At 65.9% G+C, this 81089-nt stretch carries 71 protein-coding genes and 2 riboswitches; of the genes, 34 read left to right on the top strand and 37 right to left on the bottom strand.

Annotated features, from left to right (window positions below; all coding sequences use genetic code 11):
- Positions 1 to 72: 72 nt before the first annotated feature.
- Positions 73 to 486: a Crp/Fnr family transcriptional regulator gene (locus DY468_RS07790; protein ID WP_246700915.1), complete on the bottom strand. Its 414-nt coding sequence runs from the start codon at positions 484 to 486 to the stop codon at positions 73 to 75.
- Positions 487 to 883: 397 nt separating this feature from the next.
- Between DY468_RS07790 and DY468_RS07785 the strand changes: the two genes are divergently transcribed.
- Positions 884 to 3247: a TonB-dependent receptor family protein gene (locus DY468_RS07785; protein ID WP_164603950.1), complete on the top strand. Its 2364-nt coding sequence runs from the start codon at positions 884 to 886 to the stop codon at positions 3245 to 3247.
- Between the two features lie 20 nt (positions 3248 to 3267).
- The gene (locus DY468_RS07780; protein WP_164603949.1) at positions 3268 to 3702 is read left to right on the top strand and encodes an EF-hand domain-containing protein; all 435 of its coding nucleotides are present in this window, start codon (positions 3268 to 3270) and stop codon (positions 3700 to 3702) included.
- 185 nt (positions 3703 to 3887) lie between these two features.
- Here the strand turns inward: DY468_RS07780 and DY468_RS07775 are convergent, their stop codons facing one another.
- On the bottom strand, positions 3888 to 5489 hold the full coding sequence (locus DY468_RS07775; RefSeq protein WP_164603947.1) for an ABC transporter substrate-binding protein: 1602 nt from the start codon (positions 5487 to 5489) through the stop codon (positions 3888 to 3890).
- Between the two features lie 206 nt (positions 5490 to 5695).
- Between DY468_RS07775 and DY468_RS07770 the strand changes: the two genes are divergently transcribed.
- From DY468_RS07770 to DY468_RS07740, 7 genes are all read left to right on the top strand, one after another.
- Positions 5696 to 7357: an ABC transporter substrate-binding protein gene (locus tag DY468_RS07770; RefSeq protein WP_164603945.1), complete on the top strand. Its 1662-nt coding sequence runs from the start codon at positions 5696 to 5698 to the stop codon at positions 7355 to 7357.
- A 156-nt stretch (positions 7358 to 7513) separates the two neighbouring features.
- Positions 7514 to 8467 carry an ABC transporter permease gene (locus DY468_RS07765; RefSeq protein ID WP_164603943.1) on the top strand — a complete coding sequence of 318 codons (954 nt, stop codon included), beginning with the start codon at positions 7514 to 7516 and terminating at the stop codon, positions 8465 to 8467.
- Between the two features lie 19 nt (positions 8468 to 8486).
- Complete coding sequence (locus DY468_RS07760; RefSeq protein ID WP_164603942.1) at positions 8487 to 9377, top strand: ABC transporter permease; 891 nt, start codon at positions 8487 to 8489, stop codon at positions 9375 to 9377.
- 4 nt (positions 9378 to 9381) lie between these two features.
- A complete protein-coding gene (locus tag DY468_RS07755; RefSeq protein ID WP_164603940.1) occupies positions 9382 to 10440 on the top strand; it encodes an ABC transporter ATP-binding protein in 1059 nt (352 codons plus the stop codon).
- 13 nt (positions 10441 to 10453) lie between these two features.
- A complete protein-coding gene (locus DY468_RS07750) occupies positions 10454 to 10648 on the top strand; it encodes a hypothetical protein (RefSeq protein WP_164603938.1) in 195 nt (64 codons plus the stop codon).
- Complete coding sequence (locus DY468_RS07745; RefSeq protein ID WP_164603936.1) at positions 10645 to 12057, top strand: amidase; 1413 nt, start codon at positions 10645 to 10647, stop codon at positions 12055 to 12057. The genes DY468_RS07750 and DY468_RS07745 overlap by 4 nt, the downstream gene beginning before the upstream one ends.
- The gene (locus DY468_RS07740; RefSeq protein WP_164603934.1) at positions 12058 to 13035 is read left to right on the top strand and encodes an ABC transporter ATP-binding protein; all 978 of its coding nucleotides are present in this window, start codon (positions 12058 to 12060) and stop codon (positions 13033 to 13035) included.
- 24 nt (positions 13036 to 13059) lie between these two features.
- On the opposite strand, the gene cysC is transcribed toward DY468_RS07740, so the two are convergent.
- Together cysC and cysD are read right to left on the bottom strand one after the other, a co-directional pair.
- Positions 13060 to 14970, bottom strand: coding sequence for an adenylyl-sulfate kinase (cysC, locus tag DY468_RS07735; protein ID WP_164603932.1), 1911 nt, complete (start codon positions 14968 to 14970; stop codon positions 13060 to 13062).
- Between the two features lie 21 nt (positions 14971 to 14991).
- On the bottom strand, positions 14992 to 15879 hold the full coding sequence (cysD, locus tag DY468_RS07730; RefSeq protein ID WP_164603930.1) for a sulfate adenylyltransferase subunit CysD: 888 nt from the start codon (positions 15877 to 15879) through the stop codon (positions 14992 to 14994).
- 277 nt (positions 15880 to 16156) lie between these two features.
- On the opposite strand from cysD, the gene DY468_RS07725 reads away from it, so the two are divergent.
- The 12 genes from DY468_RS07725 (at position 16157) to DY468_RS07670 (ending at position 31000) form a co-directional block, all read left to right on the top strand.
- On the top strand, positions 16157 to 16897 hold the full coding sequence (locus DY468_RS07725; protein ID WP_164603929.1) for a phosphoadenylyl-sulfate reductase: 741 nt from the start codon (positions 16157 to 16159) through the stop codon (positions 16895 to 16897).
- A 124-nt stretch (positions 16898 to 17021) separates the two neighbouring features.
- Entirely contained in the window at positions 17022 to 18011 is a 990-nt protein-coding gene (locus tag DY468_RS07720; RefSeq protein ID WP_164603928.1) for a sulfate ABC transporter substrate-binding protein, read from the top strand.
- Between the two features lie 285 nt (positions 18012 to 18296).
- Complete coding sequence (gene cysT, locus DY468_RS07715; protein ID WP_164603927.1) at positions 18297 to 19133, top strand: sulfate ABC transporter permease subunit CysT; 837 nt, start codon at positions 18297 to 18299, stop codon at positions 19131 to 19133.
- A 4-nt stretch (positions 19134 to 19137) separates the two neighbouring features.
- Entirely contained in the window at positions 19138 to 20052 is a 915-nt protein-coding gene (gene cysW, locus DY468_RS07710; RefSeq protein WP_164603926.1) for a sulfate ABC transporter permease subunit CysW, read from the top strand.
- Positions 20042 to 21088: a sulfate/molybdate ABC transporter ATP-binding protein gene (locus tag DY468_RS07705; protein ID WP_164603925.1), complete on the top strand. Its 1047-nt coding sequence runs from the start codon at positions 20042 to 20044 to the stop codon at positions 21086 to 21088. The genes cysW and DY468_RS07705 overlap by 11 nt, the downstream gene beginning before the upstream one ends.
- Before the next feature lie 751 nt (positions 21089 to 21839).
- Positions 21840 to 23486, top strand: a complete 1647-nt coding sequence (locus tag DY468_RS07700; RefSeq protein WP_164603924.1) for a DmsE family decaheme c-type cytochrome — start codon at positions 21840 to 21842, stop codon at positions 23484 to 23486.
- 101 nt (positions 23487 to 23587) lie between these two features.
- A complete protein-coding gene (locus tag DY468_RS07695) occupies positions 23588 to 26020 on the top strand; it encodes an MtrB/PioB family decaheme-associated outer membrane protein (RefSeq protein WP_164603922.1) in 2433 nt (810 codons plus the stop codon).
- A gap of 70 nt (positions 26021 to 26090) precedes the next feature.
- Positions 26091 to 26372 (top strand): high potential iron sulfur protein, encoded by a 282-nt coding sequence (locus tag DY468_RS07690; protein ID WP_164603919.1) that lies wholly within the window; start codon positions 26091 to 26093, stop codon positions 26370 to 26372.
- Positions 26373 to 26768: 396 nt separating this feature from the next.
- Positions 26769 to 27893, top strand: coding sequence for an ABC transporter ATP-binding protein (locus DY468_RS07685; protein ID WP_164603917.1), 1125 nt, complete (start codon positions 26769 to 26771; stop codon positions 27891 to 27893).
- Positions 27890 to 29176, top strand: coding sequence for an ABC transporter substrate-binding protein (locus DY468_RS07680; RefSeq protein WP_164603915.1), 1287 nt, complete (start codon positions 27890 to 27892; stop codon positions 29174 to 29176). The genes DY468_RS07685 and DY468_RS07680 overlap by 4 nt, the downstream gene beginning before the upstream one ends.
- Before the next feature lie 104 nt (positions 29177 to 29280).
- Entirely contained in the window at positions 29281 to 30180 is a 900-nt protein-coding gene (locus DY468_RS07675; RefSeq protein ID WP_164603913.1) for a carbohydrate ABC transporter permease, read from the top strand.
- Positions 30181 to 30187: 7 nt separating this feature from the next.
- Positions 30188 to 31000, top strand: a complete 813-nt coding sequence (locus tag DY468_RS07670) for a carbohydrate ABC transporter permease (protein WP_349644256.1) — start codon at positions 30188 to 30190, stop codon at positions 30998 to 31000.
- Positions 31001 to 31009: 9 nt separating this feature from the next.
- Here DY468_RS07670 and DY468_RS07665 read toward each other — a convergent pair whose 3' ends face one another.
- From DY468_RS07665 to DY468_RS07600, 14 genes are all read right to left on the bottom strand, one after another.
- Entirely contained in the window at positions 31010 to 32536 is a 1527-nt protein-coding gene (locus tag DY468_RS07665) for an acyl-CoA synthetase (protein ID WP_164603911.1), read from the bottom strand.
- Between the two features lie 172 nt (positions 32537 to 32708).
- The gene (locus tag DY468_RS07660) at positions 32709 to 34100 is read right to left on the bottom strand and encodes a vWA domain-containing protein (RefSeq protein ID WP_164603909.1); all 1392 of its coding nucleotides are present in this window, start codon (positions 34098 to 34100) and stop codon (positions 32709 to 32711) included.
- Positions 34100 to 35047, bottom strand: a complete 948-nt coding sequence (locus DY468_RS07655) for an AAA family ATPase (protein WP_164603907.1) — start codon at positions 35045 to 35047, stop codon at positions 34100 to 34102. The genes DY468_RS07660 and DY468_RS07655 overlap by 1 nt, the downstream gene beginning before the upstream one ends.
- The gene (locus DY468_RS07650; protein WP_164603905.1) at positions 35044 to 36138 is read right to left on the bottom strand and encodes an acyl-CoA dehydrogenase family protein; all 1095 of its coding nucleotides are present in this window, start codon (positions 36136 to 36138) and stop codon (positions 35044 to 35046) included. Before DY468_RS07650 ends, DY468_RS07655 begins: the two co-directional genes overlap by 4 nt.
- Before the next feature lie 159 nt (positions 36139 to 36297).
- The gene (gene katE / locus DY468_RS07645; protein WP_164603903.1) at positions 36298 to 38400 is read right to left on the bottom strand and encodes a catalase; all 2103 of its coding nucleotides are present in this window, start codon (positions 38398 to 38400) and stop codon (positions 36298 to 36300) included.
- A gap of 369 nt (positions 38401 to 38769) precedes the next feature.
- A complete protein-coding gene (locus DY468_RS07640; protein ID WP_164603901.1) occupies positions 38770 to 39354 on the bottom strand; it encodes a c-type cytochrome in 585 nt (194 codons plus the stop codon).
- Positions 39355 to 39584: 230 nt separating this feature from the next.
- Entirely contained in the window at positions 39585 to 40838 is a 1254-nt protein-coding gene (locus tag DY468_RS07635; protein WP_164603899.1) for a PQQ-dependent sugar dehydrogenase, read from the bottom strand.
- 264 nt (positions 40839 to 41102) lie between these two features.
- The gene (locus DY468_RS07630; protein WP_164603897.1) at positions 41103 to 42752 is read right to left on the bottom strand and encodes an OFA family MFS transporter; all 1650 of its coding nucleotides are present in this window, start codon (positions 42750 to 42752) and stop codon (positions 41103 to 41105) included.
- Positions 42753 to 42815: 63 nt separating this feature from the next.
- Positions 42816 to 43031: a formate dehydrogenase subunit delta gene (locus tag DY468_RS07625; protein WP_164603895.1), complete on the bottom strand. Its 216-nt coding sequence runs from the start codon at positions 43029 to 43031 to the stop codon at positions 42816 to 42818.
- Positions 43021 to 43848 carry a formate dehydrogenase accessory sulfurtransferase FdhD gene (gene fdhD / locus DY468_RS07620; RefSeq protein ID WP_164603893.1) on the bottom strand — a complete coding sequence of 276 codons (828 nt, stop codon included), beginning with the start codon at positions 43846 to 43848 and terminating at the stop codon, positions 43021 to 43023. The genes DY468_RS07625 and fdhD overlap by 11 nt, the downstream gene beginning before the upstream one ends.
- A 2-nt stretch (positions 43849 to 43850) precedes the next feature.
- Positions 43851 to 46697 carry a formate dehydrogenase subunit alpha gene (fdhF, locus tag DY468_RS07615; RefSeq protein ID WP_164603891.1) on the bottom strand — a complete coding sequence of 949 codons (2847 nt, stop codon included), beginning with the start codon at positions 46695 to 46697 and terminating at the stop codon, positions 43851 to 43853.
- A gap of 12 nt (positions 46698 to 46709) precedes the next feature.
- Positions 46710 to 48266 carry a formate dehydrogenase beta subunit gene (locus DY468_RS07610; protein ID WP_164603889.1) on the bottom strand — a complete coding sequence of 519 codons (1557 nt, stop codon included), beginning with the start codon at positions 48264 to 48266 and terminating at the stop codon, positions 46710 to 46712.
- Positions 48263 to 48733, bottom strand: a complete 471-nt coding sequence (locus tag DY468_RS07605; protein ID WP_164603887.1) for a formate dehydrogenase subunit gamma — start codon at positions 48731 to 48733, stop codon at positions 48263 to 48265. Before DY468_RS07605 ends, DY468_RS07610 begins: the two co-directional genes overlap by 4 nt.
- Before the next feature lie 264 nt (positions 48734 to 48997).
- A complete protein-coding gene (locus DY468_RS07600; RefSeq protein ID WP_164603885.1) occupies positions 48998 to 49891 on the bottom strand; it encodes a LysR family transcriptional regulator in 894 nt (297 codons plus the stop codon).
- A 424-nt stretch (positions 49892 to 50315) separates the two neighbouring features.
- On the opposite strand from DY468_RS07600, the gene DY468_RS07595 reads away from it, so the two are divergent.
- Entirely contained in the window at positions 50316 to 50969 is a 654-nt protein-coding gene (locus tag DY468_RS07595) for an HD domain-containing protein (RefSeq protein ID WP_164603883.1), read from the top strand.
- A 138-nt stretch (positions 50970 to 51107) separates the two neighbouring features.
- Here DY468_RS07595 and DY468_RS07590 read toward each other — a convergent pair whose 3' ends face one another.
- The 4 genes from DY468_RS07590 to DY468_RS07575 form a co-directional block, all read right to left on the bottom strand.
- Complete coding sequence (locus DY468_RS07590) at positions 51108 to 51797, bottom strand: TadE/TadG family type IV pilus assembly protein (protein WP_164603881.1); 690 nt, start codon at positions 51795 to 51797, stop codon at positions 51108 to 51110.
- A 12-nt stretch (positions 51798 to 51809) separates the two neighbouring features.
- Positions 51810 to 52388 (bottom strand): TadE/TadG family type IV pilus assembly protein, encoded by a 579-nt coding sequence (locus DY468_RS07585; protein WP_164603879.1) that lies wholly within the window; start codon positions 52386 to 52388, stop codon positions 51810 to 51812.
- A gap of 10 nt (positions 52389 to 52398) precedes the next feature.
- Positions 52399 to 53805, bottom strand: coding sequence for a TadE/TadG family type IV pilus assembly protein (locus DY468_RS07580; RefSeq protein ID WP_164603877.1), 1407 nt, complete (start codon positions 53803 to 53805; stop codon positions 52399 to 52401).
- Positions 53806 to 54283: 478 nt separating this feature from the next.
- Complete coding sequence (locus tag DY468_RS07575) at positions 54284 to 55507, bottom strand: BtaA family protein (RefSeq protein ID WP_164603875.1); 1224 nt, start codon at positions 55505 to 55507, stop codon at positions 54284 to 54286.
- A 153-nt stretch (positions 55508 to 55660) separates the two neighbouring features.
- On the opposite strand from DY468_RS07575, the gene DY468_RS07570 reads away from it, so the two are divergent.
- The 5 genes from DY468_RS07570 to DY468_RS07550 all read left to right on the top strand — a co-directional run bounded on the left by DY468_RS07570 (position 55661) and on the right by DY468_RS07550 (position 59923).
- Positions 55661 to 56398 carry a class I SAM-dependent methyltransferase gene (locus DY468_RS07570; RefSeq protein ID WP_164603873.1) on the top strand — a complete coding sequence of 246 codons (738 nt, stop codon included), beginning with the start codon at positions 55661 to 55663 and terminating at the stop codon, positions 56396 to 56398.
- Positions 56395 to 56718, top strand: coding sequence for a DMT family transporter (locus tag DY468_RS07565; protein WP_107354204.1), 324 nt, complete (start codon positions 56395 to 56397; stop codon positions 56716 to 56718). Before DY468_RS07570 ends, DY468_RS07565 begins: the two co-directional genes overlap by 4 nt.
- 51 nt (positions 56719 to 56769) lie before the next feature.
- Positions 56770 to 56982, top strand: a riboswitch (cobalamin riboswitch).
- Positions 56983 to 57055: 73 nt separating this feature from the next.
- Positions 57056 to 58114, top strand: a complete 1059-nt coding sequence (locus tag DY468_RS07560) for a HoxN/HupN/NixA family nickel/cobalt transporter (RefSeq protein ID WP_164603871.1) — start codon at positions 57056 to 57058, stop codon at positions 58112 to 58114.
- 7 nt (positions 58115 to 58121) lie between these two features.
- Positions 58122 to 59147: a FecCD family ABC transporter permease gene (locus DY468_RS07555; RefSeq protein WP_164603869.1), complete on the top strand. Its 1026-nt coding sequence runs from the start codon at positions 58122 to 58124 to the stop codon at positions 59145 to 59147.
- Complete coding sequence (locus tag DY468_RS07550; protein WP_164603867.1) at positions 59144 to 59923, top strand: ABC transporter ATP-binding protein; 780 nt, start codon at positions 59144 to 59146, stop codon at positions 59921 to 59923. The genes DY468_RS07555 and DY468_RS07550 overlap by 4 nt, the downstream gene beginning before the upstream one ends.
- Positions 59924 to 59934: 11 nt before the next feature.
- Here DY468_RS07550 and cobD read toward each other — a convergent pair whose 3' ends face one another.
- Positions 59935 to 60924: a threonine-phosphate decarboxylase CobD gene (gene cobD, locus DY468_RS07545; RefSeq protein ID WP_164603865.1), complete on the bottom strand. Its 990-nt coding sequence runs from the start codon at positions 60922 to 60924 to the stop codon at positions 59935 to 59937.
- Positions 60925 to 60987: 63 nt separating this feature from the next.
- On the opposite strand from cobD, the gene DY468_RS07540 reads away from it, so the two are divergent.
- A complete protein-coding gene (locus DY468_RS07540; protein WP_164603863.1) occupies positions 60988 to 61800 on the top strand; it encodes an ABC transporter substrate-binding protein in 813 nt (270 codons plus the stop codon).
- 1 nt (position 61801) lies between these two features.
- On the top strand, positions 61802 to 62773 hold the full coding sequence (gene cbiB / locus DY468_RS07535) for an adenosylcobinamide-phosphate synthase CbiB (protein ID WP_164603861.1): 972 nt from the start codon (positions 61802 to 61804) through the stop codon (positions 62771 to 62773).
- Here cbiB and DY468_RS07530 read toward each other — a convergent pair.
- The 6 genes from DY468_RS07530 to DY468_RS07505 all read right to left on the bottom strand — a co-directional run bounded on the left by DY468_RS07530 (position 62746) and on the right by DY468_RS07505 (position 70835).
- Entirely contained in the window at positions 62746 to 64230 is a 1485-nt protein-coding gene (locus tag DY468_RS07530; protein WP_164603859.1) for a cobyric acid synthase, read from the bottom strand. The genes cbiB and DY468_RS07530 overlap by 28 nt on opposite strands.
- A 144-nt stretch (positions 64231 to 64374) precedes the next feature.
- A complete protein-coding gene (cobO, locus tag DY468_RS07525) occupies positions 64375 to 65001 on the bottom strand; it encodes a cob(I)yrinic acid a,c-diamide adenosyltransferase (protein WP_164603857.1) in 627 nt (208 codons plus the stop codon).
- Positions 64998 to 68735, bottom strand: coding sequence for a cobaltochelatase subunit CobN (cobN, locus tag DY468_RS07520; RefSeq protein ID WP_164603856.1), 3738 nt, complete (start codon positions 68733 to 68735; stop codon positions 64998 to 65000). The genes cobO and cobN overlap by 4 nt, the downstream gene beginning before the upstream one ends.
- Positions 68736 to 68868: 133 nt before the next feature.
- Positions 68869 to 69873 carry a cobalamin biosynthesis protein CobW gene (cobW, locus tag DY468_RS07515; RefSeq protein ID WP_164603855.1) on the bottom strand — a complete coding sequence of 335 codons (1005 nt, stop codon included), beginning with the start codon at positions 69871 to 69873 and terminating at the stop codon, positions 68869 to 68871.
- A 3-nt stretch (positions 69874 to 69876) separates the two neighbouring features.
- Positions 69877 to 70407: a bifunctional adenosylcobinamide kinase/adenosylcobinamide-phosphate guanylyltransferase gene (gene cobU / locus DY468_RS07510; RefSeq protein ID WP_164603854.1), complete on the bottom strand. Its 531-nt coding sequence runs from the start codon at positions 70405 to 70407 to the stop codon at positions 69877 to 69879.
- A complete protein-coding gene (locus tag DY468_RS07505; RefSeq protein WP_164603853.1) occupies positions 70404 to 70835 on the bottom strand; it encodes a DUF1636 domain-containing protein in 432 nt (143 codons plus the stop codon). The genes cobU and DY468_RS07505 overlap by 4 nt, the downstream gene beginning before the upstream one ends.
- Before the next feature lie 109 nt (positions 70836 to 70944).
- Positions 70945 to 71142: riboswitch (cobalamin riboswitch) on the bottom strand.
- A 95-nt stretch (positions 71143 to 71237) separates the two neighbouring features.
- On the opposite strand from DY468_RS07505, the gene cobT reads away from it, so the two are divergent.
- On the top strand, positions 71238 to 72293 hold the full coding sequence (gene cobT / locus DY468_RS07500; RefSeq protein ID WP_164603852.1) for a nicotinate-nucleotide--dimethylbenzimidazole phosphoribosyltransferase: 1056 nt from the start codon (positions 71238 to 71240) through the stop codon (positions 72291 to 72293).
- Positions 72290 to 72991, top strand: a complete 702-nt coding sequence (gene bluB / locus DY468_RS07495) for a 5,6-dimethylbenzimidazole synthase (protein WP_164603851.1) — start codon at positions 72290 to 72292, stop codon at positions 72989 to 72991. Before cobT ends, bluB begins: the two co-directional genes overlap by 4 nt.
- Positions 72992 to 73510: 519 nt before the next feature.
- On the opposite strand, the gene DY468_RS07490 is transcribed toward bluB, so the two are convergent.
- The 3 genes from DY468_RS07490 to DY468_RS07480 form a co-directional block, all read right to left on the bottom strand.
- The gene (locus DY468_RS07490) at positions 73511 to 73999 is read right to left on the bottom strand and encodes a YbhB/YbcL family Raf kinase inhibitor-like protein (RefSeq protein ID WP_164603850.1); all 489 of its coding nucleotides are present in this window, start codon (positions 73997 to 73999) and stop codon (positions 73511 to 73513) included.
- Positions 74000 to 74177: 178 nt separating this feature from the next.
- Positions 74178 to 74630 (bottom strand): hypothetical protein, encoded by a 453-nt coding sequence (locus DY468_RS07485; RefSeq protein ID WP_164603849.1) that lies wholly within the window; start codon positions 74628 to 74630, stop codon positions 74178 to 74180.
- Between the two features lie 107 nt (positions 74631 to 74737).
- A complete protein-coding gene (locus DY468_RS07480) occupies positions 74738 to 74953 on the bottom strand; it encodes an FmdB family zinc ribbon protein (protein WP_164603847.1) in 216 nt (71 codons plus the stop codon).
- 98 nt (positions 74954 to 75051) lie between these two features.
- On the opposite strand from DY468_RS07480, the gene cutA reads away from it, so the two are divergent.
- Positions 75052 to 75375 (top strand): divalent-cation tolerance protein CutA, encoded by a 324-nt coding sequence (gene cutA, locus DY468_RS07475; protein ID WP_164603845.1) that lies wholly within the window; start codon positions 75052 to 75054, stop codon positions 75373 to 75375.
- On the opposite strand, the gene DY468_RS07470 is transcribed toward cutA, so the two are convergent.
- Positions 75353 to 75829, bottom strand: coding sequence for a GIY-YIG nuclease family protein (locus DY468_RS07470; RefSeq protein WP_164603843.1), 477 nt, complete (start codon positions 75827 to 75829; stop codon positions 75353 to 75355). The two genes, cutA and DY468_RS07470, sit on opposite strands and share 23 nt — an antisense overlap.
- Positions 75830 to 75887: 58 nt before the next feature.
- Entirely contained in the window at positions 75888 to 76082 is a 195-nt protein-coding gene (locus DY468_RS07465) for a hypothetical protein (protein WP_164603841.1), read from the bottom strand.
- A gap of 252 nt (positions 76083 to 76334) precedes the next feature.
- On the opposite strand from DY468_RS07465, the gene DY468_RS07460 reads away from it, so the two are divergent.
- Positions 76335 to 77315 carry a YheT family hydrolase gene (locus tag DY468_RS07460; protein WP_164603839.1) on the top strand — a complete coding sequence of 327 codons (981 nt, stop codon included), beginning with the start codon at positions 76335 to 76337 and terminating at the stop codon, positions 77313 to 77315.
- Here the strand turns inward: DY468_RS07460 and DY468_RS07455 are convergent.
- The 3 genes from DY468_RS07455 to DY468_RS07445 are packed head-to-tail and all read right to left on the bottom strand — an operon-like array spanning position 77312 to position 79906.
- The gene (locus DY468_RS07455; RefSeq protein WP_164603837.1) at positions 77312 to 78016 is read right to left on the bottom strand and encodes a DUF1045 domain-containing protein; all 705 of its coding nucleotides are present in this window, start codon (positions 78014 to 78016) and stop codon (positions 77312 to 77314) included. The genes DY468_RS07460 and DY468_RS07455 overlap by 4 nt on opposite strands.
- A 22-nt stretch (positions 78017 to 78038) precedes the next feature.
- Entirely contained in the window at positions 78039 to 79232 is a 1194-nt protein-coding gene (locus DY468_RS07450; RefSeq protein ID WP_164603835.1) for an alpha-D-ribose 1-methylphosphonate 5-triphosphate diphosphatase, read from the bottom strand.
- The gene (locus DY468_RS07445; protein WP_164603833.1) at positions 79229 to 79906 is read right to left on the bottom strand and encodes a transferase hexapeptide repeat family protein; all 678 of its coding nucleotides are present in this window, start codon (positions 79904 to 79906) and stop codon (positions 79229 to 79231) included. Before DY468_RS07445 ends, DY468_RS07450 begins: the two co-directional genes overlap by 4 nt.
- 179 nt (positions 79907 to 80085) lie before the next feature.
- Between DY468_RS07445 and phnC the strand changes: the two genes are divergently transcribed.
- A complete protein-coding gene (gene phnC / locus DY468_RS07440) occupies positions 80086 to 80898 on the top strand; it encodes a phosphonate ABC transporter ATP-binding protein (RefSeq protein ID WP_164603830.1) in 813 nt (270 codons plus the stop codon).
- Positions 80899 to 81089: the final 191 nt, after the last annotated feature.

Genomic DNA, 81089 nt, shown 5'->3' with positions numbered 1-81089 from the left:
CCCGCCTTGGCGGATGGACCGGCTACTACGGCAAGCCAGGCCCCATCGTGATCCTCCACGGCCTCCAATCCCTCAGAGCCATGCTCGCAGGCTGGAAGCTAAGGCCAGATGTGTGAATCTCGTAGGGCTCTGCTGGGTCAGCGCGACGAAGGCGCCGGTCCGCCATGCCAACGTCGAGGTGGCTTTGATCGCGGTCGCGGTCGCCGGATAGGAGCGCTGGCGAAACGCCGCCACGCAGCACAGATCGCCCGGCCGCATGATCCGCAGCGTGATCTGCTCGCCCTCGCTGTTGAGCTGGGTGACGCGGACCAGGCCGCTGACGATCTGAAACAGATACTCCGGCACGTCGCCCTGGTGAAACAGCGCCTGCCCGGCCGGAAATTGCCGCAGGCTCGACGCGTCGAGCAGACGCGACGTCTCCGCCGGCGGCAATTGCGAGAACAGCGCGCTGCGTGTGGCGGCGGCGCGTAGGACACCCTTTTCCATCATCGACCTTGCGACCCTGCGGCGTTTATCAGCGGGCGTTTCCTACGGCGCCTTCCTATCAGCGGCGCTGGCCGCTGTGGTTTTGAAGGCCTCTAATCGGCCCGTGAATAATTGTCACAGTCGCGAGCTTTTCTAGGGGGCCGCCGCGCCCGCGGCCGACGTTGTTTGCTCGAAAGCAAAAAGCCGCGGCGAGGCGCTCGCTATGGTCGGCGCCGATCGAGAAAGCCCGATTGCCATCGAGATCAGAACCGAAAGGTCGTGATCGCGGTCGCTGACGCGGGCCTGCGCCGGCTGTCGCGGCCCGCAAGGGCGCGACCTTTCATTCGCAAGGACGGCGAGCCATCGCCGCGCCGCACGCCGAGAAGGCGGGCGATGATCGAATGGACGGGATCGAACAATGAGAGCGGATGCGCATCCGGACACACGCAGCCTGATCGGCAAGACGCTTGCGGCGGCACCACGCCGGCCGCTGCGCACCATCACGCTGGCGGCCCTGCTGACCTCGAGCAGCCAGCTCTGCTTTGCCCAATCGGCAGCGCCCGGCGCCACCATCACGCTCGACACCATCGTGGTCGAGCAGCGGCGCGAAACGGTCCGCGCGCCGGCGCGGCCGCGCTCCGTGGTGCGCCGCGCTGCTCCTGCCGCGACACCGAGCGCTGCGCCGGCAGCTTCCGCCGTTCAGACGGTGGACCTGGTGCGCGAGCGCTTCAACGTGCTGGCCGGCGGCGTCGCGCTGGTGTCGCAGAAGGACATGCAGAACGCGGGCAACCCGACGCTCGCCAACACGCTGTCCGGGGTGCCCGGGCTGATTATCCAGAATTTCCTCGGCGCCAACGACCAGCCGCGGATTCAGATGCGCGGTTCGGCGCAGCAGAACCCGGCCGAACGCGGCGTGCTGGTGCTGTATAACGGCCTGCCGATCAACCGTGCCGATGGCTCCTACATCGTCGGCTTCGCCAATCCGCGGCAGGCCGAAGCGATCGAGGTGTATCGCGGCTACATGGCCAACCGGCTCGGCGCCACGGTGCTGAGCGGCGCGATCAACTTCATCTCGCCGACCGGATCGAGCCAGCCCGGCGTGCAGATGTCGGTGAGCGGCGGCAGCTTCGGCCAGATCAACAGCAGCGCCCAGATCGGCACCAAGAAAGACAACGTCGACGCCTTCCTGCAGTTCGACACCACCCGGCGCGACGGCTTCCGCGACTACAATGCGTCGGACCGCACCAGCCTCAACGCCAATGTCGGCATCGCGCTGTCGGAGAACGTCAAGACCCGGTTCTTCCTGGGCTACACCGACCTCGGATTCGACGTCGCCGGTCCGATCAACAAGGACGCGCTGTACGCCAATCCGCGGCAGACGGCGACCGGACCGACCGTGGTGAACGGCGTCGCGATCAATCCGGGGCCGAACGCCGTGCGCGACAAGCCGCGGCGCGACGCCAGCCAGTTCATGATCGGCAACCGCACCACCGCGACGTTCGATGCCCATCTGATCGACATCGCGCTCGGCTACACTTACACCGACGACACCTTCCGGTTTCCGATCTCTTCGGGGGTGCGCGCCACCAAGGGCGGCGACTTCACCGGCCTGGTGCGCTACGCCTACAACCCGGCGGACGCGCTGCTGCCGTTGTTCGAAACCACCGCGCAGTACAGCGTCGGCTCGGCGGATCGCGACTACTATCTCAACCAGAGCGGCATGACCGGCGCGCAGTTCGGCAGCAACCGGCTCGACGCACAGACGCTGTCATTGTTCGCCGGCGCCAATGTGCCGGTGTGGCAGCAATGGACGGTGTCACCGGCGATCTCATATGCCTATGCGACGCGGGACAACGACGACCGCTACACCGCCGCGACGCGGCCGACCATCGCGTACAATCCGGCCAAGCCGAATGTGCTGCTGCCGAACGGATCGGTGCCGACCCAGACCAACAGCTACGCGCGCTCCTACTCGGGCTGGAATCCGAGCCTGGCGCTGTCGTATCGGCCCGACGCGACGCAGACCTTCTTCGTCGCCGGCAGCCACAGCTTCGAGCCGCCGACCCATGACGACCTGATCGCCACCATCAACGGCACGCCGAATTCCAGCCCCGGCCGCCCGACGCCGCCCAATCCCAATCTGGTTGCGGCGGCGTTCGCGACGCCGAACCTGTCGGCGCAGACCGCCGTGACGGTGGAAGGCGGCTGGCGCGGCCGGGCCGACCGGTTCTCCTGGGACGTCGTCACCTACTACTCGTGGGTCGACAACGAGCTGCTCAACCTGCGCGACGTCACCGGCGCCTCGATCGGCGCGATCAATGCCGACCGCACCACGCATTTCGGCATCGAGCTCGGCGCCGGCATGAAGTTCACCGACAGGCTCTCCGGCCGGCTCGCCTACACCTATCAGGATTTCCGCTTCGTCAACGATCCGCTACGCGGCAACAACAAGCTCGGCGGCGCGGTGCCGCATCTGATCTACGCGCAGCTGCAGCTGCAGGCGACCGACGCCTGGATGGTGCAGGGCGCGGTGCGCTGGAGCCCGGCCGAGGTGCCGGTCGACAACATGAATACGCTGTATGCCGATCCCTACGCGGTGGTGGATCTGCGCAGCGAATACCGGATCAACAAGACATTCCGGGTGTTCGGCGAGATCACCAATTTGTTCAACAAGACCTATGCGGCCACTTCGCTGGTGGTGGATCAGGCGCGCCCCGATCAGGCGGCCTTCCTGCCTGGCGACGGCCGCGGCTTCTACGCCGGCATCAAGGCGTCGTTCTGATCAACCAGCAAGGATACGATATGACCAAACGCCTTCTTCTGGCGGCCATCGCGGCCGCCTTGCTTGCCGCGCCGGCGATCGCCGCCGACTCGATCAGCCTTTCGCACTTCCTGGAGCAATGGGACGGCAACAATGACGGCGTCGTCACGCTGGCCGAGATCAAGCAGGGACGCGAGCAGCGGTTCTATGCGTTCGACGCCAATGCCGACGGCTATCTCGATCGCGACGAATATGCACGCTTCGACAAGGTGCGCGATGCCGGCATCGCGCGGTTCTCTGCCGAAGAGCAGGTCAAGATTCGGCAGATCGCCGATGGCCTGACGCTGCCGCGCAACGACACTGACGGCGACGGCCGGGTGTCGCGCGCCGAATTCATCGACGGCAGCGCGGCGTGGATGAAAGCGATCGACAAGGACGGCGACGGGCAGCTGACCTCCCGCGACTTCCCGGACTAGCGATCCGCTCAAGCTGCGATGACGGAAGGCATCGGCATTAGGCAATTGCCGCCCTAATGTTGGGCATGTATCGCGCAAGTCGATAAGCTCAGCTTTCGGTCGCGATAAGATGCGGCACTCGGCGCAAAAAAAGAGCTGCGCACGTTGATGCGCAGCTCCGTCGGCGAGTGGACCTGAGCTGTTGGTTACTGCAGTCCGATCGTGGTCAGATCCTGGAACCAGTGCTGCGCCTGGACGAAGCTCTTCACCTTCGGCGACAGCGCATGCGGATTGGTGTCGTGCACCACCCACACCAGCGCAGCATCGTCGACGATCAGCGAATGCGCCTGCGCCAGCAGTTCGTCCTGCTTCTTCGGATCGAACGTGGTCTTGGCCTCGTCGATCAGCGCGTCGACCTTCGGATTCTTGTAGCCGCCCCAGTTGACGCCGACCGGCGCCACCTGCCCGGAGTGGAAGAACCGCACGATCGCATACAGCGGATCGGAGGTGACGTAGGCGACGTTGTTGGCGGTGATGCCGGCATTGGATTCGTCGGCCGCCCCCTTGCGCCACGCGGTGTACAGCACCTCGAGCTCGACCACCTTGAACTCGACGTCGATGCCGATCTCCTTGAAGCTCTGCTGCAGGAACTCGTTCATCGGCAGCGACAGCATCTGGCCGGTGCCGCCGTTGGCGATGATGAAGGTGGTCTTCAGCGGCTTCTCCGGCGAGTAGCCGGCTTCCTTCACCAGCTTCTTGGCTTCGGCCAGATCGTATTTGATCTTGAACGACGGATTGCCGAACCACGGGCTCGACGGATCGACCTGACCGACCGCAGGCTTGGCGAGGCCGTTCATCAGGCCGACCACCGCGTCGCGATCGATCGCGAGATTGAGCGCCTTGCGCAGGCGGACATCGGTCCAGGGTGAGCCGGGCAGCACGCTGAGGTGATAGTTCCAGACGTGCGGCGTGACGTTGTCGACGATCTTCATGCCGGCAGCCTTGAGCTGAGGCACCGCGTCGGGCGCCGGCGTCTCGATCAGATCGACCTGGCCGGCCAGCAATGCGTTGGTGCGGGTCAACGCTTCCGGCATCGGGATCAGCACCAGCTTGTCGGTCTTCGGCAGCCGCGACTTGTCCCAGTAGTCGTTGTTTTTCGTCAGCTCGGCGAGTTCGCGCGGCACCAGCTTGGTAAGCAGGAACGGACCGGTGCCGGACGGATTGGCGGCGAACTTGTCCCAATCCTTGCCGACCTTTTCATACTGCGCCGGGCTCGACACCAGGAACCACAGCATCTGATACGGAAAGAACGAGTCGACCGTCTTGGTGGTGATCTCGACGGTGGAATCGTCGATCTTGGCGTAGCTCTTCACCGACGGCAGCCGGGTCTTCACCTGCGCGCTTTGCCGCTTGTCGAATTGCGGCGCCTTGTCGTTGAGAACCTTATCGAGATTCCAGATCACCGCATCGGCGTTGAAGTCGCTGCCGTCGTGAAATTTCACGCCCTTGCGCAGCGTGAAGCGCCATTTGGTCTTGTCGGCATCGTCGACCTTCCACTCGGTCGCGAGCCCCGGCACCAGTTTGCCGGGCCGATCGCCGACGTTCATCTCCCACGCCACCAGCGGATCGTAGATCGTGTAGCCGGTGAACTGATACGCGCCGGCGCCGCGATCAGGCTGCCCCGTGGTCAGCGGAATATCGGCCATCGAGATGCCGTAACGCACCACGGTCTCCGCGCGCGCCGCGCCGATCGCACTCGCTGCGGCAAACAACACGCCCAGCACCCATGAACTCTTAAGCCGCACCATCAACTGATCTCCTCATGACGATGGGCGAACCGCTTGCAATGGGCGCGCCACGCCCGCCCCGCAGTTTTGCATTGCGGCTCTGCGCGAGTTTTCACAGTCGCTGACTCGGATGACGGATGCACGCGACGGCAGCCTGCCGCTTTGGCTGGCACATGCATTGCATTGACCAGCCTGCCAATTAGTCACTGCGAAGGGACTCTCGTCGAATGCGTAATTCTCGTCTTAACAACCGCCGCGCTGTACTGCTCGCTCTGTCGATGGCAAGCGTCTTCATGATGCCGTCGCTGGCGTCCGCCGAATCCGTGCTGCGCATCGGCATGACCGCCGCGGATATTCCGCGCACGCTGGGCCAACCCGATCAGGGCTTCGAAGGCAATCGCTTCACCGGACTGACGATGTATGACGGCCTGACGATGTGGGACCTGTCGTCGGCAACCAAAGCGAGTGTGGTCATCCCCGGCCTCGCCACCGAGTGGAAGGTGAAGGACGATGATCACACAAAGTGGATTTTCAAGCTGCGGCCCGGCGTGAAGTTTCACGACGGCAGCGACTTCAACGCCGACGCGGTGGTGTGGAACGTCGACAAGGTGCTCAACAAAGAAGCACCTCAATACGACCCCAGCCAGATCGGCGTGACCGCATCGCGGATGCCGACGCTGGTGTCGGCCAAGAAGATCGATGACCTGACGGTCGAGCTGACCACCAAGGAGCCCGACAGCTTCCTGCCGATCAACCTCACCAACCTGTTCATGGCGAGCCCGACCAAGTGGCAGGCGCTGTACGACAAGGCCGAGGGCGCCGACGCCAAGGCGAAGTCGACCGCCGCCTGGGCCGCGTTCGCCAAGGACGCGTCGGGCACCGGCCCGTGGAAGATGGCGAAATTCACCCCGCGCGAACGGCTTGAGCTCACCAAGAACGACGGTTACTGGGACAAGAACCGCATCCCGCACGTCGACCGCATGGTGCTGCTGCCGATGCCGGAAGCCAATGCCCGGACTGCAGCACTCCTCTCCGGTCAGGTCGATTGGATCGAAGCGCCCGCGCCGGATGCGGTGAAGGAGATCGAAGGCCGCGGCTTCAAGATCGAGAAGAACGAACAGCCGCACGTCTGGCCGTGGCAGTTCTCGCGGATCGAAGGCTCGCCGTGGAACGACATCCGCGTCCGCCGCGCCGCCAATCTGTGTATCGACCGCGAAGGCATGCGCGACGGGCTGCTGTCGGGCCTGATGGTGCCGGCGACCGGCACGTTCGAGCCGGGGCACCCCTGGCGCGGCAAGCCGCAGTTCCAGATCAAGTACGATCTGCCCGCGGCGCAGAAGCTGATGAAGGAAGCCGGCTACGGCCCGACCAAGAAACTCACCGTCAAGGTGCAGACCTCGGCGTCCGGCTCGGGCCAGATGCTGCCGCTGCCGATGAACGAGTATCTGCAGCAGGCGCTGGCGGAGTGTTACTTCGACGTCAAGCTCGACGTGATCGAGTGGAACACGCTGTTCACCAATTGGCGCCGCGGCGTCAAGGATCCGTCGGCCAACGGCTCGGATGCGATCAACGTCACCTACGCGGCGATGGATCCGTTCTTCGCGCTGGTGCGCTTCCTGCAGTCGTCGATGGCGCCGCCGGTGTCGAACAATTGGGGTTACATCAACAACCCGAAGTTCGACGAGCTGGTGAAGAAGGCGCGCACCACCTTCGACGACAAGGAGCGTGACGAAGTGCTCGCCGAGCTCAACGCCGCCTCGATCGACGACGCCGCGTTCCTCTACGTCGCCCACGACGTCGGCCCGCGCGCGCTCAGCCCGAAGATCAAGGGCTTCGTCCAACCGAAGAGCTGGTTCGTCGACTTCTCCCCGGTGTCGATCGCGCCGTAAGAGGCACTGCTGAAACCCCACCCCGTCATTGCGAGGAGCGAAGCGACGAAGCAATCCAGCCCAGTGCACTGATCACTGGATTGCTTCGCTGCGCTTGCAATGACGGGGGAGACGTCTCGATCCGACTGACCGCATCCTCGTTCGAGTGAGAGTCCCGTGCTCGCCTATATCGCCCGCCGCATCGTCTATGTCGTTCCGATCGTCCTCAGCGTCGCGCTGGTGTGCTTCATGCTGGTGCACATCACGCCCGGTGATCCGCTGGTTGCGGTGCTGCCGGCGGACGCATCGCAGGAGCTCGCGGCGCAGCTCCGCGCTGCCTACGGCTTCGACCGTCCGCTGCCGGTGCAGTTCGGGCTGTGGCTGTGGAAGGCACTGCACGGCGATCTCGGCACGTCGATCGCCACCGGGCGCCCGGTGCTGGCCGAGGTGATGCGTGCGGTCAGCAACACCGTGACGCTGGCAATCGCCGCGGCGATCATCGGATTTTCGTTCGGCCTGCTGTTCGGCCTGATCGCCGGTTACTTCCGTGACACCTGGATCGACAAGATGGCCACCGGCATCGCCATCGCCGGCGTCTCGGTGCCGCACTATTGGCTCGGCATGGTGCTGGTGATCGTGTTCTCGGTGCAGCTCAACTGGCTGCCCGCGGTCGGCGCCGGCCCCGGCGGCTCCGGGCAATGGGCCTGGGACTGGGCCCATATCCGCTTCCTGATCCTGCCGGCGATCACCACCTCGGTGATTCCAATGGGCATCGTCACCCGCACGGTACGTGCGCTGACCGGCGATATCCTGTCGCAGGATTTCGTCGAAGCGCTGCGCGCCAAGGGGCTGCGCGAGACCGGCGTGTTCGGTCACGTCATCAAGAATGCGGCGCCGACCGCGCTCGCCGTGATGGGCCTTCAGCTCGGCTACATGCTCGGCGGCTCGATCCTGGTCGAGACCGTGTTTTCCTGGCCGGGCTCCGGCCTGCTGCTCAACTCGGCGATCTTCCAGCGCGACCTGCCGCTGCTGCAGGGCACGATCCTGGTGCTGGCGCTGTTCTTCGTGCTGCTCAATCTCTCGGTCGACATCGCCCAGGCGCTGATCGATCCGCGGATCAAGCGGGCCTGATGTCATGGGAGCACCGACGATGAGTTTGACCGCTTCCGACGCCGCGCCGCAGACCGCCCCCGCCGGCAAAGCCCGCGGCTATTGGGCCAATGTCGGCCGGCGTCTGATCCGCGACAAGATCGCGGTGGCCTGCGGCATCATCCTGCTGCTGATCGTGCTGGCGGCCGTGTTCGCACCTTGGCTGCATCTCGCCGACCCGTATCAGGGCTCGATGATCCGAAGGCTGAAGCCGATCGGCACAGCCAACTATCCGCTCGGCAGCGACGAACTCGGCCGCGACATGCTGGCCCGGCTGATCTATGGCGGCCGGCTGTCGCTGTTCATCGGCGTGCTGCCGGTGATCTTCGCCTTCATGATCGGCACCTCGCTCGGCCTCGTCGCCGGCTATGTCGGCGGCAAGGTCAACACCGCGATCATGCGGACGATCGACGTGTTCTACGCCTTCCCCTCGGTGCTGCTGGCGATCGCGATCTCCGGCGCGCTCGGCGCCGGCATCACCAACTCGATCGTGTCGCTGACCGTGGTGTTCGTGCCGCAGATCACCCGCGTCGCCGAAAGCGTCACCACCAGCGTCCGCAACATGGACTTCGTCGAGGCCGCGCGCGCCTCCGGCGCCGGCGCCTTCACCATCATGCGGGTGCACATGCTCGGCAACGTGCTCGGACCAATCTTCGTCTACGCCACCGGCCTGATCTCGGTGTCGATGATCCTGGCCGCCGGCCTGTCGTTTCTCGGCCTCGGCACCAAGCCGCCGGAGCCGGAATGGGGCCTGATGCTGAACACGCTGCGCACTGCGATCTACGTCAACCCCTGGGTGGCGGCGCTGCCCGGCGTGATGATCTTCGCGGTGTCGATCTGCTTCAACCTGCTGAGCGACTCGATGCGCAGCGCCATGGACATCAGGAACTGAGGCGATGAGCAAAGCCGTTTCCGCAATCGCAGAAGTCGAAAAGTTTGAGCCGATCGAAGACATCGGCGGCGCTGCCCAGCCGCTGCTGCACGTCAACGGTCTCACCAAGCATTTCCCGGTGCGCGGCACCGGACTGTTCGGCGGCGCCAAGACGGTGCGGGCGGTCGACGACGTCAGCTTCTCGATCGCCAAGGGCGAGACGCTCGGCATCGTCGGCGAATCCGGCTGCGGCAAGTCGACTACCGCGCGGCTGCTGATGCACCTGATGCCGACGACCGCAGGCGAGATCATCTTCGACGCCCGGCAGGTCGGGCGCGAACTCAGCCTACGCGAGCTGCGCCGCGGCATGCAGATGGTGTTTCAGGACAGCTACGCGTCGCTCAATCCGCGCCTGACGATCGAAGAGTCGATCGCGTTCGGTCCCAAGGTTCACGGCATGAGCGACGCCAGCGCCCGTGCGCTGGCGCGCGAACTGCTCGGCAAGGTCGGGCTGCGGCCCGAAAACTTCGCCCACCGCTATCCGCACGAAGTCTCCGGCGGCCAGCGCCAGCGCGTCAATATCGCGCGTGCTCTGGCGCTGTCACCGCGTTTGGTGATTCTGGACGAGTCGGTGTCCGCGCTCGACAAATCGGTCGAGGCGCAGGTGCTGAATCTGCTCGCCGACCTGAAGCGTGAATTCGGCCTCACCTATCTGTTCATCAGCCACGATCTCAACGTGGTGCGCTACATCTCCGACCGTGTACTGGTGATGTATCTCGGCGAAGTCGTCGAACTCGGTCCGGTCGATGACGTGTGGGATCAGCCGGCGCATCCCTATACGCGGGCGCTGCTGGCGGCGATGCCGTCGTCCGATCCCGATCGCCGCACCGAGGTCCCGCCGATCACCGGCGATCCGCCGAACCCGATCGATCCGCCGGCCGGCTGCCGATTTCATCCGCGCTGTCCGTTCGCCGAGGCGCTATGCTCGCAGGCCAAACCGAAGCTGTCGCCGATCGGCGACAGCGGCCATCAGGCCGCGTGCTTCATGGCGATCCCCGGCTCCGGCCACAGCCGCGCCCCGTAAGGAGAAATCAGCAGTGATCAAGCCAGATCCCGCAACCATCAAGGCCATGGCGGAGATCGCCGGGCTTCCGGTCGACGACGACGTCGCGAAGCGAATCGCCAATTCGATCGGCCCGGCCTTCGAAGGGTTCACGCCGGTCGCGGGCAAATTGCCGTTCGACCTCGAGCCTTCGACCTACGTCGTCGCGCAGAACGAGGCTGCACGATGAGCCTGAGCAATCCGGCATTGCTGACGCTGACCGAAGTCGCCGAAGCCATCGCGTCCAAGAAGCTGTCCTCCCGCGAGGTCACCGAGGCCTGCCTCGATCGCATCGCCCTGGCGCAGCCGAAGCTGAACGCCTTCATGGCGATCGAGCCGGACAGCGCGCTCGCCGCAGCGAACGCAGCCGACGCCGCACTCGCGAAGGGTGAACGCAAAGGACCGCTGCACGGCGTGCCGCTGGCCCACAAGGACATGTACTACGAGACCGGCTTCGTGGTGACCTGCGGCTCGAAGATCCGCCGCCACTTCGCCGCGACCACCACCTCGACCGCCCTGCAGCGTCTGAAGGACGCCGGCCAGGTGCGGCTCGGCTCCCTGCAGATGTCGGAGTTCGCCTATGGCCCGACCGGACACAACGCGCATTACGGCGCGGTGCGCAATCCGTGGGGCCTCGATCACATCACCGGCGGCTCGTCATCGGGCTCCGGCTCGGCGGTCGCGGCGCGTCTGACCTTTGCGGCGCTCGGCTCCGACACCGGCGGCTCGATCCGGATGCCGGCGCATTTCTGCGGCGTCACCGGGCTGAAGACCACGGTGGGACTGGTCAGCCGCGCCGGCGCAATGCCGCTGTCGCACTCGCTCGACACCGTCGGCCCGCTGGCGCGCACCGCCGAAGACTGTGCGCTGATCACCGGCCTGATGGCCGGCGCCGATCCGGCCGACCTGACCGTCTCGCACCGCCCGGTGCCGGACTATCTGGCCGCCACCAAGGGATCATTGCAGGGCGTCAGCATCGGCATTCCCAAGACGTTCTATGTCGACGATCTCGACCCCGAGGTCGCGCGCGTGCTCGACGACACCAAGGCGGCGCTGGTGCGCGAAGGCGTGCGCGTCGTCGAAGTCGAACTGCCGGATCAGCGCCAGCTCAGCGCCGCCGCACAGCTCGTGCTCGCGGTCGAAGCCGCCGGCTTCCATGGCAAATGGATGCGCGAACGTCCGCAGGACTACGGCCCGCAGGTGCTGATGCGGCTGCAGAACGCGCTGGCGATTCCGGCCGTCACTTATCTGGAAGCGATGCGCTGGCGCGGCGTCGCTCTCGCGGAGTTCGCCGCGGCGGTGGCCGGCGTCGATGCGGTGCTGGCGCCGGTGTCGCCGGTGCCTGCGCCGACGATCGCCGAGAGCGACGTCGGCAACAGCCTGAACGCCGAGGCCGTGATCCAGCGGCTGACCCGCTTCACCCGGCCGATCAACTATCTCGGCCTGCCGTCGCTGGCGCTGCCCTGCGGCTTCTCGAAAGCCGGCCTGCCGATCGGGCTGCAACTGATCGGCCGCCCGTTCGACGAGGCGGTGCTGCTGCGGATCGGCGCAGGCTGGCAGCGCGCCACCGATTTCCATCGACAATGTCCGGAGCTGTAGATGAGCAATCTGGTCGACATCCGCGATCTCAACGTCCGCTTCACCGGCGAGCGGACGGTCTACGCCATCAATGATCTCAACCTGTCGCTCGGCCAGGGCGAGGTGCTCGGCCTGCTCGGCGAATCCGGCTCGGGCAAGAGCGTGACGCTGCGCGCCCTGATGCGGCTGCTGCCAAAGAAGCGCACCGCGATCACCGGCAGCATCCGGGTCGCCGGACAGGACGTGCTGGCGCTCGACGACGAGGCGCTGTCGACGTTCCGCGGCCAGACCGTGTCGATGATCTTCCAGGAGCCGGCGCTGGCGCTCGATCCGGTCTACACCATCGGCGATCAGATCGCCGAGTCGGTGATGCGTCACGAGGGCAAGAGCAAGCGCGAGGCGATGGCGCGCGCGCTGGAGATGCTCGAAGTGGTCCGCATCCCGTCGGCGAAGCGGCGGCTCGACGCCTATCCGCACGAGATGAGCGGCGGCATGCGGCAGCGCGCGATGATCGCGCTGGCACTCGCCTGCAAGCCGAAGATTTTGCTCGCCGACGAGCCGACCACGGCGCTCGACGCCACCGTGCAGATCCAGATCCTGCTGCTGCTGCGCGAACTGCAGCGCGAGTTCGGCATGTCGGTGATCTTCGTCACCCACGACATCGGCGTGGCGATCGAGATCTGCGACCGCGTCGCCGTGATGTATGCGGGACAGACCATCGAGCAGGGCTCGCTGCGCGACATCGTCCGCGAGCCGCAGCATCCTTACGCGCAGGGCCTGCTCGCCTCGACCGTGCACGGCGCCAAGCGCGGCGCGCGGCTGGAGACGATTCCCGGCGCGCCGCCGTCGCTCGACGCCAAGCCGGTCGCCTGCTCGTTCGCACCGCGTTGCGCCCATGCGCAGCCGCGCTGCTCAGCCGGCCTGCCGCCCGAAGTCGCACTCGGCCCGGACCGGATGGCGCGCTGCATCCTGGCCGAGCCGGCCGCGGCGGTCGGCTGAGGACGCGGCCGGCCCTTCGATCCGTCAGATATGCGCCGCGAGGTCGGCCAGGTCTTCGATCAGCACGCCGGTTTGCGCCAGCATGGTTTCGACCTGCGCCACCGCTTCGCCGACAGACAGACCGGCGGTGTCGAGCACCAGTTCGCTCGCGATCGGCGGCTGATAGTCGTTGCCGATTCCGGTGAAATTCTGCAGGCCGCCGGCGCGCGCCTTGGCGTAGTGCCCCTTGGGGTCGCGCTGTTCGCAGACATCGGCCGAGGTCGCGACGTGAATCTCGCGGAAGCGATCACCGGCGATGCGCCGCGCCGCGGCGCGGTCGGCGAGCGCGGGCGATACTGCCGCCACGATCGCAACGTGGCCGTTGGCGGCCAGATGCGCCGCAATCTCGGCGAGGCGGCGGATGTTCTCCGCCCGGTCCGCCGGCGAAAAGCCGAGGTCGCTGTTCAGCCCGGCGCGCAGCGTGTCGCCGTCGAGCAGGATCGGCGAGCCACCCCGATCGAACAGCCGCCGCTCCAGCGCACGCGCCAGCGTCGACTTGCCCGAGCCCGGCAGCCCGGTGAACCAGAGCACCGCGCCCTCGTGGCGGTAGCGCACGGCGCGCTCGCCCGGCTGCAGCGCCGACTCGACCGGCACGATATCGGCGGTGGCGGCACGCTGGCCGCTGTCGACGCTGAGCACCAAGCCGCCGCCGGCGATCCGGCCGTTGATTTCGATCACCAGCCGCCCGGTGCGGGGATTATCGTCCGCCGGATCGGCCGCCACCGGCTGCGACAGCGACAGGTCGATTTCGCCGACATGGTTCCGCTTGATCTCGGTCGCTGCCTCGCTGGCGAGATCGCCGGGGTCGACCGCCTTCTCGATCGCCACCACATTGGCGCGAGTCTCGCGGGTGCCGAGCCGCACCAGCACCGAAGCGCCAGCGGTGAGCGGCTGATCGTGCAGCCAGAAAATCCGCGCGCGCAGCCGGCGGGTGTCGCGCGGCGCGGTGCCGGCATGTCCGATCACGTCGCCGCGTTCGACGAACAGCTCGCGGTCGAGCGTGATGCCGACCGAACGGCCGGCGCCGAACGAACCTGCGAGCGGCGTCACCGGCCAGCCTTCGACGGTCTTGATCCTGGCGATCTTGCCGGCCGGCATGATGACGATGTCGTCACCCGCCTGCAGATATCCGGACTCGATGCGCCCGGCGACGATGCGGCGATCGTCGAATTTGTAGATCGCCTGCACGGCGAGCCGCAGCGGCAGCGCGTCGAGCGGCGGCGCCGGCGTCAAACCGTCGAGCGCTTCGACCACGGTCGGGCCGAGATACCAGGCGATGTTCTCGGTGCGGGCGGCGACGCCGTCGCCCTCGCGTGCCGAGATCGGAATCACGGCGGTCGGCGTCACACCGAGCGAGGTCAGATGCGCGGTGATCTCGGCGCTGATATCGTTGAAGCGCGTCGCCGAGAACTCGACGCGGTCCATCTTGTTGACCACGACGGCGACCTGCTTGATGCCGAGCAGCTGGAGCAGATAGCCGTGCCGCCGGGTCTGATCGCGCACGCCCTCGAGCGCGTCGATGATCAGCACCGCACCGTCGGCCTGCGAAGCACCGGTGATCATATTGCGCAGGAATTCGGCGTGGCCGGGCGCGTCGATCAGCACGATGTCGCGCGCGTGGGTGCGGAAGCGGATCTGGGTGGTATCGATGGTGATGCCCTGGTCGCGCTCGGTCTGCAGCGCATCGAGCAGGAACGACCACTCGAACGGCATGCCGCGGCGGGCGCTGACCGCCTTCAGCATCTCCAGCTTGCCTTCGGGCAGCGAGCCGGTTTCATGCAGCAGGCGGCCGACCAGCGTCGACTTGCCGTGGTCGACATGGCCGACGATGACGATACGCACCAGCGGACGGACGGCGTCTGCGGCGAGCGAGGCGGGCGGAACAGCGATGGTCATGGCGTCACTCACGGGTGCGGATCACAGATAGCCGGCGACACGAAGCCGCTCGAATGCGTCTTCGGTTTCGTGGTCGAGCGCACGGCCGGCGCGCTCCGGTACCTTGGTGGTCTCGAGTTCGAGCAGGATCTCGTCGATCGAGGCGGCGTTCGATGCCACCGGGAAGGTGATGTCCTGGTCGCCGAGCGAGCGGTAGCGCTTGCCGTTTTGCGCCAGATACAGCGGAATGATCGGGATACCTTCGCGCTTGGTGTAGGCCCAGATGTCGGCCTCGGTCCAATGCAGGATCGGATGAATGCGCAGATGCGCGCCGGGCGGCGGCGAGGCGTTGAACTGATCCCAGAACTCCGGCGGCTGATCACGGACGTCCCATCCGCCCTCGGTGCCGCGCGGCGAGAACACCCGCTCCTTGGCGCGCGTGGCTTCTTCGTCGCGGCGGATGCCGGCGATCAGTCCGTCGAAGCCGTATTTGGCGAGCGCGAGCTTGAGGCCCTCAGTTTTGCGCGCAGCAGAGCGCGCGGCCGGCGGCAACGTCGGATCGACGCTGTCGATCGGCGGGCAGAAATCGACGCGGAGGTCGAGCTCCCACTCCTTCGCGTAATGTTCGCGGAAAGCGTACATTTCGGGGAATTTCTTCTGGGTATCGACGTGCAGCACCGGGAACGGCACCCGGCCGAAGAACGCCTTGCGCGCCAGCCAGATCATCACGTTGGAGTCCTTGCCGAGCGACCACAACAGCGCCAGCTTCTTCAACCGCGCGAACGCCTCACGCAAAATATAGACGCTCTGCGCCTCCAGCGCGTCGAGGTGATCCATCGCGCGGAGCTGATCCGCGAGCGGCGGCTCAGGTACCAAGCTCCGCTCAGGGACCGAAACCAGGGTGGCGGTTTCTCGCGCAGCGAGCGTCATGACAAGCTCCCGAATTGGCGGCCCCGATCATCACGGAGCCGGTCGTGTCTGCTCGCCGAAGCGACCGCCCGAAGCACGGGAGAACGGCCATCTCTGCAGCGCGCAAAACGGAGATGAAATTTCTATTTCGAATGCCGCAAATAGAAGAAATAATTTTCTCTCTGCAGCGCTTGTCAGATACATAGATAGAAAATATTTCTAGTCAATCCTTCTTCGTCGATCGCCCCATGCGGATCACGACGGAATGGACGTCGCGATAATCAGGACGCAGTGACCAATGAACGAGCTGGCGCAAACTCTTTCCTCCTCCGCTCCCGCCCCCTCCGGGGTGGAGGCGCGTGCGCAGACGCTCGACGCTGCGCTACGGACCGCCTCGCCAGCCGAGGTCGTCGCTACGGCGCTACGCGAGATCGGCCGCGACAGACTCGCGGCGGTGTCATCGTTCGGCACCGAGTCGGCCGCGCTGCTGAAAGTGATGGCCGATGTCGATCCGGCGATCCCGGTGATTTTTCTCGACACCGGCTGGCTGTTCGAAGAAACGCTCGCCTACCGCGATACACTTACCGAGCAGCTCGGCCTGCGCGACGTGCGCGCGATCAAGCCGCTCGACGCCGATCTCAATCGCGACGACGCGGCACGCGAGCTGTGGTTTTCCGATCCGGATAAATGCTGTCTGATCCGCAAGGTCGAACCGCTCAAGCGCGCGCTGGCACCGTTCGACGGCTGGATCAATGGCCGCAAGCGCTTTCAGGGCGGCGCGCGCGCCGACATTCCGGTGGTCGAAGCCGATGGCAAGCGGCTGAAATTCAATCCGCTCGCCAATGTCACATCGGCCGAGATCGCCGCGATCTACGCCACGGCGAAACTACCACCGCACCCGCTGCTCGCTTCGGGCTTCCTGTCGGTCGGTTGCATGCCGTGTACCAGCCGCGCGGAAGCCGGCGAAGATGCGCGTGCCGGGCGCTGGCGCGGCAGAAGCAAGACGGAATGCGGCATTCACACGATGAAGACTTCATAGGACATTGCGGTCGCAACGGCGCGAACATTGGAATGCCGTTTCGTTGACTTGACGCACGTTGTTCGTGACCTTCGCTTCTCCGCGCCGACGACCAAAACGTCGTCAAGCCCAATGGAGACTATCAATGCTTCGCCGTCTTCTTCCGATTGTCGCCGGCCTGCTGGTGGCGACCACCGCACACGCTGCTGACGTCTCACTGTTGAACGTCTCTTATGATCCGACACGCGAGCTGTACGCCGACCTCAACAAATCGTTCGCCGCCGATTATCAAAAGGAGACCGGCAATCGCATCACCATCAAGCAGTCGCACGGCGGCTCCGGCGCGCAAGCGCGCTCGGTAATCGATGGCCTGCAAGCCGATGTCGTCACGCTGGCGCTCGCTTACGACATCGACGCCATCGCCAACAAGGGACTGATCGCGAAGGACTGGCAGAAGCGGCTGCCCGAGAATTCCTCGCCCTACACGTCGACCATCGTGTTCCTGGTGCGCAAGGGCAATCCGAAGGCGATCAAGGACTGGGACGATCTGCTCAAGCCCGGCGTCAGCGTGATCACGCCGAACCCGAAAACCTCGGGCGGCGCGCGCTGGAACTACCTCGCGGCCTGGGGTTACGCGCTGAAGAAATCCGGCTCGCCGGAGGCGGCGCGCGACTTCGTCGCCAAACTCTACAAACAGGTTCCGGTGCTCGACACCGGCGCGCGCGGCTCGACCGTCACTTTCGTCGAACGCGGCGTGGGCGACGTGCTGCTCGCCTGGGAGAACGAAGCCTATCTCGCCGTGAAGGAATTCGGCGCCGACAAGTTCGAGATCGTCGCACCATCGGTATCGATCCTCGCCGAGCCGCCGGTCGCGGTCGTCGATACCGTCGTCGACAAGAAGGGCACTCGCGCCACCGCCGAGGCCTATCTGAAGTACCTGTATTCCAAGGACGGCCAGGAAATCGCCGCACGGAACTTCTACCGTCCGCGCGATCCGGAGGTATCCAAGAAGCACGAAGGCACGTTTGCAAAGGTTGATCTCTTCACGATCGACGACGTGTTCGGCGGCTGGACCAAGGCGCAGACCGAACACTTCGCAGACGGCGGCGTGTTCGATAAGATCTACAAGAACTGAGCGCGAGCAATCGCAGACCGGAGTGGTGGGTAAGATGCCTCGCACAGCTGACAGCGCGCTCCCTCTCCCCACGTTCGGGGAGAGGGTCGGAGTGATGAGGCGCCTCAACGAGTCCGAGTTCGCGTGTGCGATCGTCAGTGCTTCCACCTGTCATTGTGAGCCGACGGCGAAGCAATCCAGCTCCGTGCACAAGGCTGGATTGCTTGGTCGCTTCGCTCCTCGCAATGACGGCGATGGTGTGTTGACGCATGCCGATCTGCATGGACGCTTCACACAGGTGACGCCATGACCGCTGTTGCGCAACGGCGATCGTTGCCGGGATTCGGGCTCACCATGGGGCTGACGATCACCTGGCTGTCACTGATGATCCTGATCCCGCTGGCGGGGCTGTTCGTCAAAACCGCAGAGCTGAGCTTCGCCGAATTCTGGTCCACGGTGACGGCGCCCCGCACTCTGCATGCGCTGAAGATCTCGTTCGGCCTGGCCTTCGCCGCAGCCTGCGTCAATCTGATCGCGGGGCTGCTGATCGTCTGGGCGCTGGTGCGCTATCGGTTCCCGGGCCGCCGGATCTTCGATGCGATCGTCGACATCCCATTCGCGCTGCCGACCGCAGTGGCCGGCATCGCGCTGACCACGCTGTTCGCGCAGAAGGGCTGGCTCGGCGCGCCGCTGGCGGCGCTGGGTATCAAGGTGGCGTTCACACCGCTCGGCATTTTCCTGGCGATGATCTTCATCGGCATTCCGTTCGTGGTGCGCACCGTGCAGCCGGTGCTGCTCGATCTCGACACCGAACTCGAAGAAGCGGCCGAATGCCTCGGCGCCTCGCGCTGGCAGACGATCTGGCGCGTCATTCTTCCCTCACTGACGCCGGCGCTCCTCACCGGCTTCGCCCTCGCTTTCGCGCGCGCGGTCGGCGAATACGGCTCGGTGATCTTCATCGCCGGCAACCTGCCCAATGTTTCGGAGATCGCCCCCTTGCTGATCGTGATCCGGCTGTCGGAATTCCGTTATGCCGACGCTACCGCCATCGCGGTGGTGATGCTGGTATTCTCGTTCCTGATCATCTTCGTCCTCAACCGGATCCAGCACTGGGCGCAGTCCCGGTCGCTGGCCACGGCGTGACGCCATGACGATGGTTGCGACCAGTCAAGTCAGGCGTGCGCCGATCGCATCGGCAGACGCCGCCGCGCCAACCGCCGTCAGGCGCCGGTCCGCCCACACCGAGCCGGCATGGGTGCGACTGCTGATCATCGGCTTCGCCCTCACCTTCCTCACCGTGTTCGTGGTGCTGCCGCTGATCCTGGTGTTTTCCGAGGCCCTGGCGAAAGGCGTCGCGTTCTATCTGTCGGCGCTCGCCGACGACGAAGCGCTGGCGGCGATCAAGCTGACGTTGATTGCGGCCGGCATTTCGGTCGGCCTCAATCTGGTGTTCGGCGTCATCGCCGCCTGGGCGATTGCGAAATTCGACTTTCCCGGCAAGACCTTCCTGATCACGCTGATCGATCTGCCGTTCTCGGTCTCGCCCGTGATCTCCGGCCTCGTCTTCGTGCTGCTGTTCGGCGCGCAAGGCTGGTTCGGACCATGGCTGATGGCGCATGGCGTCCAAATCCTGTTCGCGGTCCCGGCGATCGTGCTGGCGACGACCTTCGTCACCTTCCCGTTCGTGGCGCGCGAACTGATCCCGCTGATGCAGGAGCAGGGCCAGCAGGAAGAGGAAGCTGCGATATCGCTCGGCGCCAGCGGCTGGACCACCTTCTGGCGCGTCACGCTGCCGAATATCAAATGGGGCCTGCTGTACGGCGTGCTGCTCTGCAACGCCCGCGCGATGGGCGAGTTCGGCGCGGTGTCGGTGGTTTCGGGCCATATCCGCGGCGAGACCAACACCATGCCGCTGCTGGTCGAAATTCTCTACAACGAATACCAGATGGTGGCCGCATTCGCGATCGCCTCGCTGCTGGCGCTGCTCGCGCTGGTGACGCTGATCGTCAAGACCGTGCTGGAAGGCCGCATCGAAGAGGGGCTGCATCCCGATGACCATTGAAGTCCGCAACATCGTCAAGGAATTCGGCAGCTTCCGTGCGCTCGACAATGTCGACCTGCGGGTCGAGACCGGCGAACTGATGGCGCTGCTCGGTCCGTCCGGCTCCGGCAAGACCACGCTGCTGCGGATCATTGCCGGCCTCGAATGGCCGGACTCCGGCGTGGTGACGATCGACGGCGAAGACGCGCTGGCCCATGGCGCGGCCGAGCGCCATGTCGGCTTCGTATTTCAGCACTACGCGCTGTTCCGGCACATGAACGTGTTCGAGAATGTCGCGTTCGGCCTGCGGGTGCAGCCGCGCAAGATCCGCAAGAGCGAAGCGGAGATCAAGAAGCGGGTCGGCAATCTGCTGGATCTGGTGCAACTCGGCTGGCTCGCCGACCGTTATCCCAGTCAGCTTTCCGGCGGTCAGCGTCAGCGCATCGCGTTGGCCCGCGCGCTGGCGATCGAGCCGCGCATCCTGCTGCTCGACGAGCCGTTCGGCGCACTCGACGCCAAGGTCCGCAAGGAGCTGCGCGCCTGGCTGCGCAATCTCCACGAGGAGATCCACGTCACCTCGATTTTCGTGACGCACGACCAGGAAGAAGCGCTTGAAGTCGCCAACCGCGTCGTGGTGATGGACAAGGGCCGAATCGAACAGATCGGCTCGCCCGGCGACGTCTACGAGCGTCCGGCATCCGCCTTCGTGCACGGCTTTATCGGGGAGTCGATCGTGCTGCCGGTCGAGGTGCGTGACGGCCGGGTTCGGCTCGGCGACCGCGACCTCGATCTCATCGCTCAGGACGCTGCCGCCGGCCCGTCGAAGCTGTTCGTCCGCCGCCACGACGTCGCGGTGGGTCCGAGCGGCAGCGGCGTGTTCGAAGGCGCCGTGAAGGCGGTGCGTGCGTTCGGCCCGATGCAGCGCGCCGATATCGTGCTGGGCGGCCTCGGCGGCGACATCCTGATCGAGATCGACGCCCCGCGCGATCACTCGCTCAAGGTCGGAGACCACATCGGTCTGCAGCCTCAGCGCTACCGCATCTTCGCCGATCGCTAGGCCTTGGCTCGTCCGGTTGCGCAACGCATCCTGCTGACCGGACGGCCGCGAGAGTTCGGCCTGTCTGATTGATGCGCCGAAGCCGCGCGAGCACTTACCAAGCGACGAATCCAACGACCATGCGGCTGCTGGACGGGAGCCCGGCAGGCCTCCTGCCTCTACGCAGCTTGACTACGGAGAAGTGCCCCGCGACACCGCCGAGCACTTTGCATGACATCGAAATCATCGTTTTTTCGACAATGACAATCAATCGCTCGGCACAACTACGCGGCTAATCGTACCAACAAGTATCATGTTGCCGTAACAACCAATCGATGAAGACCACTGCACACCGGCGCATCGCTCAACGCCTGCGACAGAACGCCACACAACAAATCACCCCAGAGCACCGCGATCCGCACCACCACCGCATTGCGCGAAGTGCAATTTGATTAGTTCAAATCACGAGTTAGGCGACGCCAGGACAACTACTCAACCACCGCGGACTTACTCGCTCGCTGCATATGCTAACAGATGTGAATAATTGATCTCGATCAAATACGTATTTTAGTACGGCATGTGAATTTTGATGACAGATGGTCACTAATTACTTCCCGGACCAATCCGGCAAGCGTCGCGATGCAGGCTGAACCTGCACCAACGGACTTTTTCAAACTGAAACGATCTTGGTTCGACGTCGCCCGCGACACGCGGACGGCGATCGATGATGGCTGACAAAAACATCGTGCTTTGAGCACTTGCGGGGGACGCAATGGGGGGCTCTCAGGGGGCGGCGGCTGCGCGCGACCAAAATCGGCGCGGCCGCCGGAGCTGGATCTCGTCGCTGTTCGTATCGATCGCGCTGGCCTGGGGGACCTGGCCAGCCGGCGCCGAACCGGCGATGGTCGAACACACCACCTTACCGCATGACGGCCAAGTCGGCGCGGTCGATCCGTCGGTCAATGCGCTGGTCGACTATGTGCGCGGCTTGCAGAGCGCCGGCAAGACCGACCAGAACTTCACGCCGGTGCCGTCCCACGGCCTCGCGCTCGGTGACGGACACGGCGGCGGGCATGGCGGCATGTCGGGCCACGGGGCCTCCGCGCATGGTTCTCCCCACGGTTCACCGCATGGCTCGCCGCAGGGTGCGACCGCTGCGGGCCCGCGGTTCGACACGCGGTTTGCCGGGCATGGCGCGGCCGGGGTCTTGCTGGCGCTTCCCCAGATCGACGGCGGCCCGCAGCTCGAGCAGAACCTGCGGTTTGCGGCCTCGCTGCGCCTCACCACACTCAGCGAAAAGCGTATTCTGCGTTCGCACGAGACCCGCCGCACGCTGGCGGCACGACTTGCACGCGAGCCGGACTACGTGGCGCAGATGCCGGAAGTGGTCCGCGACGCCGCCATGGTGACCACCTGGGTGGCGCTGGAGAATTTCGACGACGCGGCGGAGCAACCGCAGCGGTTCGGCTTCATCGAGATCCTCGCCGCCAAGACCGACGATACGCGCCCCGTGCTGATGGTCGCAAAGCGCGAACCGAAGGCGGCGGCCGACGGCCGCGCGCCGATGGTGGCGCCGGCGCCGGGCGATCCGGACGGCCGTTACTTCGTCGGCTCCAAGCCTTGCGAGACCTGCCACGCCGGCCTGTTCGACGAATTCCAGCAGACCGTGATGGGCCGCAACATCAAGTCCGGCAAGGTCACGCCGCAAGGCAAGATGGAGTGCGAGACCTGCCACGGCCCGGGCTCGGCGCACGTCAACGGTGGCGGCGGCCGCGAGAAGGGCGGGATCCGCTCGTTCCGCCCAACCGACAGCCGCGGTTTCGATGTCGCCGAGGCCAACAGCGTCTGTCTGAGCTGCCACGAGAAGGGCGATCAGACCTATTGGCAGGGCTCGCAGCACGAGACTCGCGGCCTCGCTTGCGTCAATTGCCACACCGTGATGCGCAAGGTGTCGCCGCGCAATCAGCTCAAGACCGTGCAGGTGATGGATACCTGCTTCCAGTGCCACAAGGATCGCAAGGCACAGGTGCAGCGGACCTCGCACATGCCGCTGCGCGAGACCAAGATTACGTGCGTCAATTGCCATAACCCGCACGGCAGCGCGACCGAGAAACTGCTCAAGGAAGCGACCGTCAACGACACCTGCTACACCTGCCACGCCGACAAGCGCGGACCGTTCCTGTTCGAACATCCGCCGGTGCGCGAGAACTGCCTGAACTGCCACGAACCGCACGGCTCCAATCACGAGTCGCTGCTGATCGTCGCGCGGCAGCGGCTTTGCCAGCAGTGCCACACCAACCCGCACAACCAGCCGGGACTGCCGACCGCAGCACGCTGGGCGGTCGGGAACGCCTGCCAGAATTGCCACAACAACATCCACGGCTCGAACTCGCCGTCGGGATCGCGCTGGCACCGATAGTTCGGTGCCAGGGACAGCGACGGCTGCGGCCCCCGTCGCTCGCCACACCAACAAGCCGCGGAAGGTGATGGAAACGACTCGTCGCGAAGGGGGCTTTTGATATGACGTTGAGGCAATTTCTGCTGACGTCCGCTGCGATCTCGGTGATGACCGCAATGCCGATGAGCGCGACCGCCGAGACGGCGGCGAAGGAGGAGCCGGCGCGCTCGGCCGAGGACTTCGACGCAGCGCACGGCGGCTGGTCGTATTCGGGCGAATTCGAAGCCGGATGGCGATCGTTCACCCAGCGCCCACCGAAGTCGGCGACGCCCTGGGTCTCCCCGACCAATCCGTTCGGCGGCGGAGACCGCAACAACCGCTCGAAATTCGAAGAATACGGCCGGGTCGCACCGGGACTGTACGCCGAATATCTGCGGGTGACGCTGCAGACCAAGGACGGCACCTATTGGAACGAGCTGCGCGCCGACAATATCGGCAACAACAATCAGCGTTACGTCTTCGATTTCTCCAAGGCCGGCGAACACTATCTGACGCTGAGCTGGGACGAGATCCCGCATCTCTACACCACCAGCGCGCTCAGCATCTGGAACGGCGTCGGCACCACCAACCTGACCACGCCCGTCACCATTCCGGGGAGCGGATTGTCGGTGGTCGCCCCGGCGACCACCACAAGCCCAGCGCAGCGCGCCGCCGTCACCAACGCGCTGGCGGGCAAGACCAACATCATCGACGTCGGCATCGACCGTCGCAAGGGCTCGGCCGCCTATCGCTGGACTCCGGACCCGAACTGGGACGTCAAGGCCGTCTACTCGCACGAGAAGCGCGAGGGCACCCAGATCGCGGGCTTCCCGATCGGCGGCCTCGCCGGCACCGGGCTGCAGCAGATGCAGGCGCCGCGCCCGATCGACGACACCACCCAGATCGGCAAGCTGAGCGGCCAGTATTTCGGGGCGACGCCGTGGGGCGGACGCTACAACGTCCAGCTCGGCGGCGGATTCTCGCTTTACGACAACAGCTACAACGCCTTCACGGTGCAGAATCCGTTCTACGAACCGGCCAACCCGCGGGTGTTCTCGCCGGCCGCGCGGATCAGCCTGATGCCGAGCAATCAGGCCTACAACACGTCAGTCACCAGCGGCATCGACCTGCCCTTCAAGACGCGCTGGAACAGCACGCTGCAATACACCACGATGCGGCAAAACGATCCGTTCATTCCGTTCACCGCCAATCCCAGCATCACCACTTTCGCGCTGCCGGCCTCGAGCCTCAACGGCGAGGTCAACACCGCGCTCTACAACACCATCGCGACCACCCAGTGGACGCCCGAATTCCGCACCACTACGCGCTATCGCTACTACGACAACGACAACCAGACGCCCGAACTGCTGATGCCGAACTACGTGGTGGAGGATTCGTCCGCCACCGGCATCGCCGCCGGCATCCCGCGCCGGTCGCTGTCGATGTCCTATACCAAGCAGAACGCGAGCGGCGAGGTCCAATGGCGGCCGGCCAAATGGGTGACGCTCGGCAGCAGCTTCGGCTGGGAGCAGTGGGATCGCACCCGCCGAGACGCCAACGTCACCAACGAATTCATTGGCAAGGTCACCGCCGACTTCAGGGTGCACGACATCGCGACGCTGCGCACCAGCGGCCAATATTCCGAGCGCCGCTACGACAATTACGATGGTCTGGCGATGGCGCGCGAAACCTACTACAGCGCGACCGCCAACAACGGCACCAACTTGCTGATGCGCAAGTTCGACATGGCCAACCGCAACCAGACCAAGGCCAACGCCTTCCTCGACATCTCCGGCCCGAGCGGCAGCGTGTTCCGCGACTTCGTGGTGTCGCCGACCGCCGGCCTGCGGTTCGAGGACTATCCGGACGATCCGCTGTTCTTCGGTCTGAAGAAGAGCAACACCTGGAATGCCGGCATCGACGTCACCTACACCTTCTCTCCCGGCTCCGCGATCCAGGCGTCTTACCTGTACGAGACCTATGACCGCTTCCAGGTCGGCAGCGGCACGCTGACCAATTCGGCCACAGGTCTGCCCAACGCCGTCCCGATCAATGCGTTCGGCAGCAACACGCTCGAAAAGGTGCAGACCATCCTGATCTCGAGCACGTTGGAGCTGATTCCCGGCGTGCTCGACTTCAAGCTCGGCTACGCGATCTCGTTCTCGCACGAGGACTGGGACTACGCCCCCTACAACGGCTACGCGATGCTGGCGAATGCCGGTGGCACGGTCTACCGGCCGTTCCCGACGGTCTCGACCAACTATCAGCGCGTCGATGCCTCGCTCAAGCACACTATCGATCCATCGATCGTGGCGAAACTCGGCTGGACCGGCGAGGTCTACGTCAAGGCGCGCTACATCTGGGAGCGCAACAGCGTCGACAATTGGCAGCAGGATCTGATGTCGCCGTATCTGTATCTGGTCGACACCACGCTGGCGCGGATGATCGACATGGGCGCGACCAATCCGAACTACGAAGCGCAGTATCTCCAGATCTCGCTGAACGCGAAGTGGTGAACATCCGGCGGCCCGCTGCGAGGCCGCCGGTCACGGCAACTCGAAATCAACAACGGGAGGACGACCAACGATGACGCACAAGCCCACCGACCAGCCGCTGTCGCGGCGGAACCTGCTGAAAGCCGGCGCCAGCGCCGCTGGAGTCGCCGCGCTGCTCGGCGCCGGTGTCGCCACTACGGCCGCTCAGGTCACCAAGAAAGCCACGCACAAGGATGCCGGCTATCAGGAATCGCCGAACGGCGCCAAGCGCTGCGGCACCTGCCGGCAGTTTCGCCCCCCGAGCGGATGCGTCACGGTCGAAAGCCCGATCAGCGAAAACGGCTGGTGCCGTCTGTACGCCGGCAAGGGCTAGCGCGCTTTCCGGCAAACTGAGAACCGGCTCGCCAGAGCAGGTCCCGACGAACAAGAGGCTAGCGCGGCACAGCCGCGCCGATGCGATAGATCACGATCTGGCGGTGTGCCGGGGAACCGGCGCACCGTAGCAGGCTAAGCACCGCTCCCGCTGCGGAAGCGACGCCATCGGTGCGATCGGCGCGAGGCGATCTGGTGCGGGCGATCTGGCGCACAAGGATGCGTTTGCGCAAGGGCGGTGACCACATCGGCCCGCCCCCGCGCCGTTGTCGGAAGTTGCAACCGGTGAACGAGCCCAATGCCGAAGCGGCCCGGCACCACTTGCGGCCGTGTCACACAAGTTTTGCAAAACATTCTTAGGCAGAACCGGACACGCCTCCAGCACCGGTTCGCAATCATGCACAGCGTCGACGTTCGGTCGGTCAGCAAGTCGTTCGGCACGATGCGGGCGGTCGATGACGTCTCGTTCTCGGTCGAGCGCGGCCATCTTCTGGTGCTGCTCGGCCCGTCCGGCTGCGGCAAGTCCACGTTGCTCCGGATGATTGCCGGCCTGGAAGACCCCGACGCTGGCGTCGTCGCGATCGAAGGCCGGGACGTGCGCGGGCTGACGGGCGCGGCCCGCGGCGTCGGAATGGTGTTTCAATCCTACGCGCTGTTTCCACATCTGACGGTCGCCGACAACATCACCTTCGGCCTGTCGGTGCGCGGCGTGCCGAAGCGCGACATCGCCCAACGGCTCGAGCGTATCGTGTCGCTGCTCGGCCTCGAGCCGCTGCTGAAGCGTAAACCGTCGCAACTGTCCGGCGGACAGCAGCAACGCGTCGCGCTCGGCCGCGCGCTGATCGCCGAAGCTCCGGTCTGCCTGTTGGACGAGCCGCTGTCCAACCTCGATGCCCAGCTCCGGCTCGAACTACGCCGCGAGATCCGCGCGCTGCAGCAGCGGCTCGGCATCACCATGATTTACGTCACCCACGACCAGTCGGAAGCGATGAGCATGGCCGACCGGGTGATTCTGATGCGGTCCGGACAGATCGAGCAGCACGGCTCCCCCGCGCAGCTCTACGAGCAACCGGCTTCGCTTTTCACCGCCGGCTTCATCGGCGCCACACCGATGAACCTGCTGGATCTCGACGACGGCCCGCATGGCGCCGTGGTGGCCGAGGCCGACGGCCACGCGGTGTTCGAAGGTCCGGGCCGTGGACGTGTGCTCGGCCTGCGCCCCGAGGATGTCAGCGTCCACGGCATCAACGGCCCCAACCGGTTTCACGCCACTGTCACCTCGGTCGAATACCTCGGGGCCGAGGCGGTGGTGACCTGCGCGATCGGCCGACGTTCATTGCAGGCCCGCACCCGCGGCGACGGTGCGCCACCAGTCGGCGCCCGTGTCGGGCTCGGCTGGGACGCAGCCGCCGGCCACGTCTTCGACGCCGAGAGCGGGCGCCGCCTTTCGATTCAGACCGGCACCGTTTCGCGGCCGCTTCAGCTCCGGACCGCCACCAATCAGGAGAGTAATTGCGCATGAACACCATCGCCCGGCTCACCATCGCAGCGTCGCTCGCGATCTCGGCATTCGGCGTCTCGGCCGCGTCCGCGACAGAGGTCACGTTCTACTACCCGGTTGCGGTGGGTGGACCGATTACCAAGATCATCGACGGATACGCAGCCGAATTCACCAAGGCGCACCCCGACATCACGGTGAAGCCGGTCTACACCGGCAGCTATCAGGACTCGGTGGTCAAGGCGATCACCGCCGCCAAGGCCGGCAACGCCCCCGACATCGCAATCCTGCTGTCGACCGACATGTTCACGCTGATCGACAACGACCTGATCGAGCCGATCGACACGCTGGCCAAATCCGAAGCCGACCACGAGTGGCTGAAGGCGTTCTATCCGGCCTTCATGGAAAACAGCCAGACCGGCGGCCACACCTGGGGAATCCCGTTCCAACGCTCGACCATCGTGCAGTACTGGAACAAGGATGCCTTCAAGGCAGCCGGGCTGGATCCAGACAAGGCGCCTGGGAGCTGGGACGAGATGGTCGCGATGGGCAAGACCCTGACCAAGCGCGACGACTCCGGCACGGTGACGCAGTGGGGGCTCGAAATTCCATCCTCGGGCTTTCCTTACTGGCTGTTCCAGGCACTGACGACGCAGAACGGCGCCATCCTCGCCAATCCCGAAGGCACCAAGGTTGCCTACAACGATCCGAAGGTCGTCGAATCGGCGCAGTTCTTCGCCGATCTCAGCCGCAAATACGACGTGATGCCGAAGGGCATCATCGATTGGGGGACCACGCCGAAGGACTTCTTCGAAGGCAAGACCGCGATGATGTGGACCACCACCGGAAACCTCACCAACGTGCGCAAGAACGCCAAATTCGCATTCGGCGTGGCGGCGCTGCCGAAGAAGGTCCGTGGCGGTTCGCCGACCGGCGGCGGCAACATCTACATCTTCAAGACCGGCGACAAGGCCAAGACGGCGGCGGCGCTGGAATTCGCGCGCTTCCTGTCGACTCCGGAACGCGCGGCAGATTGGGGCATCGCCACCGGCTATGTCGCCACCCGGCCCGACGCCTGGGAGACCGAGGCGATGAAGAAGTACGTCGCCGATTTCCCGGCCGCAGCGGTGGCCCGCGACCAGCTCAAGGACGCGGTCGCGGAGCTGTCGACCCACGACAATCAGCGCGTCACCAAGGCGCTCAACGACGGATTGCAGGCCGTCCTGACCGGCGCCAAGCCGGCCAAGGACGCGATGGATCAGGCGCAAGCCGAGGCGACCCGGATCTTGTCGGCCTATCAGCACTAATCGATCACCCGCGGCTGCCGGAGCCTTGTCTTCGGCCGCCGCAGCAACACCCGCACCCGTCATGCCCGCGCCTGTCGCGGGCATGACGATCGACTGATCGAGACATGTCGCCACACCCGCCCCGCCAAGCACGCACCATCAACGTCCACATCCAGGGTTGGCTTCTGGCGCTGCCGGCGATCGTGCTGCTGGCGGCGTTCACGCATATTCCCGGCATCGCCACCATCTTCGACAGCTTCTACGCCACGCCGCACGGCAAGCGGCCGGCGGCGTTCGTCGGATGGGCGCAATATCAGACGATGTGGACCGACCCGATCGCGTGGACGGCGCTGAAGAACAATCTGCTCTACGCCCTGATCACGGTGCCGCTGTCGATCGGGCTGGCGCTGGCCATGGCGCTGTGGGTCGCCGGCCGCATCAAAGGCCGCTCAGCGCTGCGGCTGGCGTTCTTCACCCCGACCATCCTGCCGATGGTCGCCGCAGCCAACATCTGGATCTTCTTCTATACGCCGGACTACGGCCTGCTCAACCAGATCACCCGCGCGTTCGGCGGCGGCAGCGTCAATTGGCTCGGCGATCCGTCCACCGCGCTGCCGGCGTTGATGGCGGTGACGGTGTGGAAGGAGGCTGGCTTCTTCATGATCTTCTATCTGGCGGCGCTGCAACAGGTGTCACCGACGCTGTACGAAGCCGCCCGGATGGAGAACGCCGGGCGCTGGACGATCTTCCGCCGCATCACCTGGCCGCTGGTGATGCCGACCACCCTGTTCGTCGCCGTCAATGCGCTGATCAACGCGTTCCGGGTGGTCGATCAGGTGATCGCGATGACCGGAGGCGGCCCGAACAACGCCACGACGCTGCTGCTGTTCTACATCTATCAGGTCGGGTTCAGCTTCTGGGACACCGGTTACGCGGCGGCGCTGTCGGCACTGCTGCTGGCGCTGCTCGGCCTGGTGTCGATGCTGCAATTCGCACTGCTCGGCCGCAACGTTCATTATCGCTGAGGTCGCCGTGTCCGATCGCCTGTTCCGACTGCTCTCCACCCTCGGCGCCTGGGTGTTCGGCCTGGTATGGGCGCTGCCGCTGCTCTACGCGCTGTGGGCGGCGTTTCATCCCTCGGCCTTCGCGACGCATTTCGATATCAGCGCGCCTGTCACGACCGGGAACTTCATCCGGGCCTGGGAAGCGGCGCCGTTCGCCCGATATTTCCTCAATACCGTGATGCTCGTGATCGGCATCATGATCGGACAGTTTGTGATCTGCACATTGGCGGCGTTCGCGCTGGCGCGCGGCAAGCTGTTCGGCGGCGAAATCCTGTTCGCGCTGATTCTCGTGCAACTGATGGTCACGCCCGACGTGCTGATCATGGAGAACTACCGCACGCTGCAGAAGCTCGGCCTGATCGATACGCTGACCGGCGTCGGGCTACCCTATGTGGCGTCCGCTTTCGGCATCTTCCTGCTGCGCCAGACCTTCAAGTCGATCCCGAAGGAGCTCGACGACGCGGCCCGGCTGGAAGGCGCCAGCACGCTGCAGACGATCTGGCGGGTCTATCTGCCGCTGGCACGGCCGGTCTACGTCGCCTACGGCCTGGTGTCGATCAGTTACCATTGGAACAACTTCCTGTGGCCGCTGATCGTCACCAATTCGACCGAGACCCGTCCGCTGACCGTCGGCCTGCAGGTCTTCGCCTCGGTCGATCAAGGCATCGACTGGTCGGTGATCTGCGCCGCCGCGCTGATGACCTCGGCGCCGCTGATGCTCGCTTTCCTGCTGTTCCAACGCGCCTTCATTCAGAGTTTCCTGCGCGCCGGCATCCGCTGAGGATCTGGGTCAGGCATCGGCCGTCTCGCGCACCAGGATGCGTTCGCGCAGCGTCGGCTTGTGCACCTTGCCGGTGGCGTTGCGCGGCAACGCATCAACAAACGTGACGCGCTGCGGACATTTGAACCGCGCCAGGCGCTCGCGGCAATGTGCCAGCAGCTTGGCCTCGCTCAGTTCGAAGCCGGGCTTCAGCGCCACGACGGCCACTCCGGTCTCGCCCCATTGCGGATCGGGCGCACCGATCACCGCGGCCTCGGCGATCTCCGGCAATTGATACAGCACGTCCTCGACCTCGGCCGGATAGACGTTCTCGCCGCCCGAGATGTACATGTCCTTGGTGCGGTCGACGATGTAGTAGAAGCCCTCGTCGTCGACCCGCGCCGCGTCGCCGGTGTGCAGCCAGCCGTCGGTGAACGAGGTGCGATTGGCGTCCGGACGATTCCAGTAGCCGGGCGTGATGTTCGGCCCCTTCACCCAGAGTTCGCCCATCTCGCCGGGCTTCACCGGCTCGCCGTCGGGACCGACGATCTTGAGGTCGCCATGCAGCACCGGCTTGCCGGCAGAGCCGGCCTTGCGGGCTGCATCATCGGCGTCGAGCATCAGCACCGCCGGGCTGGTCTCGGTCATGCCGTAGCCTTGCACCAACGCACACCCGCGCTCCTGCCAGATCTTCAGAAGCGGCACCGGCATCGGCGCCCCGCCGACACCGGCGATCTGCAGCCGCGACAGATCGGTGGTGGCGAACGCCGGATGCTGACACATGAACTGATAGATCGACGGCACGCCGAAGAAATGCGTCAAACCGACCGCCGGATCTCCGATGATCGACAGCGCCGCGCCGGGATCGAAGGTTCGCATCAACAGCGTGGTGCCGCCGGCATGCAGAACCGGATTGGTATAGCAGTTCAGCCCGCCGGTGTGGAACAGCGGCAGCACGCAGAGAAATACGGTTCGCTGCGACACGAAGATCGGGATGCCGAGATTGACCGCGTTGATGAAGGTCATGCCATGGGTGATCATGGCGCCCTTCGGCTTTCCGGTGGTGCCGGAGGTGTACATGATGGTCGAGACGTCATCGAGCGTCACCGGCTCGGCGGCGCCGAGCCGCGGCGACGCCGCCAGCGCGGCCTCATAGGCCGGGCCGAACGCCAAGAGATGCGGCACGCTGCAGGCCGCCTTCAACTCGGTCGCCATCGGCGCTAGTTCGTCGTCATGCGCCAGCACCCGCGGGGCGGCATCGCCGACGATGTAGGACAGTTCGTGCACCGTGAGGCGGACGTTGAGCGGCACGAAGATCGCGCCGAGGCGGAAGCATGCGAACTGCACCTCCAGCGTCTCGGCCGCATTGAGCGCCAACACCGCGACGCGGTCGCCGCGGCCGACGCCGAGGGTCGACAGATGCGTCGCCAGCCGGTCGATCCGCTCGTCCATCGTGCGGTAGCTGATCTTGCGGCTGCTGGCGAGATCGATCACCGCGATTTGCTCGGGGCGGACCTCGGCGTGATGGGCGATCCAGTCGAAGTAAGCGAAGCTCATGGGTTTCTCCCTCGGGAAGCCGGCGGCTCTTGTTGGCCGTCTCGACGAGGGAAGTGAAATCGTGGACCAGCGCGAAGTCAATCGCCGCATCTTGTGCGGCGCAACTAACTATCGCGAAATTGAGCCGGCCATGCAGCCTGTCGGCGCAAGACAGGCCGGCGCCGTCCAGCGGCTACTGATAGGCCGCGACGATATCCGAGACCGCGCGTTCGAGCTGCTTGGCGGTGGCGCACTGCCGGACCACGTTGCAGAACGGCGCGTAGCGGAACATTTCCGAATCGCCCCAGCCCCAGCCCATCCGACCTTCGGGATTGAGCCAGACCACGCGCTTGGCACGCTCCGAGATGGTGCGAAGGATATCGGTGCGCGGATCGAGATTGTTGCTACGGGCGTCGCCGAGCACGATCACCGTGGTCTTCGGCGTCACCGCGCGCAGCCAGCGCTTTTCGAAATCCGCCAGCGACGAACCGTAATCGGACGAGCCGAACCCGACCTTCGACATGATCTCGCGCATCGCCGCTTCCGGCTCCTGCTTGTCGAGGATATCGCTGACCTCGATCAGGTGGCCGGAGAACGCGAACGAGCGGACGTCGTCGACCACTTCGTGCAGGCTGTGGATCAGCAGCAGGAAGAAGTCCGACACCTGCGCCACCGAGCCGGACACGTCGCACAGCGCCACGATCTGCGGCTTGTCGCGATGCCGCCGCTTCCAGGCGGTGAGGAACGGGATGTTGCCCCAGGCGGCGTTGCGCCGGATCGTGCGGCGGACATCGAGATGGCCGCGGCGCTGCCGCTTGCGCGGCTTGCTGTAGCGCTCGCGCAGCCGCCGCGCGATGGCGCGGATCAGCTCCTTCATCTGCTCGACCTGGCGCCGCTCCAGCCGCATCATCGGCGCGTTGCGCAGCACCTCTTGGCGCAGATTCTCGGCTTCCTCGCGGCCGTACAGCAGCAGCGCCTGCGCCACCATTTCGCGCACGCTGTCGCGCAGGCCGTCGAGCGCGGCAGCGAGCCGTTCGGCTTGCGCCGGATCGTCGGCCTTGAGCCGATCGAGATCGTCGCGCAACCGGCCGGCGCCGAGCGCTTCCATCATCCGGCTCTGAAACAGGCCGCGCTGGGTGAAGAACCGGATGTTGGCCAGCGACGCTTCGTTGGCCGCACCGGCAAGCGCGGCCGCAACCGCGCTGCGGTCCTGCGCGAGCAGCATCTGCGCCAGCTCGCCGAGTTCCGGCGGCGCCGAGCCCTCGCCGCCGCCCTGCCCCGGCGCGCTGTTGCCGCTCGGCTGCGAGGGTGATGTCGCGTTGTCTGCCTGCTGATCGGCGTCGTCGGCCGCATCCGTGTTGGTCTTCGGCTCGGGCCGGCTGAAGAACAGGTCGAAGCACTGCGCCAGCGCCTGCTTTTCGTCCTGCGTTTTGGCCAGGGTCACCAGCAGCGTGTCACGCAGCAGGCCGCGATCGGCGAAGCCGACCTCGGACACCGCCCGCATCGCGTCGATACTCTCGGCCGGCGACACCCGCACGCCGGCGCCGCGCGCCGCCCGGAAAAAGCGGTGCAGCTCCTCGCGCATCAGCCGAACACGCCCTCGCGCCCGGCCTTGGCGACGAAGCCGGAGACCTGCGGCAGCGCGGTTTCAATGTCGGCTTCGTACTTCAACAGCACGTTGAGGGTGTCCTTCACGGTCTGGTGGTCGAGCTCGCTCGCCTGCAGCAGCACCAGCACCCGCGCCCAGTCGATCGTTTCGCTGACCGACGGCAGCTTCTTCAGATCGAGCGCGCGAATCTGGTTGATGAAGCCGACCATCTGGCGGCGCAGCGTTTCGCCGGCGCCGGGCACGCGGCTTTCGACGATGCGCTCTTCCAGCCGCTGTTCGGGGAAGCCGATGTGCAGATGCAGGCAGCGCCGCTTCAGCGCGTCCGACAGATCGCGTTCGCCGTTCGAGGTCAGCAGCACCAGCGGCTTCACCGTGGCGCTGATGGTGCCGAGCTCGGGAATCGTCACCTGGTAGTCCGACAGGATTTCCAGCAGCAGCGACTCGAACTCGGCGTCCGACTTGTCGATTTCGTCGACCAGCAGCACGCAGCCCTCCGGCTGCTCCAGCGCCTTCAAGAGCGGTCGCGGCTCGACGAATTCCTTGGAGAAGAACACGTCGCCGAAGTCGTGCAGCCGGCCGAGCGCATCCGACAGGGTCTGCGCGCCGCCGAGCACCTCGCCGAGCTTGTCCTTGAGGATCTGGGTGTAGAGCAGTTGCTTGGCGTATTTCCACTCGTACAGCGCCTTGGCTTCGTCCAGCCCCTCGTAGCACTGCATCCGGATCATCTGCAGGCCGCGCCAGCTCGCCAGCGCTTTGGCCAGTTCGGTCTTGCCGACACCGGCAGGCCCTTCGACCAGGATCGGCTTCTCGATCTTTTCGGCCAGATACACGGCGGTAGCGATCTGGCGGCTGGCGATGTAGCCGACCGACGCCAGCCCAGCAGTCACGGCTTCGATGGATTGCATCGGCAGATTCGCAGTCATTGCTTTTGATTGCTCCAGAGAGATTGGCCGAGGGCGATCTGCCGCTGCTTGCGCGGCTCGCGCGCGACACTGGCCAGCACGTCGAACGCCGCCAGCGATCGGGTGAGTTGGTCGTCGATGCGGTCCGGGGGCAGCAGCGCACGCACCTCATCGACGAGATTGCGCGCCAGGCTGCGAACGCCGATCACGCGCGCGCCATTCGGCGGCTCGCCGCTGTCGAGCGCCCGCACCGCGGCTGCGCTTGCCGCCTGCGCCAGCGACAACAGCCCGGCGAGGCGACCGAGCGTGAGCGCGTGATCCTCGCTGCGCTCGACCCGCGCCGCGACGGTGTGCAGCAGCCAGTCGAGAAAGCCGACAGTGGTGGCGGTCGCGACCGTGTCCTCAATGTCTCGGAACGGCAGCGCCATCGCCGGATAAGCGTCGGGCAGCGTGCCGATCCGCGCCGAGGCCGGCACGGTGCAGTTCACAAAGCTCAGTTCGCAATGCGACGCCGGCTTCAGCACGTCAAGCGACGGCATCGGGGTCAGCGTCAGCCCCGCGGTGTCGCGTGGCACTTGGAACAAGCCATAGCGCTTGCGCCCCTGATCGATATCGGTGATCGCCAGCACCAGAAACAGATCGGCGACCGGCCCGTTGGTGATCCACGCCTTGCGGCCGTTGATGACGTAGGCGTCACCCTGCAGCTCGGCAGTCGTTTGCAGATGTTTCGGGTGCGCACCGGCGCCGGGCTCGGAGATCGCCACCGCGGCCCAGCCACGACCCGCAGCGATCCGCGGCAACAGCTCGCCGCGCTGCGCAGCATCCGCGAAGCCACCGATGAAGAACCGCGCGATCAGTTGCCGGCCGGCGAACGCCGTGGCGAGACCAAGTTCGCCGGTCGCTGCGGCGATCGCCTGCTCGGCCTGCGCGATAGCCCCGTAGCTGTCGAGCGCCACGTCGTCACCGGGAAGGCCGATCTCTAACAGCCCGGCCTGCGCCATCGGCGCGAACGGATCGCCGGATCGATCAGCGGTCAGCGCCCGCCAACGCGCGATGCGTTCGGCGACCGCAGCAATCGTCCGGGACGCAGCCGGTGTTCGAAGCTCTGTCATGGTCTGGTTGTGTAGAACAACCGCGTCGCGACGGCGAGTATTTGTTGTATTCCGGCAAATGGAATGCGGCGGCGGAGTTGCTCACTCCGCCGCCGGCTTCCCGTCGTCACAGCCAGGCTCACCTCCCCGGCGCTGGATCGATCAACGCACCGGGCTCACTTACACCGCATGAACCTCCGGTTCGCGTTCCCAGAACCTCAACTGCGTACACAGCTCCAGGAAGCCCCCGGCGTCCTTGGGCCCGGCCAGAGTCATCACGCCGCCGTCGGGCTCGACACCGGCCTTCTCGAGCAGCGGCATCGCATCCTCGCTGGTGGCGATGAACTTGGCGTGCGCGAACGCATCGGCGACGAAATCGCGCGCGGTCGCTTCCTGCTGCAGCTGCGCGGCGCCCTCTGCCGAGACCAGGATCGCCACCGCGTCGTACAGCACCGAAGGGCCGCCATTGACCTTCTGCTTGGCGGGACGCTGCTTGCCGTCCGAGGTGGTGAAGCCGCCGACTTTCGGGGCGACCAGCTCGACCACGGCGCCATGCTGCTTGGCGGCCTTCTCGAGCGCCGCGAGTAGCGCTGCGTCGGCGCCGTCGCTGACCAGGATGCCGAGCTTGCGGCCCTTGAAGCTGCCCGGCGGGTTCTTGACGATGCTCAGCGCCGGCGACGGCGGCAGATCGGTGATCACCTCGCGGGCCGGCGTCGCGGCGGCCGGCAGCTTCATGCCGAGGCCGTCGGCGACCATCTTGGCGAGCTGCTTGTCCACATTGACGAGATGCGACAGTACGCGGGTTCGGATCGCCGGCGTCTCGACCTTGCTGAGTTCGAAGGTGAATGCGTCCTTGATATGCGTCTGCTCGGTCTCGGTCTGGCTGATGTAGAACTGCCGCGCCTGGCTGTAGTGATCGGCGAACAGCTCGCCGCGGGCGCGTCGCTTCTCGCCGCTCTCTTCGGCCGGAAAGGTGCGGAAGCCCTTCGCGGTCTCACGCGGGCCGCCGTCGGCACCCCATGAATTCGGTTCGTAGTTGGCACGGCCCTTGGGATTGGTCAGCGTCATGTGCCCGTCCTGCTGAAAGGTGTGGAACGGGCATTTCGGCGAGTTGATCGGCAGATCGTTGAAGTTCGGACTGCCGAGCCGCTTCAGTTGGGTGTCGAGATAAGAGAAGTTGCGCCCCTGCAGCAGCGGGTCGTTGGTGAAGTCGATGCCGGGCACGATGTTGCCGGTCTGAAACGCGACCTGCTCGGTCTCCTTGAAGAAATTGTCGACGGTGCGATCCAGCACCAGCCGGCCGACGCGGCGGATCGGCACGCGCTCTTCCGGAATGATCTTGGTGGGGTCGAGAATGTCGAACTCGAATTTATCGGCAAACGCGTCGTCGAACAGTTGCAGCCCAAGCTCCCACTCCGGGTAGTCGCCGGACTGAATCGCATCCCACAGGTCGCGGCGATGAAAATCGGGATCGGCACCGTTCAGCTTCACCGCCTCGTTCCACACCACCGATTGCATGCCGAGCTTCGGCTTCCAATGAAACTTGACGTAGGTCGATTTGCCGGCCGCGTTGATCAGCCGGAAGGTGTGGACACCGAAACCCTCCATGAACCGGAACGAGCGCGGGATGGTGCGATCGGACATGATCCACAGCGCCATGTTGATCGATTCCGGCATCAGCGAAATGAAGTCCCAGAAATTGTCGTGCGCGGTCTGAGCCTGCGGAAAGCCGCGATCCGGTTCCTGCTTGGCGGCGTGGATCAGGTCGGGGAACTTGATCGCATCCTGGATGAAGAACACCGGGATGTTGTTGCCGACCAGATCCCAATTGCCTTCCTTGGTGTAGAACTTCACCGCGAAGCCACGGACGTCGCGCGCCAGATCAGCCGAGCCCTTGTTGCCGGCAACGGTGGAGAACCGCACGAACACCGGGGTCTTCTCTCCGGCACGCTGGAAGATGTCGGCAGATGTGACGTCGGCGAGCGACTCGGTGGTCTCGAAGAACCCGTGAGCGCCGAAGCCACGCGCATGGACAACGCGCTCGGGAATCCGCTCGTGGTCGAAGTGGAAGATCTTCTCCCGGAAGTGAAAGTCCTCCATCAGCGTCGGGCCGCGCTGGCCGAGCTTGAGGCTGTTCTGGTCGTCACTGACAGGCACGCCCTGCCGCGTCGTCAGCGCCGCGATCTCGCCCTCCGCGACCTGATGGGTCTCGCCTCCCGCACGCCGTTTGATCGACGCGTCTGCAAGCTTGGCGGACTTCAATTCGGGATGCTTGTTAGCCATGGGTCCTCGCACACGGAAGAATGAGTCGTTCGGCGGCGAGTCTGGCTCTCGCGGCGATCGAAACCGTCGCGGCCGTATCGATCCAACTGGTGCGCGAGAGTCGTCCGCCGCCGTGACTACGGCGAGAAGGCGGATTGGTTCCTGGGATGAGACGAGGATGGGGCACCAAGGCGAAGAACCCGCACCGTCATTCCGGGGCGCTCACGCCAGTGAGCGAACCCGGAATCCAGAGGTTATCGTGGGGCGATCCGCTAAATCGAGATTCCGGGTTCGCGCGCTTCACGCGCTCCCCGGAATGACCATTTTGGCGCGTACTCGGCCTCCCGACGACGGTGAGACGGCGCCGCTTGCGAGCTTCCCAATGCCGCCCTAATTCAAATGCGCAAGGTAATGCGCCAGCGCGTAGATCTCTTCTTCGCTGAGCTGATAGGCGACGTCGGCCATCGCCGCCATGGCGCCGCCGGAACGCTGACCGGATTTGAATTCGTTCAGCGCCTTGATCAGATATTCTTCGCGCTGACCGGCGAGCCGAGCGGTCGCCTTGGTGCCGGCGAAATTGTCGGTGTGGCAGGACGCACAGCGTCGCCCCGCCGCAGCCTCCGCCCCCTTGCGCGACAGCTCGGGCTTTTCGTCCGGCTTCAGATTCTTCATCGGCGGCAATGATGCGAAATACGCACCGAGATTGCGGATGTCCTCGTTGCTGAGGTCCTCCACCACCGAGCGCATGTTGGCGTTCTCGCGGGTGCCGGCGCGGAAGAACACCAGCTGCCATTGGATATAGAGATCGGGCTGCCCGGCCAGCGACGGCGTGTACTCCATCTTGGAGATGCCGTTTTCGCCGTGGCAGATGGTACACACTCCGGCCTTGGCCTTGCCGGCCTCGATATCGCCGGCGAAAAGCGGGGAAGCAAGCAAACCGAAACAGAACGACAGCGCAGCGAGCAGGCGAGACATGCAGGGGCCTCTGTTGGCTCAGAGTTATGATTGGCGTTCGTCATTCCGGGATTCGTCGCGGTCGGCGCAGCTGGCCGCGGCGAAGGCCGGGAATCCACGATCACTGTGCTCGCGGTGAATCACGAAGGCGGTGGTCGTGCCTAACAAACGGCAAGGGGAGTATGGACTCCGGGTACGCCGCCGCGCGACGCCCCGGATTGACGAACGAGGTGTGTGGACTCAGCTCGGGCTCACTTGCTGTAGCTGATGCGATAGATCGCACCGGCCCAGTCGTCGGCCACCAGCATCGAGCCGTCCTTGGCCAGCACGATGTCGGCGGGACGGCCGAGATAGCCCTGGTCGCCTTCGATCCATCCGGTGGCGAAGTCTTCCTGCTTGGCGTTCTTGCCGTCCGGATCGGCGATCACCCGTTTGATTAGCGCGCCCTGGTATTTGTGCCGATTCCACGAGCCGTGTTCGGCGATGAAGATGTTGTTCTTGTATTCGGCCGGAAACTGATCGCCGGTGTAGAATTTCATGCCGAGCGGAGCGACGTGGGCACCGAGATTCAGTACCGGCGGAGTGAACTCCGAGCACTGATGCCCCATGGCGAATTTCGGATCCGGCATGTCGCCTTGATGGCAATACGGATAGCCGAAATGCTCGCCCATCTTGCTGATCATGTTGAGCTTGTCGCTCGGCATGTCGTCGCTGATCCAGTCGCGCGCATTCTCGGTGAACCAGTATTTTCCGGTGCGCGGATCGACGTCGCCGCCGACCGAATTGCGCACGCCGAGCGCGACGATCTCCGCATTGCCGGTCTTGGGATCGACCCGGCGGATCTGCGACACCGAGGTCGGCGGAATGCCGATGTTGAAGGGCGGGCCGAACGGCACGTAGAACCAACCGTCCTTGTCGGCGGCCAGATACTTCCAGCCGTGCGCCACGTAGGACGGCATGTCGTCGTACACGACCTTGCCCTGGCCGAGATTGTCGAGATTGGCTTCGGCGTTGTCGTAGCGGATCAGCTTGTCGATATCGATCACGTACAGCGCGCCGTTCTGGAACGCCAAGCCGGTCGGCATCTTCAGGCCCTTCAGGATGGTCTTGACCTGTTTCTTGCCGTCCTTATCGGTGATCGCGTAGACGTTGCCGAGGCCGAACGAGCCGACGAACAGCGTGCCGTTGTCGCCCCAAGCCATCTGCCGGGCGGCGAGCACGCCCGAAGCATAGACCTCGATCTTGAAGCCCGGCGGCAACTTGATCTTCTTGATGGTCGCGGCCAGTTCGGCGTCGGACGAACCGGTCGGCGGACCGGCGGGCGGCGCGAGCCCCTTTTGCGCTTCGGTCTCGTCGCCGAGGAACCAGTCGGGCGGCGGGTTGGTCCAGAATTCCTTGCTGCCGGATTCGTACTTCTTGAGGCCCTGCGCGCCGGCCTGCGAGATCGCGGCGGCCGACAATGCAATCGCGCAGGCAACAACGGATCGTGTGAAGACCGATGTCATCGCGTTCACTCCCTCGGCGGCCGATCCGGCCGCTCTGATTCTTATTAGTTGGAACGGTTCGCGTCGGATCGTCACCAGCGGAGGACGCCGGTGGGGAGACGCTATCACATCCGTTTCGGGAGAGAAGAACGATTGCGAGCGAATCGCGATGAACATTCGCTGCGGCGCAATCGGTGCAGTGCAATGAAATGGCGTCGCGGAAACGACTTTATCACATGAAGAGCGGAACGGCGGCAGACCGCCGTTCCGCAAGTCTGCTCCAGATCAGAAGATCTTCATCGCGTTCTGCAGCGTGATCCACACGCCCCAAGCGAGCGGAACGCCGACGAACAGCCAGAACGCCGCCGCGCGGGCATCGAGGCCGCCCTTGCCGATGCCGTAGGAGCCGCCGCCGACATTGGCGGCTGCACCCTTGGCCTGCAGCGCGGCAACTTCCTCGGGCTTCATGAACCACTTGTCGGCGAGCGGCTTGACCATCGCGTTGCAGATCAGGCCGAGCACCAGCATGCCGGCGAGGATGTACATGGTGAAGTCGTACACCTGCGCGCGCGGTACGCCGGCGGCGATCTGCGCCTCGCGGATGTAGTTGACCACCACCGGCCCGATGATGCCGGCGGTCGCCCACGCGGTCAGCAGCCGGCCATGGATGGCGCCGACGAACTGGGTGCCGAAGATGTCGGCCAGATACGCCGGCACGGTGGCGAAGCCGCCGCCGTACATCGACAGAATAATGCCGAATGCGAGCACGAACAGCGCCTTGCTGCCCATCGCGGCGAGCGTCGGCACCAGCGCGTAGAGCACGATGCCGAGCAGGAAGAACACGTAATAGGTGTTCTTGCGACCGATATGATCGGACAGCGACGCCCAGAAGAACCGCCCGGCGATATTGAACAGCGACAGCAGACCGGCGAAACCGGCCGCGATGCCGGCGATCATGGTCTTCTGCTCGGCCGACAGCTGGTTGAAGCTGAGGTCGGGCAGGCCGATCAGCTTGCCTGCGAAGATCTCCTGCAACATCGGCGACGCCATGCCGATGACGCCGATGCCGGCCGAGACGTTGAGACACAGCACCGCCCAGATCAGCCAGAACTGCCTGGTCTTGTGCGCGTCCTTGAGGTGAACCTGATGGGCGGTGATGTAGGCGTTGTTCTTCTCCGGCGGGGTCCAGCCGTCCGGCCGCCAGTTCGGCGGCGCCAGCCGGTAGGAGAACGCGCCGATCGTCATGAACACGAAGTAGATCAGGCCCATCACCAGGAAGGTCTGCCACACGCCGACATCGGTCGGGGTGCGGAAGTAGTTCATCAGCATGTTGGCGAGCGGAGCGCCGATCATCGCGCCGCCGCCGAAGCCCATGATCGCCATGCCGGTCGCCATGCCGCGCCGATCCGGGAACCACTTCACCAACGTCGACACTGGCGAGATGTAGCCGAGACCGAGGCCGATGCCGCCGATCACGCCGGAGCCGAGCCACAGCAGCCAGAGCTGATGCAGATAGATGCCGATCGCGCCGAGCACGAGTCCGCCGGCCCAGCACAGCGCGGCGACGAAGCCGGCCTTGCGCGGGCCGACACGCTCCAGCCAGCCGCCCCACACCGCGGCCGAGGCACCGAGCAGCACGAAGAACAGCGTATACATCCACCCCATCGAGGCGACGCGCCAGTCGCAGGTAGTGGTGAACAGCTCCTGCACGATCGTCATGTCGGTGCAGACTTTCGGCGCCGACAGTCCGACCGCGCGCGACAGCGGCAGCCAGAACACGCTGAAGCCGTAGGCCATGCCGATGCAGAGGTGAATACAAAGTGCCGCCGGCGGCACCAGCCAGCGATTGAAGCCGGCGGTGGCGATAATCCGTTCGCGATCGAAAATACCCGGTCGTGCACCGGACAGCCGTCCGGCCCCTTCCAATGTGGACATGTCGTTTCCTTCCCCTGTTGCGACCGTCCGTTTTCGGACTGGCCGTTATCCCGTGCGCCTTTGCTAGGTCGTCACTTTCAAAGCCTCCACCGCCGCCCGCACCTCGGGCGCGAGCCCGTCGCCGCCCGCATCGAGATGCGCGATGATCGCCCGTCGCATCCGCGGCTCCCAGAATTTCTTCAGGTGCTCGGCGATCCCCGGCACCGCCTTGTCCGGCCCCTGGCTGCGGAAGAACGCGCCGATCTGATTGGCCATGTACACCAGCCGGTCAGGCGACATCGGCAGCTCCCTTGTGATCGATCTCGACGATGCGCTGCGGATGCGTGAAGACTTCGAAGCCGTCCGACCGAGCAATCGCCGCGAGTGTAATGCCGGCGGCCTCCGCCATCCGCACTGCGAGCGCGGTGGGCGCAGAGACTGCGACCAGCACGGCCGCTCCGATCGCGGCCGTCTTCTGCACCATCTCGACGGACACGCGGCTGGTGAGCAGGACGATGCCGGCGCTCGCGTCGATCCCCTGCCGCGCCAGCGCGCCGGCGAGCTTGTCGAGCGCGTTGTGGCGGCCGACATCTTCGCGCAATTCGGCGATGCCGCGCTCCGGCGTGAAGTAAGCCGCAGCGTGTACCGCGCGGGTCTCGACGTTGAGCGGCTGCTGCGGCGGCATCGCCTCGATCGCGGCGATGATCTGCCGCGGCGAGAACGACCGTCCATTGCCGACCACCGCGACCGGCCGGATCGCTTCGGCGATCGACTCGACGCCGCAAAGCCCGCAGCCGGTGGGGCCGGCGATATGACGGCGGCGCTGCTGCAGCTTGTCGGCGATAGCGCCACCGAGCCACATCCGCAGCTCGACGCCGTCGTCCTGCGGCACGACCTCCAGGCTGTCGATCTGCGCAGGCTGTTCGATCACGCCTTCGCTCAGGCTGAAGCCGATCGCGAAGTCCTCGAGATCGGCCGGCGTCGCCATCATCACCGCCTGAGTCGAACCGTTGTAGCTGATCGCCACCGGCGTCTCTTCGGGGATGGCGCGAGCGCCATCCTGCATCCGGCCGTTGCGCCAGACCTTGGTGTTGCCGGTGCGGACCGTCGGCTTCATCGTTACTCAGCCGCTTCGGCAGGCGCCGCGATCCGCCGCGCCGCAGTGGCCTGCTGCTCGTAGGAGCGCTGCCACTCCGACGGGCCGTTCGACGGCGCGACCTGCACGGCCGTCACCTTGTATTCCGGACAATTGGTGGCCCAGTCCGAGTACTCGGTGGTGACGACGTTGGCCTGGGTGTCGGGGTGATGGAACGTCGTATAGACGACGCCGGGCGCGACGCGGTCGGTGATCAGCGCGCGCAGCGTGGTCTCGCCGGCCCGGCTGGCGAGCCGCACCCAATCTCCATCACGGACACCGCGCTGCTCGGCGTCGTGCGGATGGATCTCGAGCCGGTCCTCATCGTGCCACACCGTATTGGCGGTGCGCCGGGTCTGTGCGCCGACATTATACTGCGACAGGATCCGGCCGGTGGTCAGCAGCAGCGGGAAGCGCGGTCCGGTGCGCTCGTCGGTCGCGACGTACTCGGTGATGACGAACTTGCCCTTGCCGCGCACGAAATGATCGACATGCATCACCGGCGTGCCTTCGGGCGCACGCGCGTTGCAGGGCCACTGGATCGAGCCGAGCTGTTCGAGCCGATCGTAGGAGACTCCGGTGAAGGTCGGCGTCAGCGCCGCGATCTCGTCCATGATCTGCGACGGGTGGGTGTAGTTCATCTTGTAGCCGACCGCCTCGGCCAGCCGCAGCGTGACTTCCCAATCCTCCAGTCCATTCTTCGGCGACATCACCTTGCGGACGCGCTGGATGCGGCGTTCGGCATTGGTGAAGGTGCCGTTCTTCTCCAGGAAGGTCGAGCCCGGCAGGAAGATGTGGGCGTAGTTGGCGGTCTCGTTCAGGAACAGGTCGTGGACGATGACGCATTCCATCGCTTCGAGGCCGGCGGCGACATGCTTCGTATTGGGGTCGGACTGCAGAATGTCCTCGCCCTGCACATACAGCGCCTTGAACGAGCCCTCGACCGCGGCGTCGAGCATGTTGGGAATCCGCAAGCCCGGCTCGTTGTCGAGCTTGACGTTCCACAGCGCCTCGAAGCTCTCGCGCACCGAGTCCGTCGAGATGTGGCGATAGCCCGGCAGCTCGTGCGGGAACGAGCCCATGTCGCAACTGCCCTGCACGTTGTTCTGGCCACGCAGCGGATTCACGCCGACGCCGGGGCGGCCGAGATTGCCGGTGACCATGGCGAGGTTGGCGATCGCCATCACGGTGGTCGAGCCCTGGCTGTGCTCGGTGACGCCGAGGCCGTAATAGATCGCGCCGTTGCCGCCGGTGGCGTAGAGCCGTGCGGCTTCGCGCAGGCTCTGCGGATCGACGCCGGTGAAGGCGGCGGTCGCCTCCGGGCTGTGGCGCTCGTCGGACACGAACGCCGCCCAATGCTCGTATTCGCACCAGTCGCAGCGCTCGCGCACGAACGCCTCGTTGGCGAGTCCTTCGGTCACGATGACGTGGGCCAGCGCGGTCAGCACCGCGACGTTGGTGCCCGGCTTCAGCGGCAGATGCTGCGCGGCCTCGATATGCGCCGAGCGCACCAGATCGATCCGGCGTGGATCGACCACGATCAGCTTGGCGCCCTGGCGCAGCCGCTTCTTCAGGCGTGAACCGAACACCGGGTGGCCATCGGTCGGGTTGGCGCCGATGATCATCACCACGTCGGCGTGCTCGACCGAGTCGAAATCCTGCGTGCCGGCGGAGGTGCCGAACGCGGTCGACAGGCCGTAGCCGGTCGGCGAGTGGCAGACGCGGGCGCAGGTGTCGACATTGTTGTTGCCGAAGCCGGCGCGGATCAGCTTCTGCACCAGGAAGGTTTCCTCATTGGTGCAGCGCGACGAGGTGATGCCGCCGATCGAGTCGCGGCCGTATTTGGCCTGGATCCGCTTCAGCTCGGACGCCGCGTAGCTGAAGGCTTCGTCCCAGCTCACTTCGCGCCAGGGCTCGCTGATGCTGGAGCGGATCATCGGGTTGAGGATGCGCTCCTTGTGGTTGGCGTAGCCCCAGGCGAACCGGCCCTTGACGCAAGAGTGGCCGCGATTGGCCTTGCCGTCCTTGTAGGGCACCATGCGAACCAGCTCTTCGCCGCGCATCTCGGCCTTGAAGGTGCAGCCGACGCCGCAATACGCGCAGGTGGTGACCACCGAGCGCTCCGGCGTGCCGATCTCGATCACACTCTTCTCGTTCAGCGTCGCGGTCGGGCAGGCCTGCACGCAGGCGCCGCACGACACGCATTCCGAACCGAGGAAACTCTCCTGCATGCCGGGCGACACGACGGAGTCGAAGCCGCGGCCCGCGATGGTCAGCGCGAAGGTGCCTTGCACCTCCTCGCACGCGCGGACGCAACGCGAGCAGACGATGCACTTCGACGCATCGTAGGTGAAATACGGATTGGACTCGTCGAGTCCAGGATTGGGATGCTTCTCCCCGGAATATCCATAGCGCACGTCGCGCAGGCCGACCGCGCCGGCCATGTCCTGCAGCTCGCAGTCGCCATTGGCCGAGCAGGTCAGGCAGTCGAGCGGGTGGTCGGAGATGTACAGCTCCATCACACCCTTGCGGATCTGCTTCAGCCGCTCGGTCTGAGTATGGACGACGAGACCGTCGGCGACCGGCGTGGTGCACGACGCTGGCGTGCCGCTGCGGCCATCGATCTCGACAAGGCACAGCCGACATGAGCCGAACGCATCGACCATGTCGGTGGCGCAGAGTTTCGGGATTGCAGTTCCGATCTCCATCGCGGCGCGCATGATCGAGGTGCCTTCGGGCACGCAGACGCTGCGGCCGTCGATGGTCAGCGTTACCATCGTATCGGAGGGCGAGCGCGGCGTGCCGAAATCGGTTTCGTGGACCAGAGCCATATCGATCGTCCTTTATTCCGCGGCCTGCAGGCGGCGCGGCGCGAGACCGAAATCTTCGGGGAAGTGCGTCAGCGCGCTCAGCACAGGGATCGGCGCCAGGCCGCCCAGCGCGCACAGCGAGCCGAACTTCATGGTGTTGCAGAGGTCTTCCAGCACGGCGATGTTCGCCGCGGGCCGGTCGCCGGCGATGATCTTGTCGACGGTCTCGGCGCCGCGGGTCGAACCGATCCGGCACGGCGTGCACTTGCCGCAGGATTCGTGGGCGCAAAATGCAAGCGCAAACCGCGCCTGCTTGGCCATGTCGACAGTGTCGTCGAACACCACCACGCCGCCATGCCCGACCATGCCGCTCCGCGCGGCGAACGCTTCGTAGTCGAACGGCGTATCGAACAGCGCGCGCGGGAAGTACGCGCCGAGCGGGCCGCCGACCTGGACGGCGCGCACCGGTCGGCCGCTCAGCGTGCCGCCGCCGATATCGTCGATCAGCTCGCCGAGCGTGATGCCGAACGCCACCTCGAACAGCCCGCCGTGCTTGATGTTGCCGCCGAGCTGGATCGGCTTGGTGCCGCGCGAGCGGCCCATGCCGCAATCCGCATAGGCCTGGGCGCCGCCATCGAGGATGTAGGGCACCGCCGAGAAGGTGAGCACGTTGTTGATCACCGTCGGCCGGCCGAACAGGCCCTTGTGGGCCGGCAGCGGCGGCTTGGCCCGCACCGTGCCGCGCTTGCCTTCGAGGCTCTCCAGCATCGAGGTTTCTTCGCCGCAGATATAGGCGCCGGCGCCGACTCGGACTTCGATGTCGAACGAGTCGGTCGAATGACAGATGTGCTCGCCGAGATAGCCGGTGCGCCGCGCCGCCTCGATCGCGGCGTTCATCGCCTCGACGGCGTGCGGATATTCCGAGCGGATGTAGATGTAGCCGCGGGTAGCGCCGACCGCGATGCCGGCGATCGTCATGCCCTCGATGATCATGAAGGGATCGCCCTCCATCAGCATCCGGTCGGCGAAGGTGCCGCTGTCGCCCTCGTCGGCGTTGCAGCAGATGTATTTCTGGCCACGCCCGGCCTGGGCCACGGTGCGCCATTTGGTGCCGGTCGGAAAGCCCGCGCCGCCGCGGCCGCGCAGGCCGGACTTGACGACGTCGTCGATGATCGCGTCCGAGCTCAGCTTCAGCGCGCGTTCGAGCCCGCGATAGCCGCCATGAGCGCGATAATCATCGATCGAGCGCGGATCGACGATGCCGCAGCGCGCGAAGGTCAGCCGGGTCTGCCGCTTCAGCCACGGAATCTCGTCCGTGAGCCCCTGTCGCAGCGGATGCGGCGCGCCGGCCACGATCGCATCGAGCAACGCCGGCACATCGGCCGGCGTCACCGGCCCATAGGCGACGCGGCCCTCGGGCGTGTCCACCTCCAGCATCGGTTCGAGCCAATACAGCCCGCGCGAGCCGGGACGAACCAGATCGACCGGCAGATCGCGCGCATGCGCCTGTTCGAGCAGCGCGGCCGCGACATCGTCGGCGCCGACCGCGAGCGCGCCGGAATCGCGCGGGATGAAGACGCGCAAACTCATTGCTGCGCCTCCGTCAGCAGAGCATCCAGCTTGGCGGCGTCGAGCCGGCCGACCACGCGCTCGTTGATCATCGCCGATGGCGCCGTGGCGCACAGGCCGAGGCAATAGGCCGGCTCCAGCGTCACCGCGCCGTCCGCCGTGGTGGCGCCGAAGGTGACGCCCAGCCGGGTCTCGACATGCGCCGCCAGCGCGTCGCCGCCGGCAGCCTGGCAGGCCTCGGCGCGGCACAGCTTCAGCACATGGCGGCCCGGCGGCTCACGGCGGAAATCCGGATAGAAGGTGAGCACGCCGTGGACTTCGGCGCGCGACAGGTTCAGCGCCTGCGCGATCATCGGCTCGGCGTCCTGCGGCACATAGCCGAACGCCTGCTGCAGCGCGTGCAGCATCAGCAGCGTCGCGCCTTCCTTGTGCGTCAGCCCGGCGATGATGTCGCTCGCGCGGGCGGGTTCCCATGGTTCGTATTGCATCGGCGCTCTTCGTCGTCGTGGATCGCCGGATGAGAATAAGAATTGTTCAAAAGATCAATAAAGCAGTCCAATGCTGCGATAAGGAATCCGCAACGACAAGGGGAATTGACATCGTCATTCCGGGCGCCGCGCAGCGGCGAACCCGGAATCCCGAGATTGTTTGCGCCCGGAGATTCCGGGTTCGCTCACTTCGTGAGCGCCGGAATGACGCGTGGCGAGGGCCTACGCGCCACACCAGTTCCGTCAGCACCAAACCGCCCGCGATCAGCTCTGCAGCGTCGGGGCGACCTCGCGGGCCACCTGCATCAGGGCGGCGACCAGCGGCGTGTAGGGCTCGCGCGGCGGCACCACGAGGCCGATGCTGTAGGCGACCTTGGGTTCGACGATCGGAATGGTGCGGACTTCGTCGCCGAGCCCGAGGGTTTCGGCGAGCTTGGCCGGCATCACACTGGCCCAGCGCCCGGTCTTGACGTGTGTGTAGAGCACGATGATCGAATTCGAAGTCAGCGTCGGCTGCGCCGTGGTGCCGGCGGCGCGTAGCGCGCGGTCGATGATCCGGTGGTTCTGCATGTTGGGCGTCAGCAGGCACAGCGGCACCTGGCCGACCTCGCGCCAGGTCACCTGGTCGCGATCGCCGAACATCCCGTCCGGCGAGGTGATCAGCCGATAGCTTTCCTGATACAGCGGCACGCTGCGGACTTTGCCGAGTGGCTCGTTCTCAGTGTAGGTCAGCCCGGCGTCGACTTCGAGATTTTCGAGCAGGCCCAGCACTTCCGAAGACGTGCAGGACAGGATGCTGAAGCGGACATTGGGATGCCTAGCGCGGAACGGCGTGGTGAGCTGCGCCACCATACCGAGCACGGTCGGGATCGCGGCGAGCCGGAGTTCCCCGGACAGCTCGCCCTTCATCGCGCCGATGTCCTGGCGCATCGCGCGGCTGTCGCCGACGATTCGGCGCGCCCACTCCAGCGCCCGCTCGCCCTCCGGCGTGAAGCCGAGAAACCGCGAACCGCGCTGCACCAGCATCACGCCCATGATCTCTTCGAGCTGCTTGATGCCGGTCGACATCGTCGGTTGGGTCACGCCGCAGGCCTCGGCGGCTCGGCCGAAATGCCGCTCCTTGGCGAGCGCGAGTAGCAGCTCGAGCTTGTCGATCAAACCGGCCTCTTGGAAATTCTGGTGAATTTCAAGAGTCTTGCCCGATCAGAACGCATTCGGCAAGGCGGCCGGCGAGCCATGCCTTGCGCCGCAAGCCAGACAACAATAACCCCGCCTCCCGGTTTCGCATCGGGAGCGCGGGGCTAGTCTGGGGAGAGACGCTGCCGGCGCGGGAAGCACGAACCATCCGCGCCACGCTTCGTCATCAGCAAGGTAGTCCAACAACGCGGATCTCGCTTGAGATGGATCAAGCTCAGTGACTTGTTTGCAGGCGGCAATACGTGCCTTCTCCGAAAAGTCCAAGACGTGTCCGCCTCGCCCGCTTCGTCCAACCGCAACAACGGCACGTCGCCGAACGAACAACATCACAACTCGGCAACGCAGGTGCTAGGCATCGTGACGTTTCCCCCGTTTTGGATCGCAGATGCTCCACGACCATTTCCCGCATCCGATGCTGGCTCAGTCGCTCCTCCCCCTTGCATTTGACGCCCGTGACGGCGCCCATGATGAGGCCCATCTGCTCCGTGTTTGGCGCAATGTCGCGGAGATCGTTGCCGTCGAGGGCGGGGACACCGAGATATTGGTCGCCGCAACGATTCTTCATGATTGCATACGAATCGACAAAGCCTCACCGGAACGGAAAAAAGCTTCGATCCTCGCGGCAAACAAGGCCGATCAGGTTCTGGCCGCACAAGGCTGGCCCGACGATCGCAGACGACGCGCATGCCACGCCATCGAGGCCCACAGCTATTCGGCCGGAATCACGCCAATCAGCCTCGAGGCGAAGATACTCCAAGACGCCGATCGTCTGGACGCGATCGGATGGATCGGCGTAGCGCGTTGCTTCTACCTGGCCGGAACGCGGAACGCTCAGATCTACGATATCGAAGATCCTACCGCTGCCAGACGCTCGCTCGACGACATTTCTTTCGCGTTGGATCATTTCCAGACCAAGCTGTTGCGGCTTGGTGAGAGTCTTTGCACCGCAACGGGGCGCGCCATGGCCGCCCAGCGCACCGCCAGACTTCAGAGCTTCTACCGCGGCCTGTTGGACGAGATTGGTGGGGAGGCCGGGTGAGACCTATAATCTGTTGCCGGCCGCCGTCCGCAGGCTCCATCGCCAGCTCTGCGGAACACTGGCGGCATACTCGCAACCAGCATCATTCGCCGACAAAGCTTCACGGCTGCGAAGCGAGCTGTGGTTGCACTGCCTTCGCTAACAGCTCTTGGAGCGCAAGTGCTGGACACAGGTGCATGTTGTCGTCGAGCTGGTGTACTTGACGTCGTAATAGGCCGGACCGGTCGAGTTTGATGGGCTGTCGGTCGAGCACCGTGGAAACATCCAAACCGTATCGGTCAGATTCAGCGTGCCGGTGACCGCGTACCCCAGGCCGGGTGTGTAAGCGTAAGACACCTCACCCACGACAAACGACACTTGGTCGTTCTGGTTATTCGGATTGCTTGCATTGCCGACAGTGCCATTGAGCGACGAAGGCACTGTCAATCCGGCCAAACTGGTTCTGCCCGGCCCGAAGGTCGTCCCGTTGAACGATCGGCTCCATTGCAGAGTCAGGTTGCCATTGGCGTCGCTGGAGACTTCGGTCACGGTAACCGAGAGGATCGGCTTTCCGCTGCCGTCATTAACCGAATACGGCGCGATGGTTGCGGTCGCGCCGGTCAGAATGTTCTGCATCGAAGCCGTACTGAGCGACGTGTTCTGCGTGACCATGTCGGCAACGGCGTGAGCCGTCGCGCTGACTTTGACGCTGATCGCCATTCCGTGTGCCAGCTCGACGCCACCGATGAGCAATGTCAGCAGAAACGGCACGACGATCGCGAACTCCGTTGCGGCAACGGCATCGACCGCGGACACCAGGCTTCTCGGGCAACATGATCGGCGGACCATCGGCTGATACCTCTACGGATTGGCAGGCTCGTTCTGAAACGCCGCGGACGCCATGATCAAGCGCGAGCCGTTTGGCTGATTTGCCAGATTGAAGGCGATCGGCCCGAAGAACAGCGGCCAGAGATACATCACGCGAACGACGACGATATCGCCTGCGTGACCGGGATTGAATTGCCACGTATTGCTGACGCTTCCACTGCTGCCATAGGTCAGTGTCGGCATGCCGATATTTGCGGACGACCAATTATCGGCGACCTCGACGTCGATCATCAGACCGGAACAGTCGAACAGCACGCTCGCGTTCGAACAGACGGTCTGTTTGAACGCAGCGGCGGCCGCCGTCTCGGATAGGTTGATGCTCTGCGACTGAACCTGCCCTGTGAGAATCTGTCGTGCCGACGCGCGGACCGCATTTTCAAGAACCGACTGCGCGAAGAACAGAAGGAACGTCTGAATCAGCGCAACGATGATGGCGAAGAACGGCGTGGCGATCAGCGCAAATTCCACCGCCGTGACCCCGGTGGAATCCTCGGCAAAGACACCAACGCCGCCTCGACGCCGTTTGATCGCTGCGCTTCCGACTCGTGCCATTGTGGTTTTCTTATTGCGTGAGGCTGGCGGTGCTCGACGCGACCTTGATGAACAGATCCGTCAGAGCTTGCGTAATATTGCCGCCGGTTTGAACGTTCGAAAAGAAGCCGGGCGACGCACAAGATTGAAGATTCTTCGCGATCGCACCGGTCGAAGACGTCGGTTCGTTGTAAGGATCGACCCAGCTCATGTACCAACTGTCCGTCACCGGAACATTCGGCGTCTTGAGCTGCAGATACTCCGTGTAGAGGATTGCGATCTTGATGCCCCGATTCTTGATCGTCGTACAGATCGCCGTGTCGAGCGGCTGCTGGCAGCGGTTGTTGGAAGCGTACTTGGCGTTGGGGCAGAACGTCGTGATCTTGTCTTCGACCCCGTCGGTGACGAGGAAAACAACCTCCTGCGGCGTATCGCCCGAAGCATTACTGCCGAGGCCCGGATTTGGCATGATGCCGTTGAGGCTGGAGAGCGCACCGGCAATGTCTGTGCCGTTGTCGGTCTTGCAATTGGTCGTCGCGACGACGCAGTTCTGATAGGCAACGGGCATTAGCGCAATGTTGGAAACCTGGGCTCCCGCTTTCGTGGGGGTCGTCAGCGCCGCGAGCTTGTTCAAAGCCAGATCGAACGTATAGAGGGCCGCCTTGTAGGTGGTATTGTTCAAGGCCGACATACACTGCATGACTCCACCCGAAATGCCCGACTGCGGGCAGCTCGACCAGGTGTTGAGCAACTGATTGACCGCACTGGTTACGAGGTCGATCCGCAGTGTGACGTTGTACGCCCGTGCGATGGCGAGATTATCCTTCGTTCCACCATCGTGAGCGATGTTCGTTTCGTGACAGGCGAAGCCGCAGTTTTGCGAGGAGCTGGCCTTCTGGTACTTCGAGGACGTGTAGGCGATGAGATTGCTGATGTCGGCCGAAGTCGCGCCAATCCCCATCGACGGAGAATCATCCATCAACAGGTAGAAATTCATGTTGGGCGCACTCGCCGCCTGCGCCGTCGATGAGCCACTGATCGGCCACGACACGCTGTTCAGGAGAATCTTGGGAAAGTTGTTCAAGGACGCGGCGCTGTATGAAACCTTGGCGGTACGCTGCAGGCCGACATCTGTGATGGTAATCGTCGGCGTCGGCACTGTGGTCAAGCCGGGCGCAAGCCTGTTGGCTGTCGACATGAAAATCGCATAGGCCGCATTTTGAGCCACGGCGTCGGTTTGCATCAACATGCCCGGTCGGACGGCCGCGATGGCGGCAGCATCGGCGGCAGCGTCGAGTTGCTGCTTCTTGCGCAACGCTTGGGTAAAGTCGAGCGTCATGCCGAGCAGGAAGATGATGGGGATCATCGTGATCGCGGTGATGACCGCGACATTCGCCTTGCGATCTGTGGCGAAGCGATACAACAGGGCGTCACGCATGACCTTCAACCCAATCGCGTAAATCCAACCTATCGCCTACCGACGGAAGACACGGTGAGGAGAAGAGAGGCGACCACCTGCTGCTGTATTGGCAGCGGCGAAATCTGGGAGGGACGCCACTAAGCAATGCTTAAGCCGACCGCGTGAACTCACCAACTTGACAACCTGCCGAATTGGATTTCTGCGGATCATTAAAAAACGATGAATATCCTATGCTCGGAAGCCTCTTCGATTAACGATTGGCGCCATGACGCCCGAAAAGGACCGTTGATCGATCGAGGCCGCATCGCCGGCATGCCGTTCGCGAATTGGGCTACAAGCTCGTTGCGACGAGGCACCCCGCCTCGCTCATGGCGAAGCAGACCCCATGGAAAAGCAACAATGATATCCTGGGTAGCGCAGGACACGCCCCATAGCCGAAGGGGCTGCCGCCATGTCCGGAGGCGACGTCCAGGTGGCGACCGCGCCTGACCAGCCCTTAAGCCCCCGCCCCAGGCCGCCGCATATAGCAGTGGAAGCCGCCGTAGATCCCGGAACGATCGCGGTCGAAACCGATGGCGCTGCGTTCGGCGTCGCGCTGCCAAGTCTGTTGCAGCGGGGCTAGCGGTTCGGTCTCAAGCGGGGATTCGGCCCCGGCGGTGCGGAAGATCACCCGCACCTGCTCCTTGCCGGCGCGGTCGATCGCGTCCCACAGCGCGCGAATTTCGTCCGGCGCCATCCAGTCCTGCGAATCGAGCAGCACCACGGCGTCGATCTGACGAGCCGGCAGGCTCTCCAGGAAGACCCGCAGGTTCTCGTGCACCGGGATCACCAGCCCGGCGCCGGCGCGCATCTGCTGATAACGGCTCTCCTGCAGATACAGCGGCAGGCAGCGGTCGCCCGGCCCCGGATAGCTCCGGCTCAGCGCCTGCCAGGCGAAATAATTAGTCTCGTTCGGATAGACATCGATCAGCCGGAGCAGGCGCTGATGCAGCACCTCGTTGAGCGGCTGGTCGCCGCCGAGCAGCTCGCGCTGCTGCGGCGGAATGCCGAGGCTGAACAACAGCGCCGGGGTGCGGGTGAGCATGCGGGCGAACCGCGAATGGAACAGCCGGTCGACGCGCTGCAGCGCCGCCTGCCGCTCCGGCGAATCCGGCGCGCCCTTCAGCAGCACGTCGAGATCGATCTTGGCGATACGCGCAAGCAGATGCGCAAAGCCGATGAAATGGCCGAGCGCACCGTGGCGATAGAACCCGTTGGTGAAGTAGCGGTAGCGCGGCCGGCCGCGGAAGTCGCGCTCGTCCCAGAAGCTGCGGGCATCGAGATCGAGCGCCGGGCGCAGCCGCCGGCGATACAGATCGGCGTTATCGGCCGCAGCCCCCTCGCCGAAGAACCGCCAGAACGAAGCGTAGTCCGGCAGCGCCCGCAGGCCGGCGAGCTTCAGCTTGAGCAGCGCCAGATGCGCCTCGTTGAGATCGACCGCGAAAACCTGCGCCGGCTTGGCGGTGAGGTAGGACAGCGCGTTACAGCCGCCCGACGAGATCGTCACGATGGTCGAGCCGATCGGCAACTGCAGAGCCGCGAGGTCTGCCTCGGGATCTTCCCAGATCTGGGTATAGACCAGGCGGCGAAACCAGATCGAAAACAAAGCGTCCCACAGCGTCGACTCGCTGCGATCCTTGCTGTTGCGGACGGCGTCCGCGATCAGTTGCTGCGTGTTCATCAAATCCTCGACTCGGCAATCGATCCAAATTAGCCGGGCAACGCTGCAGTTTTGCGACAGCGCCGGACCTGATCAGCAGCACCGCCTTTGTCATCACCCTGTCGCCAGAAACCGCGATGGAAGGCGGATGATGCCGAACCAGGGTGGCAGGCCATGACGACGCTCACTCGCACCGACCTTCCGCGCACCGAGCTGACGCACCCCGAGCTCGCCGTCGATCCGGCGTGGCCGGTCGACGCGACCTCGCGCATGAATCGGATGTACCGCTATCAACGCCACATCTACGATCTGACCCGCCGTTACTATCTGCTCGGCCGCGATCAACTCATTACCGAGCTGCAGCCGAAGGCCGGCGAGACCGTGCTGGAAGTCGGCTGCGGCACCGGCCGCAACCTGATCCAGGCGGCGACGCAATACCGCGATGCGAAGTTCTATGGTCTCGACGTCTCGACCGAGATGCTGACCTCTGCGATCAGTTCGATCGAAGGCGCCGGACTGATGTCGCGGGTCAAGGTCGCGCATGGCGACGCCACGGCGTTTACCGCGCAGGCGGTGTTCGGCCAGGCGGTCAGCTTCGACCACGTCATGATCTCCTACAGCCTGTCGATGATCCCGGACTGGACCGCGGTGATCGATCGCGCCGTGGCCAATCTGAAGCCGGGCGGCAAGCTGCACATCGTCGATTTCGGTGACCAGCGCGGCCTGCCTTCCGTGGCCCGCAACCTGCTGCGACGCTGGCTGACGCTGTTCGACGTCACCCCGCGCGACAGTCTGGAAGCCGTGCTGATGCAGGTCGCGGCCCGCACAGGGGCCGGCCTGCGGTTCGACCGACCGTATCGCGGCTATGCGCAAGCCGCCGTGCTGACGCTGCCGCCGCGCAGGAAGCCATGACCGGCTGGCTCGCGCTGTTTGCCGCGGGCCTGATGGAGATCGTCTGGGCGCTGGGACTGAAGCACTCCGAGGGCTTCACCCGGTTCTGGCCCGCGGTCGTGACCTTGGCCGCCATCCTGGCCAGCTTCGGCCTGATGAGCATCGCGCTGAAATCGCTGCCGTTCGGCACCGCCTATGCGGTGTGGACCGGAATCGGTGCCGCCGGCAGCATCGTGGTCGGCATGGCGCTGTACGGTGAGCCGGCCAGCGGCGTCCGTGTGCTGTGCCTGTCGATGATCGTGGCCGGCATGATCGGGCTGAAGCTCAGCACACCGGCGTGAACCGTCGGCCGCCCGACCAAGGCGGCGATTGACAAAGCTGGCCCGCTTCCATTTGATCGCGCCCGTTCAGGTGTGCCGGGAATCGTCCGGCACAGGGAAGCCGGTGCGGGCCGCACGCTTTGACAGCCAAGCCCAAATCCGGCGCTGCGCCCGCAACTGTGAGCGGCGAGCGATCCTTCAATCGGCCACTGGGCGACAGCCCGGGAAGGCGAAGGATTGCGACGACCCGTGAGCCAGGAGACCGGCCTGAGCACGTCATCTTCCACCGTGCGGCGCGCGCGGCTGGAGCGGTCCGCCGCACAGGTGACAGGATGCTGCTCACCGGCCGGAGACCGCCATGACCGAACTCGTTCTGCCCGCTTCTTCCGATGGATTCCGTGTCCGCCTGATCGCCGTGCTCGGCGGACTGGTGCTCGCCAACCTCGCCGCCTGGGCCTGGGCGCTTACCGCCTTCGCCGGCGAGCCGGTGCTGATCGGCACGGCGGTACTAGCTTACAGCCTCGGCCTGCGCCACGCGCTCGATGCCGACCACATCGCGGCGATCGACAACGTCACCCGCAAACTGATGCAGGAAGGCAAGCGGCCGGTGACGGTCGGGCTGTTCTTCGCGCTCGGCCATTCCACCGTGGTGCTGGTGGCGTCGCTGGCGATCGCGATCGCGGCCAATTCTCTGACCGAGCGGTTCTCGGGCTATCGCGAGATCGGCGGGGTGATCGGCACCTCGGCGTCGGCGCTGTTCCTGTTCGCGATCGCCATCGCCAACCTGTCGGTGCTGAGCGGCGTGTATCGCGCGTTCAAGAAGGCCAAGGCCGGCGAGGTCGTGCACGACGACGACATCAACGAGCTGCTGCAGCAGCGCGGCTGGCTGGCGCGGCTGTTCCGGCCGCTGTTCCGCTTCGTCTCCAAGAGCTGGCAGCTGTTTCCGATCGGGCTGCTGTTCGCGCTCGGCTTCGAGACCGCCAGCGAGATCAGCCTGTTCGGGCTGGCCGCGAACGCCTCCGGCAACATTTCGCACTGGTCGATCCTGGTGTTCCCGGCGCTGTTCGCGGCCGGCATGACCCTGGTCGACACCCTCGACGGCGTGCTGATGCTCGGCGCCTATGGCTGGGCGTATCGTAACCCGGTCCGCAAGCTGTACTACAACATGACCATCACGACGGTCTCGGTGCTGGTGGCGCTGCTGATCGGCGGCATCGAGACGCTCGGGCTGCTCGCCGGGCGCTTCCATCTCGAAGGCGCGTTCTGGGAGTGGATCGAAGAGCTCAACTCCAATTTCGGCGCACTCGGCTACGGCATCGTGGCGCTGTTCGTGGCGAGCTGGATCGTCTCCACCATCATCTATCGCCTCAACGGCTATCACCGGCTCGACCAGGCCGCCGCGACCGTGCAGAAATGAGCGCGGTATGACCCGACGTTCCGGATCGAATTCGAGCGCGGCGGCCGTCACCGCCGCGCTCGCGGTGCTTGTGGCCATGCTGGCGATCGGATCGCTTGCCGTGGGACCGGTCAAGCTGTCGCCGCTCACCGTGGTGCAAGCGCTGGCCGGCCTCGGCGGCGAGGTGCAGCAGATCATCGTGCAGGAGATACGGCTGCCGCGCACCATCCTGGCCCTCGCCATCGGCGGCATTCTGGGCCTGTCCGGCGCAGCGCTGCAGGGCCTGCTGCGCAACCCGCTGGCGTCGCCGTCGCTGTTCGGCGCGCCGCAATCGGCCGCGTTCGGCGCCGTGCTGATCATCTCGCTCGGGCTCGCCGACGTGCGCTCGTTCGCGCTGCCGGCCGCGGCGATCACGATGGCGTTCGTCTCTGTGTTCGTGCTGCTCGCGGTCGCCGGCCGCAACGCCAGCCTGCTGCTCTTGATCCTGGCAGGTCTGGCGATCTCCGCCCTCGCCGGCGCCGCCACCGCACTGGTGATGAACCTGTCGGCCAATCCGTTCGCCAGCCTGGAAATCGCGTTCTGGCTGCTCGGCTCGCTGGAGGACCGCAGCTTCCGCCATGTCGTGCTGGCGCTGCCGTTCATCGTCGCCGGCGGCGTGCTGCTGTTCAGCCAGCGCGCCGCGTTCCGTGCCCTCAGCTTGGGCGAAGAAACCGCGCAGAGCCTCGGCGTGGACGTCGCCCGGCTGCGGCTGATCGTGATCGCCGGCACCGCGCTCGGCGTCGGCGGCGCCGTCTCGGTGTCGGGCACGATCGGCTTTATCGGCCTGGTCGCGCCGCATCTGGTACGTCCCCTGATCGGCCACGATCCGGCCCGCGTACTGCTGCCGAGCGCACTCGCCGGCGCGGCGCTGCTGCTCGCCGCCGACATCGCGGTGCGGCTGATCCCGGCGTCCTCCGACATCAAGGTCGGCGTCCTGACCTCGATCATCGGCGTGCCGTTCTTCCTGTATCTGATCGTGCGCGAGCGCCGCGCGCTCGGTGGAGGCGTCGCATGAGCGCCGCTTTCCTAACCGCACGCGACCTCGCCGTGACGTTGTCCGGCCGCGACGTGCTGCGCGGTGTCTCGCTCGATCTGACCCGCGGCCATCTGGTGGCACTGGTCGGACCGAACGGCGCCGGCAAGACCACGCTGCTGCGCGCCCTCGCCGGCCTGATCGAGTCGCAGGGCGAGATCACCATCGGCGGCGATTCGCTGGCGAGCCTGGCGCTGCGCGAGCGCGCCAAGCGGTTCGGCTATCTGCCGCAGGGCCATCTGGTGCATTGGCCGCTGCCGGTGCGCGACGTTGTCGCGCTGGGGCGGTTTCCACACGGCGCCACAGATCCGGCCTGGCTGTCGCCGCTGGATGCCGAGGCGGTCGATCGGGCGATGGCGGTCACCGACGTCACCCAGTTCGCGGACCGCATCGTCACCGAACTGTCGGGCGGCGAACGCAGCCGGGTGGCGCTCGCCCGCGTGCTGGCGCTGGAGGCGCCGGTGGTGCTCGCCGACGAGCCGACCGCCTCGCTCGATCCGCGCTATCAGCTCGACGTGATGCAGACCTTGCGCACCACCGCCGATGCCGGCACCCTGGTGATCGTCGTCACCCACGATCTGGGCAGCGCCGCCCGGTTCGCCGACACCGTACTGGTGATGGCGAGCGGCGCACTGGCGGCTCACGGAACGCCCAATGACGCGCTGTCGGACGAGATCATGCAGCAGGTGTTTCGCGTCAGCGCCTACCGGGCGCAGTACCAGGACAGCGGCGTGATCCTGCCGTGGTCCGGAACCTGACGGTGCCGCCGCTAGAGCGGCGCGGCCAGTGCTGCAGCGAGCCGATCGAGCCCGGCGGCATCGCCGGGCAGGCCGAACCTGAGCAGATCGTCGGCCCAGTCGAACCTGCGACACCAGATCCGCTGCCTCGCCAGCATCTCGTGCAATCGATACGCCTCGGGATGACGCGCGAGCCGGAACAGCGGCGTCCCGCCGACGATGTCGAGCCCGCCGCCGCGCAGCACCTCGTCGAGCCGGGTGGCCTGTTCGCGCAATTCGTCGCGGGTTTCCATCGCCCAGGCCCGATCGCGCAGCGCCGCAGCCCCGATCCGCAGCGCCGGCCCGGAACAGCTCCACGGCCCGAGCGCCAATGCGATCCGGCGCGCAATCGCCTCACCCGCGATGGCGAATCCGAGTCGCACACCGGCAAGGCCGTAGAACTTGCCGAACGACCGCAACACCACGATCGGCAATTCCGGAGTCAGCGCCGCAGCGCCGATCGGCGGGTCGACATCGGCGAACGCTTCGTCGATCACCAGCCAGCCGCCCCGCCGGCGCAGTTGCGCCGCGGCGCGCCGCAAGCTGTCGTGCTCGACGATGCGGCCATCGGGATTGTTCGGATTCACCACCACGACGTGGCGCGCCTGCTCGGGAATGTCGTCCAGCGAGGCGATGCCGACGAGTTCGCGGCCGGCGTTGCGCCACGCCAGCGCGTGCTCGGCGTAAGTCGGACCGACGATCGCGACACCGCCGGGCGCGGCCAGTTGCGGCAGCCATTGGATCAGCGCCTGCGTGCCGGCTGCAGCGACGATGCCGGACTCATCGGGCACCTCGTAGGCAAGGCGCGCGGCATCGCACAGCGCGGTCTCGTCGGCCTGCGACGGCAGACGCTGCCAAGCGTCCGCATCGATGGTCGGGATCGGCCAGGATCGCGGATTGATGCCGGTGGAAAGTTCGAGCCAGTCGGCGGCATCGCCGCCGTGCCGTGCCATCGCCGCTGTAAGATCGCCACCGTGCTTCATCGCCACCTCTTGCCACCATCGCGGCCAAAGCGCGAGAGGCTCGGCGGCGTTTTAGCCGGAATGATGATGCTGTTAGTTGCAAGCCTGACAGACGCCGCGAGCGCAGCCGCGGCGCCCACGGTGGTGTCGATCAACACCTGCACCGATCAGTTGCTGCTGACACTCGCCGATCCCGATCAGATCCTCGGCCTCAGCCCCTATGCACGCGACGCGGCGCGTTCGTTCCTCGCCGCCGAGGCTGCACGGTATCCGCGGCTGTCGGGCGGCGCCGAAGACGCGCTGATGCTGAAACCGGATTTGGTGGTCGGCGGCAAGTTCACCAAGCGGGCCACGCGCGAACTGCTCAAGCAGATGGGCCAGCGCGTCGTCGAATTCGATTCGGTCAAGACGATCGATGACGCCAAGGCGCAGATCCGGCAGATGGCCGATCTGCTCGGCCATCCGGAGCGCGCCGCAGCGGCGAGCGCCCGGATCGACGCCGCAGTGGCGCGCGCCAAACAAGCCGCATCGCGGACGCGACTGACCGTGCTGCCGCTGGCGCGTCGCGGCTGGGTGTCGGGCCGCGACAGCCTGATCTCGTCGCTGCTCGACATCGTCGGTCTGCGCAACGCCGCCGGCGGGCTCGGATTCAGAAACGGCGGTTTCACCTCGCTCGAAGCGGTGGTGGCGCTGCGACCAGACTTTCTGCTGATCACGGACGACAGCGATTTCGCCGAGGACGAGGGCCGCGCCTTCGTGCTGCATCCCGCGCTGCAACGCTTCTATCCGCCGTCGAAGCGCATTACGGTGCCGGAGCGGCTGACCGTGTGCGGCGGGCCGATGCTCGCCGACGCACTCGATCGGCTGACCGACGAACTCACTCGCGTGGAGCGATGACATGCTGTTGGATTCCCACGCGCTGCTGATCGTCGTGGTCGCACTCGTGCTCGACGCACTGATCGGCGATCCCGACTGGCTGTGGAAGCGGCTGGCGCATCCGGTGGTGCTGCTCGGCACGATGATCGGCTGGCTCGATCGCACGCTCAATCGCGACGATTGGTCGGAGCGGACCAAGAAGATCGCCGGCATCGTCGCAGTGCTGTTCCTGATCGCGGTCGCTGGCCTGGTCGGGCTGCTGCTGGAAGCCCCGCTGCGGCAATTGCCGGGTGGCTGGGTGATCGCGGCCGTGCTGGCCGCGACGCTGATCGCGCAGCGCAGCCTGTACGACCACGTCGCACGCGTGCGCGACGCCTTCGCGGCCGGCGGCCTGACGGCGGCACGCGAGAAGGTGTCGCTGATCGTCGGCCGTGACCCGCAGACGCTGGACGAAGCCGGCGTCTGCCGCGCCGCGATCGAATCCAGTGCCGAGAATTTTTCCGACGGCGTGGTCGCGCCGGTGTTCTGGCTGGCGCTTCTCGGGCTGCCGGGTCTTTTGATCTACAAGACCATCAACACGGCCGATTCGATGATCGGGCATTTGACGCCGCTGCACCGTTCGTTCGGCTGGGCCGCAGCGCGGCTCGACGACGTGCTGAATCTGATTCCGGCACGGCTATCCGGCCTGCTGATCGCGCTGGTGGCACCGATCGTCCGCGGCTCGGTCAAGACCGCCATCACGGTGATGCGGCGCGACGCCGGCAAGCATCGCTCGCCCAATGCCGGCTGGCCGGAATCGGCGATGGCTGCGGCGATCGGCGTCGCGCTGGCCGGCCCGCGCAGCTACGGCGGCAAGATCACCGACGATCCTTATCTCAACGCAGAGGCGCGCCGCGAGGCGACGCCTGCCGATATCGGCCGCGCGCTGCGGGTGATGATCGCAGCCTGCGCGCTGCAGGCCGCGATCTACGCGGCGCTGGCGTTGGTGCTCTGACGGCTGCGCGCGATTGCAACCATCCGCTCGACGTCGAGATGCGCTTCGAGATGATCGGCCAGCGCATCGAGAGCGGCTTCGATCTGGGACTCGTAGGCGAGCTGCGAGGCGATGCCGAGACCGGCGAGCCAGGCGCGGCGAAACTCGTCGTTGGTGAACAGGCCGTGCAAATAAGTGCCCTGCACTCGGCCGCTGCGCGAGATCGCACCATCGGGCCGGCCGCCGATCGTCACAACCGGCCGCGCGCAGTCCGGTCCCTCGGTGCGGCCGAGATGAATTTCGTAGCCTTCGACCGGCGCGCCGGTCGCCACATGGGTGCCGTGGACCAGCGTGGTCGACTTGTCGCCCTGCATGATCGTGACCGTGTCGAGCAGGCCGAGCCCATCGACCGTGCCGGGCACGCCATCGACGCCGTCGGGATCAGCGATGCTGCGCCCGAGCATCTGATAGCCGCCGCACAGCCCGAGCAGGTGTCCGCCGCGGCGGACATGGGCGGCGATGTCGATGTCCCAACCCTGTGCGCGCATAAACGCGAGATCGCCGAGCGTCGACTTGCTGCCGGGAATGATCACCACGTCGGCCTCGGCCGGGATCGGCGTGCCCGGCGGCACGAACACCAGCTTGACGCCGGGCTCCATGCCGAGCGGATCGAGATCGTCGAAATTGGCGATCCGCGCCAGTATCGGCACGGCGATGACGCGCTTGGCGGCCGAGGACTGCGCCCGGTCGAGATCGACCGCGTCCTCGGCCGGAAGTAACGCCGCGCTCGGCAGCCACGGCACCACGCCGAGCGACGGCCAGCCGGTCAGCTCGGTAATCGCCGTCAGTCCATGATCGAACAGCCGCACGTCGCCGCGGAATTTGTTGATCAGATACCCCTTCACCAGCGCCCGCTCGGCCTCGTCGAGCACGAGATGCGTGCCGGCGAGGCTGGCGATCACGCCGCCGCGTTCGATATCGCCGGCGATCACCACCGGCACGTTCGCGGCTTGCGCGAAGCCCATATTGGCGATGTCGCCGGCACGGAGATTGATCTCGGCCGGAGAGCCGGCGCCTTCGACCAGCACGATGTCGGCCTCGCGTGCGAGGCGCGCGAAGCTGTCGAGCACATGCGGCAGCAGCGCCGCTTTCTTGTCGAGGAAGTGCTGCGCGCCGAGCCGGCCGAAGCGTTTGCCCTGCACGATCACCTGTGCGCCGGTGTCGGTCTCCGGCTTCAGCAGCACCGGGTTCATATGCACGGTCGGCGGCAGTTTCGCGGCGCGCGCCTGCACTGCCTGCGCCCGGCCGATCTCGCCGCCATCGACCGTCACTGCGGCGTTGTTCGACATGTTCTGCGGCTTGAACGGCGCCACCTTCAGCCCCCGCCGCACCAGCGCCCGGCACAGCCCTGCCACCAGCGTCGACTTGCCGGCATTGGAGCAGGTGCCCTGGATCATGAGGGCGGGGGTGATCGTCATTGCAGCTTTCTCATCGCGTGGCCGTCATTCCGGGGCGCGCCGACAGGCGCTAACCCGGAATCTCGAGGAGTTCCGCACTTCTGGATTCCGGGTTCGCCGCTGCGCGGCGCCCCGGAATGACATATTTGTGGCTCTGCCGCCCGCTCAAAACTCCACGCCCTTCTGCGCTTTCACGCCGGAACGGAACGGGTGCTTCACCAGGGTCATGTCGGTCACCAGATCGGCGATCTCGATCAGCGCGGGGTGAGCGTTGCGGCCGGTGATGACCACGTGCTTGTCGGCCGGCTTCTCGTCGAGCAGCACCGCGACGATCTCTTCGATCGGCAGATAGTCGTAGCGCAGCACGATGTTGAGTTCGTCGAGCAGCACCATGCGATGACGATCGTCGCGGATCAACTCTCTGGCGCGGTCCCAGCCGGCGCGCGCCGCGGCGATGTCGCGTTCGCGGTCCTGGGTCTCCCAGGTGAAGCCCTCGCCCATGATGTGCAGCGTCGCCAGCTCGGGAAATTTCGCCAACAGCTTGGCCTCGCCGGTGTTCCATTTCTCCGACTTGGTGAAGTGCACCACGCCGACCGGCATGCCGTGGCCGATGTGACGGAACACCATGCCGAGCGCCGCCGAGGTCTTGCCCTTGCCGGTGCCGGTGTGGACGATGATCAGGCCCTTGCTGTCTGTCATGCCTGACAGCTTCTTGTCGTGCGCGGCCTTCCGCTTCTTCGCCTTCTCGGCGTGGCGGGCGTTTTCATCGCGGTCGGACAATGGATCGGTCATGCAGCTTCCTTCGGAGTGAGAAATTCGGCGAGCAGATCGGCGGCGCGGTTTGAGCGCGGCATCCACAGCCCGCGCCGGATCGCCTCGTCGAACCGCGCCACGATGTCGCGCAGCGCCGCCGGATTGGCGTCCTGCAGAAACTGGCGCACGGCATCGTCTTCGAGATAAGCGGCGAACAGCAAATCGAAATGACGGTTACCGACGGCGTCGGTCGAAGCCGCAAAGCCGAACAGATAGTCCACGGTGGCGGCGATCTCGGAGGCGCCCTTGTAGCCGTGGCGCATCACGCCCTGAATCCACTTCGGGTTGGCGGCGCGGCCCCGCACCACGCGAGAAATCTCATGCGCAAGCGTCCGCGGCAGCGGCGCTTCGGGCCGCGACGTGTCGACATGGGCGATCCGCGGCGCCTGCCCGCGCAGACTTTCGACCGTTGCGGCGAGACCGCCGATGAACTGGTAGTAATCGTCGGAATCGAGAATGTCGTGCTCGCGATTGTCCTGCGCCTGCGCCACCAGATCGACCGCCTTCAGCCGTGCCGCGAACGCATCGGCGGCCTCGGCACCGTCCTGCCCCGCCCCATAGGCATAGCCGCCCCAGGCAAGATAAGCGCCCGCGAGATCATCGCGATTATTCCAGCCGCCGTCGTCGATCATCGCCTGCAGCCCGGCGCCGTACGTGCCCGGCCGCGCGCCGAACACCCGCGCGCCGGCTTGCTTCTTCGCCAGCTCGGGATCGACACCCGTTCGAACTAATTGTTCGCTGCGGACGCGGACCTGGGCGGCGATCGGATTGGCGTCATCAGGCTCATCGAGCGCCGCGACCGCTGCAATTGCGCTGGCAATCAGGTCCATCTGCACCGGGAAGGCATCACGAAACAGTCCGGAGACGCGGAAGGTGACATCGACGCGCGGCCGCCGCAGCTCCGACAGCGGCACGATCGCAAAACCGGTGACGCGGCCGGTGGCGTCTTCCCAGGTCGGCCGCGCACCGATCAGCGCCAACGCCTGCGCGACATCATCGCCGCCGGTGCGCATATTGGCGGTGCCCCACGCCGAAAGCGCAATCGAGCGCGGCCATTCGCCGGCCTCCTGCCAATAGGATTCGATCAGGCGCTCGGCGGCGAGCTGCCCGATCCGCCACGCCGACGGCGTCGGCACCGCGCGGACATCGACCGCGAAGAAATTACGCCCCGTCGGCAGCACATCGGGCCGGCCGCGGGTCGGCGCGCCGGAGGGCCCCGGCCGAATGAACCGCCCGTCGAGCCCGCGCAGCAGCGCGTCGCGCTCGGCATCGCCGGACGCCTCGATCGCTGGACGCAGCGATGTGGCGATCCAGTCGAGCACGGGCTGAGTGTGAGGCAGTCTCTCCTCATCGCCCGCAGGAGAGGGTGAAGCTTGATGAAGAGCCGACACCAACCGCAAGGCCAACGCTTCGACGCGCTCGACGGTGTCACCATGGGTCCGCCATGGCCGATCGCTCAGCTCGGCGAGGACTGTTGGGCGCGGTCCGGCATAGGGCACAGCCAGATCGCGGGTCAGCGGATCGAACTCGGTCCCGTCGGGGTTGGTGAGTCCGAGGTCGCGTGCCAGCGCGCGATGCAGCGACGTATCCTGCAGCTTTAGCTCGGAGCGCGGCAGCCGCGCGATCGACACCAGCAGCTCGTCGCGCTGGGCGGCGAGCGGCGTGCGGCCGAACACGTGCAGACCGTCGCGGATCTGCATTTCCTTCAGATCGCACAGATGCGCATCGATCGCGCGCAGCGCATCGAGCGTCGCGGTGTCGCGATCGATCGCGACGTCTTCGTCGAGCCGCGTCGCCCGTGCCAACGAGATGATGTCCTCGGCGATCGCGTCCGCACGCGTCGGATCGAGATCGGCCGCCATCGCATATTCGTCGACCAGCGCTTCCAGCCGCGCCATCTCGTCGTGCAGCTCGGCGCGTGTCATCGGCGGCGTCAGATGGTCGACGATCACCGCCGCGCTTCGCCGCTTGGCCTGGATGCCCTCGCCGGGATCGTTGACGATGAACGGGTAGAGATGCGGCAGCGGCCCGAGCAGCGCAGTCGGGAAACAGTCGCGCGACAGCCCGGCGCTCTTGCCCGGCAGCCATTCGAGATTGCCGTGCTTGCCGAGGTGGATCACCGCTTCGGCGCCGAACACCTGCCGCACCCACAGATAGAACGCCACATAGTGATGCGGCGGCGGCAGCTCGGGATCGTGGAAGCTGGACTTCGGATCGATCGCATAGCCACGGGCCGGCTGCACCCCGACCAGGATGTTGCCGAAGCGATGCAGGCCGAGCCGGAAGGCCCCATCGGCCACATGCGGATCCTGCTCGGGCGCGCCCCACCGCGCGGTCACCGCATCGCGCACCGCCTGCGGCAACTCCGCGAACGCCGCCGCGTAGTTCGCCACCGGCCAGTTCACGCCGCCGTCCCGATCAGCGCGGCCCTTCAGTTCGTTGGTCGGGCCGCACTGCAGCTGCTCCATCAGCACCGCCGTGTCGGCCGGCAGCTCGCGGGTGAGATAGCCTTCCGTCCGCAGCGTGAACAGCAGGTCGTGCAGCGATTGTGGGGTGTCGAGGCCGACGCCGTTGCCGAGCCGGCCGTCGCGATTCGGATAGTTGGCGAGCACGATGGCGACGCGGCGTTGGTCGCGCGGCTGATGCCGCAGCCGCACCCAGGCCTGCGCCAGATCCGCCACTGCGTCGATCCGGTCCTGCAGCGGCTGATACACGGTCGGAGCGAATTCGGCATCGCCGCCGCGCTGCTTGAAGGCCACGGCTCCGGCGAAGACACGGCCGTCGACCTCCGGCAGCACGACATGCATGGCGAGGTCCCGCGGATTGAGACCCCGGCCGGATTGCTCCCAATGCTCGCGCGTCACCCCCGCCTGCGCCACCTGCAGGATCGGGCAATCCGCCGACGCCAGCACGCCGGAGTCGTCCGTGGCAGTGGCGGTCGCAAACGCGGTGGCGTTGATGATGACGTCCGGCGGCGTCGCGGCAAGCACGCTGCGCAGGAACGCGATCGAGCGCGAATCCTTCAAGCTGGTCACGAAGATGCAGGTTGGATCGAAATCACGCGCGGCCAGGGCGTCACGCAGCGCCGCGATCGCCGCGGTATCGCCGCTCGCCGCCAGCGCCCGATAGAAGATTACCAGCGCGCGGGGGCGCTGCGATGGCAGGGGCTCTGCCGGCCAGAACCCTGCGGCCGGCATCGGCCGCGGCGGCGGCGGGCAGTCGTCGCGCAGGATCATCCAGGCGGCGTAGCGCAGCGCCAGGCTGATGTTGTCGGCACCGCCCTCGCTGCAGTAGCGCCACAGCGCACGAGCATCGTCGAGATCGGCCGTGCCACGCGCGGCAAGCTCCGCGTTCCACTCCATTTCGCCCGGAATGCACACGAACTGCGCGCCACGCGCCAGCGCATCGCGCCGCAGACTGTCGATGCCGTGCGGCCAATAGGCCTCACCGCCGAGCATCCGCAGTATCACCAGCTTGGCTTTTGACAGCGTGCGTTCGACATACAGATCGACCGAGGCCGGATGGCCGAGCGCGAGAAAGTTGGTGAGCTGGAGGGTCGGATAGTCGTCCGGCATCCCGGCCCGCGCCGCGCCGAACGCTGCGAGATCGCTATCGGCCGCCGACAGCACCACAATGTCGGCCGTCGCCTGACCAAGATCGCGCGCGACATCACCGTCGTCGATGCTGACGCTGGTATCGAGCTTCAGGTGCATCTGGAGCACCGTTGCTGTGCGACCACCCTCTCTACGTCATTGCGAGCGAAGCGAAGCAATCCAGACTCGGGGCCGATGCCCCTGGATTGCTTCGTCGCTTCGCTCCTCGCAATGACGGGGAGAGGCATATGAATTACCCCGCGAGTGCGCGCCGGGCGGCGTCGGCGTCGAAGCCCTTGAGGCCGATCACCACCAGATGATCGGGGCGCTCGGCGTCGGGACGGGCGAACGCCAGATCGATGCGCGAGCCGACCGCCTGCACCACCACCGGCGCCGGCTTGCCGGCGACACGGGCGTGGCCCTTGACGCGCAGCACGCCCTCGAGCCCCAGCGCATCGCCGACGCGCGCCTTCATCGCATCGAGCGTCTCCGCCGGCTGCGGAGTGATCACCAGCGAATCGAAATCATCGTGATCGTGCTCCTCGCCTTCGGCGTGATGGCCGGCGCGGGACGCGAGATCGTTCTCGGCCTCGGCATCGAGCCCGATCAGCACCGAGGGCGCCAATGTGCCGTGCGAGCGCACGATGCGGACGTTCGGCCGTATCCGGCTCGCCAGCTTGGTTTCGAGCGCGGCGAGCTGGTCGGGCGCGACCAGATCGCTCTTCGACAGCACCACCAAGTCGGCGCAGGCGAGCTGGTCCTCGAACACTTCCTCGATCGGATCGTCATGCGTGGCGTCGCGCTGCGCCTTCACCGCATCGTCGTCGAGCGGCACCCGGCCTTCACTCAGCGCCAGCGCATCCACCACGGTGACGACGCCGTCGGCGGTGGCGCGGGTCTTCACCGCCGGCCAGGCGAACGCCTTCAGCAGCGGCTGCGGCAACGCCAACCCGGAGGTCTCGATCACGATCGCGTCGAGCGGCGTGTCGCGATTCAACAGCTTCTCCATCGTCGGGATGAAGTCGTCGGCGACGGTGCAACAGATACAGCCGTTGGTGAGTTCGACGATGTCGCCCGGCGCGCACACCGACGCGCCGCAATCCTCGACCAGCGCGCCGTCGAAACCGGCATCGCCGAATTCGTTGACGATCACCGCGATACGGCGGCCGCTCGACTGATTGAGCAGCGCGCGTAGCAGCGTCGTCTTGCCGGCGCCGAGAAAGCCGGTGAGCACCGTGACGGGAACGCGTGCGGTCATGAACTACTCTCCTGTTTGGCGTTTCAGCCACAGCGGCAGGCCGGCGGCGATGAAGGCGACGTTGGGCACGGCGGCGGCAACGGTCTGATTGAGGCGGCCTTGGGCGTCGCGGAACGCGCGCCCGAGTGGCGTCTCCGGCACCAGGCCGAGGCCGACTTCATTGGAGACGAGAACGATCGGACCCGCGGCGACGCCGAGATAGCGCGCCAGCCGCTTGGCTTCGACCTCGGGATCGCGGCCGGCTTCCATCAGGTTGAACAGCCACAGCGTCAGGCAATCGACCAGCACCGCGCGGCCACGGCCAGCGTGCTGGGTCAGCGCATCGACCAGCCCGAGCGGCTCCTCGATCGTGGTCCAGCCATCGCCGCGGCGGGCGCGGTGATGCGCGATCCGGTCGGACATTTCGTCGTCGCTCGCAGTCGCGGTGGCGAGATAGATCTTGGCGAGACCACTGCCTGTGACCAGCCGTTCGCCGAACACCGATTTGCCGGAGCGCGCGCCGCCGAGCACGAGGGTTGAGATCAGCGCGCTCATGCCGGCGCCCGCCCATCGTCCGGGGACCATTGCGGCGGCGGCAGACGGAAGAGCGTGCCCTTGCGCAACACCTCCGGGCGCTGTCGCCACGGCACCAGGCCGTAGTCACTGTCCTGATAGGAGGCCACGAATGTCGCAACCGCGTCGGCGCCGCCGGCGCCGTCGAGATCGCCGAACACGAAGGTGTAGCCGCCCTCGCTCGACACCGCGACCGTGGCGGCGCGCTTGCACGCGGACAGGCACTGCACCGCGCGAACCTGTACGCCTGCGGAACCCGCCAGCGCGGCACGCACCGCCTCCAGCATCGGCGCACCGACCACAGTACCGTTGGTCGTTTTGCAGGTGGTGCAGACGCTGACCATCACCGGCACGCCGGGCAGGCTGCGCGACAGATCGGCGCTCAGGTCGGCGGCTGGTTCGGAATCCATCGGGCTCGAATCGTTGCGTCAGCTTTCGAGCTTTGTCGGAACGCGCGGGATAGACCTTTGGTCTGCCGCACTGCTTCCGTCCGGTGCACCCCGCCCCGACGACGCCTTCAAAGCACAATACGTGATGGCAGGTCTCCTGGCTCGCGAGTCGTTGCCATTCGCCGCCTTCCCGGGAATTCCCAGTGGCCTCGGCGATGGCTCGTCGCTTACAGTTGCGGGGGCAGCTCCGGGATCGAGACGCAATGCGCCTCCCACCGGCTTCCCTTTTCACCTTCCTGACGGAAGGACCATCGCGGTGCACGCTATCTGCGACCGTGTTGCGGGTCAACAACGCGAAGGTGGTGTTGACCCGGCCAGCGCGATTACGTCAGTTGCGCGCCTTCGAAACCAAAGGATCGTTCGATGCCGACCGACACCCTCGTCACCTGGCAGCCTCCCTCGATCACACCGGTCGACGCATCGCTGAAAGCAGCCTTACGGGCGCGGGTGGACGGCAAGGCCAAGCCGCTCGGCTCGCTTGGGCGAATCGAGGACCTCGCGATCGAACTCGCCATGATGCGGCACCCGCAACCGCCGCAACTCGACAATGCGGTCCTGATGGTGTTCGCCGGCGATCACGGCCTCACCGCAGAAGGCGTGTCGCAATATCCATCGGCCGTGACGGTCGCGATGGTGATGACCTATCTGGCCGGCAAGGCCACCGCCAATGCGTTCGCCGCAGCCAATCATGTCGATGTCCGGGTGATCGACGCCGGCGTCGCCGCCGAGCTGCCGAAACACCCCGATCTGATCGACGCCAAGGTGCGGATGGGGACAGCAAATGCGGCGCGCGAGCCGGCGATGAGCCTCGCCGAGGCCTGCCAGGCGCTCGACCGCGGCGCCGAACTGGCGCGCGCCGAGATCGCCGCGGGGGCGGATGTGATCGCACTCGGCGAGATGGGAATCGGCAACACAGCATCGTCATCGCTGCTGCTGCATCGGCTCGGCCCGGCGCCGCTCGACCAGAGCATCGGCATTGGTGCCGGCCAGGATGCCGACGGCATGGCCCGAAAGAAGGCGGCGATCGAGAAAGCAGCGCAACGCAGTGCCGCCACCGCACCGCTCGAGGTGCTGGCCGAATTCGGCGGGCTGGAGATCGCCATGATGGCCGGCGCGGTGCTCGGCACCGCCGCGCAGCGCCGCCCGGTGATCATCGACGGCTTCATCGCCACCGCCGCGGCGCTGGTCGCCGTGCGGCTGGCGCCGGAAGCGCGCGACTATTGCGTGTTCGCCCACCGTTCCGCCGAACGCGGCCACGATCTTGCGCTGCAGGCGATGGAGGCCGCGCCGCTGCTGGATCTGCGGCTGCGGCTCGGCGAAGGCACCGGCGCGATCCTCGCGGTGCCGCTGCTGCGCTCCGCCGGCCGGCTGCTCACCGATGTCGCCGATCTCGCCGACGTATTGGCAGGCAAGCTATGAGCACGACGCTGAACAAATTGGTGGCGATGACCGATCCGGCAGATATCGCCGCCGCCAATGCCAATCCACCGGTGTTCGACGAAGCGTTCCGCGACAAGTTCGCCGAACTGATCGCGTGGCGCCGCGACGTCCGCCGCTTCAAGACCGATCCGGTCGAGCCGGAGCTGATCGAGCAACTGCTCGATCTGGCGCAGCTCGCGCCCTCGGTCGGCAACAGCCAGCCGTGGCGCTGGATCAGCATCGACAGCGCCGAGACGCGCGCGCAGATTCGGGCCAACTTCCTGCGCTGCAACGAAGTCGCGGCGAGCGCGTATCAGGGCGAGCGTGCGGCGCTGTACGCCAAGCTCAAGCTCGAAGGCATCGACGTGGCGCCGCGGCAGTTCGCGCTGTTCTGCGATCGCACCACCGCGCAGGGCCTCGGCGTCGGACGCCAGACCATGCCCGAAGCGCTCGATTACTCCGTCGTGGCGATGATCGAAACGTTCTGGCTCGCCGCCCGCTCGCTCGGGCTCGGCGTCGGCTGGGTGTCGATCCTCGATCCGCAGGCGCTCACCGCCGATCTCGACGTGCCGCCGAACTGGAAGTTCATCGCCTATCTGTGCGTCGGCTGGCCGGTCGAACATCACGTCGATCCGGAACTGGTCAGACACCATTGGCAGGACCGCACAACGGCGGGCCGCATCGTGCTGTCGCGCTGAACCGCTCCGCCAACGTGCGCGAGCGTACTAACAGCGCGCGCCGTTTCCGGATTATTAAGGCAAGATCGCGGCGGTCGCCGCAATTTGCAAGAAATCGTCACATTCGCGCGTCAGGACTCCGTCCGCGTTTCCGATAATGGAGGACCGGACATGCGAACGACCAGATCTTGGACGACTGCTGTGTTTGCCGGCGCGCTGATCGCGTCGAGCCTTTCTGCCGCGCCCGCACTGGCGCGAGGCCAGCAGGACCAGCGCAATGCCAGCGAGACCGCATCAAGCTCGGGATGCACCTCGTATGAGCGCGCTCCCGACGGCTCGTGGCGGCCGATTCCCTGCATATCAGCCGGCGCGGCGTCGATGCCGGCGCGGCGTTCGCCGCAGAGCGCCGAAGCCAGTAACTAATCGCCGCGACAGCGCCAACGGCGGCACGCTTCTGCCAGCTCCGCGGATGATGGCCGGGCTGAATCCGGCCATCATCGCAACGGACGGTACGCGATGTCTCGGACGGCCCGTCCGGACTCAGCGTCCGAACAGGCCGGTGATCGTCGCCTTCGCCAGGGTGTGGAAGTTGAGATCGAAGCCGACCAGCGCCGGCATCGCGGTCGCGCCGGCATTCGGCAGCTTTTCGACGTCCACCGCAAACACGGTGATCTGATAGCGATGCGGCTTGTCGCCCGGCGGCGGGCACGGGCCGCCATAGCCGGCGACGCCGAAATCGGTCAGGCCCTGGATCGTGCCGTCCGGCATCAATCCCTTGGCGACATCGCCGGCGCCCTTCGGCAGCGACGTGGTGGTGGCGGGAATATTGAACACCACCCAATGCCACCAGCCGCTGCCGGTCGGCGCATCGGGGTCGTACATCGTCACCGCGAAGCTCTTGGTGCCGGCCGGCGCATCGCTCCAGCTCAAAGCCGGCGAGACGTTGGCGCCGGTGCAGCCGAAGCTGTTGAACAATTGCTCGTGCGCGATGGTGGCGCCTTCGGCGATGTCGGGACTGGTGAGCTTCATGGCCTGCACTCCTGCCGCATGCGCGCGCCACGCGCGGCAGACGGCTGGCGCGCGACGCACGTCATCGGGTCGCTGATGTCGTGGTCCCCGCCGGGCGGCGAGGCGGCCGGATGCTAGCAAGCCGGACGGAGAGACGGAAGCGGCGCTGCCGCCGCACGCCGGCGACAGACCCGCAGGGTCACTCGGATTTCGCGGCCGGCGCCTTGCGGGACGACCGCAGCAGCAGCGGGAAGCCGGAGAAGAAGGTGTCGGAATCGATCAACACCGGAATGCCGAGCCATTCCGAGACCGTGCGCGGTCCGGTGCGCAGCTCCTCGCGCCGCGCTGGAAGCGGCGCGGGCGCCGCCGGCGCTGCGACGGGCCGCGCTGGTTCGCGCGCCGGCTGGACCTCGGCCTGGGCTGGCGGCGCGGGGGTGGCTGGGGCCGCAATCGCCTGCTTGCCGCTGTGGCGATCGAGAATGGCGGTTGCGGCGAGTGCCGAGCCGAATGGCGGCTCGACGCGCACGGCCGCGCCACCGCGGCGATCGGCCGCGTCGATCAGCTCGACCCGTTGAAAGCCGCGCTGCTTCAGCTCGGCGATTGCGGCTTTGGCCTGTGCGGCGCTATCGAAAGTGCGGGTAATTTGCGTCATGTCTCGCCTGCCTTAGAGGAATCCCCGTCGGCGTGCAAACGGCGGCACACCCGCAATCGTTCCGCGCAGGAACGAGGGCGGGGGCGAGGCGCGCAGACCCGGCGGCGCTAGGCGCAGACGTCCGGCATGCAGCAGCCGCCGCAGCCGCCCTTGCCGTCGCACATCGGTGCTTCCGGCCCGCCCTTGGCGGGCTTGGCGATCAGCGACAATTGCTGCTCGAGGCTGGTGCTCTCGCAGGCCGGACACACCGCGGTGTCACCGGAGAACAGCAGCGTCTCGAACTGGTGACCGCACTTGTTGCAGACGAAGCCGTAAATCGGCATGACGGATCTTCCGAAGCTGACTGGGAACGGCTTGCGCCTAGCAAACAAAGAGCGCGGCCCGCAACGCGGCGGATCAAATTCGCCGGAGGAACGACGCGATGGATCAGGGCGAGGCCTGCGTGGTGATGGTGACCGCACCGAGCAAGGACGAGGCAGAACGCTTAGCAGTCGCAACACTCGAGGCCCGGCTCGCGGCCTGCGTCCAGATCCAGGCGATCACCAGCCATTATTGGTGGGACGGCAAGATCACCAGCGACGCCGAGCAATTGATGTTGTTCAAGACCGTGACGGCGAAATTCGCAGCGCTGCGCGACCTGATCACCTCGCTGCACTCCTACGACACGCCGGAGATCATCCAGCTGCCGGTGACCGCGGGTGCCGAGAAATATCTCGGCTGGATCAGGCGCGAGACCGGGGCGTAGAATCGCCGCGCAACCACACCGGTGCCGCGTCGTCTCCGGCGAGCGCCGCGCGGACTGTACGGGCCGCGACGCGCGACGGCCAGCGCAGCAGATGGCTGCGGCAGTGGGCGCAATCCGTGGCGCCGAAGCCTTCGATCGGCACCGGCAGAAATCCCAGCCGCGCGACCAGCTCGCACTCGTCGCCGCCCGCAATCGCCCAGGCGCCCAGCACCTCGCCGGCCGTCGTCAACTGATCGACGTGCCAGCGGATCGCTTTGTCCTTGCGGAAATGCCGTCCGAGCCGAGCGGGCAGGCCGCCTGGCCCATAGGCCGAGCCGCAATACAGGTAGCGCCCCGGCCGAAGTAACGGCGACGCGGCGGCGCCGAGCCGGATCGCGAGCGGCGCGGCGATTGCGATCGCCACCACATAGGCGCCGGGGCCTGACGGGCAGGCAGGATGCGGTGCGGAGGTCATCACGACCGGTGTGCGTCCGCCGTCTCCAGATGGTCAAGCCCGCAGACGACGTCGCCGGCTAATGCTTGGTCGGGACCTGGCTGAGCAGCATGCGCTTCAGCTTGGCGCGCGCGTGCATCTCGGTGGCGGACTGCATCACCAGCCCCTTGGGCGCATCGCTGAGAGCTTCGGCCTGCGCCCATTCGGCGGCGGCGAGCCATTCCAGCTCGTCGGGCGACAGGTGGCGGAAAGGTGCTGGATCTGCAACCTTCATGGCGGTTTCCTCATGGTGCGATCCGGACCGCCGCAGCGCCGATCGCTTGTTGTTCTTTGAGCGAGCTTAAGCCGGCTGCAGACCGACAGCAATCGCGAGATGACAAGCACCGCAGGCCGAATCTGCAAATGCATCGCTTCAGCAAATTCAATCTGAGCGATTGCGCTTTGCATCCGGCGGGTGAATAGCTGCAGCCGTCTCCGTTCGTTTCATGGCCCGCTCGTTCACAGCTCTTCACCCGTTCCGTTCGACATGACCGACCTGCGCTCCTATCAGGCGCCGTGGTGGCTTCCCGGCGGCGACCTGCAAACCATCTGGCCGACGCTGTTCGCACAGCCGCGTGTCTCGCAAGCCATCCCGCTCACCCGCGAACGCTGGCGTGCGCCGGACGGCGACTTCATCGACATCGATCATTTGCCAGGCCCCGATCATGCGCCGTGGCTGGTGCTGTTTCACGGCCTCGAAGGGTCGTCGTCGAGCCGCTACGCGATCGGGTTCGCGCAAGGCGCACGGGCGCGCGGCTGGCGGCTGTCGATCCCGCATTTCCGCGGCTGCTCCGGCGAGCTCAATCTGGCGCCGCGCTCGTACCACTCCGGCGACTTTCAGGAGGTCGGTTGGCTGCTGGCGCGAATTCGCGACCGCGCTGATGCGCCGGTGCTCGCCGCCGGCGTCTCGCTCGGCGGCAACGCGCTGTTGCGCTGGGCGGAGGAAGCCGGAAGTGGCGCCGCAGAGATTGCGCGCGCGGTGGCGGCGGTCTCCGCCCCGCTCGATCTCGTCGCCGCCGGCGCCGCGATCGACAGCGGCATCAATCGCCTGCTCTACACCCGGCATTTCCTGCGCACGATGATTCCGAACGCGCTCGCGAAGTGGGATCAGCATCCGGGACTGTTCGATCGCGACCGCGTACAACGGGCCACGACCCTGCGCGAGTTCGACGACGCCTTCACGGCGCCGCTGCACGGCTTCGCGGATGTCGATGATTACTGGACCCGTGCCTCGTCCAAGCCGCATCTGCACAAGATCAGGATCCCGGCCCTGGTGGTGAACGCGCGTAACGATCCGTTCGTGCCGGCCGCGTCGCTTCCGACGCCGGATCAGGTCGGCGCGATGGTGACGCTCTGGCAACCCGATGAAGGCGGCCATGTCGGCTTCGCCACCGGCCCCTGGCCGGGCCGTGTCACCGCCATGCCCGAAGCCGTCAGCGTTTGGCTCGGTGCCGTTCTCGACCGCTAATAGTCGGCGCTGCGCAGCTCGAATTGCGCGATGCTCCTGAACCGCGCGCCGCGCCCGTCCTGGCGAAGCACCGCGATCCGATCGATCGCGACATGGTCGATCCCGGTGGCCGCGAATCTTGCGCGCAGCACGGCCAACAATTCAGCATGGCGAGCCGGATCGAGCGAGCCGGTCAGCGTCATGTGAAACCGGAACTCGTCCATCACATACGGGTAGCCCCAGCGATCGAGATTGCCGACCTGCTCGGGCGTCAACCGTTCCGGCTTGCGCCGCGCGCGATCCTCCGACGACAGCGGCGCCCGGAATTCATCGAAGTCACGCACGCAATCGGCCGCGAGTTGCTGCAGTGACTCAGAGGGCGTTTCCGGCACCAGCGCGATGAACCCACCGATCGGCCTGATCACCGGAGCAATCTGCGGAATCGCCCGCGGGGTTTCGGCAAAGGTCGCGCAAGCCCACAACAGGTCGCTCTCGCGGCGGCCATCGGCCAGTGCGAACGGCGCCTTCAGCGTGGCGTGGAAGCCGTAACCGCGTGGATCGGCGGTGATCTCGCGCCAGTCCGCAATCGCCGCGGTCTGCGCGGCGAACGGCACTTCGTCGCCGGAGACGACATCGTAACCGAGCATCGCCGCCCCGAACTGCGCCAGAGCGCTGCCTGCAGCGGGCAGATAGTAAATCGCGTAGCGTGGAAAATTCGACATCACTGACAATGATAGCGCCGGATCACGCGGCGACGCCAGCCGGGTGCGGCAGTTTGCGCGTGATCACGAAGCGCTCCGGATCGTCGACATGCACCAGACGGCCGCCGGCGATCACCGCGACGATCCGCGGCCGCAGCGCGACCCGATCGTCGACCAACAGAACGTCGGCGCGCTGACCGCTCGCAATCGTACCGCGCTCAGACAGACCCGCGGCGCGGGCGGGGTTTTCCGAAATCAGCTTCCAGGCCTGTTCCAGCGGCAGGATGCCGTCATGCACCAAGCGGAACGCCGCGAGCAGCGGCGCCGGATAGTAGTAATCGGAGGCCAGCACCGAACACAGCCCCTTGGCGATCATGTCGGCCGCCTTGGTCCAGCCGGTGTGGCTGCCGCCGCGTACCACGTTCGGCGAGCCGAACACGATGAAGTCGCCGTGCAACGCCGCGTCACGCGCGGTCTCCTCGGTGGTCGGGAACTCGGCAATGCCGACGCCGAGATCACGGAACCCCTGCCGAATCGCCGGGGTATCGTCGTCGTGCGACAGCATCGGCATCGACACCTCTCGCGCAATGGCGGCGAGACGGCGATTTGCCTGTGGCACTTCGTCGCCGCGCGCCGCGACGCGCTCGACCAGCCGGTCGAATTCATCGTCGGACAGGCCGGTGCGCTCGACCATCCGGTTGCGCTTCTGCGGCTTGGCGAGATTCGCCAGCGTCGTGTCCATGTGATCGTTGAAGGCGAACAGATCGACGCGGCGATCGCCGATCCACTGGGCGATCTCGTCGACCGCCTCGAGATTGAAGGTCTCGTGCCGCAGATGAATGCGGGTGTCGGCGGAAAGCCGCGGCTTGGTCAGATCGATCGCATCCAGCATCCGGCGGGCGTTGTCGGCGCTGCGCAGGCCGGGCTCCCACGACCAGGTGACGGCGTGGAAGACCGTGGTGAGGCCGTTGGCGATCGCCTGGCGGTCGCTGTCGATCAGCGCCACATCGATCGGAAAGTCGACACCGGGCCGCGGCATCATCTGCCGCTCGAAGGCGTCGCCATGCAGGTCGACGATGCCGGGCAGCACCAGCAGGCCGCGGGCATCGATCCGGATCGCCGCATTGCTGGCGGCGGAGCCGACCGCGGCGATCGCGCCGCCGGCAATCTGCAGCGAGCCCTCGGCAATGTCGTCGCCGACCAGCGTCCGGCCACCTTCGATCGCGATCTCGCTCATCCCATCACCTGCTGTTCTGCTGCCGGCCCTCGGTCCGATGGCTGCACTTCGGCCACACCTTCATATCGGTCGAGGAATTCGTCCACTGACAATTTCCGGAAGTCGGGCAGCGTGGTGCGCAACGCTTCGTGGTCCCAATTCCACCACGCCAGCGCGACCAGACGTTCCGCCTGTTGCTCGGAGAAACGGCGGCGGATCGGTCGCGCTGGATTGCCGGCCACGATCGTGTAGGCCGGCACGTCACGGGTGACGATCGCGCCGGCCGCCACCACAGCGCCGGTGCCGATGTTGCGGCCCGGCAGCACGATGGCGCCGTGGCCGATCCAGACGTCATGGCCGATCTCGACATGATGGTCCCGGCGCCAGGCGAAGAACTCGGCGTCGTCGCTCTCGCCTTCGAAATAGGTGCTGGCCCGATAGGTGAAGTGCGCTTGGGTAGCGCGCTGCATCGGGTGATTGCCGGGATTGATCCGGGTCATCGCCGCGATCGAGCAGAACTTGCCGATGCCGGTGTAGGTGATCTGCGAGTCGTTGACGACGTAGGAGTAATCGCCCATCGCGACTTCGTTCAGGATGGTGCGGGCACCGACTTCGCAATACGCCCCTAGCGTGACGTCGTGCAGCTTGGCGGTCGGATCGACGGTCGGCGCGACCGAGAGCAGTTTCGCGGACATGAGTTTCTCGCGGGCGATGATTGGCTGTGAGACCGTCATCGGCGCCGCTCGTGACGTCATCGTGACGCATCGGTGACGCAGCGAAGACCTTGATGTGTCGGCCGAACTACACGGTCTGTCACACGGCTGCAAAACAACGGCGGTAGCGATTCCACCCGAACCTGTTTCGGGAGCAGCGCATGCTGGTAGTTGAAGGTCTGAGCTGCCGCTTCGGCAGCAAAGCCGCGGTGGACGACGCGTCGTTCTCGGTCGAACGCGGCAGTTTCGTCGGGGTGATCGGCCGTTCCGGCGCCGGCAAATCGACCCTGCTGCGAATGCTGAACCGGCTGGCGGAGCCTTCCGAAGGCCGCATCCTGTTCGAGGGCGTCGACGTCACGGCGCTGCAGGGCCGCGAGCTGCGGCAATGGCGCGCACGCTCGGCGATGATCTTTCAGCAATTCAACCTGATCGGCCGGCTCGACGTGCTGACCAACGTGCTGATGGGCAGGCTGTCCGAAGTACCGTCGTGGCGCTCGCTGGCGCAGATGTGGCCGGAGCAGGACCGCGCCCTGGCGATCTCGGCGCTCGATCAGTTCGACATGGCGTCCTACGCGGCGCAGCGCGCCGACCAGCTCTCGGGCGGTCAGCAGCAGCGCGTCGCGATCGCCCGTGCACTGGTGCAGCAGCCCGACATCGTGCTGGCCGACGAGCCGATCGCGTCGCTCGATCCGCGCAACACCAAGATCGTGATGGATGCGCTGCTGCGCATCAACAAGCACTTCGGCATCACCGTGCTGTGCAATCTGCACTCGCTCGATCTCGCCCGAACCTATTGCGACCGGCTGATCGGCATGGCTTCAGGCCGCGTGGTGTTCGACGGCGCGCCGGCCGCGCTCACCGACCAGATCGCGCGCGAGCTTTACGACCTCGAAGCCGACGAGGTGCTCGGCGCCGCGCCGCATGTGCCGCACGGCCTTCCCGCCCCCGTATTGGCCGGCGTCGCCGTGGCCTGATCCCGGCGGCGCGTCTTCGCCGTCTCCCCATTCGGCACCGCCGCGGCGCGACCGCGCGCGGTTGCCGTGTTTTGGCCGTTCATCGACTCGAAGAGACAGGAAACGTGATGATCAAGCTCCGTACCCCTGTCTCTTATACACTTCTGTAGCCGCCTGCCGCTGACGGCGAGGGGGAGTCGGTGGTCGCCGTA

This window comes from Rhodopseudomonas sp. BR0M22, assembly GCF_010907035.1.
Taxonomy (GTDB): Bacteria; Pseudomonadota; Alphaproteobacteria; order Rhizobiales; family Xanthobacteraceae; genus Rhodopseudomonas.
The sequence above is the reverse complement of the archived record's forward strand: the minus strand, read 5'-3'. Positions and strand labels throughout refer to the sequence as shown.

Excerpts from the sequence above, each read along its gene's own strand:
- cbiB (WP_164603861.1), top strand. The coding sequence starts at position 61,802 with ATGCTGTTGGATTCCCACGCGCTGCTGATCGTCGTGGTCGCACTCGTG.
- DY468_RS07740 (WP_164603934.1), top strand. The coding sequence starts at position 12,058 with ATGAGCAATCTGGTCGACATCCGCGATCTCAACGTCCGCTTCACCGGC.
- fdhD (WP_164603893.1), bottom strand. The coding sequence starts at position 43,848 with ATGAAGCCGACGGTCCGCACCGGCAACACCAAGGTCTGGCGCAACGGC.
- bluB (WP_164603851.1), top strand. The coding sequence starts at position 72,290 with ATGAGCACGACGCTGAACAAATTGGTGGCGATGACCGATCCGGCAGAT.
- cobW (WP_164603855.1), bottom strand. The coding sequence starts at position 69,873 with ATGACCGCACGCGTTCCCGTCACGGTGCTCACCGGCTTTCTCGGCGCC.
- cobO (WP_164603857.1), bottom strand. The coding sequence starts at position 65,001 with ATGACCGATCCATTGTCCGACCGCGATGAAAACGCCCGCCACGCCGAG.
- DY468_RS07695 (WP_164603922.1), top strand. The coding sequence starts at position 23,588 with ATGACGTTGAGGCAATTTCTGCTGACGTCCGCTGCGATCTCGGTGATG.
- DY468_RS07630 (WP_164603897.1), bottom strand. The coding sequence starts at position 42,752 with ATGTCCACATTGGAAGGGGCCGGACGGCTGTCCGGTGCACGACCGGGT.
- DY468_RS07640 (WP_164603901.1), bottom strand. The coding sequence starts at position 39,354 with ATGTCTCGCCTGCTCGCTGCGCTGTCGTTCTGTTTCGGTTTGCTTGCT.
- cysC (WP_164603932.1), bottom strand. The coding sequence starts at position 14,970 with ATGACCATCGCTGTTCCGCCCGCCTCGCTCGCCGCAGACGCCGTCCGT.
- DY468_RS07675 (WP_164603913.1), top strand. The coding sequence starts at position 29,281 with ATGTCGCCACACCCGCCCCGCCAAGCACGCACCATCAACGTCCACATC.
- DY468_RS07775 (WP_164603947.1), bottom strand. The coding sequence starts at position 5,489 with ATGGTGCGGCTTAAGAGTTCATGGGTGCTGGGCGTGTTGTTTGCCGCA.
- katE (WP_164603903.1), bottom strand. The coding sequence starts at position 38,400 with ATGGCTAACAAGCATCCCGAATTGAAGTCCGCCAAGCTTGCAGACGCG.
- fdhF (WP_164603891.1), bottom strand. The coding sequence starts at position 46,697 with ATGGCTCTGGTCCACGAAACCGATTTCGGCACGCCGCGCTCGCCCTCC.
- DY468_RS07595 (WP_164603883.1), top strand. The coding sequence starts at position 50,316 with ATGCTCCACGACCATTTCCCGCATCCGATGCTGGCTCAGTCGCTCCTC.
- DY468_RS07470 (WP_164603843.1), bottom strand. The coding sequence starts at position 75,829 with ATGACCTCCGCACCGCATCCTGCCTGCCCGTCAGGCCCCGGCGCCTAT.
- DY468_RS07700 (WP_164603924.1), top strand. The coding sequence starts at position 21,840 with ATGGGGGGCTCTCAGGGGGCGGCGGCTGCGCGCGACCAAAATCGGCGC.
- cobT (WP_164603852.1), top strand. The coding sequence starts at position 71,238 with ATGCCGACCGACACCCTCGTCACCTGGCAGCCTCCCTCGATCACACCG.
- DY468_RS07705 (WP_164603925.1), top strand. The coding sequence starts at position 20,042 with ATGACCATTGAAGTCCGCAACATCGTCAAGGAATTCGGCAGCTTCCGT.
- DY468_RS07720 (WP_164603928.1), top strand. The coding sequence starts at position 17,022 with ATGCTTCGCCGTCTTCTTCCGATTGTCGCCGGCCTGCTGGTGGCGACC.
- DY468_RS07790 (WP_246700915.1), bottom strand. The coding sequence starts at position 486 with ATGGAAAAGGGTGTCCTACGCGCCGCCGCCACACGCAGCGCGCTGTTC.
- DY468_RS07650 (WP_164603905.1), bottom strand. The coding sequence starts at position 36,138 with ATGACAGAGCTTCGAACACCGGCTGCGTCCCGGACGATTGCTGCGGTC.
- cysD (WP_164603930.1), bottom strand. The coding sequence starts at position 15,879 with ATGACGCTCGCTGCGCGAGAAACCGCCACCCTGGTTTCGGTCCCTGAG.
- DY468_RS07550 (WP_164603867.1), top strand. The coding sequence starts at position 59,144 with ATGAGCGCCGCTTTCCTAACCGCACGCGACCTCGCCGTGACGTTGTCC.
- DY468_RS07685 (WP_164603917.1), top strand. The coding sequence starts at position 26,769 with ATGCACAGCGTCGACGTTCGGTCGGTCAGCAAGTCGTTCGGCACGATG.
- cobU (WP_164603854.1), bottom strand. The coding sequence starts at position 70,407 with ATGAGCGCGCTGATCTCAACCCTCGTGCTCGGCGGCGCGCGCTCCGGC.
- DY468_RS07565 (WP_107354204.1), top strand. The coding sequence starts at position 56,395 with ATGACCGGCTGGCTCGCGCTGTTTGCCGCGGGCCTGATGGAGATCGTC.
- phnC (WP_164603830.1), top strand. The coding sequence starts at position 80,086 with ATGCTGGTAGTTGAAGGTCTGAGCTGCCGCTTCGGCAGCAAAGCCGCG.
- DY468_RS07530 (WP_164603859.1), bottom strand. The coding sequence starts at position 64,230 with ATGACGATCACCCCCGCCCTCATGATCCAGGGCACCTGCTCCAATGCC.
- cysW (WP_164603926.1), top strand. The coding sequence starts at position 19,138 with ATGACGATGGTTGCGACCAGTCAAGTCAGGCGTGCGCCGATCGCATCG.
- DY468_RS07580 (WP_164603877.1), bottom strand. The coding sequence starts at position 53,805 with ATGCGTGACGCCCTGTTGTATCGCTTCGCCACAGATCGCAAGGCGAAT.
- DY468_RS07770 (WP_164603945.1), top strand. The coding sequence starts at position 5,696 with ATGCGTAATTCTCGTCTTAACAACCGCCGCGCTGTACTGCTCGCTCTG.
- cysT (WP_164603927.1), top strand. The coding sequence starts at position 18,297 with ATGACCGCTGTTGCGCAACGGCGATCGTTGCCGGGATTCGGGCTCACC.
- DY468_RS07575 (WP_164603875.1), bottom strand. The coding sequence starts at position 55,507 with ATGAACACGCAGCAACTGATCGCGGACGCCGTCCGCAACAGCAAGGAT.
- DY468_RS07490 (WP_164603850.1), bottom strand. The coding sequence starts at position 73,999 with ATGAAGCTCACCAGTCCCGACATCGCCGAAGGCGCCACCATCGCGCAC.
- DY468_RS07505 (WP_164603853.1), bottom strand. The coding sequence starts at position 70,835 with ATGGATTCCGAACCAGCCGCCGACCTGAGCGCCGATCTGTCGCGCAGC.
- DY468_RS07610 (WP_164603889.1), bottom strand. The coding sequence starts at position 48,266 with ATGAGTTTGCGCGTCTTCATCCCGCGCGATTCCGGCGCGCTCGCGGTC.
- DY468_RS07590 (WP_164603881.1), bottom strand. The coding sequence starts at position 51,797 with ATGGTCCGCCGATCATGTTGCCCGAGAAGCCTGGTGTCCGCGGTCGAT.
- cobD (WP_164603865.1), bottom strand. The coding sequence starts at position 60,924 with ATGAAGCACGGTGGCGATCTTACAGCGGCGATGGCACGGCACGGCGGC.
- DY468_RS07690 (WP_164603919.1), top strand. The coding sequence starts at position 26,091 with ATGACGCACAAGCCCACCGACCAGCCGCTGTCGCGGCGGAACCTGCTG.
- DY468_RS07725 (WP_164603929.1), top strand. The coding sequence starts at position 16,157 with ATGAACGAGCTGGCGCAAACTCTTTCCTCCTCCGCTCCCGCCCCCTCC.
- DY468_RS07625 (WP_164603895.1), bottom strand. The coding sequence starts at position 43,031 with ATGTCGCCTGACCGGCTGGTGTACATGGCCAATCAGATCGGCGCGTTC.
- DY468_RS07485 (WP_164603849.1), bottom strand. The coding sequence starts at position 74,630 with ATGACGCAAATTACCCGCACTTTCGATAGCGCCGCACAGGCCAAAGCC.
- cutA (WP_164603845.1), top strand. The coding sequence starts at position 75,052 with ATGGATCAGGGCGAGGCCTGCGTGGTGATGGTGACCGCACCGAGCAAG.
- DY468_RS07555 (WP_164603869.1), top strand. The coding sequence starts at position 58,122 with ATGACCCGACGTTCCGGATCGAATTCGAGCGCGGCGGCCGTCACCGCC.
- DY468_RS07635 (WP_164603899.1), bottom strand. The coding sequence starts at position 40,838 with ATGACATCGGTCTTCACACGATCCGTTGTTGCCTGCGCGATTGCATTG.
- DY468_RS07480 (WP_164603847.1), bottom strand. The coding sequence starts at position 74,953 with ATGCCGATTTACGGCTTCGTCTGCAACAAGTGCGGTCACCAGTTCGAG.
- DY468_RS07665 (WP_164603911.1), bottom strand. The coding sequence starts at position 32,536 with ATGAGCTTCGCTTACTTCGACTGGATCGCCCATCACGCCGAGGTCCGC.
- DY468_RS07455 (WP_164603837.1), bottom strand. The coding sequence starts at position 78,016 with ATGTCGAATTTTCCACGCTACGCGATTTACTATCTGCCCGCTGCAGGC.
- DY468_RS07465 (WP_164603841.1), bottom strand. The coding sequence starts at position 76,082 with ATGAAGGTTGCAGATCCAGCACCTTTCCGCCACCTGTCGCCCGACGAG.
- DY468_RS07560 (WP_164603871.1), top strand. The coding sequence starts at position 57,056 with ATGACCGAACTCGTTCTGCCCGCTTCTTCCGATGGATTCCGTGTCCGC.
- DY468_RS07755 (WP_164603940.1), top strand. The coding sequence starts at position 9,382 with ATGAGCAAAGCCGTTTCCGCAATCGCAGAAGTCGAAAAGTTTGAGCCG.
- DY468_RS07760 (WP_164603942.1), top strand. The coding sequence starts at position 8,487 with ATGAGTTTGACCGCTTCCGACGCCGCGCCGCAGACCGCCCCCGCCGGC.
- DY468_RS07745 (WP_164603936.1), top strand. The coding sequence starts at position 10,645 with ATGAGCCTGAGCAATCCGGCATTGCTGACGCTGACCGAAGTCGCCGAA.
- DY468_RS07445 (WP_164603833.1), bottom strand. The coding sequence starts at position 79,906 with ATGTCCGCGAAACTGCTCTCGGTCGCGCCGACCGTCGATCCGACCGCC.
- cobN (WP_164603856.1), bottom strand. The coding sequence starts at position 68,735 with ATGCACCTGAAGCTCGATACCAGCGTCAGCATCGACGACGGTGATGTC.
- DY468_RS07655 (WP_164603907.1), bottom strand. The coding sequence starts at position 35,047 with ATGACTGCGAATCTGCCGATGCAATCCATCGAAGCCGTGACTGCTGGG.
- DY468_RS07450 (WP_164603835.1), bottom strand. The coding sequence starts at position 79,232 with ATGAGCGAGATCGCGATCGAAGGTGGCCGGACGCTGGTCGGCGACGAC.
- DY468_RS07660 (WP_164603909.1), bottom strand. The coding sequence starts at position 34,100 with ATGCGCGAGGAGCTGCACCGCTTTTTCCGGGCGGCGCGCGGCGCCGGC.
- DY468_RS07680 (WP_164603915.1), top strand. The coding sequence starts at position 27,890 with ATGAACACCATCGCCCGGCTCACCATCGCAGCGTCGCTCGCGATCTCG.
- DY468_RS07605 (WP_164603887.1), bottom strand. The coding sequence starts at position 48,733 with ATGCAATACGAACCATGGGAACCCGCCCGCGCGAGCGACATCATCGCC.
- DY468_RS07570 (WP_164603873.1), top strand. The coding sequence starts at position 55,661 with ATGACGACGCTCACTCGCACCGACCTTCCGCGCACCGAGCTGACGCAC.
- DY468_RS07540 (WP_164603863.1), top strand. The coding sequence starts at position 60,988 with ATGATGCTGTTAGTTGCAAGCCTGACAGACGCCGCGAGCGCAGCCGCG.
- DY468_RS07585 (WP_164603879.1), bottom strand. The coding sequence starts at position 52,388 with ATGGCACGAGTCGGAAGCGCAGCGATCAAACGGCGTCGAGGCGGCGTT.
- DY468_RS07780 (WP_164603949.1), top strand. The coding sequence starts at position 3,268 with ATGACCAAACGCCTTCTTCTGGCGGCCATCGCGGCCGCCTTGCTTGCC.
- DY468_RS07460 (WP_164603839.1), top strand. The coding sequence starts at position 76,335 with ATGACCGACCTGCGCTCCTATCAGGCGCCGTGGTGGCTTCCCGGCGGC.
- DY468_RS07785 (WP_164603950.1), top strand. The coding sequence starts at position 884 with ATGAGAGCGGATGCGCATCCGGACACACGCAGCCTGATCGGCAAGACG.